Genomic DNA, 115343 nt, shown 5'->3' with positions numbered 1-115343 from the left:
GTCTACACCAACGAATTTAATCCGTTCGCCCAGGGGCACGCCTGATGACGGCCCACAAGATCGTCGCCCGAGACCTGAGCATGGAATTCCAGGCCCGCGATGAATCCGGGCGTGAGGAGCGGGTGCCCGTGCTGGAGGGGTTCGACCTGCAGGTACGCGAGGGCGAGTTTCTCTCCATTCTCGGGCCGTCGGGCTGCGGCAAGTCGACCTTTATGAACATCCTCGCCGGGCTTGCGCACAAGACCGGCGGTGACTTGCTGGTGGACGGCAAACCCCTGCAAGGCATCAACCGCAATCAGGGGGTGGTGTTTCAGGGGTATGCACTCTTGCCCTGGCGCACGGTGCTCGACAACATCGCCGTGGGCCTGGAGATCCGCGGCGCGGGCAAGGCACAGCGACTGGAAACCGCCCGCGAATACCTAGAGCTGGTGGGACTCAACGGCTTTGCCTCGCGCTACCCCCACGAGTTGTCCGGCGGCATGCGCCAGCGCGTGGCCATTGCCCGTTCGCTGGCCTACGACCCGGACGTGCTGTTGATGGACGAGCCCTTCGCGGCCCTGGACGCGCAAACTCGCGAGACCTTGCAGAGCGAGTTACTGCGCATCTGGGACACCCATAAAAAAACCATCGTGTTCATCACCCACAGCCTGGACGAAGCGATCTTCCTGTCGGATCGGGTGGCGGTGATGACTCAGCGTCCGGGGCGGATCAAAGAGATTTTCGATATCGACCTGGCCCGCCCCCGCCTTCCTGAACTGCGCAATACCCAAGCCTTTGTTCACTATCGCCAGCGCGCCTGGGAGGCCCTGCGCGATGAAGTGAGCGACATAACCCGTGAGCCAGCAGCAGCGGCGACGCATCAGAACTGGCAGAGCATTGCGACTCTGGGTGGTTATCGGATTGGAGTATGACCATGGGCTTTAAATTGACTTCACGCCGGGTGTTCGACAGCACCGTGGGCATTGTGGCGTTCCTGGCCCTTTGGGAGGCGTTGCCGCAATTGGGGATCGTCAACCCCGGCTACCTGAGCCCGCCGTCGGCGGTGTTGGGTGCGGTGCTGGACCTGGCCAGCAGTGGTGACTTGCTCAAGCACGTGCAGGCCAGCCTGTTTCGCTCTTTTGCCGGGTTGCTGCTGGCCATCGCCTCGGGTGTCAGCCTGGGGTTGATGATGGGCTGGTTTGCACGGGTCGAAAGCGTGCTTGATCCGTTGTTGCAGTTCTTTCGCCAGACCTCGGCGCTGGCATTGTTCCCGGTGTTTATTCTGTTTTTGGGCATTGGTGAATTGTCCAAGATCGCGATCATTTTCTGGGCGTCGTTCTGGCCGATTCTGTTGAGTACCATCAGCGGGGTGAAGCAGGTCGATGGGTTGCTGATCAACTCGGCGCTGTCGATGGGGGCGAACCGCTGGTTTCTGTTTACCAAAATCGTACTGCCAGCGGCGTCGCCTTCGATCTTTACCGGGATTCGTCTGGCGGGTGCGTATTGCATCACCGCACTGGTGGCCGCCGAGATGATCGGTGCTCATTCCGGGTTGGGTTTTCTGACGCTCAATTCCCAGGAGGTGTTCCAGATCCCCAGCATGTACGCAGGCATTCTGCTGTTAGCGGTGGTGGGTTTGCTGCTGAACTTTTTGCTGGCTTTGTTGGAGCGACGTTTTACCTATTGGCGCCGGGGCTTGCGCCACGGTGGTTAGGTGGTTGGCGGCAGCGGTGATTGGCGCAGCGGCGCTGGTCGCCTGGCACTGGCCTGCGGCACCGGGCGATATGCCCCGGGGGCCGCTGTTGCAGGCAGCCGAACAGCGGCAGGTGTTGCGCGTGGGTGTACGCAGTTATCCGCGCCCGACCCTGGGACAGGAAGCGCTGGTTGCCGAGCCGGATGAACTGGACAGTCAGTTGGCCGAAGCCCTGGGGTCTTACCTTGGCTTGAAGGTGCAACTGCAGGCGTTGCCCGATATGACCAACTTGAACGATGGCAGCGTCGATCTGGTGATAGCCGGGAGCTTGAAGCTGCCTGTGACGGCTGATCGGGTGGCGAGTTTGCGCAAGTTGCCGGTGCAGTACCGGGAGGGGGCTTTGATTGGCTTGCGTAATGCACCTCGGCGCCCGATACAGGGGCAAAGCGTGTGCATTGCCGTTGGCAGTCCCTGGGCGCAAACCTTGACGCAACAGGGCGCCGAGTTGCGAACCTATGTGTCGTCGATTCGTGCCGCGGTGGCGTTTATGGCGGGCGAGTGCAACCTGTTGGCTGAAGAACGCAACAGCTTGCAGGCGCTTGCACAGGCGCCGGACTGGCGTTTCTACACGTTGTTGCCGCAGACATTAAAGGCGAGCAGTGATGTACGGGTTTACCTGAGCCGCACCGACAAACAGAGCCGGGCGCTGATCAATGCGGCGTTGCATGACTGGCAGGCCCGTGGCGGCCAGACCCGCGCCTGGGATTTGCGCAGTAATGCCTTGTTGGTGGACAGCCTGAAGATTGGGGATGGGCTGGTGTGTCATTGAGCCCAATGGCCTGCCCCTGTAGTCGCTGCCGAAGGAACGAGGCTGCGTCCGATTGCGAAGCAATCGTAAAACCTGAGTTTGCGGTCTAACTGATAAATCGTGATCTCAGGTTTTACGACGGCTGCGCCGGAGTGCCGCACCACACCAACGCAGCCTCGTTCCTTCGGCAGCGACTACAGGTTTTTCGTGATTTTTATCCTACGCCACGCCAATGCGCCATTGCGCAGGCGGCGGTGTGCCGTTGACCGCGAAGTCACCCACGATGCGGCTCTTGTAGATACGCGGATTGTGGGACGACAACGTCCGCGCATTACGCCAGAAACGGTCCAGCCCCAATGGCTTGAGGGTGGCCGACGCACTCAGCGCATCGAACAAATCGCCACTGGCCTTGATGATCAGGTCCGAAACGATGGTTTGTGATTGCGCCACTTCCAGTTCCGCGATGTTCACCGCCAGGGTCAGGGCCTGTTCGTCGTCGCTCAAACTCGCTTCATGGGCGCGTTGCAGGGCCTGTGCGTTCAGTGCCGTGATGGCTCCCGCGGTGTAGGCCGCGCTGCGCAGGTTGCCCACGACTTGCAGCACTTGTGGATCCTGAGCCACGCGCGGGGCATTGCCGCTGCTGAAGCTGCGGGTGCGCCTGGCCACGTGCCCGGCCGTCTCTGCGGCCAGCGCCCGGCCAATTCCGGCCAGGGTCGCGGTGTGCACGGTCTGGTAAAAAGCCGGTGAATAGCGAAAGCGGTTTTCAGCCAGGATGACGTTGATCGGATCGACCGGCACTTCGCGAAAATGGGTCGTGCCGCTGGCGGTCAGGGTCTGGCCGAAACCGTTCCAGTCATCAATGATTTCAACCCCGGGGTCGCTGGTGCGTACAGTCACCGAGACCCGCTGTTCATCAGGGTTGTTGGCGCTGACATCGACCCAGTCGGCATACAGCGCCCCCGTGGTGTAGAACTTGCTGCCGCTGAGTTGCCAATGGCCGCCGTGCAGGCTCAGGCGGGTGCCGAATTCAAGCTGTTTGGCGTTGCCCACTTCGCCGGACGCCGGGCTGACGGTCTCGCCACGGCCCAGTCGCTCCAGCTAAATGCCCTGATACTCACGATCGCGGCTGTTGAGCAGGTTTTCGCAAAAACCAAAGTGCCCGCGCAATGACTGCACCAGATTCGAATCGGCCTCGGCCAGCTCGATCAGCAGGTTGAACAGCTCGGGCAGGCTGGCGCCCGCGCCGCCGTATGCCTTGGGTACGCGAACCGTGGTGAAACCTGCTTCCTTGAGCCATTGCAGTTCCTGGATCGGCAAGCGCCGCTCCAGTTCGCGATCCACTGCACCCTCGCGAATCCGGGCGAACAGGGGGCGAAAACGTTGCGCCAGGTCTTCGTATTCGGCCGACGGGACGGCGCCCCAGGCTGAGTCTATTTGCGACATGTGATGCTCCTTGGAATTACCAGCCAACGGCAAAGCGCAGACCGGATACAGGCAGGGGGTGGGGGGCTCGGCGCCGCAGCGCCCGGTATCGCCGCCAACAGGCGACGGGTGTAAGGGTGCTGGGGTGAGTGCCAGAGGGTGTGCGGGGTGGCTTGCTCGACAATCTGCCCTTGTTCCATCACCAGGATCCGGTCGGCGAAATAGCGCACCACCGACAGGTCGTGGGAGATAAACAGGTAGGACAGGCCCAGCTCTTCGCGCAGTTCCACCAGCAGGTTGAGAATCTGGGCCTGGGTCGAGACATCCAGTGCCGACACCGGCTCGTCGCAGATCACCAGCCGGGGCTTGAGGATCAGCGCTCGGGCAATGCCGATGCGCTGGCGCTGGCCACCGGAGAACTGGTGGGGCAGACGCGCCAGACTGCTGCGCGCCAGGCCGACGGAGTCGAGCATTGCCAGGCGTGCCTGTTGGCGCTGCCCTGGGTCGTTCTGCCCGTGCAGGCGCTGCACGCGGTCGAGAATAGTCTCCACGCTGTGGCGCGGATTGAGCGCGGCATAGGGGTCCTGGAAAATCATTTGCACCTGACGTCGCCAGCCCAGCAGCTCCTTACCGGCGAGGCTGGCGATGTCGCTCCCGTCGAACTCGACAGTACCGCCGCGTGCAGGCAGCAAGCGCAGCAGGGTGCGGCTGAGGGTCGACTTGCCGCAGCCCGATTCGCCGACCAGCCCCACGCTTTCGCGCTCGCCCACTTCCAGGCTGATGCGGTTGAGCACAGTGCTGTCGCCGTAGCCTGTGGTCAGGTCGCTGACCTTGAGCAGCGCCGGGTTGCCCGCGGGTGCCCGTGGCTTGCGCCCCGGCCCGTAGTGGCTGCTGTTGACGCTGTAGCGCGTGGCCTGGCCGGGCTGGCGTTCGATGTTGATTTCGGCCAGGCGGTTGTTCAGGTAGTGCTGGTCATGTTCCGCTCCCAGCGAAGCCTGAAGCAGGCCGCGACTGTAGGGGTGTTGCGGGCGATCGATCAGGGCGCGGGTCGGTTGGCTTTCCAGCGCGTTACCGTCATGCATCACGATCACCCGGTCGGCGTGTTGGCCAACCACGCCCAGATCATGAGTGATCAACAGCAGGCCCATGCCCAGTTCACCGCGCAATCGCGCCAGCAATTCGAGGATTTGCGCTTGCACGCTCACATCCAGCGCGGTGGTCGGCTCGTCGGCGATCAACAGGCGCGGCTGGCAAGCAATCGCCATGGCAATCACAACCCGCTGGCGCTGGCCGCCGGACAAATGTTGCGGGTACTCGCGCAGGTGCGCCGCGGGGCGGGGCAGTTGCACCAGCGCAAAGAGTTCTTCGGCGCGCTTCCAGGCCTGGCGACGGGTGAGGTCGGTGTGCGCCAGCAGGTTTTCGGCCACCTGTTCGCCCAGGGTCAATACCGGGTTGAGGCTGGACAGCGGGTCCTGAAAAATCATCCCCAGCGCGTTGCCTTGCAACTGGCGCATCTGCCGGGGCGCGATGCTCAGCAGGTCCTGGCCTTCAAATAAGACCTGGCCGCCCAGCCGGGCGTTGTCCGGCAGCAGGCCCATCAGCGCCAGGGCCGTGGTGGATTTGCCGCAGCCGGATTCACCCACCAGTGCCAGGGTCTCGCCAGCCTGCAACGTGAAACTCAGGTCTTTTACCGCATCGGCGTTGTCGTAGCTCACGCGCAAACCGCGTACGTCCAGAAGGCTCATGGGATATACCGTCGCAGGCGAGGGTTGAGGGCGTCGTTAAGACCGTCGCCCAGAAGGTTGAGGGCCAGCACCACGAAGATGATTGCCAGCCCCGGCAGGGCGGTCAGGTACCAGCCGCTGGCGATCTGTTCGCGACCACTGCCGAGCATGGCACCCCAGCTGGCTTGGTTCGGATCGCTCATGCCCAGAAAGGCCAGTCCGGCCTCCACCAGAATCGCCTGGGCGATCAGAATCGAGGTGGTGACCACCAGCGGCGCGAGGGCGTTGGGCAGAATTTCGCGCAGGATGATGGCGCTATCGCTGAAGCCCAGGCTGCGGGCGGCGGTGACGAAGTCGGCTTCGCGCAAAGTACGGAATTCGGCGCGCACCAGCCGTGCGACTGTTGGCCATGAGGAGATGCCAATCGCCAGCGCGATGATCCCCAGTGTCGGGTTGCCGATGGCCACGATGACGATCACCAGCAAAAACGACGGCACGGTCTGGAACACTTCGCAGATGCGCATCAGCACATCCCCCAGCTTGCCGCCGTGGTAGCCGGCCAAGGCACCTACCAGCCCGCCGATCAACACGCTGATCAGGGTGGCGCTGGCGGCAATCAATAAGGAGCCCCGGGCGCCGTGGGCGATACCGGCAGCCACGTCGCGGCCCAGTGAATCGCTGCCCAGAAAGTAGCCAGGATCGTCGCCGGGCCAGAGCATCGGCATGGCCACCATGTCCAGCGGATCGCCGGGGTAGAGCGTGCCGGCCAACAGCGCCAGGATGAGCACCAGCGCCAGCATCGTCGCGCCGATCAGTGCCGAGGGGTTACGCAGCAGGGCCGTCCAGACGCTTTCGCTGTATCCGGTTGGAGCGGTTTGCAGCACGGCAGAAGTCATGTGGCAGCTCCTTATCAGTCGGCCTGGATACGGGGGTCGAGCCAGGCTTGCAGCAGGTCCACGGCGATGTTGATCAGCACCACCAGCATCGATGACAACAACAGGATGCCCAGCAGCAGGTTGTAGTCGCGGGACATCACCGCCTCCAGGGTGAGGCGGCCCAGCCCGGGCCAGCCAAACAGGGTTTCGGTGACGGCAGCACCGCCAAGCAGGGCGGCAAAGTGCAGCCCGGCCAGGGTCGAGACGGGCAACAGGGCGTTGCGCAACACGTGCCGCGACACCACCCGCCAGGGCGTGAGCCCCTTGGCGCGAGCGGTGCGCACGTAGTCCTGGCGTTGCACTTCAAGCATCGCGGCGCGGGTCAGGCGGGCATACAGGGCGATATAAAACGTGGCGAGGGCCAGTACGGGCAGCACAGCGTGTTGCAGCCGGTCGAGCAGCCAGGCCGGGCCATTGAGGTTCAGGCCCAGGGTCTGGAAACCGTTGTTGGGTAGCCAGCCCAGTTTGACCGAGAACAGCAGCACCGCCATGAGGCCGATCCAGAATCCCGGTGTGGAGTAGAGCAACAACACCGCCAGTGACAACACGCGGTCAGGCCAGCGCCCGACCCAGGTCGCCATTGCGGTCCCGGCAGCAATCCCGATAGCCAGTGCCAGCCCCAGTGCCCCGACCATCAGCAGCAGGGTGTTGGGCAGTCGATCCAGCACCAGTTGGCTGACCGGCAGGTTGAAGCGCGGCGACAGGCCCAGGTCCAGATGGGCCAGTTGGACGAGGTAGCGCTGCAGTTGGTCCATCAGGCTCAAGTCCAGGCCGAAATGGCTGCGCCACTGGATCAGCGTCTCGGCGCTGGCGCCCCCGGATTCACCGGCCAGCACGTCTACCGCGTCGCCGGGGATCAGCCGCAGCAGCAGAAAATTAAGTACCAGGATGCCGATCACGGTGGGGATGGCCTGCCACAAGGTGCGCCGTGACAGGCGCCACATTCTGCGTCGCTCAAGCATGCTCGCCACCGCTGGCGGCCAGGCTGATATTGGCCAGGCTGCTGTCCAGGCCGTTGGCGTCGTCTTCGAAGCCGCTGACCCGCGAGTTGTACACCGAGACCTGCTGCTGCATCACAAGGGTGATGGACGGCACCTCTTCGATAACGATTTTTTGGAACGCCTTGAACAGATCGCCGCGTTTTTGTTCATCGGTCTCCACGGCAGCGCTTTCCAGCAGGCGGTCGACTTCAGGGTTGTTGTAGTGGGTGCCGTTGGAGAAGGGCACGCCTTTGCGAAAGTTCTTTGACCAGTACAGGCGTTGAACACCGACGGTAGGGTCATACAGGGTGCCCATGCCGACCACGGCGAAATCAAAGTCGCGGTCGGTATAGATGCGCTTGATGTAGGTGGGGAAGTCCTGGGCGCGCAGCTTCACTTCGATGCCAATACGCGCCAGAGCGCTGCGCACATAGGTGGCGGTGCGGCTGTAGCTGTCGCCGTAGGGCAGCGGATCGAGGGTCAGGCTGAAGCGCCAGGGGCCTTTTTTTGTCAGCCCGGCCTTGTCCAGCAGTGCGTTGGCGGCCTCGGTGTCGAACGGGTACGGGTTGGGGCCTTCGTAGACATAATTGGCGAAGCTTTTCGGGATAGGCGAGTAGCTGGTTTCGGCGTAGCCGTAGTACACCACTTTGCGGATGACTTCGCGGTCCAGTGCATGGGCAATCGCCTGGCGAACGTCGAGGCGTGACAGCAGCGGGTGGTCAAGGTTGAACTCAAGAATGGTCGGGGTAATGGTGTAGCGGTAGCCCCGGGTTGTGGCCTTCAGTCGGCCGGATTTGGTCAGGCGGTCCAGCTCGCTGAGGGGGACCGGGCTTTGCCCGCCGGCATCCAGCGTGCCGTTTTCGAAGGCCGCCATGCGTGCGGCGCCGTCCGGGATGACCTTGAGGATCAGGGTATCTACCACAGTTGCCGCCGGGTCCCAGTACTGCGGGTTGCGTTCGTATTCGATAAAGCTGCCACGTTCCCAACGCTTGAAACGGAAGGGGCCGGTGCCGACCGGGGCGTTGTTGTGCAGGTTGCTCAGAGGATCGCCTGAGGCGTAGAGATGCTTGGGCAGGATCGGCGTTTCTCCGCCGGCAAAGCCTCGGATCAGATAGGGCGCAGGCTTGCTCAAGTGGACGATGGCGGTGTGATCGTCGGGAGTGTCGACCCGTTCAAGGTTGGCAAAGGTGCTGGAGCCACGAGGGTGGAAGCGTTTGATCAGGTCCAGGGAAAAGGCCACGTCGGCCGAGGTGAAGGGCTCGCCGTCATGCCATTTGACGCCTTCGCGCAGGGTGAAACGGTAGCTCAAGCCATCGGGTGCAGCCTCCCAGGCGGTCGCCAGTGCAGGGCGGGCGTTGAGGTTTTCGTCATAGGTGAGCAAACCCTCCAGCACCTTGCTGCTGGCCGTGACGCTGGTGCCCGCGGTGGTGTTGAACGAGCTCAGTGACGGTGGTTCAGGATTGATCAACAGATTGAACACCCGTCGCCCGCTGACGGCTTCGCCCGTCGCGTCGGCCAGGGCTGAGGGCAGGAACGGTATGCTGGCGCCGAGTGCGGACAGGGCAGACAAGCCAACAATGAATTGACGACGGGTAAAGGGCATGGCGGTCATCCTGGGAGTGGGTTAGCGGCGCAAGCCGGCCTGGCGCAAAAGGGGCAACACTCGCTCTCCAAACTGCTCAAGGTCGGGGGCGAAATCGAAGAAACTCAGTTGCAGGCCATCGATGCCTGCTTCTTTCAGGCGAATGATGTCGCGCACCACAGTCTCGGGGCTGCCGACCAGCTGGATATTGCCGCCGACATAACGCTCTGCTGGTTGGTGGCCGCGCCAGGCATGGGCATCGCTGGCTTCACGGGCATGGCCTTCCAGCGCGCCAGGGTCGCCTGCGGCGGTAATCGCGGCGTGGACTTCCCAGGCTTCGGCATCGCTGTCGCGGCAAATCACCAGAGGGTTGATCAGGGTGCGCACCTGACGGCCATAGCCGCGGGCCGCATGTTTTATCCGCTGTAAATGCTCGGGCAGCTTGTCCAGAGCGTTCTCGATTTCGGCACTGCCGGGGCTGGTGGTAAACACGATGTCGGAGTGGCGGGCAGCGAAATCGATACCTGCGGGTGAGCCGGTGGCGTTGACCAGCACCGGGCGGCCGAAGCTCGGTTTGACGCTGATGTAGGCCTCTTCCAGGTTGTAATGATCGCCGCTGAAATCGACGTTGTCCTGACTGTGCCAAAGCTCCTGCACTACGCGGATAAACTCATCGGCCTGGCGATAACGCTGATCATGTTCGATGGGAGCCTGCCCAAAACGCCGGTGCTCGCGATGCCGGTGGCCGGTCACCAGGTTCAGGCCCCAACGGCCTTTGCTGATGTGGTCCAGGGTGGCGCCGAACTTGGCCAGATGCAGCGGATGCCAAGGGCCGTAAAGTACGTGCAGGGTGGAGATCAGCAGGATTCGCTCGGTCACCGACGCCAGTGCTGCCTGGGTGATAAAGGCGTCCAGCGACTCATCGTGATAACGAATATCGCCACCGTAGCCGCCCTTGCCCAACCATTCGGCCAGGGCGAACACCAGATCGAAACCCAGCGCTTCGGCGCGCAGGGTCAGCTGGCGGTTGTAGTCGAATGTCCAGGTGGTGCTGCGCGGCAGAGCCGAAGGGCTCCAGCCACCCGACTGCACCGGCAGGAACAGGCCCAGAAACAACGGTTGTTCGAAGGCACGGGACAGAGGGCTTTCAGGGAAATCCAGAGGGGATAGGTGACGTGACAAGGCGAACGCTCCTGGCAGTGGGTAGGCAAAAACGGGCTATTCCTGCACTTGCGCAGGGCTGGTCACCAGATAGGCGACGGCTTCGCTGTCTCTCGGGTTGTGGCAGGTGGGGGGCTGTTCGGTGTGGAACAGAATTGAATCGCCAGTGTTCAGGACGAAGTGTTCGTCATTGATGGTCAGCTCCACAGTGCCTTGAGCGACCACCAGGTTTTTTTGCCCGCTGTGCGGTTTGCCGGGCACGTTTTGCCTGGCCTGCGGGCTCAGGCGCAGCTCATGGAACTCCACCTTCGTTTCACCGTGCTCGGGGGGCAGGGCGCGGCGGACAATGGTGCCGGGGTCGAGAAACTCGGCGATCGAGACCTTGAGCGCGCCAGCCACCTTGCACAGCACTTTGACCGAGGGAAAGCTGCGGCCTGCCTCTATTTGCGCAATCATCGAGCGGCGCACGCCGCTGGCATGCGCCAGTGCTTCCAGCGATACCTGGCGCTTGTCGCGCAGGCGCCGCAGGTTCAGGCTGATACGCTGGGCGATGGGGTCGTCGCCCTGGTGGTCGCGCTCGGGCAGGCTAAAAGGAATGCTGCCGCTGCTGTCGAGAAAACCGGTAGGGATATTCATGGGCGCGAGCCTGCAACGTGAGTGAGTGCAGGTGAATAGTCAGGGCCATGGGGGCGACGGCTCATGATGATTCCTTTTCATGCGGTCCGAAAAGTCATGAGATTACCGATGGTTTTTTAGATCCATAAATAATTAATTCCGACGTTTAAAGATCGTTTACGAATAAGAGAAATCCTGACAAAACCGCTCTATGGTTATGCCTCGTTGGGCGTTGACCGCCCTAGCCACGCTGACTAATGTTTGCGCCATTCGATTTCACGATCACCACGCAGGGAGTCATCATGAGCGACATTCAGTACCGCAACCTGGGCCGCAACGGTGTGAAGGTTTCGCCCATCACCCTGGGCACCATGATGTTCGGCGGGCAGACCCCGGACGACGTTGCGCGGCGTATCACCGACCGCGCGTTTGAGCAGGGCATCAACTCCATCGACACCGCCAACGGCTACAACGGCGGTGCTTCGGAAGAGGTGGTCGGCCGCTTGATCGGCGAGCGCCGTCAGCAATGGGTGCTGGCGACCAAGTTCGTCAATCCCGACCCGGGTGGTAGCGGGCCGAACAACAGCGGCGCATCGCGTCAGAACGTTATCGCCTCGGCCGAGGCCAGCCTCAAACGCCTGAACACCGACTATATCGACCTGTTTTACCTGCACCGCGAAGACCACGACACACCGGTAGATGAAACCCTGCGAGCCCTTGATGACCTGATCCGGGCAGGCAAGATTCGCGGTTACGGGTTGTCCAACCATCGCGGCTGGAAGCTTGCCGAATTCAGCCGCAGCGCCGACCTGTTGGGCATCCAGCGGCCCAGCGTGAGCCAGCCGCTGTACAACCTGGCCAACCGCCAGATCGAAGTCGAGCACCTGCCGGCTGCCGAGCACTATGGTATTGGCGTGATCTCTTACAGCCCGCTGGCGCGCGGCGTACTGACGGGCAAATACGACCCCGATCAGGCACCCGGCGAGGATACCCGTGCAGGCCGTAACGACCCGCGCCTGCAACAGACCGAATGGCGTCCCGAGTCTCTGAACCTGGCCCAGCGCATACGTGAATACGCCGAGGGGCAAGGCATCACCGCTGGCCAGTTCGCCTTGTCCTGGGTGCTGAACAACGCCCTGATCACCTCGGCCATTGCCGGTCCCCGTACCGAACAGCAATGGGAAGACTACGTACCGGCGTTGAACTACAGGTTCACTGCGCAGGACGAAGCGTTTATCAATGATCTGGTGGTGACCGGGCACTCATCGACACCGGGTTACAACGACCCGAGCCATCCGTTTTTTGGGCGCAGGTCGCGGGTGTAAATGAGCGACCGCGTCGCCTGCATCGCAGGCAAGCCAGCTCCCACAGATCATGTGTTGAACACAAATCTTGGTGTGTCTGTGGGAGCGGGCTTGCTCGCGATGGCAACACCGCGAGTTACCTGGCAGACGGGGTAGTCAGGATCAGAAGTTGGCCGGTGTGTTGGCGCTGATGATCTCTGCCTCATCCGCGCCGATATTGCGAAACCGGTGCGGCAGGGTGGTCGGGAAGTAATAGCCGTCCCCGGCATTCAACACGCTGATTTGCCCGTCTACGGTGAGTTCAACCGTGCCCCGGGCAACCAGCCCGCATTCTTCGCCTTCGGCGTGCACAATCGATTCTTCCCCGGAGCTGGCGCCCGGCGCGTATTGCTCGCGCAATAAGCGCATTTGCCGGCCCGGCACCGAAGCGCCAATCAACAGCAACCGCAAGCCATCACGTCCGAGGTCCGGCTGTTCATTCGCACGGAAGACGTACTGGTGTTCGCGGGGAGGCTGGTCGAAGGTAAAAAAATCAGCCAGAGACATGGGAATGCCTTCAAGCAATTTCTTGAGGGAACTGACAGAAGGACTGACGCGATTCTGTTCGATCAGGGAGATGGTGGCATTGGTGACGCCGCTACGCCGGGCCAGCTCGCGCTGGGACATTTTGTAGCTTTCGCGTACTAATTTGAGTCGTGAGCCCGTGTCCATGACAGCCTTATGTGAGAACTACTTAAGGGTGATGGGGGGAGATGGCGGTCGACGGATGCTGCAAATCACACCGTACCCCTGTCCCAGAAACGTGTAAGGCGACTATTAAATCACGTTTGTTCGTGTTGCTCAGCAGGTTCGGTAAATAGCGCTGGCCAACCCTGATTGCCTGATACCGGTCAGTCAAGGAGAGCGGTGGGAGCGAGCTTGCTCGCGATGCAGGCGCCGCGGTCAGCGGGTTAAACCGCGCTGCTCCAATCGCGAGCAAGCTCACTCCCACAAGGGTTACACAGCTAGATCCCGAAACGGTCGCGCATTGCGTAGTACGCAGCGCCCATGGCGGTAAGTGGTGCCTGGAAGGTCCGGCCACCGATCATGGGCATGTGCGGCAAGGACGCAAACGCATTAAAACGCTCGGCGTCGCCGCGGATCATTTCCGAAATCAGTTTGCCAGCCAGGTGCGAGCAGGTGACTCCGTGTCCGCTGTAGCCTTGCATGTAATAGGCGTTTTTCTCGATGCGGCCAAATTGAGGCATACGCGACATGGTCAGCAGGAAGTTGCCGGTCCAGCGGTAGTCGATTTTCACGTCCTTCAGTTGCGGGAAGGTTTTGAGAATTTTTGGTTTGATCAGTTGCTCGATGTCATCCGGCTCGCGGGCACCGTAAACCACGCCGCCACCGTAGAGCAGGCGGTTATCGGCAGTCAGGCGGTAGTAGTCGAGCAGGTAGTTGCAGTCTTCAACGCAGTAGTTGTTGGTGATCAGGCTGCGGGCGACTTTTTCAGGCAGTTGCTCTGTCACGACAATTTGCGAACCGCAGGGCATGCTTTTGCTGGTCACGCGATTGTCCAGGCCCTGGGGCAGGTAGGCATTACCGGCGATCAACAGGTATTTGGCCCGAACCACACCTTTGGCGGTGCGCACGGTAATCGGCTCGCCGTAAGTGATTTCAACGGCGGCCGACTGTTCGAAAATCTTGCCCCCCAGGCCGATGATTGCCGAGGCTTCGCCGAGTGCCAGGTTCAGCGGGTGGATGTGTCCGCCCTGCATGTCCAACAGGCCGCCGACGTAGTTGTCGCACCCCACTTCACGCTTGATGTCTGTCGCATCGAGCATTCTCAGGTTCTTGTTGCCGTAACGCTCCCAGCTGTTTTTTTGCTCGGTCAGGCCTTTGAGCTGCTTCTTGTTCAGCGCCGCAAAGATGCCGCCCGGACGGTAATCACACTGGATGTCGTAGTGTTGGATGCGCTGACGGATGATGTCGGCGCCTTCGAAAATCATGCTGCCAAGGACTTCGGCAGTTTTGTCGCCGTAGCGTGCTTCGATGACGTCAACGTCACGGCTGTAGGAGTTGACCAGTTGACCGCCGTTGCGACCGCTGGCCCCGAAGCCGACTTTGGCGGCTTCGAGCACGGTTACGCTGTAGCCTGCTTCGGCGAGGAACAGGGCTGAGGACAGGCCTGTGTAGCCAGCGCCGATCACGCAGACATCGCACTCCACCAGTTCTTCAAGTGTTGGGAAGTCACCGGTGTGGTTGCGGGTTGCGGCGTAGTAACTGTCTATATGGGTTTGTTTCATAAATTTCTCCGATGGCTGTCGACACGTGCTGGCGACAGCCGTCGTAAAGGTGTTAGAGCTTGATCCAGGTGGCTTTGAGCTCGGTGTATTTGTCGAACGCATGCAGCGATTTGTCCCGACCGTTACCCGACTGTTTGAAGCCGCCAAACGGCGCAGTCATGTCGCCGCCGTCGTACTGGTTGACCCAGACGCTGCCAGCGCGCAAGCCGCGGGCAAAGGTATGCGCCTTGCTCAGGTTGCTGGTCCACACGCCTGCGGCCAGGCCGTAGATACAGTCATTGGCAATCGCCAGCGCTTCTTGTTCGGTATCGAAGGTGATCAGCGACAGCACCGAGCCGAAGATCTCTTCCCGAGCGATGGTCATGGCGTTGGTCACGCCGTCAAAAATGGTCGGCTCAACGTACAGGCCACCGGTGTCTTCGAGGGTGCGGTTGCCGCCAGTGATCAGCTGTGCGCCTTCGTCTTTGCCGATCTGGATGTAACGCAGGACCGACTCCAGCTGGCGCTGATCGACCACTGCGCCAACGGTGGTCGCCGGGTCCAGGGCATGCCCGGGTTTCCAGGCCTGCAGTGCTTCTACCAGGAGTGGGATGAATTGCTCGCGAATCGAGCGCTCCACCAGCAGGCGCGAGCCAGCAGTGCAGACTTCGCCTTGGTTAAAGGCAATGGCGCTGGCGGCTGCTTGCGCGGCCGCACGCAAATCAGGCGCGTCGGCAAACACCACGTTAGGGCTCTTGCCGCCAGCTTCGAGCCACACCCGTTTCATGTTGCTTTGACCTGCGTAGATCAGGAGTTGCTTGGCAATTGCCGTCGAGCCTGTGAAGGCCAGAACGTCGACGTCCATGTGCAGGGCAAGTGCTTTGCCGACGGTATGACCGAACCCTGGCAGCACGTTGAACACACCTTTCGGGATACCAGCATCCAGCGCCAATTGAGCGATGCGGATCGCCGTGAGTGGTGATTTCTCCGAAGGTTTGAGGATGAACGAGTTGCCTGCCGCCAAGGCCGGGGCGAATTTCCAGCTGGCCATGATCAGCGGGAAATTCCACGGCACGATGGCCGCCACAACACCTGCAGGCTCACGGGTGATGAGGCCCAGTTGATCGTGCGGCGTGGGCGCAACTTCGTCGTAGAGCTTGTCGATGGCTTCGGCGCTCCAGCGGATCGCGTTGGCGGTCGCCGGGATATCGATGGTCATGGCGTTGCTGATGGGCTTGCCCATGTCCAGGGTTTCCAGCAACGCCAGTTCTTCCTGGTTTGCCAGAATCAAATCGGAAAAGCGAATCAGGATGCGCTTGCGCTCAGCCGGAGCGAGCCTGGCCCAGATGCCTGACTCGAATGCCTGGCGGGCGATGATCACCGCCGCATTGGCGTCGGCTTCGTCGGTGCTGGCGACGTTCGCCAGAAAGCGACCGTCTACCGGGCTTGTGCATTCGAAGGTTTCACCGCTGAGTGCCGAGCGGTATTGGCCATCAATAAATGCTCGGCCTTCTAGTGTCAAAGACTGAAAGCGTTGCTCCCAGTCACTGCGAGTGTTTGCCATTGAAGTGACTCGATGCAGGGGGAAATTGGGTCGCCGGATTTGAAGTCGATCCATTAACGATTCGAAAAACACAGGCACTGTGGGAGCGCGGTTGTCCGCGAAAGTGGTGTGTCAGGCGGCATCGATAGTGGATGGCTCCCACAGGGGGAGGTGGTGTACGCGCAACTGCGTACACCACTTGGCCAATCAGACGGTGTGCAAGTACCAGTTGTACTCAAGGTCCGAGATGGAGTTTTCAAACTCGGCGAGCTCGCTTTCCTTGCAGGCGACAAATACGTCGATGTACAGCGGGTCGATGTATTTGGCCATGACTTCGCTGTCGTCCAGCTCGCGCAATGCGTCGCGCAGGTTGTTCGGCAGGCTCTGTTCGTTCTGCTCGTAGCTGTTGCCTTCCACCGGTGGGCCCGGTTCGATTTCGTTGGTCAGACCGTGGTGAATGCCGGCCAGAACCGACGCCATCAGCAGGTAAGGGTTGGCATCGGCACCCGCGACGCGGTGTTCAATGCGCACGGAATCGGCAGAGCCGGTCGGTACACGCACCGCTACCGTACGGTTGTCGATACCCCAGCTCGGCGAGTTCGGCACGTAGAACTGTGCGCCGAAACGACGGTACGAGTTAACGTTGGGGCAAAGGAAGGCCATTTGCGCTGGCAGGGTCTCGAGCACACCGCCGATCGCGTGACGCAATGCGGCGTTCTGCTCGGGATCCTCGCTGGCAAAGATGTTGTTGCCTTCCTTGTCGAGAATCGAAATGTGCACATGCAGCCCGTTGCCCGCCTGGCCCGGATATGGCTTGGCCATGAACGTGGTGTCCATCTCATGGTCGTAGGCGATGTTTTTCACCAGGCGCTTGAGCAGCACGGCGTAATCGCAGGCTTTGATCGGGTCGGCAACGTGATGCAGGTTGACTTCGAACTGTGCCGGGGCGCTTTCCTTGACGATCGCGTCAGCCGGGATGCCTTGCTCTTTGGCACCTTCGAGGATGTCTTGCAGGCAGTCGACATATTCGTCGAGGTCATCGATCAGATACACCTGAGTCGACATCGGACGTTTACCAGACACCGGCGACCGCGGCGATTGCGGGCGACCGTTCACGTTGTCCTGGTCGATCAGATAGAACTCGAGTTCAAAGGCTGCGCAAATGGTCAGGCCCATGTCGTCGAACTTGGAAACGACCTGGCGCAACACTTCCCGTGGGTCAGCGAAGAACGGCTGGCCTTCAAGTTCGTGCATGGTCATCAACAATTGCGCAGTCGGGCGTTTCTGCCAAGGCTCGATGCACAGGGTGTTGGGGATGGGGTAGCAGATTCGGTCCGAGTCACCGATATCCAGACCCAGGCCGGTGCTTTCCACCGTAGAACCATTGATATCCAGTGCAAATAGAGAAGCCGGCAGGTTGATGCCTTTCTCGTAAACCTTGTGCAGGCTGGTGCGTTCGATGCGCTTGCCGCGCACCACGCCGTTCATATCCGCAATAAGAAGGTCGACGTACAAAACCTCAGGATATTTCTTAAGGAATGCGTTCGCTTCATTGAGCTGAACTGCGCGCAGTGGAACCGACATGATGCACCTATTATGTTAATTATTATGTTCATTTCCCTTTCGCAAGCTCAGTCAATCCGAAAGGCGATGTGAAGTCAATAGCGAACACTTGGCCTGAAATTGTTAATTTAAAGGCTTTTATAGGGTCTTTTTGTCTCGTGTCGGTAGCCTTGCGCGCTTGGATCATGAAGATTACTGAAAAGTGTTTTAGATTTTTTACATTGGAGTTGTTAATTAAAATCAACAAGACTAAGCTCCGGAAAAGCTCGCTCACATCGATTTTGCTGCCTGCGTAACGCTGGCGGGCGTGTCTTTGCGTCACACAACAAGCTGCGATAACAACAAGTACTACCAGGCTGCCGGGACGTCGGCGCCGAATAAACCCGTCGCTGCGGGTTTGCGATCAACTATTAAGTCGGGCCGTGTTGGCCTGGCGACTGAAGCTGTTGGGAGTTTCATATGGCAAACGCCTCCAGTACTTACAGGAAGGCTCTTGAAGGTCATCAGGCACCGAAAAAGGTGTTGGTAAAAGTCGACCGAGTCAGCAAAAAATTCGACGAAACCATTGCTGTTGACGATGTATCCCTGGAGATCTATCAAGGCGAAATCTTCGCCCTGCTCGGAGGTTCCGGCTCCGGCAAATCGACCCTTCTGCGCATGCTGGCAGGCTTTGAGCGTCCAACAGAGGGCCGTATTTTTCTCGATGGTGTAGACATCACTGATATGCCGCCCTACGAGCGGCCGATCAATATGATGTTCCAGTCATACGCGCTGTTCCCGCACATGACGGTGGCGCAGAACATCGCCTTTGGCTTGAAACAGGATCGTTTGTCCGCCAGTGATATCGACGCCCGCGTAGAGGAAATGCTGCGGTTGGTGCACATGACCCAGTACGCCAAACGCAAGCCGCATCAGTTGTCCGGTGGTCAGCGTCAGCGCGTGGCCCTGGCCCGTTCGTTGGCCAAGCGTCCGAAATTGCTGTTGCTCGACGAGCCGATGGGCGCGCTGGACAAAAAACTGCGTTCGCAGATGCAGCTCGAACTGGTACAGATCATCGAGCGCGTAGGCGTGACCTGCGTGATGGTGACTCACGACCAGGAAGAAGCCATGACCATGGCTGAGCGTATCGCCATCATGCACCTGGGCTGGATCGCGCAAATCGGCAGCCCGGTAGACATCTATGAAGCACCCGTCAGCCGTATGGTCTGTGAGTTTATCGGCAACGTGAATTCCTTTGACGGCACGGTCATAGACGACGAGGAAGGCTACGCAATCATTCACAGCCCGGAATTGGAGCGCAAGATCTACGTCGGCCATGGGGTGACAACGTCACTGCAGGACAAGTCGATTACCTACGCCATCCGCCCGGAAAAAATGCTGGTCAGTACTATCAAGCCCGAGTCCGCCTATAACTGGTCGCAGGGCAAGGTGCATGACATCGCCTACCTCGGCGGGCACTCGGTATTTTATGTGGAGTTGCCTGGCGGCAAGATTGTCCAGTCGTTCATGGCCAATGCCGAACGCCGTGGCGCACGCCCGACCTGGGACGACGAAGTCTACGTCTGGTGGGAAGACGACAGCGGCGTGGTACTGCGCTCATGAACATGCGAAAACTCAAACGCCGACTGCAACGAATAACCCCCGGTGGCCGTCAAGTGGTCATCGGGATTCCATTCCTGTGGCTGTTTCTGTTCTTCATGCTGCCGTTCTTTATCGTTCTGAAGATCAGTTTTGCTGAGGCTGACGTCGCCATTCCGCCGTACACCGAGATCTACGGCTACGTTGATCAAAAAATCCAGATGCTGCTGAACCTGGGCAACTACGCCATGCTGGGCGACGACGAGTTGTACCTCGCCGCCTACCTGGGGTCGTTGAAGATGGCCTTCTTCAGCACACTGCTGTGCTTGCTGATCGGTTATCCGATGGCCTATGCCATCGCCAATGCGCGCAAAGAGATGCAGACCGTGCTGGTGCTGCTGATCATGATGCCGACCTGGACCGCGATCCTGATCCGCGTGTATGCCTGGATGGGCATCCTCAGCAACAACGGTCTGCTTAACGGTTTCCTGATGTCGATGGGCTGGATCAGCGAGCCGCTGCAGATTCTCAACACCAATATCGCGGTGTATATCGGCGTCGTGTATTCGTACCTGCCGTTTATGATCCTGCCGTTGTATGCCAACCTCGTAAAACACGACACCAGCCTGCTGGAAGCCGCGTCTGACCTGGGTTCGAGCACCTTCAACAGCTTCTGGAAAATCACCGTTCCGCTGTCCAAAAACGGCATTATCGCTGGCTGCATGCTGGTGTTTATCCCGGTGGTGGGCGAGTTCGTGATCCCGGAACTGCTGGGCGGGCCGGAAACCCTGATGATCGGTAAAGTGTTGTGGCAAGAATTCTTCAACAACCGTGACTGGCCGGTAGCCTCCGCGCTTGCCGTGGTGATGCTGGCGATCCTGATCGTGCCCATCATTCTGTTCAACCGCAGCCAGGCTAAAGAGCTGGAGGGCAAGATATGAATCGCTTCCGTTTTTCGAGCTTCATGCTGGTTGCAGGGCTGCTCTTTATCTACCTGCCGATGTTGATTCTGGTTATCTACTCGTTCAACGCCTCCAAGCTGGTAACGGTGTGGGGCGGCTGGTCCCTGAAGTGGTACGCGGGCTTGCTGGATAACACGCAACTGATGGGCTCGGTCATGCGTTCGCTGGAGATTGCCTGCTACACGGCGATTGCAGCGGTGGCGCTGGGTACTCTGGCGGCGTTTGTACTGACCCGCATCAGCCACTTCAAGGGTCGCACCCTGTTTGGCGGCCTGGTGACGGCGCCGCTGGTAATGCCGGAAGTGATCACCGGTCTGTCGCTGTTGCTGCTGTTCGTGGCCATGGCGCAGATGATTGGCTGGCCGCAAGAACGCGGTATCGTCACCATCTGGATCGCCCACACCACGTTCTGCTCGGCCTATGTGGCCGTGGTGGTGTCGTCGCGACTGCGTGAGCTGGACCTGTCGATCGAAGAAGCAGCCATGGACCTGGGGGCCAAACCGTGGAAAGTGTTCTTTTTGATCACCATCCCAATGATCGCGCCGTCACTGGCTGCGGGCGGCATGATGTCGTTCGCCCTGTCGCTGGACGACCTGGTATTGGCCAGCTTCGTGTCGGGACCGGGGTCCACGACCCTGCCGATGGAAGTGTTTTCGGCGGTGCGTCTGGGGGTTAAACCCGAGATCAATGCCGTGGCCAGCCTGATTCTACTGGCGGTGTCGCTGATGACCTTTATGGTGTGGTTCTTCAGCCGCCGCGCTGAAGAGCACCGTAAAAAAGCCATTCAGCAAGCCATCGACGAGTCGACGGCCGAGTCCTGGAAGCAGCCTGACGTGCGTCGGCCGCAGCCTACAAACGCGGTTTAAGCTCAGTTCATAAAAAACCTCGCCTCCTGTGAAAGGGCGGCGAGGTTTTTTATGGGGTCAGGAAACACAGCAATTTTTTGTCGCCGCTGCCACAGGCTGCGATGGAGTGCGCAGCAGTCCCTCAGAAGAACCTGCGGTCCTTATCGCAGCCTGCGGCAGTGGCTACAAAATCACCTTGTTGTTCAAGGACAGTTCTTTGGGGAAATACCGACTGGGCACCTCGCCCAATACCCTGCGAAAAACACTGGTGAAGGCACTTGGGCTGCTATAGCCCAGATCGGTCGCCACTCGCGTGATCGGCTCTGCGTTACCCAAACGCACCACCGCGGCCAACAGGCATGCCTGCTGGCGCCACTCAACAAAGCTGATGCCGGTCTGTTGGCGAAACAGTCGGGTGAATGTGCGGCGGCTCATGCCAACCTGGCGGCTCATATCATCAATCCCGATATCCAGTGACGGCTGCGCCAGCAGGTTGCGGCAAGCCTCTGCCAGCCGTGGCTCGGTTGGAAGTGGCGCATTGAGTGACAGGGGCGACATTTCGGCAATCTCGTGAAGCAGCAAGCTCATCACCAGACCTTCCCGCTGGGCCTCGTCATACAGCGCCGGAATATCCATGGCCTGGATCAACAACTGGCGAAGCAATGCCGACACGTCGAAGACCTGGCAGTGCTCGGTCAGGCCAAGTCGGCTGGCAACGGGATTGCGGATGTAAGTGTTAAGCATGGTCACCGGCCCGGCCATGCTCATCTCGTGAGGTACTCCCGCGGGAACCCAGATAGCCCTTTGTGGCGGCACCACCCAGTTGCCCTGGCTGGTGAACACCGTGATCACACCGCAAGCTGCATAGGCAAATTGCCCGCGCTGATGGGTATGCAGGGCAAAGTGCTGCCCGTCGCGATAGTTATTGGCCGTGACTACCGCGTCGCGGGGGATATTTTCGTAGGTGTCTATGTCAGTTTCGCGCATGGCCCGAATTTAATGATCTATGACCTGATAGTGCAAGCGGGCCGATGCTGAAATTGTTCATAGTGTTGTTCTGGTTGGCGCATACAGCCGTCAGCCCTGCCTTGCGGAATTAGCACACTATGCAAAAGAAACACCTGATTTTAGCTGTACTGGTGACAGCGATCTGGGGCCTGAACTTCCCCATTACCAAGCTGGGCCTGGCGGCGATTGATCCACTGCTGCTGACGGCGCTTCGATTCACCCTCGCGGCACTGCCGTGGGTGTTTTTCGTCAAGCGCCCCCCGATCGCCATTAAGTGGCTGGCTGCTTATGGGCTGATTTTCGGGGTTGCGATGTGGGCGCTGATCAACCTTGGCATCGAAGCGGGTGTGCCGCCCGGAACCGCCGCGCTGCTGATCCAGTTCAGTGCTTTTTTCACCATGGGCTGGGGCGTGTTGCTGTTTCGCGAACACCTGAGCCTTGGGCAAATGCTCGGAATCGGGCTGGCAGTGCTGGGCCTGGCCAGCATTATCCTCGCCAGCCCCGGTCATGGCACGACCGTAGGCTATGGCTTGTTACTGGTCAGTGCATTCAGTTGGAGTGTCGGCAACGTCATCATCAAACAGTCAAAAGTGCGGGAAATGTTCGCCTTTGTGGTCTGGGCCAGCCTGTTTGCGCCGATCCCCTTGTTGCTGCTCACCTGGCTTGCGCATGGGCCTGCGCCGTTTACCGCACTGCTCACGCACTTTGAGTGGGTGGCGCTGCTCTCGCTGTTGTTTCAGGTCTACGCGGCGACGCATTTTTGTTATTGGGGCTGGAATTTATTGCTGCGTGAGTACCCGGTGTCGAGGGTCGCACCGCTGTCCTTGCTGATTCCGGTGTTCGGGATCGCAGGTTCGATGCTGATGCTGGGGCATCAGATTGATTTCAATGAAGGGGTATCGATTGTGCTGATTCTTTCGTCGCTGGCTGTGGGGTTGATTAAAGGGCGGCGGGGTGTGCGTCTGGCGCGACCTGACGGGGCCGTGTGACTTCAACTGGAGGAGCGAGCCAGCTCGCGAAGGTCTTAAGAACATCGCGATTATCCTGTAGGCACACGGTATCGTTAGCGGCCTTCGCGAGCGGACTCGCTTCCACAGCGCCAGCGCTCGCGTAAGGTTATTCGTATTCATGGAGGATTTAATTGATGGCTCGCGTGGGTTTGGTACTGACACCTGGTTTTGCAGATTGGGAATACGCATTTATTGCAGGAACCGCATTTCCGTTTTACGGGATCGAAGTCAGGTTTTTCGCGCCTGTAACGGGACAGTTCTGCTCGCAGGGTGGATTGGTTGTCACGGTGGATAGCAGCTTGCAGCAGTGCCTTGACTGGAAGCCAGACGTTGTCGTCGTGATTGGTGGGATGATCTGGGAGCGTGCGGATGCACCGGATATACGTGGCTTCCTGGATACCAGTCGTTCAAATGGAGCGGCAATTGCCGGGATCTGTGGAGGGACACTTGCGCTTGCAAGGGCGGGTCTTCTGGACAAGGTTGCGCATACCTCAAACAGTGCTGACTTCCTGCTGCAGAATGCCTTGGGTTATCAGGGCGCTTCGCTTTATCAAAGTAGCCAAGGCGCTGTAGTTAGCGAGCGCATCATCACTGCTCCAGGTCCAGCTCCTGTCAGCTTTACCTGCGCTGTGTTCGAAGCGGCGGGGCTGTCTACTGAGATTGTTTCCCAGTTCAGGGCCTTATTGGCGGCAGAGCATGGATAACTGTTTCGTCTTAGAAAAAGCATTTCAAAAAATAGTCGCGCAATATTTAGGATGCAAAATGGGATACAGCAACGGTTAGAGCGCATAAAGCATATTTTGCCCTGTGTGGGGCTCAGCGCCTCGGTTCTGCTGGATTTCAGGCACGAAAAAAGACGTCTGTGGACGTCTTTAGATGTTGAGCCGGGGTCATTTGAACTGGCATGTAAAATACCTGTATTTATTGGGTTTTCTAATTTTTGTAAATATTAGGGATACAGCAGGGGATACAAGCCGTTGGTTGCTTCGCCTTTTTTAAGGGGGCTGATTGGCTGTCCACGTGACGCCGTAGTGCCTGCTTTAATCTCCCTTAAGCGATTACGTAAATACTTTGTTTGATCGTTTTGGACTGGACTCAAGCCTTAGAGAAGGAGCCTCTGCGTATGAAAATTACGGATATTGTCCATAACTACTCTGATGGGAGCTCACGGCTGGTCTGCGGCCTGTGTCGGGTGAGGGCCTTTATTAGTGAATCAGGAGCAGTAGTCCTACTGACTGATTTGGACGAAAAAAATGATGGCCAGTCAGTCACGAATGCAGTCGAGCGCATTATCAAGTCCCTGCAGGAGATGGGTGTTGTTATAGGTCCGGCTACCTATTTGGAGCACTACGAACAAGACGATCCTCGGTGCGATAGCTTCGACATTGTGACAATTGAGTCTCGAGGCGGCACTCAGTGGAAAACTATCAGTCGTGAAGAGGCATTAGTGCTGATGGGTTGTTCGCCTAGCGAGTTGGATGATCGTAGCTGGCAAAACGGGCGAATTGTGGCTCAAGCAGATCGACTACGGTTTTCAAGAAACCCATTTGTGGACTCTCACTACCTGGAGAGTCACGCAGTAGTTAAGCGTCGTTTGGAAATTGCTGATGCAAAGATCTCAAAGTCAGAGGTTGAGGCACTGATCAGTGAAGGTGCTGGGGAGCGGGACATTCAAGGTCTTCTGAAAAGAGACCTCTCAATATTTGGCGAGGCCTATGCCAAGCCTGATGACGAGTACATCTGTTTTTCAGAGTTTCCCTTAGGAGATGGATTCGTTGACTTCGTGGTGCTTACCGGCCGATCACGCATGGACGTAATTCTGATCGAGATAAAGGGCGCCGATTTCAACCTACTCAATGCCGATCACTACAAAGAGTTTAATCACAAGATCAACCAAGCAGCTGGTCAACTGAGAAGCCGGTTAGGTCAAATCTATCGGGATATTTCACCTTTTAGAGATCACGTCCATTGCTTAAGAGCCCGGGCTGAACGAGGAGAAAAAATCCATAACGCTTTTCTAGGTCCCCACCACAGGCTTGAGGTCGACCCTCAGAAGGACATCAACATTCGAACTGTTCTGATAGGAGGGCGAACAGTTGATGACCGAACAGAAAGCACTAAAAGGCACGACTACGAGCGCACCTTCACGCCTCAAATCAGAATCGAGTCTTGGGATACTTGGTTGCGTAGGCTTCAGCGCACTTGACCCTCTATGTAATCAAATTTCGATACCGAATGGTGCTGGGGCCCCTGAGGATTTTCTATGCATACGGGGCAGGAAACCCGCGGGATCACATTAGTGGAAGGGTTCACAGCTTAGTGAACGGGTGAACTGGGTTAACTGCAGTTCACCTGTGCATTTGCACTAAGAATAGGGTGATGCCAGGAGCCCCTAAAGGTTTTTATCGGTAAGGTGAATGGATGCGAATAAAAGGGGGAGGGCAGACCGGATCTACAGTGATCCACTGGCTATGTTGCTGATAGTGAACACCTAGCTGAGTCAACTGGGTAAACCAGTCAACTATGGTCAACTAACTCTGGAACCCAGCCACTAACGATTTCGTGCGGGTTTACTGCCCCGCACTTATGGGGATTCTCCAGGGGCCCTGCAAGATTTCTACCCCGTGCTTCTAAGTATCAGGGCGGCACTCAACGTTGAGGGCAGAGCCTGATTTTTGTCGCTGGGGGTATTTCGGAGAATGGGGATCGGGGTGTATTCCCGTAATGGTAAAAAAAGGTGTATCAGGTGTATCAGGTGTAACGGATGAGGGATCGCACTCTAACTGCCTGAAAATATTGATCTTTTTCTGTTACATGTTTTTTTATCGATACCAAGTGTCGAATGTAACAGGGCTGGTGGGTGTAACGCTGAGTCAGGAGTGAAAAATTAACACTTCAGGCAGATTTTCAAGAGTATGGTCATTCTTAGAATTTAGGAAACCTCAAGCTGGAAAATTACCGTCAAAGATTATTAATCGCTCTTGACGTAGAATCCTCCTAGATGAAAGCAAGGGAAGATTAACGATAAGTAGGTGAGTGTACAGAGCTCTGGAGAGTTACCGCGCACCCCTTTAGGGACTAAAAGCCCTTATCCGACATGGTTTTTAATTCCTGCTTCTTGGTTAAAAAACGCCCACATTTTAAGCAATTTGACTCTGCAGAGATCACCGCCTTGAGTATCCGGTTTACTAAAGAAGGTCCAGAATTTCCCGAGCAACTGGTTGATGCGCTGCTTGCCGGTGAGGTGGTTTTTCTGTGCGGTGCAGGTGTTAGTGCCCCGCAACTTCCCGATTTCAAAAAATTGGTAGAGCAATGCTTCATAAAGCTCGGAATGGTAAGGAGCGCATCCGAGGAGCAGTCATTTAAAGATGGGCGTTACGAAGAGGTGCTCGGCTCTCTTAGCCGTCGGATCGTAGATCCAGCGGATATGACCAAGACCGTAGTGGAGTTGTTAAAAACTCCGGAAGAAGCCGATCTCGCTCACCATCGCACCATTTTGCGCTTATCACGCAACCTCGATAATCGCCCGGTAATTGTAACCACCAATTTCGATACGATGCTTGAGAGAGCACTTCTCGCCTCTGCGACCACGGATCAGGCACGGCAGCTAAGTTTTGCGGGGCAGGATCTACCAACGCCTGGTAGTGCCAGTTTTGGAGGTATTATCCATCTCCATGGGCGTGCATCAGATGAACAGATTGATCTAGAGGAGACGCCGCTTGTTGTAACCAGTGCAGACTATGGGGATGCCTACATGCGCTCAGGGTGGGCTTCCCGTTTTCTGTTTGACTTATGTCGGTGCAAGATCATAGTGCTAGTTGGCTACAGTGCCGGCGATGCACCAGTCCGTTATTTCCTCAATGTTCTTGAAGCTGATCGACAGAGGTTTCCTGACTTACGTGTCGTTTACGCGCTAGATTCGGTCAATGTACGAGAGGAGCCTGATGCGCGTTGGAGTGCTCTTGCTGTTCTGCCGATTGTGTATGAAGTTATTACCGATCCCATAAGTGGCAAGCGAGACCACAGTGCATTATGGCGTGACCTAGATCAGCTTGCAGATCTTATAGAGCGTCCAAGAATTACCAGTCGAGCTTGGGCTCGGACGATTCTGTGTAAAAAATTCTCTGAAGCTCAACCGTCCGAGCTTGATGGTATCTTGTGGCTCCTGCGGGGGAGCCGCGACGTATGGTCGGTTGCAATCTCCACGATTGAGGATGTCTCTTGGTTGGATTTTTTTGTTGAACGAAGTATTTGGACGAACGAAGATGCTGCTTGGATTTTCGCAGCATGGTTAGCCCGTGATCTGCAGTCAACTGCACGATTTGGCGTAGCGGTTGTTTGGCTGAAACGTCTTGGGAAACCCTTCTCTGAATCTGTTTCTCGCCATGTTCGCCAAGCTAAGGATTTGCCAGAGTTTTGGCTGAGAGCCTGGCGTCAGTTATCAAATTGCCCTCCATCGTTAGATTGGAGTTTGGAGGAGCAGCCTTTCGCCATACAGGAGAGACTTCTTGGTCGAGTGGTTCTCAATGCTGACCTCTATAAGGCTGTAGGTGTACTCACACCGATCCCTGAACTAACCCTGCGCAGAGGGGTGGCAAATATCTCACCCTCCCGACTATCCGACTTAATCGGTGTGAGTTGGTTGGTACAAGCCCAAGGTGAAATTCCAGATTTGATCGATGCGCTTGTAGCGATCGAGCAACCGAACAACATTATGGCTATTGCCACGGCGAAGCTTCAAGAAGTTATATGTACATCGGTTGATTTTGATTTGATTGATGAGGAGTACGATAGTAATGACTTTTCAGTTCCATCTATTGAGCCGCATGCTCAAAATGAACACCATGAAGGTTTAATATTTTTAACTCAGTTGCTTGCACGTCTACTTTCTAGCAGCGCCAAAGTTGATAAGAAAACAAGCCAATCTTTAGCAACGTCTTGGCGTGGTTTTTCAGGCTTTCTAGGAATTCGGTTGTGGTTGCACGCGCTACGTAATAAAGCACTTTTCTCGGGTGATGAGGCAATCACTGGTGTAGCCGAGATGCCTATTAATGCTTTTTGGCATATACAGCGTGAGCTCGCTCTTGTATTGCGTGAGCGTTCGAAAGATGCAAATATAGAACTTGTTTTTCAAGTTGAAAAAAGAGTTCTAACTGAGGCCGATACTTACTTTAGTCGATATGATATCGAAGAAGGACAAGTTGATTGGCGTGACCATGCCTCTGATACCGAGATATGGATGCGACTTAGTATGCTCGAAGAAGCAGGAACTTTGTCCAAGGCTGGAGTTGCAAAGCTCCTCACAATCAAAGGACGTCGTGAGTATCTTAATCGTAAAGTAGAAGACAAAGATCTTTTTAGATCTTACTCAACCGGAGTGCAGATGGTTGTGGGAGATGTCCAGCCGATTGTTGATGCTACAGACGACGAGCGCTTGGATGTTGTGAAATCTATTGCCCAAAGCCCTGATATAAGAAAACACCGAGGCTGGAGTGTATATTGTGGTACGGATCCTAGTGGCGCGTTTGATACCCTTAACCGAGCACCGCTTGATTTGTCGAATGCTCCGCTCTGGCGCGATCTAATCGCTTCCTTATCGTTTCGGCAGGATCAGCCCAGCGCAGTTTTAAGTGAGCTTACAATTAGTACTTTCAAGAAACTTACACTAGCTTCTGACGAGTTTATAACACTAATAGTTAGTCGTTTGGCAGATCTCTATTTTAGTGCAGCAAGACAATCCTCGCCTGAGCTCGCGGGCTGGTGGTTACGCTTATTCGATATTGCTGTCGTTGAAGATACTCGCCAACTTGACACTAATCGTGAGCTTTTATCTGACGCCGTAAACTCGCCAGCTGGGCGTCTTATTCAAGCTGAGTTACAAGACATTTATCAGAGCCGCCAAGGTGGAGAAGTAATAGTAGCGAGTAGGCTGGGAGCGATCCGTCATGCAGCAGTCGCTCTAGGCCGGCAAGGAACTTTTGCACGTACGATTCTCATTCTAAATGCCACCTTCATTTTATCGTTGGGCTGCCATAATATTGTCCAGGATCTTAACTCTGCGCTTGATGGGGACTCCAGCGAGGCTAAGGCATTACGTGCAGTATTAGTCAGTCGGTCTGAGGAGTCTGTAGTTGTATCTTCGGCATTTAGTCGGCACATTCTTTTAGGCGTGATCGAAAATAATTGGTGGGAAGGAGGGGCTATTGGAGCAGCTGCAAAAATCTTAGCTCCGGCGCTAGCGATCATTCGACAAGACAAGGATGCTGCCCGTTGGGGTATCGATCTTGAGCAAACTGTTTCGTCGCTGCGTAGTGGCTCCCCAAAATTGCGCGAAGGTGCGGTGCAAATACTCAAACGGTGGATTTTCAAATTAGACGTTGTGCCGAGTGAGGCATGGCGGACCTGCATAGGACCTCTACTCTCAAGTGTATGGCCCAGGGATCGTGTTTTGTGTGATGGACAATTAACTGCCTATTTCGCTGAGCTGGCGATCTCATCAGCAGAGGCATTCCCTCAGGCGTTGAAGCAATTGTTACCTTACCTAACGCAGGTAGATGGGCGCTTCAGTCTTTATAGTATCGAGAAATCTGGCTTGCCTGAGAGCTTTCCTCAGGAAACGCTGACCCTACTATGGCGGCTCTTTGGTCCTGGTATTGCTGGTGGATATGAGTTACCCAAAATCCTTGGACGTATGGTAAAAGCAGAACCCACTATTGAATTGGATCGCCGTTTTCAATGGCTTGATCAAAATGCGTTACGTTTTGAGTAGAGGCCTCGTGCCAGAGGCTTTTTTGCGGTTTGGATTTGCTTATAGTGTTATTTAATATAAGTTTTCAGGCTAGGAATTATGAAAGCCAGGGCTAGGTGGGGTGATGAAGAATAAAATATTAATGGTGACGTCTAGCCATGACTTGACTTGTGATTATTTAACGATCTTGTATCGAGGTGTGTCGTTTTTTAGGTTGGATTTTGATAAGTTTTCAACATACGCTATAGAACTTAATGGGGGTGGTTTTCGAATTGAGTCAGACGAAGGGGCAATAGACTCTAGTACTTGCCGTTCAATTTACTATCGCAAGCCGATGGTTGAAGACCTGAGTGAGGTTTTTGAGGAAAAATATCATTCTTTTGTTCATAAAGAAGCTTATTCACTAGTGGAGGGTATAGCTGAGTCTTTTGAAGGCCGCTGTCTTACACGCCCGTCAATAATGAGAAGAGCAAATAATAAAGCGGTACAATTGATTCTCGCTAAAGAAACTGGCTTTAAGCTACCGCTATCCTCGATTACTAACTGCTCCTCTAATATATTGAACTTAGGTCATGGGGATAAAATAGTGAAGCCTGTCGCTGTTGGGGTTGTAGTCAGTGAGGGGGTAAAGGAATTTGTGCAAACTAATATGCTTGATGAGTTGGTGTCGACAGAGAAGTTAAAATATTCTCCGGCCTATTTTCAGGAGTACATTAATAAAGACTATGAGGTCCGATCGACTTTTGTTAATGGAGTGGCGTTTACAGTAAAAATCATATCTGAAAATAAAGTTGATTGGAGGAAGAGTAATAACAAAGTGAGCTATGAGGAAGTGCAGCTTCCAAGTGTGATTTATAGTAAGTGTGTGTTGTTTATGAAGAAGCTTGATATGTCATTTGGTTGTTTTGATTTTATAGTTAGTGGTGGTGAGTACTATTTTCTTGAGATGAATGCCAATGGGCAATGGGCATGGTTGGAGAGAGAAGTTGGCGTGAGGATATCAAGAGAGATCGTGGGGTACTTAAGTGAGTAGATATTTTGCTGCGTGTCTAGCGTTGCTTTGTAGGCTTCTAAATTGGTCTCCTTTGTTTCATGTTTCTTGTGATAGTAGTTATGGGGCATATGTTGCAAATTTCAAGGTGAGATTTTCATTTCTAGCATTGTCGATAGGGTTGTATAAATTTTATTTTTTGACTTATTGTGATGGGAGGTTTTCACCATATTTTGTTTTGAGTTTTGGTTCGGTAATGCCCTATCCATCGCTTCAGCTAGTGGACCAAAAAGCCGGTAGCTATTCCTCAGATATGCAGATTACGAATCGCTCTGAAGACGATCTGAAAGTCCAGTATGAATTTCTTAAAGAAGCCTACAATAATGCTTGCTCAGTTAAATCGTCTATGCTGGCTAAGGTTTCGTCCCACGCTTCTGCATATTTTGTACTGGCGGGTTTCTACGCGTATGTGTTTAACGAGCTTTGGAAGCTTGATGGTTGGCAAAAAGATTTCTCTGTTGTATTTATTTCTATTGGTGCTTTGTTTTTGCTAACTGCAGGGGTTTTTACATTTTCATTTCTGCAGGTTTCTGGTGGCGTAAGGGCTAGATTCCACGATATAAGGGCTCTGAATGGTTCAACAACTCTTTCTCAAGCTAAGCATGCATACATTAATTGGTTTGCGTCTAAGTCTGAAAATTTGGTTCTTGCTTCTAAGATAAAAAATATTGAGTTGAACGTTGTTGTTGCGTTTTTGTTGATTGTGGTGCTGTGGCTTTTTGTGTTTTTCTCAGGTGCTGATTCGGGACTTAAAGGTGGATTGCAATATGAGTCTGATTTGGAACTTCAAATTCTTAATGGCGACGGAGTTCTGGATAAAGAGGAGCTGAGTAGGCTTTTCGATATTGTTAATAGCTCCGATACTCGCTCTGCGGATCAGTATATTGTATTGAGTAGTAATTCTGCTGATGCGGAAATTTATTCTGGTGTGGTAGGGATGATTAAACTAGTTGTTGGAAGCTCTAAGGTGTCAGAGCTCCGCCTTTCAAGTTCTTCAGGTTTTAAAGATAGAATTGTTATTAAGATAAAAAAGGAAGGGTGAAATGAAACCATATGTATTGAATTATAGTGAGTCGGTGGTGATTTCGTCAGCATGTATTTTCAAGCAGATGGCTGATAGTACTTTGATGACTAACGTAGTTGAGTCGAGTGACCCTGATGAGATATGCGCTGATTCGACTTTGGTCACTAGAACGCTTGAGTCGGATGATAGTGATGAGGTTTTTTTTGGTGCTACTATAATAACAAAGACGCTTGAGTCAACAGACGATGATGAGCTGGCTTCTATGTTTTTTATAGGCTCGAAGAATTTTAGCACCGTTATAACAGAGACTATAGAATCATCCGATCCTGATGAAATCCTTTACTAGCTTTATAATTCATGAGGATGAGCTTTTAAACTTGATAGCAGTTTTGGTTTAGGAGGTACACTGGCTAATGAAGAAAGCAGCCCGCACGCGCGGGCTACTTAAAGTGATTAAGCTGTAAGTAGATCCTTTAAGGAAATCTCACGAGCAGCAGCCGATAGATCGGATCGGTTCAGCCTCGAAAGGAATGGGCCGAACCGTGGGACTTCCAGGCCAGAAAGAGAATCCCCCATCCCACCCTGCTGATAACAAACGGCCATGACTTTGGCTCCCACAGAGGCTAGCTGCTTGGCAGCTTCATTCCACTCTTCATCTAATGCCAATGCAATTGCGCTCAAAGCATTTCTCTTAGCTTCATTTTCGAGCTGACGGGCATTAAACATTTGAGTCTCGATGGTGGCGAGCTCAGACTGCAGAGCGCTAATAATGAGTTCTTGTCTCCTTACGTTCTCATCCGTTATCGCAAGCTGTTTGGCCGCTATCAGGATGTCGTGGGTAGCTGCTTTTTCAGCTTTGCTATCACCGCTGGCAAGGCTACGAGCATAGCGACTTGCTGCATCTCGCTCGTCTTGCTGTGCTTTTTCCAAAGCCTGCTTAGCTTCAGATTGTATGGTTTGAAGACGTGCACTCAGGTTCGCTTGAGTACGCTCCAATCCTTTGACCTCGGCGGCAGCTTCGGACATGGCCTTGAGCGATTCACTTTTGGTTTGATCAACTTTTGACAGGCGCTCCAGATGCGCCATTTTGCTTTCAAGTAACTTCAGCTCGCCAGGGATGGCGCGCAAGCGTGCGTTCGCTTCCGACGACCTATCCATAGCTGCTCTTCCTTCAGGAGTTCCTATCTCATTGCCATATTGGTTGAAATTGCTCGGGGCATTCCTCCAAGCAGCTTCCAGCTGTGGAAGGCTATTTTCAATAGCAATACTTTCGGCGGTGAGAGCTGCATGTTGTTGTTTCAAGTCTTTCATAGTCAGTTCCTAAAATGAGTTCGGTTATTTTTGTCTGGCTGGCTAGGCCGACAATTAGCCGGCGCTACCTCGTCAATGTGGGTAGCGTCTTATGCGACTAGCGCGTCACGTTCACCTTGGTTTGGAACAGCAACAACGACGTAGCAGCGTTGCAGACCTAGCCCTGGTAGGCGAACAGCAGTCGACGCTTTTCCATCCTTACCTGGCTCTAGGACGCCGCGACGCAGCAGCTCCTTGTTCACGGCATTGATATTCATGCCTTTGAACACTTCAGAGCGCCAAGCCTCGGGTAGTACGTAGTAGGTGGTTGTGGTGTGTAACGTATCGCCCATGGGCGCATCAAAGATGCGGGAGGCTCGGTGAATGTAAAGCTCAACCAATTCAGTCGAAGTCATTGAGCACCCCCGATTGTTTCCAAGGCGCGGGCTTTGCTCATGTGTTTGTTGTAGCGGGATAGTCGGGTTCGAAGGCTGGAGTTTGCGTGTAAAGCGGCGAGAGCCATTGCTCGATGAGCAGCGGCACGATTTTTGGACGGATTGAGGGCATGATTCATGCGGTGAGGCTCCTAACGTTGAGGAACCGCCACTACTTGCTGCAAAACAAGATTGGGTGGCGGCTGTGCGCAGGTTTGCAGACCGGGACGTTAGGCACCCGGCGCGCTCGAAAGCGCCCCACGCACAGCCACCATAAAACGAAGTTGCAGGCATGAAAAAAGCGCCAGCTTTCGGAACGGTGGCGCTTATGCGCCTAACGATGTTCGGGCTGCAAAACCCGGTCGCTGATTTTGCAGCGACGGCAAAAGAGTACCGTCCTGATTTCAAAAGTGCAACCGTGCAGATGTCTTGCGATTTTTTTTGAAGCGGCATAAATTTAAAAGGCATACGAACACACCTCTAACGCCTCCGGTTGCAGCCGGGGGCGTTTTCGTTAGGGCTTAATGGCTGTGTGGCGTGTCAGAGACAACCAGCTCAGATGCTGACCTTTGCGAGACTCTGAGCGCATGTGCTCTAGGGCTACGGGGTTTGCTAGCAAGTTGGGAATGAGCTGTTGTGCATCCTTGATCAGCACCCCCGGTGGCACCTCGACAGCCAGCATCACCCAATCCAACGATGGCCAGGCCAAGAGCAGCACATGTGCACCTTCTTCAATTGCCCGATCACGCAGAGCGCGTAAGCGATCCCGACCTATTGCGACCTTAGGCAAGGCGCTCTCAAGAACGCCCACGGCGTCGAGGGTGGTGTGCGGCAGGAATACAGGCGTCATGCGGCCACCTGATCGCGAGCTTCGATACGGCTGCGTGCCCAGGCTTGAACTTCAGCAAGAACCCAAGCAACTGGCGCACCACGTGCGGTGCTCGTACTGAGCTTCACCGGCTGAGGGAAGCCGCAATCAGAGCGTTGCATCAGTTTGTAGATGGTGGATCGCTTCATGCCGACGATGGTTTCGACTTCGCGCATTCGAATCAGCGTTGAGGCAGGATCAAAAAGGATGGGGGTATGTGTCGTAGTTTTGCTGGGAAGGGTGGTTACATTGATGTTCATAGGCACTGCTCTCGCTTGATTTGGACTGGCGAGAGCAATGTTCTAGAGATTCAGATGGTGTGAGCAGTTCACTTCCACATTGAAATTTCGGGTTATACGACTTCATAACGATCAAGGATCGCATCCACCTGTCTGCGAGACAGTGCTTTCTCAATTTCGGGTGGGAGCCAGTTTGGTCTTTGCTGCGATGGAAGAGCCACTTGATTCTCCAGCCAGCGATGAACCTGGGTAACCACGTTTCGGCGCGGTAACCCTTTATCTAGAAGGTCGCGTGCATGTTGCACAATGGCCGCGTCGCGGACTGAGATTTCTTCTTTACGGTCCATGCCGCTCAGAATGCCGCCCTTCCGTTTTGTTGCGCTTTTCATGGCTGCGGTTGCGAGCTCGGTTATGTCATTGTCGTAAACCGAAAGCAGAGATGTGATGACCTCTAGGTGTGCGACATAGTTGTCCAGTGCCTCAATGCGTTCGTAAGGGCTCACTCCTGCCACAACGGCGGTTTCGAACTCCTCCCACGGCAGCTCAAGAATTCTCCAATTCGTAGATACGGCGCCCTCTGCGGTCGTTTGCATCCAGTCGTTGAGTGATTCAATTGCTTTGATCGCACAAGCGATTGCGTAGGCAGCATAAGCTTCCACATCTGATGCTGACTCGCAGCAAGTGAAGTTACGAATGCAATCAGCCAGGCGTGTTACGGGTGGAGTCGATGCAAACTGGAAAATTGATTCTTCGTTTCTGATCGTCTCGATACAAAGCAACTTCAAATCATCGGTTGCGTCGCTTACCACGAGTCGAGAGGTGCATTGATCGAGTATTCGGCACGCGTCCTGTATCTGCTCTCCGCAATGGGCATAGAGGGGCAGGACAGATAGGTACTCGATCAACTTGGCTGTGGGTTGTACGCCTGCCGTGAGATCAATGCCATCAATTAAATTCAAATGAGTCTCCGTTTTTCGAACGACTAGCATCTACCCCTAGCCCCTAGCCCCTAGCCCCGAGCACAAGTCCAGCGAAACCTTGGCGAGCAGCTACCTGCAGGTCAGTAAATGCGTTTCGAGCGTTACACTATTTGAGTGCGTTACACGTTGTAGATCTGGTGTGTGCGCTGAGTGTAACGGCTAAATAGTCCTTTATTTTCAATGGCTTGATTGATTTTGTTACACGAGTAACACGCGTAACACGGCTTTTGAGAGGGGGTATGAGTTGGCAGGGTTAGATTACCTTACCAAAGTTACCCTGCACCACATTGCCCAGCTCAAGTCCATCCAGATAATCGGCGTACCACTGCATCATTGATGTGCGCTGCTTCAGATAAATCGCCTTGTTATAAACGCCTGCAACGCCTTCTTTAACATGCGATAGCTGCGCCTCGACATGGTTCTCATCAAAGCCGTGCTCGTTGAGTGTGGTACTGGCGATGTGACGAAACCCATGACCCGTCTGCCTGCCTTCATAACCGAGACGGCGTAAAGCCATCAGAAACACGGTATTGCTGCGGGGCTTGGTTCGGTCATTCCGCCCGGGGAAAAGCAGAGGGTATGCCCCGCTCAGCGTATGAAGTTCTTTCAGGGCTTCGATGGCTTGGCGTGACAGCGGGACCAAGTGCTCCCGACGTTTTTTCATGCGCTCGGCAGGGATGGTCCAAAGCTTCTTGTCGAAGTTGAACTCAGACCAAGTGGCTTCTCGTAGCTCTGAGGGGCGCGCCGCCATAAGGGAAAGAAGGCGTAGACCTAAACGAACATCTTTGGCGTGGGGATATGACGATATGGCTCGCAGTAGGGTAGGCAGCTCTTGGGTTGAGACGTGTGCATAGTTTTCAGCCGCACGGGTCTGTAGAAATTTGTGCAGACCTTCGAGTGGGTTATGCACAGCCCTGCCAGTAACGCGGGCCAGATCATAGATCTCTTTGCAAAAGCCACGTACCCGGCTCATCTGTTCCAGGATGCCTTTTTGCTCCATACCGCGCAGAAACTCCATCCACTCAAGAGGGAGGATTTCCGTGTAGATGCGTTTGCCGAAAACAGGGAACACATGAAGCTCCAGGGCTCCGATCACCCGGGTAGCTGTTGCGTCCTCCCAGCTTTTGCGGCGTGCAACAAACCATTCTTGGGCTAAAGCCTCAAAGGTGTTGTTCGCGGCTTCAAGGTCGGCAGCCTTGCGGGCCTTCTTGGTCGCTATCGGGTTTTTGCCTTCAGAGGCGTCACTTCGAAGCTCGGCTGCCTTTTTTCTGGCAAGTGAACCGCCTACCTCTGGATAACCCCCGAGCCCCAGCCAACTCCATTTGCCCGCCGGGGTCTTGTAGCGTAATTGCCAAGACTTTTGGCCGTCAGGCTTCACGCGAAAGTACAGGCCACTACCATCGTGTTCTCGGTACTCCTTGGTGTCAGGTTCCAGGCCAAGCAACGTGGTATCAGACAAAGGGCGGCGCTTGATATCGGCACGCTTCATTGGTGTGTATCCCTTTGGTTCAAAATTAGAACAAGGATACACAGGGGGATACACGGCGGGAAGGTATAGGGGGAGACAGGGATGGATAGCCAGAAACAAGAAAGCCCGCACGGGGCGGGCTTCTTGGGTGTTTCGCAGACTGTCTGAGACAGGTCTGGACAGCTATTTGGTGGAGCCGGGGGGATTTGAACCCCCGTCCGCCAGTACTCCGCTGTCGGTACTACATGCTTAGCCGTATCTATTAAGTTAACCCTCAGCGACCCGAAGGGCAGGGTGCTTTGGGCGAGTTGTGTAAGTTTTAGCCGATTCGTCCACAACGTACTGCACGGCGATCCTGTTCTATATGACAATCACTTCAGGTTTACAGGCATCCCCTAGTGATTGCTGGACCCGAAGGTACCAGGAGGATGGCTAAGGCAGCTTACGCTGCGAGAGCTTGACCCTCGTAGGTTTCGTCATTGGCAACTATAAGTAGTTGCAACAGTGGATTTACGAGTTCTGTTACCAACTCGGCATGCACCTAGAGTTTCGCAACCGGCGTCGAATCCTAAACGGCCCCGATGCTTGCTGTGTGTAACCAGCAAGCTTGCGGAGTCTACGCCTTTCTGGCGCAGAAGGCCAACCTAAAGGGGCTACTCACCACCTTTGTTGTTATCGGCAATATCCTGAAGCGTCTGGGTCGTCAGTGAAATGCAGTTATCGAGGCCTTCTTTCGTGCCTTTGGCTTGCTCGGCCTTGGCATCAGCGACTCGGCTATCGATGCTGTCTTGTAAATCTGAGCTCATTTCTCCGGAGCTGACCACAGCGTCCTTGATTTTCTGCAGGTTGATTTGGCAAAGGTCTTCTGCCGCAAACACCGGTGAGGCCAACATCACAGCGGAAATAAACAAACCAGCAAGAGCGGTACGCTTCATGGGGAAAACTCCTTGTGCTCATGATAGGCCCGGTGGCTCCAGGCTCGGTTTTATGCCCCAAACATTGGGGCCTTAAGCCAATTGACTATAGCCATGCTCAGGAGTTTTGCTTGTGGCAGGCTATTAATTTCAGGTTTTTTTTGCGCTCGAACACAGGGATTGATGCTGATCACTTTTGGTGAGGTCAGGCCGGATTTTGTAGCCGCTGCCTCGCTCCCTCTCGGCAGCGGCTACAGAGTTATAGCGTACTGGAGGTTGTCACCCGATCCACCAGATACACCAGGCCGTGGTAGTCAATCCCGCCATGTTGGCTCAGGCCAATTTCACACGTTCGGCTGGTCGATATTCCTTCGCTGCAATGCTGGACCGCGTCTTTCAAGGTGCGCAGCGAGTGGGCATTCAGCTCGGGGGTGGTAAAGCCTTTGTCGCCTGCAAAACCGCAGCAGTGAATGCCTTCCGGGATGACGACTTCGGTGCTGCACAGGCGGGCGATATCGATCAGCGCCTGGCTTTCGCCCAAGTGCTGGGTGCTGCAGGTGACATGCACGGCTATCGGCGCGGTTTGTGGGGTGAATTTCAACTTATCCACAAGGTGGGTGCGGATGAACCGTACCGGGTCGTACAGGTCGAGGCGGCTTTCGCCCAGGTCCTGCACCAGGCGCAAGGTACACGGGCTGGTGTCGCAGTAGATCGGGTCAAGCCCGCCACGGCTGGCATGCAGCAATGCGCTGATCAGTTCCTGGCGCTTGTGTTCGGCCTGTTCGCTGTAGCCCTTGGAGGCAAACGGCTGGCCGCAGCACAGGCTGTCCATATTGTCGGGGAACACGACCTGATAACCGGCTTTTTCCAGCAGCCCGCGGGTTTTATCCAGCAGTGACATTTGTTCTTGGTCACCTGCCGCAGGGCCCATGACCCGCGATACGCAGGCCGCCAGATAGACCACCCGTGGTCGGGCATCCGTGAGGGGTGCGGTGAAGCGAATCGCCCGCTCCGGCTGGGGCATGGCGTTTGTCCACAGCGGGACGCGGCCCTTGCTGGCTCTGGTCAGTGCAGACGAGATTTTTGCCATGCGCGGCGCGCCCAGTAGCATGCGCGCGCCATTGGCCACATGCAGGGTGAAGCGTGCACCTTGCAGCGTGGTTGCAAAATGATTGCCCAGCCAGTCGGCGGTTTTCACGCTGTGAGCGCTGCGGGCACGCAGTTTTTTCACCAGTTCGCCGGTATTGATGCCAACCGGGCAGCGTTGCGCGCACAAGCCGGTTGCCGCGCAGGTATCGATGCCTTGATAGGCGTAGGCTTTTTCCAGTTCAGTGGTGTCGATAGCGGCGCTTTTTTTGGCCTGAATATCGCGCCAGATCACAATCCGCTGGCGCGGGCTGAGGGTCAGCCCTTTGGACGGGCACACGGGTTCGCAGAAGCCGCACTCGATGCACTTATCCACAATCTCGTCAGCGGCTGGCATCGGTTTCAGGTGTTTGAGGTGGATATGCGGGTCTTCGCTGAGTACCACGTCGGGGTTGAGAATGCCCTGTGGGTCGAGCAAACGTTTGAGTGTCCACATCAGTTGGTAGGCGTCGCTGCCCCATTCCAGTTCGACAAAGGGCGCCATATTGCGCCCGGTGCCGTGTTCGGCCTTGAGCGAGCCGCCGAACTCCACGGCCACCAGTTGTGCGACGTCATCCATAAAGGCTTGGTAGCGCGCAACTTCTTCGGGGTTGTTGAAGCCCTGGGTGAAGACGAAGTGCAGGTTGCCCTCCAGCGCGTGGCCGAACAGGATCGCCTCGTCGTAGTGGTGCTTGTCAAACAGCTCGATCAGGCGGTTGACGCCGATGGCCAGTTGTTCGACCGGGAACGTCACGTCTTCGATGATCACCGTGGTGCCGGTTTTGCGTACCGCGCCAACGGCGGGGAAGGTGTCTTTACGGATCGCCCACAGCTTGGCGTTTTCTTTTGGGTCTTCGGTGAAATCGATTTGTTTCTCGACCGCAAAAGCCGACAGCGAGGCCATGATTTGCGCCAGTTGCTCGTGCAGCAAGGTTTGGGACGCGGCGCGAGATTCGATCAGCAGAGCGCAGGCATTGGCCGACAGTTGTTGTACGAAAGCTGGCATGCCGGGTTTGTCCTGTACCGAGCGCAGGCTGCGGCGGTCCAGCAGTTCTACAGCGGAAACAGGCTGGCTTTTGAGCACGGTTACGGCGTTACAGCAGGTTTCAACATCCGGGAACACGATCAGCGCCGAGGCTTTGTTCGGATGGTCGATCACGGTGTCGTAGGTTACTGCGCTGATAAAGCCCAAAATACCTTCGCTGCCCACCAGCAAGTGGCTGAGGATATCCAGCGGGTCGTCGAAATCCACCAAGGCGTTAAGCGACAGGCCGGTAGTGTTTTTCAGTCGGTATTTGTGGCGAATTCGGGCAGCCAATTCGGTATTGGCGCGGGTCTCGCGGGCCAATGTCGCCAGTTGTTCGAGTAATGTGCCGTGGCTTTGACGAAAGGCAGCAATATTGGCTGCGTCTTCGGTGTCGACCCGGGTGCCATCGGCCAGCACTACGCGTAGGCCTGCCAAGGTGTGGTAAGTGTTTTGCGCGGTGCCGCAGCACATGCCGCTGGCGTTATTGGCGACAATGCCGCCAATTTTGCAGGCGTTGATCGATGCCGGGTCGGGGCCGATCTTGCGTCCGTACGGGGCCAGCCAAGCGTTGGCCTGAGCGCCGATTACGCCGGGTTGCAGGCGGATCTGCATGCCCTGGCCGCGTATTTCCTTAGCATTCCAGTTATCACCCAGTACGATCAGTACCGAGTCGCTGATGGCTTGGCCAGACAGACTGGTGCCCGCTGCGCGGAAGGTCACCGACACTTGATCGCGACGGGCCAGGCGCAGCAGTTCGACCACTTCGTCTTCGGACTCAACGCGAATCACCAGCTTGGGAATCAGCCGATAAAAGCTCGCGTCAGTGCCAAAGGCCAGGGTTGATAGCGGGTCGCTGAAGCGACGGTCTTGCGGGATCAGCCGTTGGGCATCTTGCACAAAGGCGGCGGGCAGACTCATGCGTCCTCCAGAATCAGCACGATCAGGTCTTTCGGACCGTGGGCGCCGTAGGCGAGGATTTGTTCGATATCGGCGGTTTTCGACGGGCCGGACACCAGCAATGCGTTGGTCGGCATACCCGCCGCCCAGTTCATCTCACGCTGTACTTGATAGAAGTTATCGCGGATTTCGCTGGCCTTGAGCAGGGCGAAATGCACCGGTGGTACCAGGCTCATGAGGCGTGGCTCTTCCGGTGTCGGCCACATGATCAGGCTACCGGTGGCAGCAATCGCGCCCAAGGTGGTGGTCAGGCTGGCCGGGGTGTCGTTGAACAGCTCGGTTTTCCATTCTTCTACCGGGCGGTCGTAGGCCTTGAGTGCTGGTAGCGCAGGGTTTTGTGCCCAGTGGTCGGTCACTTTTTGCCCGTGGGGTGTAGTTGGCGCGATCAGCAGGCTTGGCAGTTGACGGTCGGTGACCAATTGCGCCAGCAGCGCGGGCCAGTCTTGCTCGGTGCTGAGGTGGATTTCGGTGTGTACGGCTTCCATCAACTTACGCAGTTGCGGGATGCGTTGCTCCGGGGCGTAGGTCCATGGCTCTGTCACCAGCACTTCATCGAAGTTGTCAGGCACGGGCGTGGTGCCAGTAAGGCTTTTGCGCAGTTTGTTGAGGATGTTTTGCTTAGCGCTCATTACTGGTCTCCCGACTTTTTCGCCAAATGCTCGCGGGCCATATCGTGCAGCGAACGGGCAGCGGGTTTGGGGGCGCTGTGGTTTTGTGTCCACGGGCCGACATTGTTCGGCGTGAGCCCGCGCAGGCGGGTCGCGGCCTTGAGGAAAACGCGGTATAGGGCAGGGGAGCTGTTGAGCTTGGCCCACATGTTCCAGATCAGGCGTTCCTTGCGTGAGTACTTGCTGCCCTGACCGCGCATGATGCGGGGCGAGGTGCCGGGGGCTTTGACGTTCTCTTCGCGCAAGCGCCGCAGCAGGGCCGGGATCGGAATTTTTACCGGGCACACTTCGCCACAGGCGCCGCACAGTGACGAGGCGCTCGGGTGGTCCGGGACTTTGGCCAGACCGACCATGTGCGGTGTGATGATTGCGCCAATCGGACCCGGATACACCTCGCCGTAGGCGTGACCGCCAATGCGGGTGTAAACCGGACAGTGGTTCATGCAGGCACCGCAGCGAATGCAGTTCAGAGTCTGGCGCAGTTCGCTGTCGGCAAATGCCTGGCTGCGGCCGTTATCGAGCAACACCAGATGCACTTCTTCAGGGCCGTCCAGCTCGCCGGGCTTGCGTGGGCCGGAGATCATGTTGACGTAGGTGGTAATTGGCTGACCAAGGGCCGAGCGGGTCAGCAACGACACCAGCGGTACAACGTCACGCAGGTTTTCGACGACTTTCTCGATGCCGGTGACGGCAATATGCACAGGCGGCACGGTGGTCGACATACGGCCGTTGCCTTCGTTTTCTACCAGCAACAGGGTGCCGGTTTCGGCAACGGCGAAGTTGACCCCGGAGACGCCGATATCGGCTTCAAAGAATTTTTGTCGCAATACGCGACGGCCGATCTGGATCAGTTGGTCGACGTCCTTGGTGTATTCAACGCCGAGTTTTTCGTGAAACAGGTCGGCAACTTGCCCTGCGTTCTTGTGGATCGCGGGCATGATGATGTGGGACGGTTTTTCATTGTCGAGCTGAACGATGTACTCGCCCATGTCGGACTCAAGGCATTCAATGCCCTGGGCGCCAAGCACGTGGTTCATCTCCATCTCTTCACTGACCATCGACTTGCCTTTGATCACCTGTTTGGCGGCGCGGTGGCGAGCAATGGATATAACGATTTCGTTGGCTTCGTCGACGGTTTCAGCCCAGTGCACCTGCACGCCGTTGCGGGTCAGGTTGGCTTCCAGTCGTTCCAGCAGGTCGGGCAGTTTGGACAGTGCGCGGGCGCGGATCGCGTTGCCGAGGGCGCGCAAGTGTTCGCGCTCATGGGCGTCGCTGAAGGCCACGGCGCGTTTGGTCATTAGCGAATCCATGGCGCTGCGGAAGTTGTTTCGCAGTTGCACATCACCCAGGGCTTCGTGGGCGCGCTCGCGGAAGTCTTCTTCCACGGTGACGGTAGGGATCAGCGTGCTTGCGTTCATTGTTCACCTCCGGTGCGCTGCCACAGAAAACTGGCCAGATGCTGGCCGCGTAGAGCTTGTTTCTGCTTTTCCAGCGAGCCGTTGATGTTCATCAGGCAGCCGCAGTCGGCGGTGAGTACTTGGTGCGCGCCGGTATCAATCAGCGAACGGGTTTTGTCCGCGACCATTGCGCCGGAAATGTCCGGCATACGGACGCTGAATGTCCCACCAAAACCGCAGCATTCACTTTCGTGGCTGTGGTCGATGCGTACCACATTGCTCAGTTGCGCGAGCATTTCGCGGCCGTGCAGGTGGGTATTCATTTCGCGGCGTGCGGAGCATGAGGTGTGCAATGCGACCTTGACCGGGGCGCCGTGGTCCTTGAATTGGACCTTGCATACAAACAGCAAAAACTCGGTCAGCTCGAAGGTGCGCTCGGCCAAGGCGTGGGCCTTTTTCAGGCTCTCGGGCTCGTCCTTGAACAGGTCTTCGTAGTGTTCGCGCAGCATGCCGGCGCAGGAGCCGGACGGTACGACCACCGGGTAGTCTTCAGCAAACAGGGCAAGCTGTGAACGTGCGACTTCTCGCGCCTGATCGGTGTAACCCGAGGTGTAGGCCGGTTGTCCGCAGCAGCTTTGACCTTGCGGGTAATCGACGTCGATGCCTTCGCGCTCGATCAGGTGAATAGCGTCCATCCCTGCTTCGGGGAAGAACAGGTCGACTACGCAGGTGCCGAACAGGTAGACCTTGCGCGGCTTGTGCGCAGGGTACTGGCGGGGAGTCGGGAGGGGCGGGGCGACGCGGGTCGCATTTGGCACGGCATTATAGAAAAGCTCGCTCATCAGGCGTCTCCGGGTGGTCCCGGTTATGTGTCCACCGAGGTGGACCGGGTAGTGAATTATTGACGCCGGGGTAGTACCCCGGCGCCATTAATGTGCTGTAACCATAGCGCGTATTAGTGCACCAGCATGCCAGTGAACCAGTACGCCTGAGCCAGTGTGATCAGGCCGACGATGGTGGCGAAGAACAGGCTGTGCTTGAGGGTGAAGCGGAACAAGTCGGATTCTTTACCCACCAGACCGGTTGCCGCACAGGCCACGGCGATCGATTGTGGTGAAATCATTTTGCCGGTCACGCCGCCGCTGGTGTTGGCCGCCACCATGAGTACGTCGCTGACGCCAATTTGGTGTGCCGTGGTGGCTTGCAGCGAGCTGAACAGGGCGTTGGAAGAGGTGTCGGAACCGGTCAGGAACACGCCCAGCCAGCCGAGGAACGGCGAGAAGAACGGGAATGCTGCGCCTGTGCCTGCCAGTACCAGAGCCATGGTGGAAGACATGCCCGAGTAGTTGGTGACGAAGGCGAACGCCAGCACCATACCGATGGACAGGATCGGCCAGCGCAGTTCGAAAAAGGTATCTTTTAAAGTGGTCAGACCAGTTTTGATGTTGATTTTCAGGATCAGCATCGAAATCAGCGCGGAGAAGAAAATCGCGGTGCCGGTGGCCGAAATCGGATCAAGCTTGAATACGGCAGCAATGGCGGTCGGGGCATTGACGATCGGTGCAGTCTTGATCACCAGTTGATCCAGGTGCGGGATCGCGAAGTTGAATACCCAGCCGTACATCGAGCCACTGGCGGAGAACATGGCCTTGAACGGTTTGAGGGTCCAGATGGTGACCAGTACGGTCAGGATCAGGAACGGTGACCAGGCTTTCAAGATCTGCAGCAGGCTGTAAGGCGACGCCATCAGGTTGGTCGGCTTGCCGAAACCACCTGCGCTTGCGGTGACGATTACGTCAGAGGTAACACCTGCGATCTGCGCACCAGCGGTACGTTTTGGCTGCCAGACTTTAAGGAACAGAGTCAGGCTGATCAGGCTGGCCAGCGCCGAGGTGATGTCTGGCAGCTCCGGGCCAATGTAGTTCGAGGTGAAGTACTGAGTGATGGCGAAGCTCAGCCCAGCGACCAGTGCCGCAGGCCAGGTTTCGCGAACGCCGCGCAGGCCGTCCATCATGAACACCAGCCAGAACGGTACGAACAGCGACAGCAGGGGCAACTGGCGGCCCGCCATGGCGCCGATCTTGAATGAGTCGATACCGGTCACTTGGCCGGCCACGATGATCGGGATGCCGAGTGCGCCGAATGCAACCGGGGCGGTGTTGGCGATCAGGCACAGGCCTGCCGCGTAGAGTGGGTTGAAACCCAGGCCTACGAGCAACGCGGCAGTAATCGCTACCGGTGCACCGAAACCGGCTGCACCTTCAAGGAATGCACCGAAGCAGAAGCCGATCAGCAGTACTTGCAGGCGCTGGTCGTCGGTGATCGACAGTACCGAGCTGCGGATGATTTCGAACTGGCCGCTCTTGACGGTCAGTTTGTAGAGGAACACCGCGGCAACGATGATCCAGGCAATCGGCCACAGGCCGTAGGCAAAGCCGTAGCCCGCTGCTGCGAAGGCCATGTCGACAGGCATCTGGAAGGCAAAGATGGCTACCAGAATCGACAGTCCAAGGGTAATGCTGCCAGCGACGTGACCTTTGAGGCGGAACACGGCCAAGGCCAGGAAGAAGAATACGATTGGGATTACGGCCGCGAGAGCGGACAGGCCGAGGCTGCCGAGCGGACTGTAGAGCTGTTGCCAGGTTTGCATATGGGGTGGCCCCTAATTGTTATTGGTCGATGCTGTCGATTGCTCTTGGTAAATTGGTATTACCAATTTACAATCGCTGTTGGCTAGGTTAAAAGCCTTATGTGGCATGTGTCAATTTGCCGCCTCTAAATCTTTCGTCGAGGTGTTCGTTGTCGGAGCATCTGATGGGGTTTCAAGCGGTGTTTCTGATGGGTGTATGAGTTGCGCCAATCGGCGAGAATAGCGGCCCCCGGCGCGTGGTCGGGAGGGTGGAGAGCAGTTATGGGGTTTGATCAGATCCGTCAGCGCCGTTTGTCGGACGACATTGTCGAGCAACTTGAAGGGATGATCCTTGAGGGCACGTTGAAGTCGGGTGAGCGCTTGCCCGCGGAGCGTGCACTGGCCGAGCAGTTTGGTGTATCACGCCCGTCGTTGCGTGAGGCGATCCAGAAATTGTCGGCCAAGGGCTTGCTGGTCAGTCGCCAGGGCGGAGGCAATTACGTGGCGGCATCGCTGGGTTCGACGTTCAGTGACCCCTTGCTGCAGTTGCTCGAAAGCAACCCCGAGGCACAGCGCGACTTGCTTGAGTTTCGTCACACCCTTGAGGCCTCGTGCGCTTTTTACGCGGCATCGCGGGCCACCGAGATGGATCGCGAGCGGCTGCGGCTAGCCTTTGAGCGGCTACAGGATTGCTATGCGCGGGTTGATGAGGTCAGTCGCGCCGAAGAGGGGGAGGCGGATGCGAACTTCCACTTGGCTATCGCTGAAGCGAGTCATAACGCCGTGTTGTTGCACACGATTCGCGGGTTATTCGACCTGCTCAAGCGCAACGTGGTGACCAATATCGGTGGCATGTACAAGCAGCGCAGCGAAACGCGCGACATGCTGATCAGTCAGCATCGCGAGTTGTATCTGGCGATTATTGAGGGGCGGGCGGAGGATGCTCGCGAAGTGGCGAGCCGACATCTGGTGTATGTGCAGGAAGTGCTGGAAGAGGTGCGCCAAGAGGTGCAGCGCGTGGCACGGGCTGAGCGGCGCAATGGGTTGTGATTATTTTTTGTAGCCGCTGCCGCAGGCTGCGATAAACCTCGAAGAGGTTTTCGGGCATCGCAAATTGCGGCTGCTGCGCGGCCGATCGCGGCCTGCGGCAGCGGCTACAAGACCATCGGGCTTGGTCTAGTCTTCCTTGCCCTTGTTGCGCACCGCTCGCTGCAGCTCTCGATCGGAATCGCGCTCGCGCTCGGTATGACGCTTGTCGTATTCCTTCTTCCCTTTACCGAGGGCAATTTCGCACTTGATCAAGTGCTTGCTCCAGTAAATCGAGAGGCACACGCAGGCGTAACCCTTCTGCTGCACCGCTGAAAACAGCTTTTCCAGCTCGCGCTGGTTAAGCAGCAGCTTGCGGGTGCGCGTAGGGTCGGCAATAACGTGGGTGCTGGCAGTCGTCAGAGGCGCAATATGGCTGCCGAGCAACCATGCTTCACCATCCTTGAGCAGCACGTAGCTGTCGACCAGCTGTGCCTTGCCTGCACGCAGACTTTTTACTTCCCAGCCGGCCAGGACCAGACCAGCCTCGAACCGATGTTCGATGAAGTAATCGTGTCGCGCTTTTTTATTCTGCGCGATGGTCCCTGTAGGGTGTTTCTTCTGTTTAGCCATAGGGGCGGCATTATAGGCAGTTGCGAGCGTGTCGGCTACGGGCACCTGCGTGCTTGAGCACCTAGGTTGATTCCCGGACAATGCGCCCTCTTTTTTTAGTGGTTGGGCGTAGTAACGATGTCGACAGACAAGGTTTCTGTCCACGGCAGTTGGGCAAGCCGTTGGGTCTTTATTCTCGCTGCGACCGGTTCTGCCGTGGGTTTGGGCAGTATCTGGAAATTCCCTTACATGGTTGGCGTCTATGGCGGCGGCGCTTTTGTGTTGGTGTTTCTGGCCTGTATCGCGCTGATCGGTGTGCCGGTGATGCTGGCTGAAACCCTGATCGGGCGGCGTGCGCGGCTCAGTCCGGCGAATGCCTTGAAGGTGTTGGCGGTTGAGGCGGGGCATTCGGGGCGTTGGTCGTGGGGAGCTTTTGCCGGGATGATCACGGCGCTGCTGATTTTGTCTTTCTATAGCGTGGTGGGCGGTTGGTCGCTGGATTACATCATCAATATGGGCAAGGGCGATTTTCAGGGGGCGACTGCCGATCAGGTCGGTGCGTACTTTGGGGGTGTGATTTCCAATCCCTGGCGCCTCACGTTTTGGCACACGGCATTTATGTTGCTGTCTGCTTATGTGATTGCCAAGGGCGTGGTTGCAGGGCTTGAGCGCAGCCTGCGGATCATGATGCCCATTCTATTTGTGCTGCTGTTGGTGTTGCTGGGTTACAGCATGACCACCGGGCACTTTATGGAAGGCGTGCATTTCATGTTCGACTTTAACCCCGACCGCGTGCTTGACGGCTTGCTGGCAGCGATGGGCCATGCGTTCTTTTCGCTGAGCGTTGGCGTGGGTTCGATCATGATCTACGGCGCGTATATGCCCAAGAATGCATCGATCTCCGGAACGGTAGTCGGCGTGGCGTTGATCGACACTTTTGTCTCATTGCTCGCCGGGCTGGCATTGTTTCCAATTGTCTTTGCGTCGGGGCTAAACCCCAGTGAAGGGCCGGGTTTGATGTTTGTGACCTTGCCATTTGCGTTCGGCAATGTGGCATTCGGCCAGTTGATGGGCGTGGTGTTTTTCGTTCTGGTAGCGGTGGCGGCCTGGAGTTCGGCCATTTCGTTGCTTGAACCGATGGTGGCGTATCTGGTGGAACGGACCAAAGTGCGACGGTTGTGGGTCACGTTCTGGCTGGCGTTTAGCTGCTGGTTTGTTGGCCTGGGCACGGTGTTTTCGTTCAATATCTGGAAGCAGGCCAAATTTTTCGTGAGTGAAGAGTCGGGTTTTCATCTCTATCAGTGGGGTGCGGCTAGTGGCCTGGACTTCTTTGGTGTCGTCGATTTCTTCACCTCGCGTATCATGTTGCCTTTGGGTGGCCTGTGCTTTGTGGTCTTTGCAGGCTGGATCATGGGGCGCGGTGCGGTTCGTGACGAGTTGTCGATGCGTAGCCCGATGTTGTTCGCCCTGACTCTTTTTTTGATGCGCTATGTGGCGCCACTCGGCATTCTGATTGTGTTTGCCGCCCAGCTGTGGAAGTAACGCTGACATGACTACCCATATCCAACGCTCCGCCTTGTTGCCTTATCCAGCCCAGGCGCTTTATGACCTGGTGAATGATGTTGCGCATTACCCGGAATTTTTGCCGTGGTGCTCATCTGCCCAAATCCTGGAAAGCACTGAGGTGCTGATGCGTGCCAGCCTGGGCGTGGCCAAAGGTGGCTTGAGCCAGCACTTTGTAACGCGCAATACGCTGGTGCCGGGGCAATCCATTGAAATGAACCTTGAAGAAGGGCCATTTACCAAGCTGCACGGTCTATGGGTGTTCAAGCCACTCGGTGAGAAGGCTTGCAAGATCAGCCTGGACATGACGTTTGATTACGCCGGTGCCATTGTCAAAGCGACCTTGGGCCCCTTGTTCAATCAGGCGGCCAATACGCTGGTGGATGCATTCTGCCAGCGCGCCAAACAATTGTATGGCTGAGCCTGTGATTGAGGTTGAAGTGGTTTATGCCGCAGTCGATCGCCAGTGCCTGCTGACCGTGGTTGTGCCGCAAGGCACGACTGTGCGCGCGGCGGTATTGGCATCGGGTATGGGGCGGGAGTTCCCCGAGCTGGACCTGGCGAGTTGTCCGGTGGGGATTTTCGGCAAGCAGGTGGCTGATCCTGAAACTCGGCTATTGCAGGCGGGTGACCGGATCGAGATGTATCGCCCGTTGCTGGCTGACCCTAAAGAGATTCGACGCCAGCGTGCGGCTAAAGCGGCAGAGGCCAAACGACTGAGTCAGCTCTGATTGCTATATTGCAGACAACAAAAAGCCCGGCATGCCGGGCTTTTTTGTGCCGAACGCTTATTGTTCGGTGGTATCCAGAGGCTGTGGCGTAGGAACCGGTACGGCTTCAACGCCGTCTACGTCCTTCTGGATCTGGTCAAGCAACGAACCAGGTTTGGCTGGTACATCACTCTTCTCGACTGGGGCTTGAGTTGCCGGTTCGGTCACGTTTGTGCCGCCGGTTTTGCCGAGAATGGCTTCGTCGCGGCTTACACCAGGCTTGAAATCGCCTGACAAGCTAACGAGCTGGTCGTTTTGGTTGAAGAACACGCTGACGCGTTCCTGTTGGCGTTCACCGCCACCGGGCTGCAGGCTATACAGGTAATCCCAGCGATCAGGGTGGAATGTATCAGTCAGCAGGGCGTTGCCCATGATAAACCGCACTTGCCGACGGGTCATTCCCGGGCGTAACTGGTTTATCATGTCCTGCGTGACGACATTGCCCTGTTGGATGTCGATTTTGTAAACCCCGGGGAATGAACAACCGGCGAGTGCGAGCAGTCCCACAAAGGTGAAACTGGTTAGCAAGAGCTTGGTGTTTTGCATCGGTGGGCGACTTCCACTATCTTGGCTGGGACAACGTAAACGCCGATCATACCCGTATTAAGAGAAGCTGCGAAGCGGCTTCCGCGAGAAAGCTAACCATGGTTGAAAATAGCGAACTACGTAAGGCCGGACTTAAGGTGACTCTGCCACGAGTCAAAATTCTACAGATGCTTGACTCTGCAGAGCAGCGTCACATGAGCGCCGAGGATGTTTACAAGGCACTTATGCAAGCTGGCGAAGACGTCGGTCTGGCCACGGTTTACCGTGTACTGACCCAGTTTGAGTCAGCGGGGCTGGTGATTCGCCATAATTTCGATGGCGGTCATGCGGTCTTTGAATTGGCTGATGCCGATGGCGGCCACCACGACCATATGGTCAACGTGGACAGCGGTGAAGTGATCGAGTTTTTCGACGAAGACATCGAAAAACTGCAGCACGCCATTGCAGCCAAGCACGGTGTTGAGTTGGTGGATCACAACTTGGTGCTGTACGTGCGCAAGAAGTCCAAGTAAGCATGTCACGCGAATTACGGTTCGCGAAACGATCGAAGGCGGCCCAAGGGCCGCCTTCGTGCTTTCTGATGTCGGTCTTTTTATGATCGTTCGTCGTTAAGCTGCCAGGTTTTTTGCAGTGACGACCATTTTTTTGGCGTGGGCCAACGATTCCTTGGTCAGATCAACACCGCCGAGCATGCGTGCGACTTCTTCCACGCGTTCTTTTTTACTCAGTTTGGCCACGGCAGTGCGGGTGGTATCGCTCTCGCGAACCTTATGCACGAAAAGGTGCTGGTGGCATTGAGCAGCCACCTGCGGCAGGTGAGTGACCGTCAGCACTTGACCGCGCTCGCCAAGACGGCGCAGCAGTTGCCCCACGATTTCTGCAGTCGGGCCACCGATACCCACATCCACTTCGTCGAACACCAGAGTCGGTACGCGGGAGGTTTGTGCGGTGATCACCTGAATGGCCAAGCTGATCCGCGACAGTTCACCGCCAGAAGCAACCTTGGCCAGGGCCTTGAGTGGCTGGCCAGGGTTGGCGCTCACGAGCAACTCGACCTGCTCCAGGCCGTGAGGCATCGGGTCGCTGCTGCTTTGTGGGCGCAGTTCGATCACAAAGCGGCCGCCGGGCATGCCCAGACGCTGGATTTCTTCTTCTACCGCGCTGCTCAGGCGTGTAGCCGCTTGGCTGCGCAGGTTACTGAGTTCGCGTGCGCATTCGTGATAGTGGCGGGCATAGGACGTCAGCTCATTGGCCAGGCGTTCGATGTTTTCATCGTTGGCGTTGAGGGTTTCGAGCTCATCCAGCAGTTTTTGCAGCAGGGCGGCTACTTCAGTCGGGTGAACCCGGTGTTTGCGCGCCAGGGTGTAGATGGTGTCGAGGCGTTCTTCCAGGTACTGCAGGCGGCCCGGGTCGGCGTCAAAATGGTCGATAAAGCGATTGAGTTCACCTACGGCTTCCTCGACCTGAATCTGCGCGCTGGCCAGCAGGTCGGTTGCTTCACCCAGTGAGCCCGAATTGTTGTTGATGCTCGACAGACGATTGAGGCTCGCGGTCAGCGCATTGAGCACATTGCCTGAGTCACTTTCGCTGCACTGTTCAACCACTTGGCGGCAAATGGTCAGCAGGGTTTCGGCGTTGGTCAGATTTTTGTGTTCCTGCTCCAGCTCTTCGAGTTCGTTTTCACCCAGTGAAAGTGTTTCAAGCTCTTCGAGCTGGTAGCTCAGTAATTGATGGCGCGCGCGTTGTTCATCGCCGGAGTTGGACAGGTGCTCAAGCTCTTGTCGGGTCTGGCGCCAGCGCTGCGCGGCCAGTTGCACCTGGCGGGCCAGGTCGGTGGCACCGGCGAACTCGTCGAGCAGGCGACGGTGGGTGTCGGGTTTGAGCAGCGACTGGTGTTCGTGCTGGCTGTGGATATCGATCAGCAACTCGCCCAAGGCTTTCAAGTCGCCTTGAGGGCAGGGCGTGCCATTGATATAGCTGCGTGAGCGGCCTTCAGCAGTGATGACCCGGCGCAGGATGCACGGGCCGTCGCCTTCCAGATCGCGCTCGGCAAGCCAGGCCCGGGCTTCGGGAATATCCTGCAGGTCGAAAGTGGCCAGAATATCGGCCTTGTCGGCTCCCGGACGGACTACGCCGCTGTCGGCGCGGTCACCCAGGGTCAGCCCCAGGGCGTCGAGCATGATCGATTTGCCGGCACCGGTCTCACCAGTGATTACACTCATCCCGCGATCCAGTTCGAGATCGAGATGTTCAACGATGGCGTAGTTGTGTACGGACAGGTGCACCAGCATAGGAGCCGCTCCAAAACGTAATGTCTGGTTATTTATACAGTGTTTTGTTTCGTGCTGACAATGGTTGTGCTTAGTTCGATTTGCTTGTTTTTTTCGGTTTTTTAGCGCGATCCGTTTTTTTTGCGAGTGGGGCGAGGGAGGGCAAACATGTCTTTTCTGGTTTTTTGGCTCTTGAACCTGAGAATTGCGACCCCATATACCTTGGCACAAGCGCGAGTCGAGCTCGCGGACGAAGTTTGAAAGGAGAAATCTATGGCAGACGAACAGACTATGGATACGCAGAACCAGGAAGCCGATGTAGCCGGTGAAGATCTGGCAACCCGCGTGCAGGTGCTTGAAGAGCAGCTGGCAGCCGCTAATGATCAGGCTCTGCGCGTAGCTGCCGATCTGCAGAACGTTCGCCGTCGCGCCGAGCAGGATGTTGAGAAGGCACACAAGTTTGCACTGGAGAAATTCGCCGGTGACCTGTTGCCGGTGATCGACAGCCTGGAACGCGGTCTTGAACTGTCCAGCCCGGACGATGAAAACATCCGTCCAATGCGCGAAGGGATCGAACTGACCCTGAAAATGTTCCAGGACACCCTGAAGCGTTATCAGCTGGAAGCTATCGACCCGCATGGCGAACCTTTCAATGCCGAGCAGCATCAAGCGATGGCAATGCAGGAAAGCGCTGAGCTTGAGCCAAACAGCGTGCTCAAGGTGTTTCAAAAAGGTTATCAGCTCAATGGTCGCTTGCTGCGCCCGGCTATGGTCGTAGTCAGCAAGGCGCCAGCGCCGGTTTCGCCATCGATTGACGAGCAGGCTTGAAATCGGCCGCAAGGCCCCCATTTAGAAGTCAAGCGTTAAGTAATGCCGCAGTTGGTCATTACTGCTGCGGCAAAAAAATTCAAATTTAGGGAGAGTAAACATGGGCAGAATTATCGGTATTGACCTCGGGACCACTAACTCGTGTGTTTCGGTTCTGGAAAACGGTAAGGCAAAAGTTATCGAAAACGCAGAAGGCGCGCGTACTACGCCGTCGATCGTTGCGTACGCTAACGATGGTGAAATTCTGGTTGGCCAATCGGCCAAGCGTCAGGCAGTGACCAATCCGCATAACACCCTGTACGCGGTGAAGCGTCTGATCGGTCGTCGTTTTGACGAAGAAGTTGTACAGAAAGACATTCAGATGGTTCCGTACAAGATCGCCAAGGCTGACAACGGCGACGCTTGGGTTGAAGTGAACGGCCAGAAAATGGCTCCGCCACAAATCTCGGCTGAAATTCTGAAGAAAATGAAGAAAACCGCCGAAGATTACCTCGGCGAGCCAGTGACTGAGGCGGTAATCACCGTTCCGGCCTACTTCAACGACAGCCAGCGTCAGGCGACCAAAGACGCCGGCCGTATCGCGGGTCTGGACGTAAAACGCATCATCAACGAACCAACCGCAGCTGCTCTGGCTTACGGTATGGACAAAGCGAAAGGCGACCACACTGTCATCGTTTATGACCTGGGTGGCGGTACTTTCGACGTATCGGTTATTGAAATTGCCGAAGTTGATGGCGAGCACCAGTTTGAAGTGCTGGCAACCAACGGTGACACGTTCCTGGGTGGTGAAGACTTTGACATCCGTCTGATCGACTACCTGGTTGACGAGTTCAAGAAAGAAAGCGGCATGAACCTTAAGGGTGACCCGCTGGCGATGCAGCGTCTGAAAGAAGCCGCTGAAAAAGCCAAGATCGAACTGTCTTCGAGCCAATCGACTGACGTGAATCTGCCTTACATCACTGCAGATGCCACCGGTCCTAAGCACTTGAACGTGAAAATTTCGCGCGCCAAGCTGGAATCGCTGGTTGAAGACCTGGTTCAGCGCACCATCGAGCCTTGCCGTATCGCTCTGAAAGACGCCGGTATCGACATTGGCGCGATCAACGACGTAATTCTGGTCGGTGGTCAGACTCGTATGCCGCTGGTACAGAAGCTGGTAACCGAGTTCTTCGGCAAGGAAGCACGTAAAGACGTGAACCCGGACGAAGCTGTTGCAATGGGTGCTGCTATCCAGGGCGCGGTACTGTCGGGTGATGTTAAAGACGTTCTGTTGCTGGACGTGAGCCCGCTGACTTTGGGTATCGAAACCATGGGCGGCGTAATGACTGCTCTGATCGAGAAAAACACCACGATTCCTACCAAGAAATCGCAAGTGTTCTCGACTGCTGACGATAACCAGGGCGCTGTGACCATTCACGTTCTGCAAGGTGAGCGTAAGCAAGCCACACAGAACAAGTCGTTGGGCAAGTTCGACCTGGCTGACATTCCACCTGCTCCACGTGGCGTGCCTCAGATCGAAGTGACCTTCGACATCGATGCCAACGGCATCCTGCACGTAAGTGCAAAAGACAAGGCGACTGGCAAGTCTCAGTCGATCGTGATCAAGGCTAACTCGGGTCTGTCCGAGGAAGAAATCGCTCAGATGGTTCGCGATGCCGAGATCAACGCTGAAGAAGACCGCAAGTTCGAAGAACTGGCAGCTGCACGTAACCAGGGCGACGCACTGGTTCACTCGACGCGCAAAATGATCGTCGATGCTGGCGATAAAGTGACTGCGGAAGAGAAAACTGCAATCGAAGCTGCTGTAGTTGCACTTGAAGCCGCTGTTAAAGGCGACGACAAGGCTGCTATCGAAGCCAAGGTTGAAGAGCTGTCCAAGGTGTCTGCACCGGTTGCACAGAAAATGTACGCCGAGCAGGCGAACCCGGCAGACGCAGCGGCCAAGCCAGCTGATTCGGCTGAAAAAGCGGACGACGTTGTCGACGCTGAGTTCGAAGAAGTAAAAGACAACAAGTAAGACGCTTGTTTGTCGCCCAGTTGACCGCGCTTGAGCGGTGACTGGTAGGATGTCGCCGCGCGGGAGCTTGCTCCCGCGTTGGCGTGTCTGGAGTATCAGAATTTTTACAGCATGCGACAAGGTCGAATGCTGGCGGTTTGGACTGGATCTTTCTTGTTTTCCAGCCAGAGGTAACCGCTCCTGTCGGCCAATGCATTGGCTGTTAAACACAAACCAATATCGTTGAAAAGACGTGAGTCGGGTCTGATCCTTTTCGGGCTTGGCGGGTTTGGCGAGGCTCGGGAGGGTTTTGTCGAACGTCCTTGAGAGTGCAAAGAATTATGGCAAAGCGCGATTATTACGAAATATTGGGTGTTGAACGCACTACGACCGAAGTCGAGCTGAAAAAAGCTTATCGTCGCCTGGCGATGAAGCATCACCCGGACCGTAATCCGGATGACAAGGCCTCGGAAGATCTGTTCAAAGAAGCCAACGAAGCTTACGAAGTTCTGTCGGACTCCAGCAAGCGTGCGGCCTACGATCAATACGGCCATGCCGGTGTTGATCCGCAAATGGGCGGCGGCGGTGCCGGTTTTGGCGGTCAGAACTTCTCCGATATATTCGGTGATGTGTTCAGTGATTTCTTTGGCGGTGGTCGTGGCGGCTCCCGGGGCGGCGCTCAGCGTGGTAGCGATTTGCGCTATACGCTGGAGCTGGATCTGGAAGAGGCTGTGCGCGGTACCACGGTCAATATCCGTGTTCCGACACTGGTCAACTGCAAGCCATGTGACGGTTCGGGCGCCAAGAAGGGTTCTTCGCCTGTTACCTGTACAACCTGCGGCGGTATTGGCCAGGTGCGCATGCAGCAAGGTTTCTTTGCTGTTCAGCAGACGTGTCCGCGTTGCCACGGTCAAGGCAAGGTCATCTCTGATCCGTGCGACAGCTGCCGTGGCGAAGGTCGCGTAGAAGAGTACAAAACCCTTTCCGTCAAAGTGCCTGCCGGTGTTGATACCGGTGATCGTATTCGCCTGTCCGGTGAAGGCGAGGCGGGCGTGCAAGGTGGCCCGACTGGCGATCTGTACGTGGTGATCGATGTGCGCGAGCACGCGATTTTCCAGCGCGACGGCAAGCATCTGTTCTGTGAAGTGCCGATCAGCGTGGCTGACGCTGCTTTGGGTGCAGAGCTTGAAGTGCCGACCCTGGATGGTCGGGTCAAGTTGAAAATCCCTGAGGGCACCCAGACCGGCAAGCAGTTCCGCTTGCGTGGCAAGGGCGTTGCTCCGGTGCGTGGCGGTGGTGCAGGCGACCTGATGTGTCGTGTTGTGGTTGAAACTCCGGTCAAGCTGAGTCGTCGTCAGCGTGAGCTGATGGAAGAGTTCCGCACTACGCTGGAAGGCGATAGCTGTCATTCGCCAAACGCCACTGGCTGGTTCGAAGGCGTGAAGCGTTTTTTCGGCGACCTGTAAGGAGCAGTAAATGCGACGTATAGCTGTGATGGGCGCTGCCGGGCGCATGGGCAAGGCATTGATTGATGCGGTTCAACAGCGCTCGCCTCTGTGCGGGTTGAAGGCGGCAATCGTGCGTCCGGGAAGCTCGCTGGTGGGGGCTGATGCCGGTGAGCTGGCTTCTATCGGGCGTATCGGGGTGCTGTTGTCGGACAGCCTGCAAGCGGTCGAAGCTGATTTTGATGTACTGATCGACTTCACTCTGCCCGAAGTGATGCTGGGCAATCTGGCTGTGTGTCGCGAGCTGGGCAAAGCAATGGTGATTGGCACTACGGGGCTGACGGCTGAGCAAAAGCAGCAGTTGGTCGAGGCGGGTCAGGATATCCCGATTGTCTTTGCTTCCAACTTCAGTGTCGGGGTCAATCTGTCGTTCAAACTGCTCGACATGGCGGCGCGGGTGATGGGCGATGATGCGGATATCGAAATCATCGAGGCTCATCACCGGCACAAGGTCGATGCACCTTCCGGTACGGCTATGCGCATGGGTGAAGTGATTGCTGATGCGCTGGGTCTTGATCTGCAGAAGGTCGCGGTTTATGGTCGTGAAGGCCATACCGGTGCCCGTGAGCGTGAAACCATTGGTTTCGCCACTGTGCGCGGCGGTGATGTGGTGGGCGATCACACGGTGCTGTTCGCCACTGAAGGCGAGCGGCTCGAGATTACCCACAAGGCATCCAGTCGCATGACCTTCGCCAAGGGTGCCGTTCGTGCTGCCTTGTGGCTGCAAGGGCGTGAGCCAGGGCTGTATGACATGCAGGATGTGCTCGACCTGCGTTGAGTAAACTCTGTAAAATCGGGCTGTTGGCGCGCCAGTAGCCCGATTTTTAACCGCTAAGCGATGTTCTGTCGCATTCTCCTGTCTTTTAGACTCTTTAGCGGTAGACCAAAAAAGCCTTTTTCTGTAAGCTACAGCTTTAGTGTGTCCACTAAAAGCGCGCAGATAATTCGATGAAGAAGCGGGGTGACGTGTCCATACGTCTCTCCGCTTTTTTACAACCTGCGATCGCCCTTTCAGGCTTTATTTACGGGAGGTCTTCTTGACTAAGCAAGCCATACTCGCCCTCGCTGATGGCAGCATTTTTCGCGGCGAAGCCATTGGGGCCGACGGTCAAACCGTTGGTGAGGTGGTGTTTAACACCGCAATGACTGGCTACCAGGAGATCCTGACGGATCCTTCCTACGCTCAGCAAATCGTGACCCTGACTTACCCGCATGTTGGCAATACCGGTACTACCCCGGAAGACGCCGAGTCTGATCGTGTCTGGTCCGCAGGTTTGGTAATCCGTGATCTGCCACTGGTTGCCAGCAACTGGCGCAACACGATGTCGCTGGCCGACTACCTGAAAGCCAACAACGTTGTGGCTATCGCCGGTATCGACACCCGCCGTCTGACACGCATCCTGCGTGAAAAAGGCGCGCAGAACGGCTGCATCATGGCCGGTGACAACATCTCCGAAGAGGCTGCAATTGCTGCCGCACGCGGCTTCCCGGGCCTGAAAGGCATGGATCTGGCGAAAGTTGTCAGCACCGAAAAAACCTACGAGTGGCGCTCCAGCGTCTGGAACCTGGCCACCGACAGTCACCCGACTATCGAAGCCAGCGAACTGCCTTACCACGTAGTTGCATACGACTACGGCGTGAAGTGGAACATCCTGCGCATGCTGGTTGAGCGTGGCTGCCGCGTTACCGTGGTTCCAGCTCAGACTCCAGCCAGTGACGTATTGGCTCTCAACCCGGATGGCGTGTTCCTGTCCAACGGCCCGGGTGACCCTGAGCCTTGCGACTACGCAATCACCGCGATCAAGGAAGTTCTGAATACCGAGATTCCGGTGTTCGGCATCTGCCTGGGTCACCAGCTGCTGGCTCTGGCCGCCGGCGCCAAGACCGTGAAAATGGGTCATGGCCATCACGGCGCCAACCACCCGGTTCAGGATCTGGACACGGGCGTTGTGATGATCACCAGCCAGAACCACGGTTTTGCGGTAGACGAAGCGACCTTGCCAGCCAACGTGCGCGCCATCCACAAGTCGCTGTTCGACGGCACTCTGCAAGGCATCGAACTGACCGACAAGAGCGCTTTCAGCTTCCAGGGCCACCCTGAAGCAAGCCCGGGCCCGAACGACGTTGCACCGCTGTTCGATCGCTTCATCAATGAGATGGCCAAGCGCCGCTGATCAGCCCCTGCTGCAGCGCCCGGTGGCGGCCCCGAACTTCGGTGGCCCCCAGGGCGCTTCAGGAACCTGATTGACAGCTTGCCGACTGACCTGCGGATTTGAGTGACAAACCCATGCCAAAACGTACAGACATAAAAAGCATCCTGATTCTTGGCGCTGGCCCGATCGTTATCGGCCAGGCCTGTGAATTCGACTACTCCGGCGCCCAGGCTTGTAAAGCCCTGCGCGAAGAGGGTTACCGCGTCATCCTGGTGAACTCCAACCCGGCCACCATCATGACCGACCCGGACATGGCCGACGCGACCTACATCGAGCCGATCAAGTGGCAGACCGTTGCCAAGATCATCGAGAAAGAGCGCCCGGACGCACTGTTGCCAACCATGGGCGGCCAGACTGCACTGAACTGCGCACTGGACCTGGAGCGCGAAGGCGTTCTGGAGAAGTTCGGCGTAGAGATGATCGGCGCTAACGCTGACACCATCGACAAGGCTGAAGACCGTTCGCGTTTCGACAAGGCGATGAAGTCCATCGGCCTTGACTGCCCACGTTCCGGTATCGCCCACAGCATGGAAGAGGCCAATGCGGTCCTCGAAAAGCTGGGTTTCCCGTGCATCATCCGTCCGTCCTTCACCATGGGCGGCACCGGTGGCGGTATTGCTTACAACCGTGAAGAATTCGAAGAAATCTGCGCTCGTGGTCTGGATCTGTCGCCAACCAAAGAGCTGCTGATCGACGAATCCCTGATCGGCTGGAAAGAGTACGAGATGGAGGTTGTCCGCGATAAGAAGGACAACTGCATCATCGTTTGCTCGATTGAAAACTTCGACCCGATGGGCGTGCACACCGGTGACTCGATCACCGTTGCTCCGGCACAGACCCTGACGGACAAGGAATACCAGATCATGCGTAACGCCTCTTTGGCGGTACTGCGTGAGATCGGCGTTGAAACCGGCGGTTCCAACGTTCAGTTCGGTATCTGCCCGGACACCGGTCGTATGGTCGTGATCGAGATGAACCCGCGTGTATCGCGTTCCTCGGCGCTGGCATCGAAAGCTACCGGTTTCCCGATTGCGCGTATCGCTGCCAAATTGGCGATCGGTTACACCTTGGACGAACTGCAAAACGAAATCACCGGCGGCGCCACGCCTGCGTCCTTCGAGCCGTCCATCGACTACGTTGTGACCAAGCTGCCGCGCTTTGCTTTCGAAAAATTCCCGAAGGCAGATGCGCGCCTGACGACTCAGATGAAGTCGGTAGGTGAAGTCATGGCCATTGGCCGGACTTTCCAGGAATCCCTGCAAAAGGCCCTTCGCGGTCTGGAAGTGGGTGTAAGCGGTCTTGATCCAAAGCTGGACCTGAGCAACCCGGAAAGCATGGCCGTGCTCAAGCGCGAGCTGACCGTGCCGGGCGCCGAGCGTATCTGGTACGTGGCTGACGCGTTCCGCGCCGGTATGACCGTTGAAGATATCTTCGGCATGAACATGATTGACCCTTGGTTCCTGGTACAGATCGAAGATCTGATCAAGGACGAAGAGAAAATCAAGACCATGGCGCTGTCCTCGATTGATCGCGATGCCATGTATCGCCTCAAGCGCAAAGGTTTCTCTGACGCACGTCTGGCCGTACTGCTGGGTGTGACCGAGAAAAACCTGCGTCGCCACCGTCACAAGCTGGAAGTGTTCCCGGTCTACAAGCGCGTTGATACCTGCGCGGCCGAGTTTGCAACCGACACTGCTTACATGTACTCCACCTATGAGGAAGAGTGCGAAGCCAACCCTTCGGATCGTGACAAGATCATGATTCTGGGTGGTGGCCCGAACCGTATCGGCCAAGGTATCGAGTTCGACTATTGCTGTGTACACGCCGCTCTGGCGCTGCGTGCCGACGGTTACGAGACCATCATGGTCAACTGCAACCCGGAAACCGTTTCCACCGACTACGACACTTCGGATCGTCTGTACTTCGAATCCGTAACCCTGGAAGACGTGCTGGAAATCGTACGTGTCGAGAAGCCAAAAGGCGTGATCGTCCAGTACGGCGGCCAAACTCCGCTGAAACTGGCTCGTGCCCTGGAAGAAGCTGGCGTGCCGATCATCGGCACCAGCCCTGACGCCATCGACCGTGCAGAAGACCGTGAGCGCTTCCAGCAGATGGTTGAGCGTCTGAACCTGCGTCAGCCGCCTAACGCCACTGTGCGCAGCGAAGACGAAGCAATTCGTGCTGCTGGCAAGATTGGTTACCCGCTGGTTGTTCGTCCTTCCTACGTGTTGGGCGGCCGTGCGATGGAAATCGTCTACGAAGAAGAAGAGCTCAAGCGCTACCTGCGTGACGCGGTGAAAGTGTCCAACGACAGCCCAGTGCTGCTGGACCACTTCCTTAACTGCGCCATCGAAATGGACGTGGATGCTGTCTGCGACGGTACAGATGTGGTGATCGGCGCGATCATGCAGCACATCGAACAGGCGGGCGTTCACTCCGGTGACTCCGCATGCTCGCTGCCGCCGTACTCGCTGCCGCTGCACATCCAGGACGAGATGCGCGAACAGGTCAAGAAAATGGCTCTGGAATTGGGCGTTGTCGGCCTGATGAACGTGCAGTTGGCCCTGCAAGGCGAAGATATCTACGTGATCGAAGTGAACCCGCGTGCTTCGCGTACCGTTCCTTTCGTATCCAAGTGCATCGGGGTTTCCCTGGCAATGATCGCTGCCCGCGTGATGGCCGGTAAAACCCTGAAAGAAATCGGCTTCACCAAGGAAATCATTCCTAACTTCTACAGCGTGAAAGAGGCGGTCTTCCCGTTCGCCAAATTCCCGGGTGTTGACCCGATTCTCGGCCCTGAGATGAAGTCCACCGGTGAAGTGATGGGTGTGGGCGATACCTTCGGCGAAGCGTTTGCCAAGGCTCAGATGGGTGCAAGCGAAGTGCTGCCAACAGGCGGTACTGCTTTCATCAGCGTGCGTGACGACGACAAGCCTTTGGTGGCCGGTGTTGCTCGCGACCTGATCAACCTGGGTTTTGAGATTGTTTCGACTGCTGGTACTGCCAAGTTCATCGAAGCAGCAGGCTTGAAAGTACGCCGCGTGAACAAGGTGACCGAAGGTCGTCCGCACGTTGTCGACATGATCAAGAACGACGAAGTTACCTTGATCATCAACACCACCGAAGGTCGTCAGTCGATTGCTGACTCCTACTCCATTCGCCGCAACGCGCTGCAGCACAAGATCTACTGCACCACGACCATTGCTGCTGGCGAAGCGATCTGTGAAGCGCTTAAATTCGGTCCTGAAAAAACCGTACGTCGCTTGCAGGATCTACACGCAGGATTGAAGTCATGATCAAGTACCCGATGACTGTCCAGGGCCATAAAGCCCTGGAAGAAGAGCTTGCACACCTGACCAAGGTTGTTCGGCCAAAGCTGAGCAAGGAAATTGGTACGGCGCGTGAGTTGGGCGACCTCAAGGAAAATGCTGAATACCATGCTGCTCGTGAGCTGCAGGGTATGTCTGAGGCTCGTATCCGTGATATCGAAGGCCGTCTGCAGAATGCAGTGGTGATTGATGTGGCGGCGATTCCTCATACCGGCAAGGTGATTTTCGGCACGACGGTTGAGATCGCTAACGTTGAAACTGACGAAAGCGTGATCTATCAGATCGTGGGTGAAGACGAAGCTGACTTCAAACTCGGAAAAATCTCCGTTGGCTCGCCATTGGCTCGCGCCTTGATCGCCAAGGAAGAGGGTGACGTGGTTGCGGTGAAAACACCGGGCGGCGTCATTGAGTACGAGATTGTTAAAGTAAGTCACATCTAAGAAGTGTGCCCGCCTTGTGCGGGCGCACTTTTTTGGCGGCCGACCCGGGTGTTCCGGGTTGGTAGCTTGTGGTTGTTGCACACAGAATTTTTGCCGGTGCTGGCCTGAACACGGCTGGCAGCGTTGCTGTTTGAAAAGGCAGGTAGCGGGTGGGGAGGTCGTGCGTTGGGCGTCTCTGGCTGCCTGATGCGTTGCGCGGGCAGTTCTTGCATAACTCTCGGGTTTAACCCTGGAAGAGTTTCAGGGCGCGCCAGGCGCACCCTTGACCCTTGTCGACATCACTTGAAGCGATGGATGTTCGACAGTTGCTTGTTTACATTGACGTTCTTACGGTACAGAAGCGCCATTTTGCCGATAACCTGTACCTGTTCCGCTTTGCCGGCCTTGCACATTTGTGCGACGGCCTCCAGGCGGGATTCGCGATCCAGAATGTTGACTTTGATTTTAATCAGCTCGTGATCGCCCAATGCGCGTTCGAGTTCGGCTAAAACACCTTCAGTCAAACCATTATCAGCCACAGTCAAAACTGGTTTCAGATGGTGGCCAATGGATTTGTACTGTTTCTTCTGCTCTTGAGTGAGCGGCATAATCTGACCCCTGTGTCTGATCTTGTAAAAAGCGGCGGCCAGTTTACCCGAGCGAGTCCGAGACCGCCCGGTTAATCACAACCCGTTTAAAATTTTTGAGGTGGCCCGTGGCCCGTTCCAAGACTAGCCTTAACTGGCTGAAAGAGCATTTCAACGATCCATACGTCAAAATGGCGCAAAAAGACGGGTATCGCTCGCGTGCCAGCTACAAATTGCTGGAGATCCAGGAGCGTGATCGTCTGATTCGTCCAGGCATGACGGTTATTGACCTGGGTGCTGCCCCGGGTGGCTGGTCACAGGTAACCAGTCGTCTGATCGGTGGCCAAGGTCGCTTGATCGCTTCCGACATCCTGGACATGGACAGCATCCCTGATGTGACCTTCATCAAGGGCGATTTTACCGAGGACGCAGTGCTTGCGCAGATCCTCGAGGCTGTCGGAAATACACAAGTAGACCTTGTGATTTCAGATATGGCCCCCAATATGAGTGGATTGGCAGCTGTGGACATGCCTCGGGCGATGTTCCTGTGCGAGTTGGCACTGGATCTTGCCGGTCGCGTCCTGCGTCCTGGTGGTGATTTTCTGATTAAAGTTTTCCAAGGTGAAGGCTTCGATCAATACCACAAAGACATTCGCAAGCTGTTTGACAAGGTACAGATGCGCAAGCCGTCGTCGTCACGAGACAGGTCCCGCGAGCAGTATTTGCTGGGGCGCGGCTTCCGTGGAGTTGATGGTTCTGCCAGTGATGAGCGTCTTTGACCGGGGCGATAGTTTTTTTTGAATCGCTTTACAGATCTGGCATAACGAATATTGTGTAGTCAAAGTTTCACAAAGGGTTACAGACGGAGCCTGCAAGGGTTGTAGGCAATGTAGTAAGTTATGCCGGTGAATATCATGCGAAGCACGCTTCAGTAGCGGGGCTTGTGCTTCAGAGGGTAGCTAATTGAACGATATGGCAAAGAATCTGATCCTGTGGTTGATCATCGCTGCTGTCCTGGTGACAGTGATGAACAACTTCTCCAGTCCAAACGAGCCACAAACCCTCAACTATTCCGACTTCATCCAGCAAGTTAAGGATGGCAAGGTCGAGCGCGTTGCCGTGGATGGCTACGTGATTACCGGCAAACGCAGCGATGGGGATACCTTCAAAACCATCCGTCCGGCTATTCAGGACAACGGTTTGATCGGTGACCTGGTGGATAACCATGTGACCGTTGAAGGCAAATTGCCTGAGCAACAAAGCATCTGGACTCAACTGCTGGTTGCGAGCTTCCCGATTCTGGTGATCATCGCAGTCTTCATGTTCTTCATGCGTCAAATGCAGGGCGGTGCCGGCGGTAAGGGCGGACCGATGAGCTTTGGCAAGAGCAAGGCGCGGCTGTTATCGGAAGACCAGGTCAAAACGACTCTGGCTGACGTAGCGGGTTGCGACGAAGCCAAGGAAGAAGTGGGTGAGCTGGTTGAGTTCCTGCGTGATCCGGGCAAGTTCCAGCGCCTGGGTGGTCGTATTCCTCGTGGCGTGCTGATGGTTGGCCCGCCAGGTACCGGTAAAACCCTGATCGCCAAGGCGATTGCGGGCGAAGCCAAGGTGCCGTTCTTCACGATTTCCGGTTCCGACTTTGTTGAAATGTTCGTGGGCGTCGGTGCAAGCCGTGTTCGTGACATGTTTGAACAAGCCAAGAAGCATGCTCCTTGCATCATCTTCATCGATGAAATCGATGCTGTCGGTCGCCACCGTGGTAACGGTATGGGCGGCGGTCATGATGAGCGTGAGCAGACACTTAACCAGTTGCTGGTTGAGATGGACGGCTTTGAGATGAACGACGGCATCATTGTGATTGCCGCCACTAACCGTCCTGACGTACTTGACCCTGCGCTGCTGCGTCCAGGCCGTTTTGACCGTCAGGTTGTGGTTGGTTTGCCGGACATTCGTGGCCGCGAGCAGATCCTCAAGGTTCACATGCGTAAAGTGCCAATGGGCGATGATGTCCAGCCGGGCGTTATTGCACGTGGTACTCCGGGCTTCTCGGGTGCTGATCTGGCCAACCTGGTGAACGAAGCTTCCTTGTTCGCAGCGCGCACCGGTAAGCGTGTTGTTGAAATGAAAGAGTTCGAGCTGGCCAAGGACAAGATCATGATGGGCGCCGAGCGCAAATCGATGGTCATGTCGGATAAGGAAAAGCGCAACACGGCGTATCACGAAGCGGGTCACGCTATCGTTGGTCGCGTAGTGCCTGAGCATGATCCGGTCTACAAGGTTTCGATCATTCCGCGTGGTCGTGCGCTGGGTGTGACCATGTTCCTGCCGGAAGAGGATCGTTACAGCCTGTCCAAGCGTGCGCTGATCAGCCAGATCTGCTCGCTGTATGGCGGTCGTATCGCTGAAGAGATGACCTTGGGCTTTGACGGTGTTACCACTGGCGCGTCCAATGACATCATGCGTGCGAGCCAGATTGCGCGGAACATGGTTACCAAGTGGGGTTTGTCCGAGAAGCTCGGCCCACTGATGTATGCCGAAGATGAAGAGTCTTATCTGGGGCGTGGCGGTGGTCAGTCGGCAAGTGTGTCCGGCGACACAGCCAAGCTGATCGACTCCGAAGTGCGCAGCATCATTGACCAGTGCTACAACACTGCCAAGCAGATACTGACTGAAAACCGTGACAAGCTCGATGCAATGGCTGATGCGCTGATGAAGTACGAGACGATCGATGCTGATCAGATCGACGACATCATGGCGGGTCGTCCGCCGCGTGAGCCGCGTGACTGGGAAGGCGGCAACTCGGGTACCCCGACTGCCCCAACGCTGGATAAAACCGAGCGCCCGGAAACACCTATCGGCGGCCCTGCTGCTGATCAATAAGGCTTGAAATGACTTCTGTTCAGTCCTCAACCCGGTTGCCTTGCGGCAACCGGGTTCTTGATTTGGCCCATACGCATGTTATGGGTATTCTTAATGTCACCCCTGATTCCTTCTCCGATGGCGGCCGCTTTGCTGCATTGGATGCGGCTTTGCGCCATGCGCAGTCGATGGTTCTTGCCGGTGCAACTCTGATTGATGTTGGCGGTGAATCAACGCGCCCCGGCGCTCCTGTGGTTTCGCAGCAGGAAGAGCTGGATCGGGTTGCGCCTGTTGTCGAGCGCATAAGTCGGGAACTGGACGTCATTATTTCGGTCGATACATCCGCGCCAATGGTCATGACCGAGGTTGCGCGTTTGGGTGCGGGGCTGATCAATGATGTGCGCTCGCTGCGCCGTGAAGGCGCCTTGCAGGCGGCTGCGGCCACGGGATTGCCGGTATGTCTGATGCATATGCTCGGTGAGCCGGGCGATATGCAGGACAATCCGCATTACGATGACCTGGTGGGCGAAGTCTCTGCGTTTCTGGTCGATAGCATGGCGCGCTGTGCCACTGCCGGTATTGGCCCTGAGCGCATCGTGCTGGATCCGGGGTTCGGCTTTGCCAAAACATTGCAGCACAACCTTAGCCTGTTCAAACATATGGAAGCCCTGCATTTGCTGGGGCGGCCTTTGCTGGTGGGTGTGTCACGTAAAAGTATGGTCGGGCAGACGTTGAGCCGGCCAGTTGCAGAGCGGCTGTATGGCAGTCTGGCTCTTGCAGCCTTGGCGATGACCAAGGGGGCGCGTATTTTGCGTGTCCATGATGTTGCCGAAACAGTTGATGTGGTACGGATGATCGCAGCGGTAGATTCCGCAGACTAAGAATGATGGAGCACTTATGACAAAGAAGTATTTTGGCACCGACGGTATTCGTGGTCGGGTCGGCGTTTATCCGATTACCCCTGATTTCATGCTCAAGTTGGGTTGGGCGGCGGGCATGGCGTTTCGCAGCAAGGGCGCTTGCCGGATTCTGGTAGGCAAGGACACCCGTATTTCGGGTTACATGTTCGAGTCTGCGCTTGAAGCGGGTTTGTCGGCTGCCGGGGCTGATGTGATGTTGCTGGGGCCTATGCCTACACCGGCTATCGCCTACCTGACGCGCACCTTCCATGCGGAAGCGGGCATCGTGATCAGTGCTTCGCACAATCCCCATGACGATAACGGCATCAAGTTTTTTTCCGGTGATGGCACCAAGTTGCCTGATGACGTCGAGTTGATGATCGAGGAGTTGCTTGACGCTCCGATGACGGTTGTTGAATCCGACAAGCTCGGCAAGGTGTCGCGTATCAATGACGCTCCGGGTCGTTATATCGAATTCTGCAAAAGCAGTGTGCCAAGCAGTACCAAATTCGGTGGCCTCAAGATTGTTCTCGATTGTGCTCACGGTGCTACCTACAAGGTTGCTCCGAGCGTTTTCAAAGAGCTGGGCGCGGAAGTTATTGTGCTGTCGGCTCAGCCCAATGGCCTGAACATCAACGACAACTGCGGCTCGACTCATATGGGTCAACTGCAGGCTGCCGTGGTGGCTGAAGGCGCGGACCTGGGTATTGCCTTCGATGGCGACGGCGACCGGGTTCTTATGGTTGACCATACCGGTGCCGTGGTTGATGGCGATGAGTTGCTGTTTATCATTGCGCGTGATTTGCACGAGCGTGGCAAGTTGCAGGGTGGTGTTGTCGGTACGCTGATGAGTAACCTCGGGCTTGAGCTGGCATTGGCTGACCTGGGCATTCCGTTCGTGCGCGCCAATGTAGGTGACCGTTACGTTATCGCTGAATTGCTGGAGCGTAACTGGCTGGTGGGCGGGGAAAATTCCGGGCATATCGTGTGCTTCCAGCACACTACAACCGGCGATGCGATCATTGCTGCACTTCAGGTGCTGCTGGCTTTGCGTCGTCGCGATGAAAGCCTTGCACAGTCGCGCCAGGCGTTGCGCAAGTGTCCGCAAGTTCTGCTGAACGTACGGTTTGCAGGTGGGGTTAATCCTGTCGAGCATCCAGCTGTTAAAGACGCTTGCGCGCGCGTCACCGAGGCCATGAACGGTCGCGGCCGTGTCTTGTTGCGCAAGTCGGGAACAGAGCCTTTGGTGCGTGTAATGGTCGAAGGCGACGACGAAAACATGGTTCGCGGCTACGCCGAAGAGCTGGCAAAACTGGTAAGTGAAGTTTGTGCCTGAATTCGGCTTGCCAGCGCGGATGTGGTTGGGTAACATCTGCGCCCACTTTGACCGACGAGGTAAAGCATGCGTCGCACTATGGTAGCTGGTAACTGGAAGATGCACGGTACCCGCGCCAGCGTCGCTGAGCTGATCGACGGTCTGCGTGGTCTGGTCTTGCCGAACGATGTTGATGTTGCAGTATTTCCGCCTCAGCTGTTTATTGATCGTGTTATCAATGGCTTGCAAGGCGCAGCGATTTCGGTCGGTGCTCAGGATGCTGCAGTGGAGTCGGGGCAGGGCGCTCTGACTGGCGAGATTTCATCGAGCCAGTTGGTAGACGCAGGTTGCAAGCTGGTGCTTGTGGGGCACTCCGAACGTCGCCTGATTCTGGGTGAGCAGGACGAGACACTCAATCGCAAGTTTGCAGCGGCTCAAGCCTCTGGTTTGACGCCAGTGTTGTGTATAGGGGAAACCCTGGAGCAGCGCGAAGCGGGGCAAACGCTTGAAGTGGTAGGGCGTCAGCTGAATGCCGTGATTGACGAGTTTGGCATTGATGCTTTTGTAAATGCTGTGATTGCATACGAGCCGGTCTGGGCCATTGGTACCGGACTGACCGCATCACCACAGCAAGCGCAAGATGTGCATGCGGCCATTCGCGCACAGCTGGCGCAAAAGAATTCTGAAGTGGCACAAGGTGTGCGGCTTCTATACGGCGGCAGCGTGAAGGCGGCCAATGCGGTCGAACTGTTCAGCATGCCGGATATCGATGGGGGACTCATTGGCGGGGCTTCCCTGAATGCAGATGAGTTCGGTGCGATCATTCGTGCCGCAGGAAACTGAAAATGCTGGATAACGTCGTAACTGTGTTTCATCTGCTGACAGCATTGGGTGTAATTGCCCTGGTTTTGCTGCAACAGGGCAAGGGAGCGGATGCTGGAGCATCTTTCGGCGCAGGTGCATCAAATACTGTGTTCGGAAGCCAAGGTTCCTCTACCTTTCTTAGTAAGTTTACTGCTATACTTGCCGCAGGTTTTTTCATAACCAGCTTAGGGTTAGGTTACTTTGCTAAAGAGAAAGCTGAACAGCTGACTCAAGTAGGTTTGCCAAATCCAGCGGTGTTGGAAGTTCCAGTGCAAAAGCCGGCTTCAGATGATGTTCCGGTGCTTCATGAGCAAAAGTCGGCAACCCCTGCGACTGACGTACCTCCAGCTCAAGAGCAAAAGTAAAACGGGTTTCATGATGTAACGTAGTATTGCCGAGGTGGTGGAATTGGTAGACACGCAACCTTGAGGTGGTTGTGCCCATAGGGTGTAGGGGTTCGAGTCCCCTTCTCGGTACCAATTATCAAGAATGCCCGCAGTAGCGGGCTTTCTTGTATGTGGAAGGTTGGATTGACCCTGAAAAGGATCAACCGTATACTTCCGCTCCAGCTTTGTCGCGGGATGGAGCAGTCTGGTAGCTCGTCGGGCTCATAACCCGAAGGTCGTCGGTTCAAATCCGGCTCCCGCAACCAGTTTTAGCGGAGCCCCTTCTTAGGGGCTTTTTGTTAACTGGACACTTTATAGCGTCGGTATTCAACGACGTTTCAGAGATGGGCGCTTCGCCCATTTTTTCATTTTGCACAGCATGCACAAACATGCACAGGGGGTTCAGGTGTCGAGCAAGCTAGAACAGTTGCAGGACTTGTTGGCCCCGGTGATCGTGGCCCTTGGCTATGAATGCTGGGGTATTGAATTTTCGGCTCAAGGCCGCCATTCAATGTTGCGTGTCTATATCGACAAGGAAGGCGGCGTACTGGTAGATGACTGCGCAATTGTCAGTCGTCAGATCAGCGGCGTTTTGGATGTCGAAGATCCTATCGCTGTTGAGTACACGCTTGAAGTTTCTTCTCCTGGCATGGAACGCCCTCTGTTCACTATTGAGCAGTTCGCGAAATTTGCCGGTGAGCAAGTGAGGATCAAGCTGCGTTCCCCGTTCGAAGGGCGACGCAACTTTCAGGGCCTTCTGCGCGGCGTAGAGGAGCAGGACATTGTGGTGCAAGTTGAAGACCATGAATTCCTGTTGCCGATCGATATGATCGACAAGGCCAACATTATTCCCAGTTTTGACTGAGACGCGGATCCCGCGGATCCAATGGCTTGCGAAAGGCGAGGCGTACGATGAGCAAAGAAGTACTGCTGGTTGTTGAGTCGGTGTCCAATGAAAAGGGCGTACCGGCAAACGTTATTTTTGAAGCGCTGGAGCTGGCTCTGGCCACCGCGACTAAAAAGCGTTTTGAAGACGAAGTCGAACTGCGTGTGGAAATCAATCGCCACACCGGTAACTATGAGACTTTCCGTCGCTGGACTGTGGTCGAAGACGAAGATCTGGATGATCCAGCATACGAGTTGGCTGTAGACCAGGCCCAGGCGAAACAGCCAGGCGCTGTAGCTGGCGATATTATCGAAGAGAAAATCGATTCTATCGAATTCGGTCGGATTGCTGCACAAACGGCCAAACAGGTCATTGTGCAAAAGGTCCGCGAAGCCGAGCGCGCTCAAGTAGTCGATGCTTATCGCGAGCGTCTGGGTGAAATCATTTCGGGCACCGTGAAAAAGGTGACACGTGACAATGTGATCGTCGATCTGGGCAATAACGCTGAAGCGTTGCTGGCCCGTGAAGACATCATCTCGCGTGAAACCTTCCGTGTTGGCGTACGCCTTCGCGCACTGCTCAAGGAAATCCGCACCGAGAACCGCGGCCCTCAGTTGATTCTGTCGCGTACCGCGCCAGAGATGCTGATCGAGCTGTTCCGCATTGAAGTGCCAGAGATCTCCGAAGGCCTGATCGAAGTGATGGCGGCCTCCCGCGATCCAGGATCACGCGCTAAAATAGCCGTTCGCTCCAAAGACAAACGCATTGATCCGCAAGGTGCCTGCATTGGTATGCGCGGTTCGCGCGTCCAGGCAGTGTCCGGCGAATTGGGCGGAGAGCGAGTGGATATCGTCCTTTGGGATGACAACCCGGCGCAGTTCGTGATCAACGCAATGTCGCCAGCTGAAGTGGCGGCAATTATCGTCGACGAAGATGCCCATGCAATGGACATCGCCGTTGGCGCAGACAATCTGGCCCAGGCGATTGGTCGCGGCGGTCAGAACGTACGTTTGGCCAGCCAGTTGACCGGCTGGACCTTGAACGTGATGACCGAATCGGACATCCAGGCTAAGCAGCAAGCAGAAACCGGCGATATCCTGCGCAACTTCATCGAAGAGCTGGAAGTTGATGAAGACCTGGCGCAGGTTCTGGTAGATGAAGGCTTTACTAGCCTGGAAGAGATTGCCTACGTACCGGTGGAGGAAATGCTCAACATCGATGGCTTTGACGAAGATACCGTCAACGAGCTTCGCGCTCGGGCCAAAGATCGACTGTTGACTAAAGCCATCGCTACTGAGGAAAAGCTGGCAGACGCCCATCCGGCCGAAGACCTGCTCTCGCTTGAGGGTATGGACAAGGATTTGGCGATGGAACTGGCGGTGCGCGGCGTAATTACCCGCGAAGACCTGGCCGAGCAGTCTATTGACGACCTGCTCGACATCGACGGCATTGACGATGATCGTGCCGGCAAGTTGATCATGGCCGCCCGAGCCCATTGGTTCGAGTAATTAGGCGCGGCCTGAGGAGAGAAATGCATGACGCAAGTCACGGTGAAACAACTGGCCGATGAGGTCAAAACACCGGTTGAGCGCCTGTTGCAGCAGATGCGTGAGGCAGGTCTGCCGCACAACGCCGCCGAGCAGAATGTGACCGACAGTGAGAAGCAAGCTCTGCTGACTCACCTGAAAAGCAGCCACAAGGCTAAAGTGGAAGAACCGCGCAAGATCACTTTGCAGCGTAAAACCACCAGTACCCTGCGTGTTGCTGGCAGCAAAAGCATTAGCGTTGAAGTACGCAAGAAGAAAGTCTTCGTACAGCAAAGCCCGGAAGAAATTGAAGCCGAGCGCAAACGTGAGATGGATGAACGTCGTGCAGTAGAAAATGCCGCACGTCAAAAGGCTGAAGAAGAGTCCAAGCGTCGCGCCGAAGAAGACGCGCGCCGTCAGCCTGCATCTACTCCTGCTGCTGCTCCAGCTGTTGCCGCGCCTGCACCTGTGCAAGCCGCAGCACCAGCCGCACCGGCTCCAGCAGTTGATGCACGCAAGCGTGACGAACAGCGTCGCCCGGACAAGCCACGTGCTGACGATAACAATCGTCGCGGTAGTGGTGACGGCGATCGCAAAAACGCTCCGCATCGTGCCTCGGTTAAAGAAAAAGCACCGACTCCACGTGTTGCTCCGCGTACTTCCGACGAAGAAAGCGACAGCTTCCGTCGCGGCGGTCGTGGCAAGGGCAAGCTGAAGAAGCGTAACGCTCACGGTTTCCAGAGCCCAACCGGCCCTGTAGTTCGTGACGTTCAGATTGGCGAGACCATCACTGTCGGCGATTTGGCTGCACAGATGTCGGTCAAGGCTGCTGAAGTCATCAAGTTCATGTTCAAGCTGGGTACTCCAGCGACCATCAACCAGGTACTTGATCAGGAAACTGCTCAACTGGTTGCTGAAGAACTGGGCCACAAAGTGACTCTGGTCAGCGACAACGCCCTGGAAGATTCCCTGGCCGAGTCCCTGAAGTTCGAAGGCGAGTCGTTCTCCCGTGCACCGGTTGTGACCGTAATGGGCCACGTTGACCACGGTAAAACGTCCCTGCTCGACTACATCCGTCGTGCCAAGGTAGCTGCTGGCGAAGCCGGTGGTATTACTCAGCACATCGGTGCATACCACGTTGAAACCGAACGCGGCATGGTCACTTTCCTCGATACCCCGGGTCACGCTGCGTTTACCGCAATGCGTGCACGTGGTGCCAAGGCGACTGACATCGTGATTCTGGTTGTTGCTGCAGACGACGGTGTAATGCCGCAAACCATCGAAGCTGTTCAGCATGCGAAAGCGGCTGGAGTGCCTCTGGTTGTTGCAGTGAACAAAATCGACAAGCCAGGTGCTGATCTCGATCGCATCCGCAGCGAGTTGTCCGTTCACGGCGTGACGTCGGAAGAATGGGGTGGTGACACTCCGTTTGTTTCGGTCTCGGCGAAAATGGGTACCGGCGTTGACGAATTGCTCGAAGCCGTACTGCTGCAAGCTGAAGTTCTGGAACTCAAGGCAACTCCATCGGCTCCTGGCCGTGGCGTAGTGGTTGAGTCCCGTCTGGACAAAGGCCGTGGCCCTGTTGCAACTGTTCTGGTTCAAGACGGTACCCTGCGCCAAGGCGACATGGTTCTGGTCGGCTCCAACTACGGTCGCATCCGTGCCATGCTCGATGAGAACGGCAAGTCCATCAAGGAAGCCGGTCCATCCATCCCTGTCGAGATTCTCGGCCTGGACGGAACGCCAGATGCTGGCGACGAGATGAGCGTAATGACTGACGAGAAGAAGGCGCGTGAAGTTGCCCTGTTCCGTCAAGGCAAGTTCCGCGAAGTGAAACTGGCGCGTGCTCACGCAGGCAAGCTGGAAAACATCTTCGAGAACATGGGCCAGGAAGAGAAGAAGACGCTTAACATCGTCCTCAAATCTGACGTCCGTGGTTCGTTGGAAGCTCTGCAGGGCGCCCTTGGCGGCCTGGGTAACGACGAAGTGCAAGTGCGCGTAGTGGGCGGCGGTGTCGGTGGTATCACCGAGAGCGACGCTAACCTGGCACTGGCCTCCAACGCTGTACTGTTTGGCTTCAACGTGCGTGCCGATGCCGGCGCTCGCAAGATTGTCGAGCAGGAAGGCCTGGACATGCGTTACTACAACGTCATCTACGACATCATCGAAGACGTCAAGAAAGCCCTTACCGGCATGCTTGGCAGCGACGTTCGGGAGAACATCCTGGGTATCGCCGAAGTCCGTGACGTGTTCCGTTCGCCTAAGTTCGGCGCGGTTGCAGGTTGCATGGTGCTTGAAGGTGTTGTTCACCGTAACCGTCCAATCCGCGTACTGCGTGAAGACATCGTTATCTACGAAGGCGAGCTGGAATCCCTGCGTCGCTTTAAAGATGACATGTCCGAAGTGCGTGCCGGCATGGAATGCGGTATCGGCGTCAAGAGCTACAACGACGTTAAAGTCGGTGACAAGATCGAAGTGTTCGAGAAGGTCCAGGTTGCTCGCAGCCTCTAACTCGCGAGCCTCAAGAGCGAGGACGAGCCGCGGCATGCAAATGACCGTCGCTCGGCCTGGACTCTAAACGCAACGCCCGGTCCGGCTTCTGTCTGGCCGGGCGTTTGCCGCTTTCAGACCGCATGGGTTTCCCATGGGTGAGTAACAGGTAACAAGACATGGCAAAAGAATATAGCCGTACCCAACGTATTGGCGATCAGATGCAGCGCGAGCTGGCACAGCTGATCCGTCGTGAAGTCAAAGACCCGCGCGTGGGTCTGGTCACCATTACTGCTGTTGAAGTCAGCCGTGACGTCGGTCACGCCAAGATCTTCATCACCGTGATGGGGCAGGATAATGCTGAAGACATCGCCCAGAGCATCAAGGTGTTGAACTCGGCAGCGGGTTTCCTGCGCATGCAACTGGCGCGTGAAATGAAACTGCGCAGCGTTCCACAGCTGCACTTCCACTACGATGAAAGTGTCGTGCGTGGCGCTCACCTGTCCGCCTTGATCGAGCGTGCAGTGGCTGAAGACAATCAGCACCCTGAAACCACTGCTCCCGAAGACACCAAGGAGTAACCGGTGGCTCAGGTCAAGCGTATCCGTCGTAACGTCAGCGGCATCATCCTGTTGGACAAGCCTCTTGGATTCACTTCCAACGCGGCCCTGCAGAAAGTTCGCTGGCTGCTCAATGCCGAGAAGGCAGGGCACACCGGTAGTCTCGATCCATTGGCCAGCGGTGTATTGCCGCTGTGCTTTGGCGAAGCCACCAAATTTTCGCAATACTTGCTCGATTCCGACAAGGGTTATGAAACCCTGATGCAATTGGGCAAGACCACCACCACGGCAGATGCTGAGGGTGAGGTTTTACAGACTCGCCCAGTGACCGTTGGTCGTGCCGATATCGAAGCTGTTTTACCCAATTTTCGTGGGAAAATCAGTCAGATACCGCCGATGTACTCTGCACTCAAGCGAGACGGACAGCCGCTTTACAAGCTGGCCCGTGCAGGCGAAGTGGTGGAGCGTGAACCACGTTCTGTTACTATTACACGCCTCGAATTACTGGCCAGCGAAGGCGACACTGCGCGCTTGGCCGTCGACTGCACCAAAGGCACCTATATCCGTACCCTCGTGGAAGATATCGGTGAGCAATTGGGGTGCGGTGCATACGTTGCAGAGTTGCGTCGTACGCACGCCGGACCTTTCAGCTTGGCCCAAACGGTCACGCTGGAAGAGTTGGAAGCGGTGCATGCCGAAGGCGGTAATGAAGCGGTAGATCGCTTCCTGATGCCATCGGACAGCGGGTTGCTGGACTGGCCGTTGCTGCACTTCTCGGAAGCCAGTGCTTTCTATTGGCTCAATGGTCAGCCGGTTCGTGCTCCGGATGCTCCGAAGTTCGGTATGGTGCGGGTACAAGATCATAACGGTCGCTTCATCGGGATCGGTGAAGTGAGCGAAGACGGGCGCATTGCGCCGCGTCGACTGATTCGGTCGGAATGACCGGAACCAGGCTGCTTCGGGATGTAATACTCTTGGGGCAGATTGGAATGAGGGTGGCTGTTATTAGGCACGGTCACATCTCACATTTAAATACGAGGATTTGTCCTCGGCCTATTGGATCTGTCTTGCTTGCAAGCAGGCCCTAATTGAAAGGAAAGCCAAATGGCACTTACAGTTGAACACAAAGCAGAAATCGTAGCTGACTACCAGCAAGCTCCAGGTGATACAGGTTCTCCAGAAGTGCAGGTTGCACTGCTGACCTTTAACATCAACACGCTGCAAGGTCACTTCAAGGCAAACAGCAAGGATCACCACTCCCGTCGTGGTCTGATCCGTATGGTAAACCAGCGTCGCAAGCTGCTGGATTACCTCAAAGGCAAAAACGTTGAGCGTTACAAAACGCTGATCGCTCGCCTGGGTCTGCGTCGCTAATAGCGATGTTGCTAGAGGCTGGTTGTCTGTCGTGCGTTTGCGGGTTTCCCGCAAGCGGACGGCAGGCTTCCAGCCTCAAGTTTTATCTGGACTAGCCGGATTCTTACGAAAATTTGCCGCACGGGCTGTTTTCGTAAGCATCTTGAGTCGGGTCAATACCCGATGTTGCACATGACTTTCGCAAGAAACCCGTTCCCCAAGAGCCACAAAGAAGGTAGGACACCGTGAACCCGGTTATCAAAAAATTTCAGTTCGGTCAGTCGACCGTTACTCTCGAGACTGGCCGTATCGCCCGTCAGGCTTCCGGCGCAGTATTGGTCACCGTTGACGACGACGTCAGCGTGTTGGTGACTGTTGTCGGCTCCAAGCAAGCTGATCCAGGCAAGGGCTTCTTCCCTCTGTCTGTTCACTACCAGGAAAAAACCTACGCCGCGGGTAAAATCCCAGGCGGTTTCTTCAAGCGTGAAGGTCGCCCTTCCGAGAAAGAAACCCTGACGTCGCGCTTGATCGACCGTCCGATCCGTCCGCTGTTCCCGGAAGGTTTCATGAACGAAGTGCAGGTTGTCTGCACCGTTCTGTCCACCAGCAAGAAAACCGATCCGGACGTCGCTGCGATGATCGGTACTTCGGCTGCCCTGGCAATCTCCGGTATTCCTTTTGATGGTCCGATCGGCGCTGCCCGCGTTGCTTACCACGAAAGCACCGGCTACCTGCTGAACCCGACTTACGAGCAACTGGCCGCTTCGAGCCTGGACATGGTTGTTGCCGGTACTTCGGAAGCCGTATTGATGGTTGAATCGGAAGCCAAAGAGCTGACCGAAGACCAGATGCTGGGCGCAGTACTGTTCGCCCACGACGAATTCCAGGTAGTTATCCAGGCTGTTAAAGAGCTGGCTGCCGAAGCTGCCAAACCAACTTGGGACTGGGCTGCGGCTCCAGAAGCTACCGAACTGCTGGGCGCTATCCGTGCCGAGTTCGGCGAAGCGATCTCCCAGGCTTACACCATCACCGTCAAGGCTGACCGTTACACTCGCTTGGGCGAGTTGAAAGACCAGGTTGTTGCCAAGCTGTCCGGTGAAGAAGGCCAGCCTTCTGCCAGCGAAGTCAAAGCTGCTTTCGGCGAAATCGAATACCGCACCGTTCGCGAAAACATCGTTAACGGCAAGCCGCGTATCGATGGCCGCGACACCAAGACTGTTCGCCCTCTGAACATCGAAGTTGGCGTACTGCCGAAGACCCACGGTTCGGCTCTGTTCACCCGTGGCGAAACTCAGGCTCTGGTTGTTGCAACTCTGGGTACTGCCCGTGACGCACAGCTGCTGGACACCCTGGAAGGCGAGAAGAAAGACCCGTTCATGCTGCACTACAACTTCCCTCCGTTCTCGGTAGGTGAGTGTGGTCGTATGGGTGGCGCTGGTCGTCGCGAAATCGGTCACGGCCGTCTGGCCCGCCGTTCGGTTCAGGCCATGCTGCCTGCTGCTGACGTGTTCCCGTACACCATCCGTGTTGTATCGGAAATCACCGAATCCAACGGTTCCAGCTCGATGGCATCGGTTTGCGGTGCTTCCCTGGCACTGATGGACGCTGGTGTTCCGATGAAGGCACCGGTTGCCGGTATCGCCATGGGTCTGGTTAAAGAAGGCGAGAAATTCGCAGTTCTGACCGACATCCTGGGTGACGAAGATCACCTGGGCGACATGGACTTCAAAGTAGCTGGTACCGCTAAAGGTGTTACCGCGCTGCAGATGGACATCAAGATCAAGGGCATCACCGAAGAAATCATGGAGATCGCACTGGGCCAAGCCCTGGACGCTCGCCTGAACATCTTGGGTCAGATGAACCAGATCATTGCCGTATCGCGCAACGAGCTGTCGGCTAACGCTCCGACCATGATCGCGATGAAAATCGACACCGACAAAATCCGTGATGTTATCGGTAAAGGCGGCGCGACCATCCGTGCAATCTGTGAAGAAACCAAGGCTTCGATCGATATCGAAGACGACGGTTCGATCAAGATCTTCGGCGAAACCAAAGAAGCAGCAGAAGCAGCGCGTCAGCGCGTTCTGGGCATCACCGCAGAAGCCGAGATCGGCAAGATCTACGTGGGCAAGGTTGAGCGTATCGTCGACTTCGGCGCATTCGTAAACATCCTGCCAGGCAAAGACGGCCTGGTTCACATCTCCATGCTGAGCGATGCTCGTGTTGAGAAAGTGACTGACATTCTGAAAGAAGGTCAGGAAGTGGAAGTACTGGTACTGGACGTGGACAACCGCGGCCGTATCAAGCTGTCCATCAAGGACGTAGCTGCTGCCAAGGCATCGGAAGCTTAATAGCCCCCGATACCTGCTTTGAAAAAAGGATCCTTCGGGATCCTTTTTTTATGCCTGAAGAAAAGTCGGGCGATAGGCCATGAGTGCAAAGCCGCAACTTGCATGCAGTTTTGCGGGGTGTCATGCATTTTGCACGACATACAGATTATTGAATAATTATAACTTGTTGATTTATAAGGATTTATTTTAAATTTAAAGTTGGCACAGGCCCTGCAACAGTACAGATAACCCTGCAGCTGGAAGACGGCGCAGATTTTGAAGAAGACAGGAGTTACTCGTATGAAGAAGTTCGCTATCGCTGCCGCAACTGCCACCGCTCTGACCCTGACTATGGCCAACGCCGCATTTGCTGCTCAAGCGACCACCCAAGCCCCGATGGTCGTGGCTGCTGGCGAAGTAACCAAAGCCAAGGAAGCCACTTCTGATACCTGGATCACAACCAAAGTGAAAGCTGACCTGGTTACCGAAAAAGGCATTCCGGGTACTGATATCAAGGTTGAGACGAACAAAGGTGTTGTTTCCCTTTCTTCCATGGTGCCAGTGACTGAGGCGCAAAAAGAGATCGCAGTTGCCATTACCAAGAAAATCAAAGGCGTTAAAGCTGTCTCGGCTGATGGCTTAAAAGCTGAATAACCCACTCTTGCTCGTAGAACCGGGGGAAGCAAAGCTGCAGCAGGTCATTTAAGCAGTACGCCTGCAGGCTTTGAAACAAGGTTCATGCGACGGCCATACGGATGTGGCCATTACAGCCCTCGGCGCTCTGCGTCGGGGGCTGTTCTATTTGGGCGGAGGGTACGAAAATCCTTGTAGCCGCTGCCGGAGGAACGAGGCAGTGTCCGGCTGCGCAGCAGTCGTAAAACCATAAGCCTCGTTCCTTGCGCAGCAGCCACACAGGTGCGGGGTTCTGGTTTATTCGCTATCCAGATGCAGCGGCGAGATTACCCTGCCATCGCTTTCGGCTTCGCCCAGGGTGGCATCGATAAAGTACACGCGGTCATCAGCCAACTGGCCTTGATCGACCAGGAAGTCCTTGATGCTGCTTGCGCGGTCCTGGCCCAGTTGGCGCAGCAGTACTTCGCTTTTGCTCCAGAACTCGACCAGAGCGGCGCTCATTTTGGCGGCCCGTTCATCACGGCTCAGGTCAGCCCATTCGGCAGGTGGCTGTTGTTTGAGGCGGGTGCGGTAAATACCTTCGAGTAACGGCCCCTTCTCTTCATCCGGGACCTTGAGCAGCGATGCTTGGGCAGGCACCTTGTCGCCACGGCGCTGGAGAATCTTGTAGTAGTTGTATTGGTACTCGCGCTCAAGACGATCTTGAGCGATATGTGGCCCATCGCTGCTTTGTGCGGCCGTGCCTTCAATTTCAAGGCGCAAGGCCGGGCGTTGTTTCAATGCATCGGCCAGAGTAGTGAGCGCTTTTTGTGCCTCAGGGCTCAGCTCGCTTGATCCTGGCGCGAATGACACTGTACCCAGGTCCTCGGAGCCACCGCCGGTGATCAGCCCGCCAATGAACTTGAAGGGCGCCTGTGCCGCGCGTACCACCAGGTTGCGCAGGGTTTGCCATACAATTGGCATCACGCTGAACTGCGGGTTGTTCAGGTCGCCAGTCACCGGCAGCTCAATGGATATCCTGCCGTCGCTGTCCTTGAGCAACGCAATCGCCAATTTCAGTGGCAAGTTGACGGCGTCCGGGCTGTCGACTTTCTCACCCAGTTGCAATTGCTCGATCACTACCTTGTTTTCAGCCTTGAGCTGACCTTGGGTGATCAAGTAATGCAGGTCGAGGTTCAGACGGCCCTTGCGGATACGGTAGCCAGCAAATTTGCCGGAGTAAGGCGTCAGGGTTGTCAGTTCGACACGTTTGAAACTAGTGGCGATATCGAGGCTAGCCATCGGGTCAAAGGGATTGACGCTACCTTTGATGGTGACAGGGGCGTAACGGTCGACCTTGCCTGCGATATTCACACTCGCCGGTTTGGCCTGACGACTGTCAATGGTACCGATCTGGCCGTTGAGTTGTTGAACCGCGGTCTGGAAGTTCGGGGTCAGGCTGAAGTCGGCAAAGTTGGCCGAACCGTCATTGATCGCGATGCCACCCACATGGATGCCCAGTGGTTTGCTCTTGCTGGCAGCCGGTTTGGCACCGCTGCCAGCGGGTTGCGGGATCAGCAGGTCATCGACGTTAGTAGTGCGATCATCGTTGATCATGAAGCGCACATAGGGTTTTTCGAAGTTGACCCGGGTAATCGACAGGCTTTCACCGTGCTGGTACTTAACGTCTTCCAGTACCAGCTTTTGCCATTTGAGGAAGTCGCGGTTTTTCAGTGTGTCCAGTGTGTGCAGTTGATCGACCTGAGCACGCCCAGCCACGGTAAAGGCCAGCGGCTCGGTACTTTTAAGATCGACCGCGAGGTCGCTGCCGAGCATGCCGCTGCGTAGCTCAAGGCGAATAAACGGGTCGATATAGGCCTGCGCTACACGCAAGTCGATATCCTTGGTTGTGACCTTGAGCCTGGCACTTACCGGGCTCAGGTTGACGTCGCCGCTGGCGGTGAGCTTGCCTTGCTTGCCCACACCCGTGTCGAGGTTGAGAGTGAAGGGTGAGCGGTTCAGGCTGTCGAAGTTTTTCAGGTTCAGGTTGAGCGGGCCAATATCCAGCGCCACTGGGGTTTTAGGCTCCTTGTCGGCGAGGTGTACCCGATAGTCGCGCAGCTCAACGTCCTTGAGCAGCACTTGCCATGGCTTGCTCGGTGCAACGGGGGCAGGTTTTGGCGCTGCAACTGTCACCACGTCATCCGTTTTGTGCGGGACCTTTTCGGGTTGGCTGGCAAACAGCTTTTGCCAGTCCAGTTGGCCGTCTTTCTCGCGAGCGGCCCAGGTTTCGAGATTCTGGCTGTTGATCTTGCCGACGACGACTTGCTGCTTGGCCAGATCTACAGTGGTGTCGCTGATATCCAACCGTTCCAGACGTGCCAAAGGGCGTCCGTCAGGGGCATTGATTTTAAAGGGTGCGATGCTGGCTGAGGCGTTGCTCAGCACCATCTCGGTTTCTTTGGACAGGTTCAGGGTGTAATCGGTGCTGAAGTTCAGCACCCCGTCTTCGAGTACCAGTGGTAGCGCATCGCGCACATAGGGCCACCAGACTTTCATCTTGGCATCGGTGACTTTCAGTTTGCCGGTAGAGGTGATGGGCACCAGGCTCAGCGTACCGCTCCAGTCAATCCGCCCGCCTGCCGGACCAGCAGCCACCAGGGTCATGTCGGCGTTGTCATCGGGCAAGGTGCTGAGGTTTTTTAGCTCAAGGTCCATCGAGTCGTACAGAAATTCGATAGGCTCGCTGGGACGCATATCGGTGAAGTGCAGGTAGCCCCCCGCCAGTTTGATGTTGTCCAGACGTACCGGGAAAGGCTTGCTGTCGGGATCGCTCGGGGTGGGCTCACTGGCCGGAAGCTTGAACAGCTGAGTCAGATTGAGCGTACCGTCCTTGTTGAACAGCAGCTCGGTTTTGGGCTTGTCCAGCTGAACATCCGCCAGGTGCAAGGCTTTTGTCCACAGGCTGTCTGCTTGCAAATTGGCATACAAACGGTCAAACCCGACTTGCTCCTTGCCCGGTTCGCCAACTTTCAGCCCCCACAAAGTCAGCTCCAGGCTGAACGGGTTGAACTCCAGCCGGTCAAGTTTGGCGGGTACCGTGGCGTAGTTGGCCAGTTGCTGGTTGATGATGCGCAGGCCAACGCCCGGCAAAATCAGGAAGCCAAGCACGCTGTAAAGTGCGATAGCAATCAGCACGGCGCCGAGGGCGCGGATCAATCCTTTGAGCATGTGGGGCGTCGTCTATAGCAGTCGGGAGTGCCTTGGAGTATGGCACGCGTTTCTGGTTCCGAGACGAGCGCCATAAACACAGCACGTTTTTAAAATTGAAGGATCAAGGTTTTCAGCGGTGGCTGCTGATCCAGGGACGGGAAGTCACTGGCGGGGGGCAATACCTGCCAATCGCGAACCGGGCGGCCTGCTTTCTCGGCGCAACGCAAAACCTGTTCGCGCCAGTCGTCCATGCTGACTTTCGCCAGGTTATTGCAGCAGATCAGCACGCCGTCTGGCGCGGTGGTCAGCACTGCGGGCTTGAGCAGGCTTTGATAGTCGCGCAGCAGATCGACCGTACCAAACGCGCTCTTGGCCCATGCAGGCGGATCGAGCAACACCAGATCATACTCACGCTGATCCATGCGCGGGTAGGCAGGCAGCTTGTGGCGGCGCTGAATAATCGGCAAACCTGCCAATTGGCGGATGGCCGCAAAATAGTCCGACTGTACGAATTTCATTTTCGGTAATTGCGGGTTCAGCAGGCCGTTTTCGCGGCCCACCGCCAGATTGCCTTCAGCGAAATCCAGGTTGCAAACTTCACTGGCGCCCCCTGCCGCAGCACTCAGGCCGACGCCGCAGGTGTAGGAAAACAGGTTGAGTACGCTTTTACCGGCGCTGTGTTGCTTGACCCAGCCGCGAGCATTGCGCAGGTCGAGAAACAGCAACGGATCTTGTCCAGCATGGCGCCCGCGTACACGGTATTTCAGGCCCCGCTCGTGACCGACCGTGTCTGCCAGTGCCGCTTCATCGGCGCGGTATACGGTGTCTTCGCGATCAATACGTGAATTGCCTTGGGAGCGGTCGTTGTAGACCAGCATCAGGTCTAGGCCCAAGTGACGATTGATGGCTTCGTGCAGTTGCAGCAGATCATCGCGCTCAAGGCGCTGATGGAAACTTTGCACCAGTAGCTGTGGGCCGTAACGGTCGATGGTCAGGCCGCCAGCGCCCTCCTGGCTGCCGTGAAACAGGCGATAGCAGTCAGTGCCCTGAGTATGCAACTCGGCCAGCAATTGATGACGGTTATCGAGGGCGGCGCGCAGCGCCTGATTCAAGGAAGACATGCGATGCGCCTTGGGGAATGGATAAGGCGCGGCAGTTTAACAGAAGCGGGGGCAGGGAGGTCTTGAACCTGTGGGGGCTTGCCCGCGATGGCCGCGACCCGGTTTCAGCCAAGCCCCATGCGCCGCCGCGCCCGTTGTACTGAACCATTGCGTACGGCCCAGCGCAGGATCGGCGCGGTGCTGCTGACTTGCGCCCGCACCAGTTTGCGAACCAGCGGGCGTTGCTGCAGCCCCAACTGATCGCTGGCCCAGTCCGGTAGCAAATCAATCCCGGCCTTCATCATCAGTGCGCCAAAAGGCTTGGCCAGCAGGCTGGGGGAGGGGGCGTTGAGCAACAGGCGAATCACTTCATGACTACGTTCATCACAGAGTAATTGTGGGCGGATGCCTTCGAGGTAGTCGGCGATTTGCTGGCGTGAACGCGGGACATTTGTAGCTCCCAGGCGTTCAGCGATCATGGCTATTTCGTCGTAGTAACGGTCCTGATCTGCGCCGGACAAATGCGGGTTGCGATAGCGCAGGTGGGCGGCGAGGAAGTTGCTGACTTCAGCCACATGCACCCAGGTCAGCAACTCGGGATCGCTGGCGGCATATGGGCGGCCGTCGAGGGCGGTGCCGGTGACTTGCAAATGGATGGTACGCACTTTGTCGATCAGCCAGTTGGCATCGCCAGTAGCGCCGAAGGTAGTGCCAGAAATGAACTGCCCGGTGCGGCGTAGCCGACCCAGCATGTCTTGACGGAAATTGGAGTGGTCCCACACCCCGGCCAGGGCCAGTGGGTGCAAGGCTTGCAGCATCAAGGCGCTGATGCCGCCAATCAGCATGCTGGTGAAATCACCATGCACCTGCCAACTGATGGAATCCGGGCCAAACAGGCCGGGGTCGCCCTTGGGGTTTTCGAGGTCGAGCTGGCCGAGTGAAAGCCCGGTCAGGCTCATGATCTGGCGTTCGATGGGAATGCGGATGAAATCCATGGAGCCTCGATTGTGCCGGCCAGTCGAGGGACTGGCCGGCTATCAATCAACCGCGATGACGACCGCGGAAGTAGTTGATCAGACCTTGGGTCGAAGCATCATCGGCTGGCTCTTCGATGCTGCCGGTCAAGCGGTTGTAAACACCCTTGCCCAGCTCTTTGCCCAGCTCAACGCCCCATTGGTCGAAGGCGTTGATGCCCCAGATCACGCTTTGCACAAAAACCTTGTGCTCGTAGAGCGCAACCAGTGCACCCAGACGACGCGGGCTGATGCGTTCAACCACCAAGGTATTGCTCGGACGGTTGCCCGGGATCACCTTGTGCGGTGCCAGTTTTTGCACTTCTTCTTCGCTCATGCCTTTGTCGCGCAGCTCGGCCTCGGCCTCTTCGCGGGTTTTACCCAGCATCAGGGCCTGGCTTTGCGACAGGCAGTTGGCATACAGCCACTGGTGGTGATCGGAGACCGGGTTGAAGCTGACAATCGGCACGATAAAGTCGGCCGGGATCAGCTGTGTGCCTTGATGCAGCAACTGGTGATAGGCGTGCTGGCCGTTACAGCCCACACCACCCCAGATCACCGGACCAGTGTCGGTGGACACCGGGGTGCCGTCCTGGCGCACGCTCTTGCCGTTGGATTCCATATCCAGTTGTTGCAAGTGCTTGGTGATGTTGCGCAGGTAGTGGTCGTACGGCAGGATCGCGTGGCTTTGCGAGCCCCAGAAGTTGCCATACCACACACCCAGCAAGGCCATCAGCACCGGCATGTTCTGCTCGAACGGTGCGGTCTGGAAGTGCTGGTCCATGCTGTAGGCACCGGACAGCAGCTCTTTGAAGTTGGACATGCCGATTGCCAGCGCAATTGGCAAGCCAATGGCCGACCACAGCGAGTAACGCCCACCGACCCAGTCCCACATCGGGAAGATGTTTTCTTCACGAATACCGAATGCTACGGCCGCCGCGTTGTTGCTCGACACAGCGATAAAGTGGCGATGCAGTTCGGCTTCCGATCCGCCTTGGGCCAAGTACCAGGCCCGTGCCGCCTGAGCGTTTTTCAAGGTTTCGAGGGTGTTGAAGGATTTTGACGAAACGATGAACAGCGTGGTTTCTGCGCGCAGTTTTGCGGTCAGTTCATGGAACTCACTGCCATCGATGTTCGCCAGGTAATGGCAGCGCACGCCTTTCTGGGCGTAGGACAGCAGAGCTTCAGACACCAGCTCAGGGCCAAGGAAGGAGCCACCAATGCCGATGTTGACGATGTCGGTGATCGGCTTTTCGGTGTAACCGCGCCACAGGCCGTCGTGAATCCGGCCGACCAGCTCGGTCATCTGGTTCAGGACTTTATGCACCTCGGGCATGATATTCACGCCGTTCACCGACAGCTTGTCGGCAACCGGGCGGCGTAGCGCGGTGTGCAAGGCTGGGCGGCCTTCAGAGGCGTTGACGATTTCACCGCCGAACAACGACTTGATCGCACCTTTGAGGTCAGCCTCATTGGCGAGGTTGACCAGCAGATCGCGGGTCTCGTTGTCGATCAGGTTTTTCGAGTAGTCCAGAAACAGCCCGCAGCTGCTCAGGGTGAATTCTTCAAAACGTTTGGGGTTGCTATTAAACGCGTCGCGCATGCTGAAATTTTGCATGCCGGTGCGGTGTAGTTTCAACGCTTGCCAAGCGGGCAGAGCGGTAACGTCATGAGGGGTGCGGTAGTACGCCATCGCTGCGGATATCCTTTTTGCTTGAACTGCCTTTGGACACTGAAAACGCCTGCACCTTTTTATTATCGAGGTGCTCGGTCGGTCTGATTCTGCACGTCAGCTAGAAGCAGGGCGATTACAGTAACTCTCTCGCCTGCTTCTGTCTTGGCTTTGTCTGACAACAATCGGTAACTTTTGTCACCGCTATGTCACATAAGCTGAAACGTTTCAGTGTTTTTTATTGGGTGCGGGTCATTCCGCGGGTCCGCACAGTCGGCTCTGTCAGAGCGCGCTGTCGAGGTTTAAGTGTACGTTGTCGATTAAACGGGTGGCCCCCAGAAAAGCCGCGACCAAAATTACCAGGTCACGATCAGTGGCCTGGGCTGGAAGCAAAGTCTGTGCGTGGCGGACTTCCAGGTAGTCGGGGCGAAAACCAATGGCTTCGATTTGCGCCAGATGTTGGTTCACCAGCGTCGCGTAATCGCGCTCACCGGCTTCAATGGCGTGTGCCATCTCGCTCAGGTGACGGTACAGCGCTGGCGCCAGGGCTCGTTGCTCTGGTGTCAGGTAACCGTTGCGCGAAGACAGCGCCAGGCCGTCGTCGGCGCGTACGGTGGGTTCGCTGATGATCTGGATTGGAAAGTTGAGGTCGTTGACCATTGCGCGAATGACTGCCAACTGTTGGTAGTCTTTTTGCCCGAAGATGGCCAGATCCGGCTGAACCATATTGAACAGCTTGCTGACCACGGTGGTCACGCCATCGAAATGCCCCGGGCGGCGACTGCCGCACAGCTCATTGCTCAGCGTGGCAGCGGTGACACGGGTCAGGCCGTCCATGCCGTTGGGGTACATCTCTGCGACGGTCGGGGCGAACAACAAATGGCAGCCCGCCTGCAGGAGTTTTTCCTGATCGGCTGCCAGGGTGCGCGGGTAGGTGTCGAGGTCTTCGTTGGCACCAAATTGCAGCGGGTTCACAAAAATGCTCGCTACTACAAAATCAGCCTGCTGCGCGGCGGTTGTCACCAGGGCCGCGTGGCCGCTGTGCAGATTACCCATGGTCGGAACCAGGGCGATCTGTTTGCCTTCGCGGCGTGCGCGGGCGACAGCTGCGCGCAGTTCGCGAACGGTTTTTACTGTGTTCATGCGCTGAATCCATGTTCGGTGCCAGGGAAGCTGACGGCTTTGACTTCAGACACGTAGGCGCTGAGGGCGGACTGGATGTCAGGCTGGCCGGTCATGAAGTTTTTCACGAACTTGGGCACGCGACCGGTCAGTGAAAGACCAAGCATGTCGTGCAGCACCAGGACCTGACCGTCGGTGTCGCTGCCAGCGCCAATGCCGATTACCGGAATTTTGACCGCGTGGGTGATTTCTGCCGCCAGTTCGCTTGGCACGCATTCAAGCAGCAGCATGGCTGCGCCTGCCTGCTCAAGTGCAATGGCATCGGCGCGCATTTGGCGGGCCTGATTTTCGTTGCGGCCTTGCACCTTGTAGCCGCCGAGCACGTTGACTGTCTGCGGGGTCAAGCCCATGTGCGCGCACACGGGAATACCGCGTTCGGTCATGGCGCGAATCGATTCCGCGAGCCACACGGCGCCTTCGACTTTGACCATATGTGCGCCAGCTTTCATCAGCAGGGCGCTGTTGTTCAAGGCTTGTTCGAGTGTCGCGTTAGCCATAAAGGCCATGTCCGCGAGAATCAGGGCGTCCTGGTTGCCGCGCTTTACGCAGGCTACGTGGTAAGCCATGTCCGTGGTCGTAACAGGCAATGTGCTGTCATGCCCTTGTAGAACCATGCCCAGGGAGTCGCCTACCAGTAACACTTCAACACCGGCCTGATTGCAGGCGTGGGCAAAGGTGGCGTCATAGCACGTCAGCATGGTGATTTTTTCACCTTTTTGCTTAAGGCTTTGCAGGGTGGTCAGGGTAATAGCTGGCATGAAAAGGATCCTCGTCAGGCAGTGTGATAACCACTGCAAGTAACGCGTGTGATTCATCGTTATGAACAGGCACACCTTTCTGGAGGGTGCTTATAAAGCCTGCTTTTCACATTGCGCCATCCAGTGGATGGCTGCGGGATGCCTATAGTCGTGACGAGCTCACAGGAAGTCAATTCCGGGTGTTACCGCAGAGGTGTTACCCGGGTATTGATTCGATTCAGCTTTAAGGCGCGATGCGCTCGAGCCCGATGAAAGGGCAGTCGGCGAGCAATTGCGACAGTGTGCGGCCATCGGCAAGTTGCAGCGATGCTGGCGCCAGTTCGGCCAGTGGGTACAGCACAAAAGGGCGGGCGTGCATGTGGTAGTGCGGGACCTTGAGGCGGGGTTCGTCGATCAGGCGATCGCCGAACAGCAGGATGTCCAAATCCAGCGTACGCGGGCCCCAGCGCTCGTGGCGCTCGCGACCTTGGTCAAGTTCGATGGCTTGCAGAGCGTCCAGCAGGTCCAGCGGCGCCAGGGTGCTGTCGATGGCAGCCACGGCATTGGTGTAACGCGGTTGGCCGGGCAGTAGCGAATCGCTTTGATAGAACGCTGAAACCCCGACGAATCGGGAGTCAGGTAATTGCGCCAGTGCCTGGACAGCACTGCGCAATTGATCTGCCGGGTCAGCCAGATTGCTGCCCATTCCAATGTAGATACGTTCCATCGCTTATTCGTCCGCGGCGGCGCTACGTTTGCGCTTGGCACCGCTGGTACGACGACGCTTGCGCGGTGCTGGTCCGGTGCCATCTTCCTTGGCATTGCTCAAGTCGCGAATCATGTCGCGGCGACCGCTGTCATTGGCGTCCTGATAGTCAGTCCACCATTGGCCCAGTCCGTTGGTTTCTTCACCTGCGCTTTCACGCAACAGCAAGAAGTCATAGCCGGCACGGAAACGCGGGTTGTCGAGCAGCATGTCGGCACGTTTGCCACTGCGGCGCGGCAGGCGCTCCTGCATGTCCCAGATCTCGCGAATCGGCATCGTGAAACGTTTGGGAATAGCAATCCGCTGGCATTGCTCGCTGATCAGCTCGTGCGCAGCTTCCTGCATGGCAGGGATCGCTGGCATACCGCGGTCCTGCAAATACATGACGCGGGCTGGCAGGGCAGGCCAGAGCAAGGCGGCAAACAGGAAGGCCGGGGTCACCGGTTTGCCCTGTTTGATTCGCAGATCAGTGTTGCGCAAGGCTTCGCTGATCAGGGTGTGGGTGTACGTCGGATTGTGTTCCAGTGCTTCGGCGCTGGCCGGGAACAGAGGATCGAACAATTCGAGGTCGACCAGCATTTCAAAGGTGTCTGAAGCGTTACCCGAGAGGAACAGCTTGAGTACTTCTTCGAACAGCCGTGCAGACGGGATCTCGCGCAGCATTGGAGCCAATTCACGAATCGGTGCCGCGGTGTGTTTTTCGATGCCAAAGTTGAGTTTGGCGGCAAAACGCACTGCGCGCAGCATACGCACCGGGTCTTCCTGGTAGCGCTGTTGCGGATCGCCAATCAGGCGCAGCAAGCGGTTGCGAATGTCGTGTACGCCGTTGGCGTAATCGAGGATGCGCTCGCTGACCGGATCGTAATACAGGGCATTGATCGTGAAGTCACGACGCTGTGCGTCTTCTTCAAGGGTGCCGTAAACGTTGTCGCGCAAAATGCGCCCGCTTTCGTTACGAGAGGACTGGTTGCTGTCTTCCTCTTCGTCGTTTTGCGGGTGATTGGCACGGAAGGTCGCGACCTCAATGATTTCGCGGCCAAAGTGGATATGCACCAATTTGAAGCGCCGACCGATGATTCGCGCATTGCGAAACTCGGCGCGCACTTGCTCCGGCGTGGCACTGGTGGCGACGTCAAAGTCTTTTGGCGTGATGTTGAGCAGCATGTCGCGTACGCAACCGCCGACCAGGTAAGCCTGGTAACCGGCGTTCTGCAGGCGTTCGACGATATTGACCGCGTAGCGGCTGAACTGGGCACGTTGCAGCGAATGTTGGCTGCTGTTGAGCACTTCAGGGGTGCTGCGCAGTTGTTGCGTACGACGCTTGGGGGAACGGAGTGACTGGAACAGCTTCTTCAGCATGGGATGCACTGTTTGAAGGAATGTTCGGCCAAAACGAAGAATGACCGCATGATGGGCGGGGATTCTAGCATTTAGTCAGGGGATGGTGTAGGACGCTGAGCCAGTCTTGCGAGCGAAGCTGCAAGCTGCAAGCAGAAAAAGCGCTAAGAAGGGCGGCTTAGAGGGGTAGGGGGATTTGTTAAATCGCAGGAAGCACAAGGGGAGCCGAAGCTCCCCTGGAATTAGTTGCGTGCTCTATTTTTATTATTGATTGCGGGCTTTTTGTTTTTGTTAATCGCCCTGGTTACAAAGGTCTGGCCTGTGCAACCCTCCCAATCGGGAGATAAGAGCAAACGGATTGCTTTGGTCGCTGTGTTGATGTGATCAATGATCCAACTAGTTCAGGCTCTGCTTTAAGTGCAGTTTTTGTTGTTCTCTGCCTAGTCGTGGGGCAAGCCCCATTTACAACGCCTCTCCAAAACAATCAGTTAGCTGCGCCTCCGCCGTGTTGTTCTTGTTATGCGTGAGCCGATACGTCTTATTTTTATTATGTGCTGCTGTGATTCTTATTGTTCTTGTACGGATACATATAGCATGAGGCGTGCCAACTTTTGCGCGGCCCAGCAAAATAAGGGGTTTTAAGGTTTTTTGCTTTTTCAAGGGCAAAAAAAAGCCGGGTCATCGTTACCGTAAGACCCGGCTTTTGTTACGTGATTTAACTGAGGTAACAGTTTTTTTACATTTAGCAGTGTTACCTAGCCTTCGCTTGGCACGCCGGTTTTGCGCCGCGGGATCCCCAGGCGCTGGCGTCGCTCCCACAAACACTTGCGGCTGACCCCCAGTTTGCGGGCCAGTTCGGTCTCGGTCATGTGGTCCTGATGCTCAAGCACGAAGTGCTGGAAGTAGTCTTCCAGTGACAGGTCTTCGGTCGGATCAAGGCTGGTGTTACCGCTGCCGATGCTCTGCTGCGGGGCCAGGCCGATGAAGTCATCGTCTTGCAGGTCGCTCAGTTCAATATCGATACCCAGCAGTTCGGCCGAAATTTCCGGGCTTTCGCACAGGATCACTGCACGCTCGACTGCGTTTTCCAGTTCGCGAACGTTACCCGGCCATGAGTAATGGCTGATTGCACGTTCGGCATCGGGGGCGAATTTCAGGTCGGTGCGACCTACACGTGCGCTTTGACGGGCGAGGAACGCGGTGGCGATTTCGTTGACGTCGGCGCCACGCTCGCGCAAGGCAGGCAGTTTGAGTGCGATCACATGCAGGCGGTAGTACAAGTCTTCGCGAAACTGGCCCACCTTGGCCAGGCTTTTGAGGTCACGGTGAGTCGCCGCAATCAGGCGCACGTCAACTTTTTGCGATTGCACGGAACCTACGCGGCGTATTTCGCCTTCTTGCAGCACGCGCAGCAGGCGCGCCTGTGCCTCAAGCGGCAGTTCGCCGATTTCATCAAGGAACAGCGTGCCACCATCGGCGGCTTCAACCAGACCGGCACGTCCAGCGCTGGCGCCGGTAAATGCCCCTTTTTCGTGGCCGAACAGCTCGGACTCGATCAGTGACTCGGGGATAGCGGCGCAGTTCACCGAGATCATCGGCGCCTTGGCGCGTCTGGACAGGTTGTGCAGAGCGCGCGCGACCAGCTCTTTACCGGTCCCTGACTCACCCTGGATCAATACATTGGAGTCTGTTGGCGCTACTTTGCGGATCTTGCTGTACATGTCCAGCATTGGCGGGCAGGAGCCAATGATGCCAATTTCACCGTTGCTGTTATCTACCGTGTTTTTGTCGGCGATGCCCGCTTTGGCAGGACGCTCGGCAGGCACGCTTTGGGTGTTTTGCCGATCACGCAGAATGCGCGCTACCGCTTGCAGCATTTCGTCATGATCAAAAGGTTTGGCGATGTAGTCGACGGCGCCCATTTTCATCGAGTCAACGGCCGAGCGCAGGCTTGCATAGCTGGTCATGATCAGCACCGGCTTGCCTTGGCCAAGCTTGATCAGCTCGGTACCTGGAGCGCCTGGCAGGCGCAGATCGCTGACAATCAAGTCGAACGAGGGAATGCTGAAACGCTCCTGAGCTTCTTGCACCGAGCCAGCCTCGCTGACCTGGTACTGGTTACGCTCCAGTAAGCGGCGTAACGCGGAGCGGATGATGGTTTCATCTTCGACGATCAAAATATGCGGCATTGATTCAGTTCTCTCGACGGTCTCAGTTCACAGCGGACGTCGCTTCGACATGACGCGGTAGTGTCACCCGGATACGGGTTCCGCGTTGGCTGATAATGTCAGCCGGGCTGTCGATGGTGATTTGTCCATAATGCTCTTCAACGATGGAATAGACCAGTGCAAGGCCCAGACCGGTGCCTTCGCCAGGGTCCTTGGTGGTGAAAAACGGTTCGAACAATCGGTCCATGATGTTCTTCGGAATGCCTGTGCCTTCGTCTTCCACGATGAGGTCGACAGTGTGCTCGCTGGCTTCGGTCTTGACCCTGACTGCACTCCCCGCAGGCGAGGCATCGCGGGCGTTTGACAGCAGGTTGATCAACACTTGGGCGAGTCGCTGCGGATCACCATCAATCCAGTGGTCAGGGTCGCAGAGGTTGTAAAACTGCACTTCAAAATTGCGTCGGTTCAGGGCCAGCAAACCGATGGCATCCTGGGCCACTTCGGCCAGACAGACGGGCTCATCATTGTGCTGATGACTGCCAGCATGGGCGAAGCTCATCAAGGACTGCACGATGCGCGAAATACGCTTGGTCTGCTCAAGAATCTGGCTGCTGATCTCAGTCAGTTCGCTGTCGTCCTCGCGTTCTTCGCGAAGGTTTTGCGCCAGGCAGGCGATGCCGGTCACCGGGTTGCCGATTTCGTGAGCCACGCCCGCTGCGAGGCGGCCGATACTGGCCAGCCGCTCGGAGTGCACCAGTTTGTCTTCGAGCATCTGGGTTTCTGTCAGGTCTTCGACCAGCAACACCAGACCGCTGTTGCCCGGAGCCAGGGGTTCGTCAATCGCGGCCTTGTGCAGGTTGAGCCAACGGGTTTGACCGTCGAGAGCCAGGTGCTGCTTGTGCAAGTGTTCGTCAGGCAGGTCGATAAAACCTTGCAGCAGTTCTCGCCACGGGTCGCCCAGGGTACTCAGGCGCGAACCCACCACGCGCTGTGCCGGGATGCCGGTCAACTCTTCCATGGCTTTGTTCCACATCAGGATCTCTTGATCCTTGGCCAGCGAGCAAACGCCCATGGGCAGTTCTTGCAGGGTCTGGCGGTGATAGCGGCGCAAGGCATCGAGCTCGGCTGCAAGACCTGTGAGGCGCGAGTGGTAGTCTTCAAGCCTGCTTTCGATAAAGTGAATGTCTTCGGTGACGTAGTTTTCACCGCCTGACTTGTAGGGCAAAAAGGTCTCGACCATATCCTGGGCGACGCTGGGGCCCATCAAGCCGGAGAGGTTGGCTTCGATACGGTCGCGCAGGCGGCGCAAGGCATAGGGGCGGCGCTCATCGAAGGGCAGGAACAGGTCGCGTAGCGCTTGCTCGACTTCTTTTTGCGCGGCCTTGGCTCCCAGGGGTTTGGCCAGTTGGGTGGCGAACTCTTGCGGTGAAGCGGCGTGCAGCTCGCGGCGTTGCGGGCGGCGCACGTTGTCGACTGCGCAAGCTTCGGCGGCGCTTGCCTCTTCAGGGCTGGCGTTGGTGAACAGCGAAATCAGGGTGAACATCAGCACGTTGGCCGCCAAGGACGCAATGGCCGCCATGTGCCAACTGGTGTCGTCCAGCACGTAGATCATGTTCAACCACGGGATATAAAAGCCCTGGAAGTTGCCAATCAGCGGGAACAGCATACTGGCCATCCACACCAGAATCCCTGCCAGCAACCCGGCAATAAAGCCGCGTCGGTTGGCGGTCGGCCAGTACAGCACCGAGAGCACGCCAGGCAGGAACTGCAACGTGGCGACAAAGGCCACGATGCCGAGGTTGGCCAAATCTTGTTCGGCGCCCAACAGCAGGTAGAAACCATAGCCAGCCATGATGATGGCAACGATCAGTGCGCGACGGGTCCACTTCAGCCAGCGGTAGATGTTGCCTTCGGCAGGTGGCTGATAAAGCGGCAGCACCAAGTGGTTCAGGGCCATGCCCGAAAGCGCCAGGGTGGTGACGATAATCAGCCCGCTGGAAGCCGAAAGCCCGCCCACATAAGCTAATAGCGCCAAGGGTTTGTTGTTGGCTGCAATACCGATACCGAGGGTGAAGTACTCGGGGTTGGTAGTGGCGCCCAGCTTGAGGCCGGCCCACAGAATCAGTGGCACGGCGAGGCTCATCAACAGCAGAAACAGGGGCAGGCCCCAGCTGGCGCTGACCAGCCCGCGAGGGTTGAGGTTCTCGGTGAAGGTCATGTGATACATGTGCGGCATCACGATGGCCGAGGCGAAAAACACCAGCAACAGGGTACGCCACGGCCCTTCTTGCAGCGGCGTGTGCAGGGCGGCGAGCGCCGTCTGGTTTTGCAGCAGCCACACTTCCAGCTGTTGCGGGCCATCGAACACACCATAAAGCGCGTAGAGGCCGACGCCGCCAATGGCGATCAGCTTGATCACGGACTCAAAGGCAATGGCGAATACCAGCCCTTCGTGTTTTTCTCGGGTGGCGATGTGCCGTGAGCCGAAGAAAATCGTAAACAGGGTAATCAGCGCACAGAAACTCAAGGCCACGCGGTGTTGCACCGGTTCGCGGGTGAGGATGCTGATGGAGTCGGCCACGGCCTGGATTTGCAGGGCCAGCAGCGGTAACACACCAATGAGCATGAAAATCGTGGTCAGCGCACCGGCCCAGGTGCTGCGAAAGCGGAAGGCGAACAGGTCTGCCAGCGATGAGAGCTGATAGGTGCGGGTGATTTTCAGGATCGGGTAAAGCAGCACTGGCGCCAGCAGGAAAGCCCCGGAAACACCGAGGTAGCTGGATAGAAAGCCGTAGCCGTATTCGTAAGCCAGGCCTACGGTGCCATAAAACGCCCAGGCACTGGCGTAAACGCCCAGCGACAGTGTGTAGGTCAGGGGGTGGCGAATGATTGCACGCGGGATCATGCCGCGTTCACTGATCCAGGCTACGCCAAACAGCACCCCCAGGTAGGCGGCGCTGATCAGGATCATCTGGGTCAGGCTAAAGCTCATCGGCATCTTTTTGGCTCTGAAGAATAAAGGTCACAACGATCAGAATCAGCCAGAGCAGATAGGGCCTGTACCAGGCGCCTGTCGCATCGATCCACCAATCCATGATGGCGGGAGAAAACAGGTAGATCCCGACAACCAGCAACAGGACCAATCGATAGATATACATCCCGCCCTCACTTTTACAGGCCGCATGCCCAAAAACGTGCGGCGATGGTAACGGATGGCTGGCAACCTGCAAGGGCTGTCAGCGTAATTGCGCCTCGGCGAGGGTGAGTGTGCGTGGGATATTGGCTGCGTTCCAGTGGGCGACACCCCAATCCAGAACTTCACGCGGGGTGGAGTCGTTCAAGCGTTCGTCTGTGGTCTGACCCAAAGTGCGCAAGGCGCGAAGCAGTAGCGGCGTAGCCTGTTCCGGGGTCAGGGGCGGCGAGCGGTACGATTTACCGAGTTTGTGGCCATCTGGTTGCACAATCAGGGGCACATGCAAATAACGCGGTTGTGACAACCCCAGTAGCTCCTGCAAGTAGAGTTGGCGCGGTGTGGAGTCCAGCAGGTCAGCGCCGCGCACGATATCCGTTACGCCCAGGGCTGCATCATCGAGCACCACGGCCAACTGATAGGCGTAGAGCCCGTCGCGGCGGCGAATTACAAAGTCGCCCACCTCGCGGCCCAGATGCTGGCTAAATGAGCCTTGGACCCGGTCTTCAAAGCGGTATTCAAGTTCCGGGACCCGTATGCGTATTGCGGCGTTCTCCATCGAGTGGCCAGCATTGCGGCAAAAACCCGGGTAAATGCCGTTGTAGCCTTCAAGCTGTTTGCGCGAGCAGGTGCAGGCGTAAGCCAGGCCCATGCTGAACAGGCGATTGAGGACTTGGGCGTAGGCTTCGTGGCGCTCGCTTTGCAGAACCAGTTCGCCGTCCCACTCAAAGCCATAGCGTTCAAGGGCATCCAGAATCGCAGCCTGGGCACCTGGCATTTCGCGCGGCGGGTCGAGGTCTTCCATGCGCAGCAGCCAGCGGCCACCTGCGGCGCGGGCGTCGAGATAAGAGGCGAGGGCGGCGACCAGGGAGCCAAAGTGCAGATGGCCGCTGGGCGTTGGGGCGAAGCGCCCGATGTAGGAGGGAGTAGTCATGACAAAAATCCTGTAGCCGCTGCCGAAGGCTGCGATGGATATGGTGCGCCACTGCGAGTAGCAGCCTTGGTGTTTTGAAGGCCCTTCGGTCCTTATCGCAGCCTGCGGCAGCGGCTACAGAATTCTGTGACCAAATTCCAGAAACAAAAATGGGGCGTTCGCACGCCCCATCTGGTCAAGTCGGCGATTACTTGCCGACTTGTTTTTCCTTGATTTCAGCCAAGGTTTTGCAGTCTACGCACATGTCGGCAGTAGGACGGGCTTCGAGTCGACGGATACCGATTTCGACACCGCAGGATTCGCACCAGCCGTATTCTTCGTCTTCGATCAGTTGCAGAGTCTTGTCGATTTTCTTGATCAGCTTGCGCTCGCGATCACGGGCGCGCAGTTCCAGGCTGAATTCTTCTTCCTGGCTTGCGCGATCGGATGGGTCAGGAAAGTTTGCCGCTTCGTCTTTCATATGATCAACGGTGCGGTCGACTTCCTGCATCAAGTCCTGTTTCCACTTGTTCAGAATCTTGGTGAAATGCTTGCGCATGGGCTCGCCCATGTACTCTTCACCCTTTTTTTCAACGTAGGGTTCAAAGCCGCTAAGTTGACTATTCTGTTGCTTGGTTTGTGTGGGCATGAAATGGACCGCCTCTCATTCTTCTAATCCATTGCGCAGGATTGCAACATCACCGACACCTGCCGGCCCTGCGGCTGCAAGCGGGCGAACTTACCAGATCAAATCGGGCTGCGCTACTCCCGCATGTCTAGCCCGTTGTCAGTGGTTGTGTACAGACCCTGTAGTGCTTGAGATTAGTGGCTAATTAATAATTTTAGTCGAGCTATGACCGGCGCCTGGGTTGTTTGGTTCTATTGGCGGGTTGGCTAAGACTGTATTTAGCTCTCCCTTGTGAGATTGCTTGGGTAGAATCGTTTTTTTGCTTACCCAGGAAAACAGGCTAATGGCTCAGTCTTACAGTGCGCGCAGCCGCGCAATTGAACCGTTCCACGTAATGGCGTTGTTGGCGCGTGCCAACGAGCTGCAGGCTGCGGGGCACGATGTGATTCACCTGGAAATCGGCGAGCCGGACTTCATCACGGCTGAGCCTATCATTGCCGCCGGGCAGGCCGCTTTGGCCGCCGGAAAGACCCGCTATACCGCTGCCCGTGGCTTGCCGCAGCTGCGTGAAGCAATCTCTGGTTTCTACCAGCAACGCTATGGGTTGAATATCGACCCCTCGCGGATCCTTATCACACCGGGCGGTTCTGGCGCCTTGTTGCTGGCAACAAGCCTACTGGTTGATCCGGGTAAGCACTGGCTGCTTGCGGATCCGGGCTACCCGTGTAATCGACATTTCCTGCGCCTGGTTGAAGGCGCTGCGCAATTGGTGCCGGTGGGTCCGGATGTGCGCTACCAACTGACGGCGGATCTGGTTGAACGCTATTGGGATCAAGACAGCGTTGGTGCGCTGGTTGCATCGCCAGCCAACCCTACCGGGACTATGTTGAGTCGTGATGAGCTGGTAGCCCTGTCGACGGCGATCAAGGCTCGTAATGGGCATCTTGTAGTGGACGAGATCTATCACGGCCTGACCTATGGTTGTGATGCTACGAGCGTGCTGGAAGTCGATGACAGTGCTTTTGTACTCAATAGCTTCTCCAAGTATTTCGGCATGACCGGATGGCGTCTGGGCTGGCTGGTGGCGCCACCTGAAGCCGTGGCCGATCTGGAGAAGCTCGCACAAAACCTCTATATCAGCGCGCCAAGCATGGCCCAGTACGCAGCTCTGGCTTGTTTTGAGCCGCAGACGCTGGCCATTCTGGAAGAGCGGCGGACCGAGTTCGGTCGGCGTCGTGACTTTCTGTTACCAGCCTTGCGTGAGCTGGGCTTTGGCATTGCAGTAGAACCCGAAGGTGCGTTTTACCTGTACGCCGATATCAGTGCGTTTGGCGGTGATGCGTTTGCGTTTTGCCAGCATTTTCTCGAAACCCAGCACATAGCCTTTACTCCGGGCCTGGACTTTGGGCGTTACAAGTCCGGGCACCACGTACGGTTTGCCTATACCCAAAGTTTGCCGCGTCTGCAGGAGGCCGTAGAGCGGATCGCCCGTGGCCTCAAGAGCTGGAAGGGCTGATGCGTTTCTCACCTGAGCTGGAAGAAGGGCGGCTGATAAAACGCTACAAGCGTTTTCTGGCGGACATTGAAACCACCAGCGGCGAGTTGCTGACCATTCACTGCCCGAATACGGGCTCTATGCTTAATTGCATGGTTGAGGGCGGTCAGGTTTGGTTCAGCCGCTCCAATGATCCCAAACGCAAGTTGCCGGGCACCTGGGAAATCACGCAAACCCCGCAGGGGCGGCTGGCGTGTGTGAACACCGGGCGCGCCAATCGCTTGATCGAGGAAGCGCTGCTGGCGGGGGTGATTACTGAGCTGGATGGGTTCACTGCGCTCAAGCGCGAAGTGCCTTATGGGCAAGAGAAGAGCCGGATTGATTTTCGCCTGGAGTACCCGCAGGGCTTTGCCTTTGTCGAGGTCAAAAGTGTCACCCTGGGTTTTGACGACTCTCGTGTCGCGGCATTTCCGGATGCCGTAACCCAGCGTGGCGCCAAGCATTTACGCGAGCTGGCGACTCTGGCGCGCGAAGGTGTCCGTGCAGTCCAGCTGTATTGCGTCAACCTTACGGGGGTCGACGCTGTACGTCCTGCAGAAGGAATCGACCCGGCTTACGCCGCAGCATTGCGCGAGGCAGTAGCAGCCGGGGTGCAAGTGCTGGCTTATGGTGTAAGCCTGACCTCTGACGCGGTGGTGGTTGATCGTCGGTTAGACGTCATCCTCTGATGCTTCTGGTGTAATCCAGATCCCTTGGCTGTCTTCGCGACAGCCAAGGGCAGTCAGAAATTGCCCGGCGCAAGGCCCGGCAATGCACTCCCCGCTTTCGATCAGGAACAGCGCAGAGTGGGTAGCACACTGGATCAGGCTGGCGCTTGAGTCGAGAAATTGATCCGGTTGCCACTCCAGCGACACCCCGCGATGGGGGCAGCGGTTTTTGTAGGCATAGACTTGGCCATCACGGCGAATGACTAGCAAACGCAGATCGTCCAACTCGAAGCCGCGGCTGGAACCTTCGCCAAGTGCCGCAGAGGGGCATAAAAACTTCATGACAATCCTTAATAGCAGCCAAACAGTTGTGTCGAAGACGTGTTTCAGGTTGGGTTAAGAGGTTGACGTGCAAATGCAAACAATTATCAAATGGCGCCTTGCTCCGCGATGTACTGTTTTCACGGCGTGACAATTCCTTTGTCCCGTTGAGCCCTCTTTTTCAAGGAATGCCTCTGTATGCGCTTGAGTCTCCGCCTGATTACGCTCTGTGCAGGCCTTATGATCACTCATGCCAGCCTGGCTGGTGAGTTGCCGCAACGCTGGGTCAGTGCAGGGGGAGCGCTTTCGGAATGGGTCAGCGTGTTAGGCGCAGAGTCTAAATTGGTTGGGGTCGATACCACCAGTCAACATCCTGAATCACTCAAGTCGCTGCCCAGCGTTGGGTATCAGCGCCAGCTCTCGGCAGAAGGGATCTTGAGTTTGAAACCGGATGTTCTGATCGGCACTGAAGAGATGGGGCCGCCGCCTGTTCTGGCACAAATTCGTGGTGCCGGTGTGGCGGTCGAGATGTTTTCGGCACAGGCAGACCTCGCAAGTCTTGAAGGTACTTTGCAACATCTGGGGCTGCTTCTGGGGGACGAGGAGCAGGCGGCACAGGTGTTCAAGAGTTATCAACAGCAGCTTGAGCAGCATCAGCAACAGGTCAAGTCCGCACAAGCAGGTCACAAGGCCCCCGGAGTATTGCTGCTATTGGGCCATGCAGGCGGCAAACCGTTGATCGCCGGCAAGGACACCGCCGCAGACTGGCTGCTGACTCAAGCCGGTGGGCATAACCTGGCCACGCATAAAGGCTACAAGCCGTTTTCGGTGGAAGCGCTGGCGGGGCTCAATCCTGAAGTGCTGGTGTTTGCTGATCGTAGCCTGACAGGTGAGGCGGCTCGCCAGGCACTGATGAAGGAAAATCCGATATTGATGTCTATTCGCGCCGCCAAAAATGGCCGGGTGTACGAGTTGGACCCGACGCTGCTGGTGGGCGGTCTGGGACCACGGTTGCCCGCCAGTTTGAAGCAACTGACAACTGAGTTTTATCCAACGGTTCCGGCAAGCCAATGAAGACGCTGGTTAAACCCCGCTCTCTATTTATAGGGCTGAGCGCGCTGTGCCTGTTGTCGATTTGGCTGTCGCTGGCGCTGGGGCCGGTGAGTTTGCCGCTGTTTGACACCTTACGCGCCGCCCTGCGGCTGCTCGGCGTGCCGATTCAGGGTGACGGGCTGGAGCAGGCTGAGCTGATCCTGGGGCAGATTCGTTTGCCGCGCACCTTGTTGGGGCTGGCGGTAGGCGGGGTGTTGGCACTGTCGGGCGTGGCCATGCAGGGTTTGTTTCGCAACCCGCTGGCGGATCCCGGGTTGGTCGGTGTGTCCAGTGGTGCGGCGTTGGGTGCGGCGATTGCGATTGTTGGCGGAGCCGCTTTTGGCGGGCTACCGGAATTTATCGGGCCTTATTTACTGTCGGTATGCGCGTTTCTCGGTGGTTTGGGGGTGACAGCGCTGGTGTATCGACTGGGACGCCGTAACGGTCAGACCAATGTAGCCGTCATGCTGTTGGCGGGGATAGCGCTGACAGCTTTGGCCGGGTCGGCGGTAGGCTTGTTTACCTATCTGGCCGATGACGCAACATTGCGTACGCTGACGTTCTGGAATCTGGGCAGCCTTAATGGCGCCAGTTACGCGCGGTTGTGGCCATTGTTGATTGTCACCGTGGGCGTTGCGTTGTGGCTGCCCCGGCGGGCGAGTGCGCTCAATGCGCTGTTGCTTGGAGAGTCGGAAGCCAATCATCTAGGAATTGATGTTGAAGGTCTGAAGCGTGAACTGGTGTTTTGCACCGCGCTGGGTGTGGGGGCCGCAGTGGCGGCGGCAGGCATGATCGGCTTTATCGGGCTGGTGGTGCCGCATTTGGTGCGGTTGCTGGCGGGGCCTGATCATCGAGTGCTGTTGCCTGCATCGGTCCTGGCGGGGGCGACGTTGCTGCTGTTCGCCGACTTGGTTGCACGGCTGGCCCTGGCACCGGCAGAGCTGCCGATCGGGATTGTTACCGCATTTCTCGGTGCGCCGTTCTTCCTGTTCCTACTGTTACGAGGTCGTCACTGATGCTGCGTGCGCAAAATTTGCAGATCCGTCGCGATCAGAAAATCGTGCTGGCGGATGTCACCCTTGATGTGCGCCCGGGGGAAGTGTTGGGCGTACTGGGGCCCAATGGCGCGGGGAAAAGCACACTGCTGGCAGCGTTATGCGGGGAACTGACACCGAGCGGGGGGCAAGTCTGGTTGGATCAGCAGGCCTTGGGTCACTGGAAAGGCGCGCAGCGGGCACAGCGCCTTGCCGTCTTGCCACAAACTTCGACCCTGGATTTCGCCTTTCGTGTTGAAGAGGTCGTAGGCATGGGCCGGCTACCTCATCAGACAGGCCGTACTCGTGACTCGGAAATCATTCAGGCCGCATTGCAGGCTGCGGATGTTGAGCACCTGGCGGGGCGCAGCTATCTGGCGTTATCGGGGGGTGAACGCCAGCGGGTACATCTGGCACGAGTACTGGCGCAATTATGGCCAGGTCAAAGCGGGCAGACCCTGTTGCTCGATGAGCCAACCTCGATGCTCGACCCTTTGCATCAACACACCACGCTCAAGGCCATTCGGGCATTCGCTGATCGCGGCGCGGCGGTACTGATCATCCTGCATGACTTGAATCTGGCGGCGCGTTACTGCGATCGCTTGCTGTTGCTTGAGGAGGGGCGTCCGCGAGCCCTTGATTGCCCGCAAGTGGTATTGCAGCCGGACGCTCTAAAGGCCGTTTTTGGTCTGGATGTTTTAGTACAACCTCATCCGGAACTGGGGTGTCCTTTGGTCATTGCCCGCTGAACTATAGCGCCAGTTACTTTTTTGCTGGCGCTTTTCAACAGGCAAAAAAAGACCCGGCAAGAGCCGGGTCAAATAACCGTGATTAGCCTGATGAGGAGATTTTCTGAGAGTCCGAACCAAGGGCCTTCCAGAAGATCGACTGGTCTCGCGACCAGATGGCGTAATAATAACAATTCTCATTCCAGTGTCAATAGCTGTTTTTTACCGTTCATCTTGTGTGGCTTAAACCGTCACTTCAGGCTTTGCTCAGTGCTTCCAAATGCTCGACTTGCCGGTTAAGGGCTTCTTTGCGTTCTGCCGGAATGTCGTTCCAGTGCACATCCAGCAAGGCCCCTTCAATGGCATACAGAAGCACTTTAGAGGCCCTGAAGCCCCTGGCTTTCACCGCTCGATAAGCATCTACGGCGCCTAAGCGCTTCAAGTCAGAGGCACTATGGATGCCAACAGCATGTAGCCATTGGGCCGAGGTTTTTCCGAGGTTTTTCAAATGCTGGAGTTCATCATTCATCTGCTCTCCTTGCGACGGCGTGAGCTCAGCGTTTACAGGGCATGGTGATCCTACGAAGTGTAGCGCTCAGTAGGAAAACCGCAGTCCATTAGTCGGTTTTGGAACAAGGAGTACCCAGTTCAGGCTGCTTTCTGTCGGACAGTGGCAAGGGGCCAGACGGGCAGGTGGCTGTGTCCGGGTCAACAGAGCGGTATTACTACGACGCTTTAGCCTCGGACCGGGTGTCGTATTTGCGTCACTTGGTGCGGTAGCGCAGGCGGGTGCCAAAATTAACCGACATCAGAATTTCATCGGCCGTCAGCTCGACCGGGAAATAGGCACCTGAAATCTGTGCATGGGCCAGGCTGGCGCCTTCGATGCAAGACGTGCGCAGGTCCAGGCCGCGCAAGTCGGCTGAGCGGAAATAACCGTCGGAGAAGTCCACGTCTTCGACTTGTAACTCGCGTAAATCCAGCCCACGAAAGTCTCCGCCGCGCATGTCGATATGTCCGGCAGGACGCTGCTGATTGAAACCGCGGATATCATCTTTATGCAGCAGAGCGTAGAGCGCCGACTCAAGCAACTTGGGATGGCTCATGGTAGGGCTCCAGCCGGATGTGGTAACTAATATTGTAGTGCCACTATCGGGTGCCGTGAAACCATTGCGGTTTCACGGCGAACGCGAATTCTTACAGGCCTGGCAAGCGCTGACGAATGTCCGCAATCAAGGTGTCGAGGCTTTTGCTGTTGTGGGTTTCAACACGCTTGCTGCGCAGAATTTCATCCGCGCCCAGCGCTTGGCGGTTGGCTTGCTGGGCCTTGACCACTTCGAGGGTGGCGTCGGAAGGGTCGGTGCCAATGGACTTGCGGTGGGCCAGCCAACCTTCGATCACAGCGTCTGGCGCGGTACAGTCGAGGATCAGGCAAGGTACACCGGTGGCTTCTGCAACCTTGGCGGCGGCGTCGCGCTGCTCGCGTTTGAGGTAGGTGGCGTCAATAACGACGGGGAAGCCCGCGCGCAGCACGATGCCAGCCAGCTCATGCAGTTTGTTGTAGGTTGCTGCGCTGGCGTCGGCATTATAGATGCCATCTCCTACAGCGTTTTCAGCGGTCTGCTTGCCGAACAGTTGCTTGCGGATAACGTCTGAGCGCAGACGAATCGCTCCCAGCGCCTCAACCAGTCGCATGGCTACTGAGCTTTTACCTACAGCCGAAACGCCATGGGTAATGGTCAGGAAACGTGACGGAATAGTGCTGTAGCTTTCCGCCAGGTTGGCGTAGTTACGGTACTGACGCAGGGTGGCTGCGCGTTGCACCGGGCTGGCTTCGGCAGGCATGCTGAACAGACTGACTTTGGCGCGAACCAGCGCACGGTAGGCCTTGTAGAAGTTCAGCAGCTCAAGCCCCTGGTAATCACCGGTCAGCTCCAGGTACTGGCTGACAAAGCGTCGTGCCAGAGACTTCAGGCCGCGGTCTTCAAGGTCCATCGCCAGGAAGGCGGTATCGGCATACACGTCGGTGAAGCGGAAAGGCTCGTTGAATTCGATGCAGTCAAAAATTACGACCTTGCCATCAATCATCGTGGCGTTGCCCAAGTGAATATCACCGTGGCATTCGCGGATAAATCCTTGGGCCTTGCGCTGTTCAAACAGTGGCTTGAGGCGCGTAAAGCTTGCCTCTGCCCAGGCCTGAAGGGCCTCCAGTTGCAGCAGGTCGGCTTTATCCACGAGGAATGGGCGAATTTGCTCGAAGTTCTGGCGGACCGGGTCCATCACGGCGTCTGGAGTGCCTTGATAATGGTCTAGAGGAACGTGGGGCGCCTGCATGTGGAAATGGGCAATTTGCTGGGCCATCTCGTCAATATGGGCGGCATTAAGTTCGCCATTGGCTTGCAACGTGCTCAGTAGCTGGCTTTGCGGAAACTGGCGCATTTTTAGTGCGTATTCAATCACCGGACCTTCGCCGCCCAGCGTTGGCGCCTCGGCTGTACCGGTGATCGGCAACACGTCGAGGTACAGGCCTTCGGTCAGGCGCTGGTTCAGGCGCAGCTCTTCATTGCAGAAGTGTTCACGACCGCTGAGCTCGGTAAAGTCAAGGAAGCCAAAGTTGACCGGTTTCTTTAGCTTGTAGGCGTACGGGCCGGTGAGAATGACCCAGGAGATGTGAGTCTCGATAACCTGAAACTTATCGACTTGATGGGGGTAGAGGTCCGGGTTCTGCAGGGCTGTAATCAGGTTCTGGCTCACGGTTGATCCTTCAAGGTCTGGAAAATTCAATGCGCCATTATGGCCGCTGACAGCGGGAGTGCAAACCGCCGGGCTGCGCATGATGAACATGAATAAAGTGCGTATAATCTCGCGCCATGACTCGTACCCGATCCCCTCGCTCCCGTTCCAAACGTCCTTCTGGCGGCCTTCGGCCCTGGCTCGGCTGGGCAATCAAGCTCAGTCTGGTCGGCCTGGTGGTGCTGGCAGGTTTTGCCGTCTACCTCGATGCCATCGTCCAGGAGAAGTTCTCCGGCAAGCGCTGGACCATCCCGGCCAAGGTTTATGCTCGGCCGCTGGAGCTGTTCGTCGGCCAGAAGCTGAGCAAGAACGACTTCCTCACGGAGCTCGACGCCTTGGGCTATCGCCGCGAAAGCGTTGCCAATGGCCCAGGTGCTGCAGCGGTTAATGGCAACACGGTCGACCTCAATACCCGTGGTTTCCAATTCTATGAAGGTGCCGAGCAGGCACAGCCAGTGCGGATACGCTTTTCTGGCGATTATGTGGCAGAGCTTTCATCGACCAATGGCTCCAAGCTGCCCGTAGTGCGCCTTGAGCCCTTGTTGATCGGTGGTATCTATCCGAAAAACCTCGAAGACCGGATCCTGATCAATATTGATCAGGTGCCGCCGTTTCTGCTTGATACGCTGGTAACCGTAGAGGACAGGGACTTCTATCATCACTTTGGGGTGTCGCCGAAGTCGATCGCACGGGCCATGTGGGTCAACACTTCGGCCGGGCAAATGCGCCAGGGCGGCAGTACGTTGACCCAGCAGTTGGTCAAGAATTTCTATCTGACCAATGAGCGCAGTCTGACCCGCAAGTTGACCGAAGCAATGATGGCCTTGTTGCTGGAGTTGCATTACGACAAGCGCGAAATTCTTGAGGCATATCTCAACGAAGTGTTTGTCGGCCAGGACGGTCAGCGCGCTGTTCACGGCTTTGGTTTGGCCAGTCAGTTCTTCTTCAGCCAGCCGCTGGCCGAGCTCAAGTTGCATCAAGTGGCGCTGCTGGTAGGTATGGTCAAAGGGCCGTCAGCCTATAACCCGCGACGCTATCCTGAACGTGCGCTGATGCGCCGTAACCTGGTGCTCGATTTGCTGGAGCAGCAAGGTGTTGCAACGCCTGAGCAAGTTGCCGCAGCGAAGAAAATGCCGCTGGGCGTGACCACGCGAGGCAGTCTGGCAGACAGCTCATTCCCGGGTTTCCTGGATTTGGTCAAGCGTCAGTTGCGTGAAGACTATCGTGACGAAGACTTGACCGAAGAAGGGTTGAGGATCTTCACCAGCTTCGACCCGATCCTGCAGATGAAGTCTGAGGCAGCTGTCGGTGAAACCTTCAAGCGACTTGCCGGGCGCAAGGGATCGGATGAGGTTGAAGCCGCGATGGTGGTGACCAACCCGGAAACCGGTGAGGTTCAGGCGCTGATCGGCAGTCGTGCTCCAGGCTATGCAGGCTTTAACCGTGCACTGGATGCGGTGAGGCCGATTGGCTCCCTGATCAAACCTGCGGTCTATCTCACGGCGCTTGAACGGCCGAGTCAGTACACACTGACCAGTTGGCTGTCGGATGAGCCGCTATCGATCAAAGGCGCAGATGGCCAGATCTGGAAACCTCAGAACTATGATCGGCGCTCGCACGGTACGATTTTCCTCTACCAGTCGATGATGAATTCCTACAACCTCGGCACGGTAAGGTTGGGGCAGGAAGTCGGGGTGCCTAACGTCCTCAAGACATTGGCGCGACTGGGGGTAGAGCGGCAATTCCCGGCGTTCCCTTCCATGTTGCTGGGGGCTGGCGCATTGAGCCCGATGGAAGTGGCGACGATGTATCAGACCTTGGCCAACGGCGGCTTCAATACGCCCATGCGCGGTATTCGCAGCGTGTTGACAGCTGAAGGTCAGCCGCTCAAGCGTTATCCGTTCCAGATCCAGCAGCGCTTTGATCCGGGTTCGATTTTCCTGATTCAGAACGCGATGCAGCATGTGATGCGCGAAGGTACAGGGCGCTCGGTCTATAACGTATTGCCAAAAAACCTTACGTTGGCAGGTAAAACCGGCACCAGTAACGACTCTCGTGACAGCTGGTTCGCAGGGTTCAGCCAGGATTTGCTGGCAGTTGTATGGCTGGGCCGCGATGACAATGGCAAAACACCGTTTACCGGTGCTACCGGGGCCTTGCAGGTGTGGACCAGCTTTATGAGCAAAGCAGGTCCCCTGCCGCTCGATATGCCTCAGCCCGATAACATTGTTCAGGCCTGGATTGATCCGCATACCGGTCAAGGATCTGATGCCAGCTGCCCTGGCGCGGTACAGATGCCGTATATTCGCGGCAGTGAGCCGCCAGCGGGGGCCAGTTGTGGTGGGCAGGCGCCTGCCACGGGTGACGCCGTGATGGATTGGGTCAAGGGCTGGTTGAATTAAGCAAAGAGGGTTTGACGTGAATAAGTGGTGGATTGCGGCTGTTTCAGCCCTGGCTTTGCTCAATGGTTGTGCCAGCGTACCGCAGGGTTCGATTCCTGTGGTCGATTCTGGTGTTCCGGTATCCAATAACGAACGTATTTCGGCCCAGCGTACGGCGGGGAGTTATCCACAGGCCGCTGTTCCGCGGGCAGCTCAAGCGCGCACGATTACCGAGGACTCGGGTGTTGTGGTGATGGTCCCGGGTGGCGCTGCCAGTGTTTCGACACCGATCAGCACTCAGCCTTTCACACCGGGGCCAATTACTCCGGGGCCAGCTGCCGCGCCTATCAGCACGGGTAGCTACACGCCGAGTAATACTTACAGTGCACCGGCACCGATTACACCAAGTGGTATTCCATCGAACAGCAGTGGCGGTGGTCTGGCTGCTGACGAGCAACTGGACGGCCCGGTGCTGGCGCTGCTCACCACCGCACAGCAGCAACAGTCGAGCGGCGACTTGAACGGTGCGTCGTCGAGCCTTGAGCGGGCTCAGCGCGTGGCACCTCGTGAGCCCCAAGTGCTTTACCGTCTGGCCCAGGTCCGTATGGCTCAGGGTGATGCTGCCCAGGCGGAGCAGTTTGCCCGTCGTGGTTTGACTTTCGCCAATGGCCGCCCGGATTTGCAAGCGAGCCTGTGGGGTTTGATTGCCCAGGCGCGTGAGAAGCAAGGCGATGCAGCAGGCGCTGCACTGGCTCGTCAAAAAGCCAAGGTGAGTCTCTGATGGTTATGGACTCACGTACTCCTGAAGTCGCCGAGTTCTTGTTGCTGATCGAGCAGGAAATGCGCACGCAGGGGTTGTGGAGCGACAAGGTTCCTACGGAGCACGACTTGTCCAGCCAAGAGCCATTCAGCGTCGACCGGCTCGACTTTGAGCTATGGGTGCAGTGGATCTTCCTGCCGAAGATGAAAGTCATTGTTGAGCAGGGTCTGCCACTGCCAAATGTTTCGGGTATTCGGCATATGGCTGACCAGGTTTTTGCACAGCGTCGCGGAAACTGGAAGCCACTGCTCAAGCACTTCGAAGGTTTTGACCTGTTGATCAGCCCCTCCGCTTGAGGTCATAGCTGCCAGTTTTTGCTGGCAGCCATCCATTTTCTTGTCAGTTTCTGTCATTTCGCGCGTTTTTTTGTGCGTTCCTGTCGGTTTATGAAAATAAATCTCATAGATGGCTTGACTTGGGCTGGCCTAATGACAAGAATCGAAGTCCCGCTGTAGAGGGACTGCCAGAAGCAGACCCTCTCAGCAGATCATGAGGCGCACACCCGCGCCGACCTGCAACACCCGCAACGCGTTACCTCGCGCTGGGTGGGAAACCCCCGCAACATTTGGGGAGTTCCCAATACTTGCTCAGTCAGTGCTGACGTAGTCGGCGACCACCGTCGCTCATGCTCTGCTGAAAAGTAAACCTATTAAGACCCGTTCGTATTTTTGTGAACGGTATTCTGGCGTTTTAGAGGTGAACAACGTGGAGCTTTTATCTGGCGGTGAGATGCTCGTGCGCTTTTTGCGCGACGAAGGTGTCAAATATATCTACGGGTACCCTGGTGGTGCTCTTCTGCATGTCTACGACGCACTGTTCAAAGAGCCGGAAGTTACCCACATCCTGGTTCGCCACGAACAAGCTGCTACCCATATGGCTGACGGCTATGCCCGTGCAACCGGTAAGGCCGGTGTAGTACTGGTTACTTCCGGACCGGGTGCTACCAACGCCATCACCGGGATTGCCACTGCCTACATGGACTCCATTCCGATGGTGATCATTTCTGGTCAGGTGCCTAGCACCATGGTCGGGACTGATGCTTTCCAGGAGACCGACATGATCGGTATCTCTCGGCCCATCGTGAAGCACAGCTTTATGATCAAGCATGCTTCGGAAATCCCGGAGGTCATGAAAAAGGCGTTCTACCTCGCTCAATCCGGTCGTCCTGGTCCGGTAGTGGTCGATATTCCGAAAGACATGACCAACCCGGCCGAGAAGTTCGAATACGTTTTCCCGAAAAAAGCCAAGTTGCGTTCTTACAGCCCGGCCCTGCGTGGTCACTCAGGCCAGATTCGCAAGGCGGCAGAGATGCTGCTGGCAGCCAAGCGCCCTGTGCTTTATGCAGGCGGCGGGGTTATTTTGGGCGGCGGTTCGGCTCCGCTGACCGAGTTGGCAAAAATGCTCAACGTACCCGTAACCAATACGTTGATGGGCCTGGGTGCCTACCCTGGCACCGACCGTCAGTTCGTCGGCATGCTCGGTATGCATGGCAGCTTCACTGCCAACATGACCATGCACAACGCTGACGTGATCCTGGCTGTAGGCGCGCGCTTTGATGACCGTGTAATCAACGGTCCATCCAAGTTCTGCCCGAACGCCAAGATTATCCATATTGATATCGACCCGGCGTCCATCTCCAAGACCATCAAGGCAGATGTGCCGATCGTAGGTCCGGTAGAGAGCGTGTTGAGCGAAATGGTCGCAATCCTCAAGGAAATTGGCGATAAGCCGAACCCGGAGGCAGTTGCCAGTTGGTGGAAGCAGATCGACGAGTGGCGTGGTGATGGTGACCTGTTCCCTTATAACAAGGGCGACGGCAGCGTGATCAAGCCTCAGGCTGTTATCGAGATGCTCTGCGAAGTGACCAAGGGCGATGCGTATGTAACGTCCGATGTAGGTCAGCACCAGATGTTTGCGGCCCAATACTACCGCTTCAACAAGCCTAATCGCTGGATCAACTCTGGCGGCCTGGGCACGATGGGCTTCGGTTTCCCGGCGGCGATGGGTGTAAAACTGAGCTTCCCTGATGCTGACGTTGCCTGTGTAACGGGTGAGGGCAGTATTCAGATGAATATTCAGGAACTGTCGACGTGTTTGCAGTATGGCTTACCGGTAAAAATCATCAGCCTCAACAACGGTGTGCTTGGCATGGTGCGCCAGTGGCAGGACATGAACTACGGCAGCCGTCACTCGCACTCGTACATGGAATCGCTGCCTGATTTCGTCAAGCTGGCAGAGGCTTATGGGCATGTGGGTATTCGGATCACTGATCTGAAAGACCTCAAACCGAAGATGGAAGAGGCTTTTGCCATGAAGGATCGCCTGGTGTTCCTGGATATCCAGGTTGATACCAGTGAGCACGTTTATCCGATGCAGATCAAAGATGGCTCCATGCGCGACATGTGGCTGAGCAAGACGGAGCGTACTTAATCATGCGGCACATTATTTCCTTGCTTCTTGAAAACGAACCGGGCGCCTTGTCTCGTGTTGTCGGGCTTTTTTCGCAACGTAACTACAACATCGAAAGCCTGACGGTGGCACCAACCGAGGATCCGACCTTGTCGCGTCTGACGCTGACCACGGTGGGGCATGATGAAGTGATCGAGCAGATCACCAAAAACCTGAACAAGTTGATTGAAGTGGTCAAGTTGGTGGACCTGTCGGAAAGTGCTCACATCGAGCGCGAGTTGATGCTGGTAAAGGTCAAGGCGACAGGCGCACAGCGCGCAGAGATCAAGCGTACAACAGATATTTTCCGTGGGCAGATCGTTGATGTCAGCGCCAGTGTGTACACCGTGCAGTTGACAGGCACCAGCGAGAAGCTCGACAGTTTCATCCAGTCGATTGGGACCGCCTCGATCCTGGAAACAGTTCGCAGTGGCGTCACCGGGATTGCCCGTGGCGACAAAGTACTCAGCATCTAAAACTAATAAGTGCTAATTGGCCTGAATGGCCTGGATATAAGGGAAAATCATGAAAGTTTATTACGACAAAGACTGCGACCTTTCGATCATCCAGGGCAAAAAAGTAGCCATTATCGGTTACGGCTCCCAGGGTCACGCCCAAGCCTGCAACCTGAAAGACTCCGGCGTTGACGTTACTGTTGGTCTGCGTAAAGGTTCGGCCACTGTCGCCAAGGCTGAGGCTCACGGCCTGAAAGTGACTGACGTTGCCAGCGCTGTTGCCGCTGCTGACCTGGTCATGATTCTGACTCCGGACGAGTTCCAGTCCGCGCTGTACAAGAACGAAATCGAGCCGAACATCAAAAAAGGCGCAACCCTGGCGTTCTCCCATGGTTTCGCAATCCACTACAACCAGGTTGTACCGCGTGCTGACCTTGACGTGATCATGATCGCGCCAAAAGCTCCGGGCCACACTGTGCGTTCTGAATTCGTACGCGGCGGCGGTATCCCTGACCTGATCGCTATCTACCAGGATGCTTCGGGCAATGCCAAAAACCTGGCACTGTCTTACGCTTCGGGCGTGGGCGGCGGTCGTACCGGTATCATCGAAACCACCTTCAAGGACGAGACTGAAACCGACCTGTTCGGCGAGCAGGCTGTTCTGTGCGGCGGTACTGTTGAGCTGGTTAAAGCTGGCTTTGAAACTCTGGTTGAAGCCGGTTACGCGCCAGAAATGGCTTACTTCGAGTGCTTGCACGAGTTGAAGTTGATCGTTGACCTCATGTACGAAGGCGGTATCGCCAACATGAACTACTCGATCTCCAACAACGCTGAGTACGGCGAGTACGTTACCGGTCCAGAAGTGATCAACGCTGAATCCCGTCAAGCAATGCGTAACGCTTTGAAGCGCATTCAAGATGGTGAATACGCGAAGATGTTCATCAGTGAAGGTGCTACCGGCTACCCATCGATGACCGCCAAGCGTCGTAACAACGCTGCTCACGGCATCGAAGTCATCGGCGGACAATTGCGTTCGATGATGCCTTGGATCGGCGCGAACAAGATCGTTGACCAAGCCAAGAACTAAGTTCTTGGTCTGTAGAGAAAACGCGGCCTAGGCCGCGTTTTTTCGTTTGAGCGCCAGCTTCTGGTATAAAGCAGGATCGTTTGCGGGTGCATGTTGGCCCCAAGCTTCTATCGAAACTTTCCATATCGTTGCAAGGTAATGTCCATGAGCGAACGTCCCGAAGAGCCAAAAGCGGCTTCAGACGCCGATAGCCTGCTGCCTATCGATGAGCATGTCGAAGAAGGGCATGACGCCGAAGGGCGTAAAGTCCGGCATCGTGGTATCTATCTGCTGCCGAACCTTTTCACCACTGCGAACCTGTTCGCCGGTTTTTATTCGATCATCAGCTCCATGAGTGCCCAAAGCGCCATGAGTGCGGGTGACGCTGCTGGCGCAAGCAAATATTTTGCGTTTGCGGCCATCGCGATTTTTATCGCAATGGTGCTGGATGGTCTTGATGGTCGTGTAGCCCGTATGACCAACACCGAAAGTGCATTTGGCGCCGAGTACGACTCCTTGTCGGACATGGTTGCCTTTGGTGTGGCACCTGCATTGCTGGCCTTTGGCTGGGCGCTGGGAGACATGGGCAAGGTCGGCTGGATGGTTGCCTTCATCTATGTAGCGGGTGCAGCGTTGCGTCTGGCGCGTTTTAACACGCAGGTCGGAACAGCGGATAAGCGTTACTTCATCGGGTTGGCCAGCCCGGCTGCTGCAGGTGTGGTGGCGGGTATTGTTTGGGCATTCAGTGATTACGGGATCCAGGGATCGAAAATGTCGTTCCTGGTTGCCTTGCTGGTCGCTGCCGCTGGCATGTTGATGGTCAGCAATATCAAGTACAACAGCTTTAAAGAGCTGGATTTGAAAGGGCGTGTTCCTTTTGTGGCGATCCTGGCTGTGGTTCTGGTATTCGCTGTTGTGTTCAGTGATCCGCCACGCATCCTGTTGCTGGCCTTCCTGGTGTATGCGGCATCGGGTCCGATTCAGTACTTACTGCGTTTGCGTCGTAACAAAGCCAGCGAGTAATGTAATTTCTCCCATACTCCGTAGTCTATTGGTGCATCAGTTCTCCAATACTACGGAGTTGTCATGCTCATCAAGCTGCCTAAAGCGTCCGACTGTAAAGAGTCGGACGTGACGCCTGAATCCTTCTATCTATCCCGTCGTGCATTGCTGGGCAGTTCGCTTGCCGGATTGGCTGTGTCCAGCCTTCCGCGCTGGGCCAGTGCCGAGGATGCAATGCGCTATGCGGATGTTGAGCCGGGTAAGGCTCCGACCTGGTTTGCCGATAAGCTGCCTCAGACCAAATGGCAGGCAGTCACGGTCAAGGGGGAGGCTATCACCCCCTTCAAGGATGCGACCCACTACAACAACTTCTATGAGTTCGGTACCGATAAGGGTGATCCGGCGCAGAATGCTGGAGCCTTGAAAACCGAGCCTTGGACGGTGGTGGTAGATGGGGAGGTGGGAAAGCCGGGGCGTTATGCGCTTGAAGACTTTATGAAGCCTTATCAATTGGAAGAGCGGATTTATCGTCTGCGTTGTGTAGAAGCCTGGTCGATGGTGATTCCGTGGATGGGCTTTCCCATATCGGCATTGCTCAAGCAGGTGGAGCCTACATCCAAAGCCAAATTTATCCGCTTTGAAACCTTGCAGGATCCAAAGGTCATGCCGGGGCAGCGTTCGGGTTTTGCATTGATTGACTGGCCCTATGTTGAAGGATTGCGCTTGGACGAGGCGATGAATCCGTTGGCGATTTTGGCGGTAGGCATGTATGGGCGTGAACTGCCGAATCAGAATGGGGCGCCGCTACGTTTGGTGGTGCCTTGGAAATATGGTTTCAAAAGCGTGAAGTCTATTGTGCGAATCAGTCTGGTAGAGGAGCAGCCAAAAACCACTTGGCAGAGCATTGCAGCTGATGAATACGGCTTCTATGCCAACGTGAATCCGCAAGTTGATCACCCTCGTTGGACGCAAGCGCGTGAGCGGCGTTTACCGAGCGGCCTGTTCAGCCCGAATGTGCGTGATACCCAAATGTTTAACGGATACGCGGATGAAGTGGCTTCTCTGTATACCGGCCTCGATTTGCGGAAGAACTACTGATGAAATTCCTTCCTTGGCGTATTGGGGTCTTTATAGCCGCTGTCATATGGCCTTTGCTCTGGCTTTATGAGGCCTGGAGCTTTGCCTTGGGGCCGGACCCGGGAAAGGTACTGGTCGATCGGCTGGGGTTGGGCACGCTGATTCTATTGTTGGTGACACTGAGCATGACACCTCTGCAGAAACTCACGGGGTGGTCGGGCTGGATTGTCGTGCGTCGCCAGATAGGGCTGTGGTGCTTTGCCTATGTGGTGTTGCACCTGTGTGCTTATTTGACTTTCGTGTTGGGCTTTGACTGGTCACAGTTAGGTGTGGAGCTGCGCAAGCGGCCTTACATCATTGTCGGCAGTCTGGGTTTCTTGTGTTTGCTGGCGCTGGCAGTGACTTCAAATCGATACAGCCAACGGCGTTTGGGTGCGCGCTGGAAGAAGCTCCATCGTCTGG

At 56.4% G+C, this 115343-nt stretch carries 99 protein-coding genes, 2 tRNA genes, 1 other RNA gene and 3 pseudogenes (2 of these 105 only partly in view); 58 read left to right on the top strand and 47 right to left on the bottom strand.

Going from position 1 to position 115343, the window contains the following annotated elements:
- The 4 genes in view from V6L79_RS24385 to V6L79_RS24370 are tightly spaced (at most 2 nt apart) and all read left to right on the top strand, a layout consistent with a single transcriptional unit that may run on beyond the window.
- Nucleotides 1–45, top strand: partial view of an ABC transporter substrate-binding protein gene (locus V6L79_RS24385; protein ID WP_338579623.1) — the final stretch only. 990 nt of this gene lie to the left of the window's left edge; the window shows 45 of its 1035 coding nt (coding positions 991–1035); its start codon lies off the left edge, out of view; it ends in the stop codon at nt 43–45.
- Nucleotides 45–911 carry an ABC transporter ATP-binding protein gene (locus V6L79_RS24380; RefSeq protein ID WP_338579622.1) on the top strand — a complete coding sequence of 289 codons (867 nt, stop codon included), beginning with the start codon at nt 45–47 and terminating at the stop codon, nt 909–911. Before V6L79_RS24385 ends, V6L79_RS24380 begins: the two co-directional genes overlap by 1 nt.
- 2 nt (nt 912–913) lie before the next feature.
- Nucleotides 914–1693: an ABC transporter permease gene (locus tag V6L79_RS24375; RefSeq protein ID WP_048352525.1), complete on the top strand. Its 780-nt coding sequence runs from the start codon at nt 914–916 to the stop codon at nt 1691–1693.
- On the top strand, nt 1686–2501 hold the full coding sequence (locus V6L79_RS24370; protein ID WP_338579621.1) for a transporter substrate-binding domain-containing protein: 816 nt from the start codon (nt 1686–1688) through the stop codon (nt 2499–2501). Before V6L79_RS24375 ends, V6L79_RS24370 begins: the two co-directional genes overlap by 8 nt.
- Nucleotides 2502–2699: 198 nt before the next feature.
- Here V6L79_RS24370 and V6L79_RS24365 read toward each other — a convergent pair.
- The 7 genes and pseudogenes from V6L79_RS24365 to V6L79_RS24335 form a co-directional block, all read right to left on the bottom strand.
- Nucleotides 2700–3923: pseudogene (locus V6L79_RS24365) on the bottom strand (acyl-CoA dehydrogenase family protein).
- Entirely contained in the window at nt 3911–5647 is a 1737-nt protein-coding gene (locus V6L79_RS24360) for an ABC transporter ATP-binding protein (protein WP_338579620.1), read from the bottom strand. Before V6L79_RS24360 ends, V6L79_RS24365 begins: the two are co-directional and overlap by 13 nt.
- Nucleotides 5644–6522 (bottom strand): ABC transporter permease, encoded by an 879-nt coding sequence (locus tag V6L79_RS24355; RefSeq protein ID WP_338579619.1) that lies wholly within the window; start codon nt 6520–6522, stop codon nt 5644–5646. Before V6L79_RS24355 ends, V6L79_RS24360 begins: the two co-directional genes overlap by 4 nt.
- Nucleotides 6523–6536: 14 nt before the next feature.
- Entirely contained in the window at nt 6537–7523 is a 987-nt protein-coding gene (locus V6L79_RS24350) for an ABC transporter permease (protein WP_321834619.1), read from the bottom strand.
- Complete coding sequence (locus tag V6L79_RS24345; RefSeq protein WP_338579618.1) at nt 7516–9144, bottom strand: ABC transporter substrate-binding protein; 1629 nt, start codon at nt 9142–9144, stop codon at nt 7516–7518. The genes V6L79_RS24350 and V6L79_RS24345 overlap by 8 nt, the downstream gene beginning before the upstream one ends.
- A 21-nt stretch (nt 9145–9165) precedes the next feature.
- Entirely contained in the window at nt 9166–10305 is a 1140-nt protein-coding gene (locus V6L79_RS24340) for an LLM class flavin-dependent oxidoreductase (RefSeq protein WP_261739778.1), read from the bottom strand.
- Nucleotides 10306–10341: 36 nt separating this feature from the next.
- Nucleotides 10342–10920 (bottom strand): helix-turn-helix domain-containing protein, encoded by a 579-nt coding sequence (locus V6L79_RS24335; RefSeq protein WP_261739777.1) that lies wholly within the window; start codon nt 10918–10920, stop codon nt 10342–10344.
- A 281-nt stretch (nt 10921–11201) separates the two neighbouring features.
- On the opposite strand from V6L79_RS24335, the gene V6L79_RS24330 reads away from it, so the two are divergent.
- Entirely contained in the window at nt 11202–12224 is a 1023-nt protein-coding gene (locus V6L79_RS24330) for an aldo/keto reductase (protein ID WP_261739776.1), read from the top strand.
- 141 nt (nt 12225–12365) lie between these two features.
- Here V6L79_RS24330 and V6L79_RS24325 read toward each other — a convergent pair whose 3' ends face one another.
- The 5 genes from V6L79_RS24325 to V6L79_RS24305 form a co-directional block, all read right to left on the bottom strand.
- Complete coding sequence (locus tag V6L79_RS24325; RefSeq protein ID WP_338579617.1) at nt 12366–12914, bottom strand: cupin domain-containing protein; 549 nt, start codon at nt 12912–12914, stop codon at nt 12366–12368.
- Nucleotides 12915–13207: 293 nt separating this feature from the next.
- Complete coding sequence (locus V6L79_RS24320) at nt 13208–14491, bottom strand: FAD-binding oxidoreductase (protein WP_261739774.1); 1284 nt, start codon at nt 14489–14491, stop codon at nt 13208–13210.
- 52 nt (nt 14492–14543) lie between these two features.
- Nucleotides 14544–16034, bottom strand: coding sequence for an aldehyde dehydrogenase (locus V6L79_RS24315; protein WP_261739773.1), 1491 nt, complete (start codon nt 16032–16034; stop codon nt 14544–14546).
- Between the two features lie 186 nt (nt 16035–16220).
- Nucleotides 16221–17597: a glutamine synthetase family protein gene (locus tag V6L79_RS24310; RefSeq protein ID WP_261739772.1), complete on the bottom strand. Its 1377-nt coding sequence runs from the start codon at nt 17595–17597 to the stop codon at nt 16221–16223.
- A gap of 28 nt (nt 17598–17625) precedes the next feature.
- A complete protein-coding gene (locus tag V6L79_RS24305) occupies nt 17626–17898 on the bottom strand; it encodes a hypothetical protein (RefSeq protein ID WP_338579616.1) in 273 nt (90 codons plus the stop codon).
- A 137-nt stretch (nt 17899–18035) separates the two neighbouring features.
- Here V6L79_RS24305 and V6L79_RS24300 point away from each other — a divergent pair, with 137 nt between their 5' ends.
- The 3 genes from V6L79_RS24300 to V6L79_RS24290 are packed head-to-tail and all read left to right on the top strand — an operon-like array spanning nt 18036 to nt 20982.
- A complete protein-coding gene (locus tag V6L79_RS24300) occupies nt 18036–19178 on the top strand; it encodes a polyamine ABC transporter ATP-binding protein (RefSeq protein WP_338579615.1) in 1143 nt (380 codons plus the stop codon).
- The gene (locus V6L79_RS24295) at nt 19175–20095 is read left to right on the top strand and encodes an ABC transporter permease subunit (RefSeq protein ID WP_321838296.1); all 921 of its coding nucleotides are present in this window, start codon (nt 19175–19177) and stop codon (nt 20093–20095) included. Before V6L79_RS24300 ends, V6L79_RS24295 begins: the two co-directional genes overlap by 4 nt.
- Nucleotides 20092–20982: an ABC transporter permease subunit gene (locus tag V6L79_RS24290; protein ID WP_338579614.1), complete on the top strand. Its 891-nt coding sequence runs from the start codon at nt 20092–20094 to the stop codon at nt 20980–20982. The genes V6L79_RS24295 and V6L79_RS24290 overlap by 4 nt, the downstream gene beginning before the upstream one ends.
- A gap of 162 nt (nt 20983–21144) precedes the next feature.
- Here the strand turns inward: V6L79_RS24290 and V6L79_RS24285 are convergent, their stop codons facing one another.
- Nucleotides 21145–21948 (bottom strand): helix-turn-helix transcriptional regulator, encoded by an 804-nt coding sequence (locus tag V6L79_RS24285; protein WP_321838294.1) that lies wholly within the window; start codon nt 21946–21948, stop codon nt 21145–21147.
- A 119-nt stretch (nt 21949–22067) separates the two neighbouring features.
- Between V6L79_RS24285 and V6L79_RS24280 the strand changes: the two genes are divergently transcribed.
- From V6L79_RS24280 to V6L79_RS24250, 7 genes are all read left to right on the top strand, one after another.
- On the top strand, nt 22068–22958 hold the full coding sequence (locus V6L79_RS24280; RefSeq protein WP_338579613.1) for an EamA family transporter: 891 nt from the start codon (nt 22068–22070) through the stop codon (nt 22956–22958).
- A gap of 155 nt (nt 22959–23113) precedes the next feature.
- Nucleotides 23114–23683, top strand: a complete 570-nt coding sequence (locus V6L79_RS24275; RefSeq protein WP_338580347.1) for a DJ-1/PfpI family protein — start codon at nt 23114–23116, stop codon at nt 23681–23683.
- A 419-nt stretch (nt 23684–24102) separates the two neighbouring features.
- Nucleotides 24103–25185, top strand: a complete 1083-nt coding sequence (locus V6L79_RS24270; protein WP_338579612.1) for a Shedu immune nuclease family protein — start codon at nt 24103–24105, stop codon at nt 25183–25185.
- Nucleotides 25186–26076: 891 nt separating this feature from the next.
- Nucleotides 26077–29748 carry an SIR2 family protein gene (locus V6L79_RS24265; protein ID WP_338579611.1) on the top strand — a complete coding sequence of 1224 codons (3672 nt, stop codon included), beginning with the start codon at nt 26077–26079 and terminating at the stop codon, nt 29746–29748.
- A gap of 103 nt (nt 29749–29851) precedes the next feature.
- Nucleotides 29852–30760, top strand: coding sequence for an MvdC/MvdD family ATP grasp protein (locus V6L79_RS24260; RefSeq protein ID WP_338579610.1), 909 nt, complete (start codon nt 29852–29854; stop codon nt 30758–30760).
- 214 nt (nt 30761–30974) lie between these two features.
- Complete coding sequence (locus V6L79_RS24255) at nt 30975–31820, top strand: hypothetical protein (RefSeq protein WP_338579609.1); 846 nt, start codon at nt 30975–30977, stop codon at nt 31818–31820.
- A 1-nt stretch (nt 31821) separates the two neighbouring features.
- A complete protein-coding gene (locus V6L79_RS24250) occupies nt 31822–32148 on the top strand; it encodes a hypothetical protein (protein ID WP_338579608.1) in 327 nt (108 codons plus the stop codon).
- A gap of 107 nt (nt 32149–32255) precedes the next feature.
- On the opposite strand, the gene V6L79_RS24245 is transcribed toward V6L79_RS24250, so the two are convergent.
- Nucleotides 32256–33113 carry a hypothetical protein gene (locus V6L79_RS24245; RefSeq protein ID WP_338579607.1) on the bottom strand — a complete coding sequence of 286 codons (858 nt, stop codon included), beginning with the start codon at nt 33111–33113 and terminating at the stop codon, nt 32256–32258.
- 89 nt (nt 33114–33202) lie between these two features.
- Nucleotides 33203–33445, bottom strand: a pseudogene (locus V6L79_RS24240) (hypothetical protein); the annotation flags it as partial.
- A 373-nt stretch (nt 33446–33818) separates the two neighbouring features.
- Between V6L79_RS24240 and V6L79_RS24235 the strand changes: the two are divergent.
- Nucleotides 33819–33971 carry a hypothetical protein gene (locus V6L79_RS24235; protein WP_338579606.1) on the top strand — a complete coding sequence of 51 codons (153 nt, stop codon included), beginning with the start codon at nt 33819–33821 and terminating at the stop codon, nt 33969–33971.
- Nucleotides 33972–34040: 69 nt separating this feature from the next.
- Here the strand turns inward: V6L79_RS24235 and V6L79_RS24230 are convergent, their stop codons facing one another.
- The 11 genes from V6L79_RS24230 to V6L79_RS24180 all read right to left on the bottom strand — a co-directional run bounded on the left by V6L79_RS24230 (nt 34041) and on the right by V6L79_RS24180 (nt 45819).
- Nucleotides 34041–34376, bottom strand: a complete 336-nt coding sequence (locus V6L79_RS24230; protein WP_338579605.1) for a hypothetical protein — start codon at nt 34374–34376, stop codon at nt 34041–34043.
- A complete protein-coding gene (locus V6L79_RS24225; RefSeq protein ID WP_338579604.1) occupies nt 34373–34654 on the bottom strand; it encodes an AlpA family phage regulatory protein in 282 nt (93 codons plus the stop codon). The genes V6L79_RS24230 and V6L79_RS24225 overlap by 4 nt, the downstream gene beginning before the upstream one ends.
- Before the next feature lie 92 nt (nt 34655–34746).
- Entirely contained in the window at nt 34747–35592 is an 846-nt protein-coding gene (locus V6L79_RS24220; protein WP_338579603.1) for a hypothetical protein, read from the bottom strand.
- A gap of 274 nt (nt 35593–35866) precedes the next feature.
- Nucleotides 35867–37102, bottom strand: a complete 1236-nt coding sequence (locus V6L79_RS24215) for a tyrosine-type recombinase/integrase (RefSeq protein ID WP_338579602.1) — start codon at nt 37100–37102, stop codon at nt 35867–35869.
- 167 nt (nt 37103–37269) lie between these two features.
- Nucleotides 37270–37661: a transfer-messenger RNA gene (gene ssrA, locus V6L79_RS24210) on the bottom strand.
- A 73-nt stretch (nt 37662–37734) separates the two neighbouring features.
- The gene (locus V6L79_RS24205) at nt 37735–38016 is read right to left on the bottom strand and encodes a hypothetical protein (RefSeq protein ID WP_321834595.1); all 282 of its coding nucleotides are present in this window, start codon (nt 38014–38016) and stop codon (nt 37735–37737) included.
- A 238-nt stretch (nt 38017–38254) separates the two neighbouring features.
- Entirely contained in the window at nt 38255–41065 is a 2811-nt protein-coding gene (locus tag V6L79_RS24200) for an FAD-binding and (Fe-S)-binding domain-containing protein (RefSeq protein ID WP_338579601.1), read from the bottom strand.
- A complete protein-coding gene (locus V6L79_RS24195; RefSeq protein ID WP_261739756.1) occupies nt 41062–41733 on the bottom strand; it encodes a lactate utilization protein in 672 nt (223 codons plus the stop codon). The genes V6L79_RS24200 and V6L79_RS24195 overlap by 4 nt, the downstream gene beginning before the upstream one ends.
- Entirely contained in the window at nt 41733–43190 is a 1458-nt protein-coding gene (locus tag V6L79_RS24190) for a LutB/LldF family L-lactate oxidation iron-sulfur protein (RefSeq protein WP_338579600.1), read from the bottom strand. The genes V6L79_RS24195 and V6L79_RS24190 overlap by 1 nt, the downstream gene beginning before the upstream one ends.
- The gene (locus tag V6L79_RS24185; protein ID WP_338579599.1) at nt 43187–44011 is read right to left on the bottom strand and encodes a (Fe-S)-binding protein; all 825 of its coding nucleotides are present in this window, start codon (nt 44009–44011) and stop codon (nt 43187–43189) included. Before V6L79_RS24185 ends, V6L79_RS24190 begins: the two co-directional genes overlap by 4 nt.
- Before the next feature lie 113 nt (nt 44012–44124).
- Entirely contained in the window at nt 44125–45819 is a 1695-nt protein-coding gene (locus V6L79_RS24180) for a lactate permease LctP family transporter (protein ID WP_338579598.1), read from the bottom strand.
- Nucleotides 45820–46080: 261 nt separating this feature from the next.
- On the opposite strand from V6L79_RS24180, the gene V6L79_RS24175 reads away from it, so the two are divergent.
- Nucleotides 46081–46848, top strand: a complete 768-nt coding sequence (locus V6L79_RS24175; RefSeq protein WP_261739752.1) for a GntR family transcriptional regulator — start codon at nt 46081–46083, stop codon at nt 46846–46848.
- Between the two features lie 126 nt (nt 46849–46974).
- Here V6L79_RS24175 and smpB read toward each other — a convergent pair whose 3' ends face one another.
- On the bottom strand, nt 46975–47457 hold the full coding sequence (gene smpB / locus V6L79_RS24170; RefSeq protein ID WP_261739751.1) for an SsrA-binding protein SmpB: 483 nt from the start codon (nt 47455–47457) through the stop codon (nt 46975–46977).
- A gap of 117 nt (nt 47458–47574) precedes the next feature.
- On the opposite strand from smpB, the gene V6L79_RS24165 reads away from it, so the two are divergent.
- From V6L79_RS24165 to V6L79_RS24155, 3 genes are read left to right on the top strand one after another with little or no spacing between them, the layout of a single operon-like run.
- Nucleotides 47575–48978: a sodium-dependent transporter gene (locus V6L79_RS24165; protein WP_261739750.1), complete on the top strand. Its 1404-nt coding sequence runs from the start codon at nt 47575–47577 to the stop codon at nt 48976–48978.
- A 7-nt stretch (nt 48979–48985) separates the two neighbouring features.
- Nucleotides 48986–49420 (top strand): type II toxin-antitoxin system RatA family toxin, encoded by a 435-nt coding sequence (locus V6L79_RS24160; RefSeq protein ID WP_261739749.1) that lies wholly within the window; start codon nt 48986–48988, stop codon nt 49418–49420.
- The gene (locus V6L79_RS24155; protein ID WP_261739748.1) at nt 49413–49730 is read left to right on the top strand and encodes an RnfH family protein; all 318 of its coding nucleotides are present in this window, start codon (nt 49413–49415) and stop codon (nt 49728–49730) included. Before V6L79_RS24160 ends, V6L79_RS24155 begins: the two co-directional genes overlap by 8 nt.
- 57 nt (nt 49731–49787) lie before the next feature.
- On the opposite strand, the gene V6L79_RS24150 is transcribed toward V6L79_RS24155, so the two are convergent.
- Nucleotides 49788–50315 carry an outer membrane protein assembly factor BamE gene (locus V6L79_RS24150; protein ID WP_261739747.1) on the bottom strand — a complete coding sequence of 176 codons (528 nt, stop codon included), beginning with the start codon at nt 50313–50315 and terminating at the stop codon, nt 49788–49790.
- A gap of 98 nt (nt 50316–50413) precedes the next feature.
- Here V6L79_RS24150 and fur point away from each other — a divergent pair, with 98 nt between their 5' ends.
- Nucleotides 50414–50827: a ferric iron uptake transcriptional regulator gene (gene fur, locus V6L79_RS24145; RefSeq protein ID WP_019825889.1), complete on the top strand. Its 414-nt coding sequence runs from the start codon at nt 50414–50416 to the stop codon at nt 50825–50827.
- A 96-nt stretch (nt 50828–50923) separates the two neighbouring features.
- On the opposite strand, the gene recN is transcribed toward fur, so the two are convergent.
- A complete protein-coding gene (recN, locus tag V6L79_RS24140; protein WP_261739746.1) occupies nt 50924–52606 on the bottom strand; it encodes a DNA repair protein RecN in 1683 nt (560 codons plus the stop codon).
- Nucleotides 52607–52858: 252 nt separating this feature from the next.
- Between recN and grpE the strand changes: the two genes are divergently transcribed.
- From grpE to greA, 7 genes are all read left to right on the top strand, one after another.
- On the top strand, nt 52859–53413 hold the full coding sequence (gene grpE, locus V6L79_RS24135; RefSeq protein ID WP_261739745.1) for a nucleotide exchange factor GrpE: 555 nt from the start codon (nt 52859–52861) through the stop codon (nt 53411–53413).
- Between the two features lie 100 nt (nt 53414–53513).
- Complete coding sequence (gene dnaK, locus V6L79_RS24130; RefSeq protein ID WP_261739744.1) at nt 53514–55430, top strand: molecular chaperone DnaK; 1917 nt, start codon at nt 53514–53516, stop codon at nt 55428–55430.
- A 320-nt stretch (nt 55431–55750) separates the two neighbouring features.
- Nucleotides 55751–56875, top strand: a complete 1125-nt coding sequence (gene dnaJ, locus V6L79_RS24125; RefSeq protein WP_261739743.1) for a molecular chaperone DnaJ — start codon at nt 55751–55753, stop codon at nt 56873–56875.
- Nucleotides 56876–56885: 10 nt separating this feature from the next.
- Entirely contained in the window at nt 56886–57692 is an 807-nt protein-coding gene (dapB, locus tag V6L79_RS24120; protein ID WP_338579597.1) for a 4-hydroxy-tetrahydrodipicolinate reductase, read from the top strand.
- Between the two features lie 259 nt (nt 57693–57951).
- Complete coding sequence (gene carA / locus V6L79_RS24115) at nt 57952–59088, top strand: glutamine-hydrolyzing carbamoyl-phosphate synthase small subunit (protein WP_261739741.1); 1137 nt, start codon at nt 57952–57954, stop codon at nt 59086–59088.
- A gap of 113 nt (nt 59089–59201) precedes the next feature.
- Nucleotides 59202–62423: a carbamoyl-phosphate synthase large subunit gene (carB, locus tag V6L79_RS24110; RefSeq protein WP_261739740.1), complete on the top strand. Its 3222-nt coding sequence runs from the start codon at nt 59202–59204 to the stop codon at nt 62421–62423.
- The gene (gene greA, locus V6L79_RS24105; protein WP_261739739.1) at nt 62420–62896 is read left to right on the top strand and encodes a transcription elongation factor GreA; all 477 of its coding nucleotides are present in this window, start codon (nt 62420–62422) and stop codon (nt 62894–62896) included. Before carB ends, greA begins: the two co-directional genes overlap by 4 nt.
- A gap of 278 nt (nt 62897–63174) precedes the next feature.
- On the opposite strand, the gene yhbY is transcribed toward greA, so the two are convergent.
- Nucleotides 63175–63483 (bottom strand): ribosome assembly RNA-binding protein YhbY, encoded by a 309-nt coding sequence (gene yhbY, locus V6L79_RS24100; protein WP_261739738.1) that lies wholly within the window; start codon nt 63481–63483, stop codon nt 63175–63177.
- 107 nt (nt 63484–63590) lie between these two features.
- Between yhbY and rlmE the strand changes: the two genes are divergently transcribed.
- The 16 genes from rlmE to V6L79_RS24020 all read left to right on the top strand — a co-directional run bounded on the left by rlmE (nt 63591) and on the right by V6L79_RS24020 (nt 79584).
- Nucleotides 63591–64241 carry a 23S rRNA (uridine(2552)-2'-O)-methyltransferase RlmE gene (rlmE, locus tag V6L79_RS24095; protein ID WP_261739737.1) on the top strand — a complete coding sequence of 217 codons (651 nt, stop codon included), beginning with the start codon at nt 63591–63593 and terminating at the stop codon, nt 64239–64241.
- A gap of 193 nt (nt 64242–64434) precedes the next feature.
- A complete protein-coding gene (gene ftsH, locus V6L79_RS24090; protein WP_261739736.1) occupies nt 64435–66342 on the top strand; it encodes an ATP-dependent zinc metalloprotease FtsH in 1908 nt (635 codons plus the stop codon).
- Nucleotides 66343–66350: 8 nt separating this feature from the next.
- Entirely contained in the window at nt 66351–67202 is an 852-nt protein-coding gene (folP, locus tag V6L79_RS24085; RefSeq protein WP_321838276.1) for a dihydropteroate synthase, read from the top strand.
- A 16-nt stretch (nt 67203–67218) separates the two neighbouring features.
- Nucleotides 67219–68556 (top strand): phosphoglucosamine mutase, encoded by a 1338-nt coding sequence (glmM, locus tag V6L79_RS24080; protein WP_261739734.1) that lies wholly within the window; start codon nt 67219–67221, stop codon nt 68554–68556.
- A 66-nt stretch (nt 68557–68622) separates the two neighbouring features.
- On the top strand, nt 68623–69378 hold the full coding sequence (gene tpiA, locus V6L79_RS24075) for a triose-phosphate isomerase (RefSeq protein ID WP_321834576.1): 756 nt from the start codon (nt 68623–68625) through the stop codon (nt 69376–69378).
- Between the two features lie 2 nt (nt 69379–69380).
- Nucleotides 69381–69764, top strand: a complete 384-nt coding sequence (gene secG / locus V6L79_RS24070; protein ID WP_261739732.1) for a preprotein translocase subunit SecG — start codon at nt 69381–69383, stop codon at nt 69762–69764.
- A gap of 28 nt (nt 69765–69792) precedes the next feature.
- Nucleotides 69793–69878: transfer RNA gene (locus V6L79_RS24065), tRNA-Leu, on the top strand.
- A gap of 96 nt (nt 69879–69974) precedes the next feature.
- Nucleotides 69975–70051, top strand: a tRNA-Met gene (locus V6L79_RS24060).
- A 140-nt stretch (nt 70052–70191) separates the two neighbouring features.
- Nucleotides 70192–70650, top strand: a complete 459-nt coding sequence (rimP, locus tag V6L79_RS24055) for a ribosome maturation factor RimP (RefSeq protein WP_019825918.1) — start codon at nt 70192–70194, stop codon at nt 70648–70650.
- A 47-nt stretch (nt 70651–70697) separates the two neighbouring features.
- Complete coding sequence (gene nusA, locus V6L79_RS24050) at nt 70698–72179, top strand: transcription termination factor NusA (protein WP_019825920.1); 1482 nt, start codon at nt 70698–70700, stop codon at nt 72177–72179.
- Between the two features lie 27 nt (nt 72180–72206).
- Nucleotides 72207–74708, top strand: coding sequence for a translation initiation factor IF-2 (gene infB / locus V6L79_RS24045; RefSeq protein ID WP_261739731.1), 2502 nt, complete (start codon nt 72207–72209; stop codon nt 74706–74708).
- Nucleotides 74709–74866: 158 nt separating this feature from the next.
- A complete protein-coding gene (gene rbfA, locus V6L79_RS24040; protein ID WP_261739730.1) occupies nt 74867–75268 on the top strand; it encodes a 30S ribosome-binding factor RbfA in 402 nt (133 codons plus the stop codon).
- Nucleotides 75269–75271: 3 nt separating this feature from the next.
- Nucleotides 75272–76189, top strand: a complete 918-nt coding sequence (gene truB / locus V6L79_RS24035) for a tRNA pseudouridine(55) synthase TruB (protein ID WP_261739729.1) — start codon at nt 75272–75274, stop codon at nt 76187–76189.
- Nucleotides 76190–76351: 162 nt separating this feature from the next.
- The gene (rpsO, locus tag V6L79_RS24030) at nt 76352–76621 is read left to right on the top strand and encodes a 30S ribosomal protein S15 (protein ID WP_261739728.1); all 270 of its coding nucleotides are present in this window, start codon (nt 76352–76354) and stop codon (nt 76619–76621) included.
- 224 nt (nt 76622–76845) lie between these two features.
- Complete coding sequence (gene pnp / locus V6L79_RS24025) at nt 76846–78951, top strand: polyribonucleotide nucleotidyltransferase (RefSeq protein WP_019825928.1); 2106 nt, start codon at nt 76846–76848, stop codon at nt 78949–78951.
- 279 nt (nt 78952–79230) lie between these two features.
- Nucleotides 79231–79584: a BON domain-containing protein gene (locus V6L79_RS24020; protein WP_095002557.1), complete on the top strand. Its 354-nt coding sequence runs from the start codon at nt 79231–79233 to the stop codon at nt 79582–79584.
- A 276-nt stretch (nt 79585–79860) separates the two neighbouring features.
- Here V6L79_RS24020 and V6L79_RS24015 read toward each other — a convergent pair whose 3' ends face one another.
- From V6L79_RS24015 to dksA, 13 genes are all read right to left on the bottom strand, one after another.
- On the bottom strand, nt 79861–82773 hold the full coding sequence (locus V6L79_RS24015) for a DUF748 domain-containing protein (protein ID WP_338579596.1): 2913 nt from the start codon (nt 82771–82773) through the stop codon (nt 79861–79863).
- A gap of 89 nt (nt 82774–82862) precedes the next feature.
- Nucleotides 82863–83876 (bottom strand): class I SAM-dependent methyltransferase, encoded by a 1014-nt coding sequence (locus V6L79_RS24010; RefSeq protein WP_338579595.1) that lies wholly within the window; start codon nt 83874–83876, stop codon nt 82863–82865.
- 104 nt (nt 83877–83980) lie between these two features.
- Nucleotides 83981–84850 (bottom strand): oxygenase MpaB family protein, encoded by an 870-nt coding sequence (locus V6L79_RS24005; protein WP_321834571.1) that lies wholly within the window; start codon nt 84848–84850, stop codon nt 83981–83983.
- Between the two features lie 46 nt (nt 84851–84896).
- Nucleotides 84897–86561, bottom strand: coding sequence for a glucose-6-phosphate isomerase (gene pgi, locus V6L79_RS24000; protein ID WP_261739724.1), 1665 nt, complete (start codon nt 86559–86561; stop codon nt 84897–84899).
- 261 nt (nt 86562–86822) lie between these two features.
- Entirely contained in the window at nt 86823–87683 is an 861-nt protein-coding gene (gene panC / locus V6L79_RS23995) for a pantoate--beta-alanine ligase (RefSeq protein ID WP_261739723.1), read from the bottom strand.
- Nucleotides 87680–88480, bottom strand: coding sequence for a 3-methyl-2-oxobutanoate hydroxymethyltransferase (panB, locus tag V6L79_RS23990; protein WP_261739722.1), 801 nt, complete (start codon nt 88478–88480; stop codon nt 87680–87682). Before panB ends, panC begins: the two co-directional genes overlap by 4 nt.
- A gap of 223 nt (nt 88481–88703) precedes the next feature.
- Nucleotides 88704–89186 (bottom strand): 2-amino-4-hydroxy-6-hydroxymethyldihydropteridine diphosphokinase, encoded by a 483-nt coding sequence (gene folK, locus V6L79_RS23985; protein WP_321834566.1) that lies wholly within the window; start codon nt 89184–89186, stop codon nt 88704–88706.
- Nucleotides 89187–89189: 3 nt separating this feature from the next.
- Nucleotides 89190–90584: a polynucleotide adenylyltransferase PcnB gene (locus tag V6L79_RS23980; RefSeq protein ID WP_261739720.1), complete on the bottom strand. Its 1395-nt coding sequence runs from the start codon at nt 90582–90584 to the stop codon at nt 89190–89192.
- Nucleotides 90585–91318: 734 nt separating this feature from the next.
- Nucleotides 91319–92752: a sigma-54 dependent transcriptional regulator gene (locus V6L79_RS23975; protein ID WP_261739719.1), complete on the bottom strand. Its 1434-nt coding sequence runs from the start codon at nt 92750–92752 to the stop codon at nt 91319–91321.
- Nucleotides 92753–92774: 22 nt separating this feature from the next.
- The gene (locus V6L79_RS23970) at nt 92775–95729 is read right to left on the bottom strand and encodes a sensor histidine kinase (protein ID WP_261739718.1); all 2955 of its coding nucleotides are present in this window, start codon (nt 95727–95729) and stop codon (nt 92775–92777) included.
- A complete protein-coding gene (locus V6L79_RS23965; RefSeq protein ID WP_003176118.1) occupies nt 95713–95889 on the bottom strand; it encodes a hypothetical protein in 177 nt (58 codons plus the stop codon). The genes V6L79_RS23970 and V6L79_RS23965 overlap by 17 nt, the downstream gene beginning before the upstream one ends.
- A gap of 78 nt (nt 95890–95967) precedes the next feature.
- Nucleotides 95968–96855 carry a tRNA glutamyl-Q(34) synthetase GluQRS gene (gene gluQRS, locus V6L79_RS23960; protein ID WP_338579594.1) on the bottom strand — a complete coding sequence of 296 codons (888 nt, stop codon included), beginning with the start codon at nt 96853–96855 and terminating at the stop codon, nt 95968–95970.
- Nucleotides 96856–97042: 187 nt separating this feature from the next.
- Nucleotides 97043–97483: an RNA polymerase-binding protein DksA gene (dksA, locus tag V6L79_RS23955; protein WP_261739716.1), complete on the bottom strand. Its 441-nt coding sequence runs from the start codon at nt 97481–97483 to the stop codon at nt 97043–97045.
- Between the two features lie 322 nt (nt 97484–97805).
- On the opposite strand from dksA, the gene V6L79_RS23950 reads away from it, so the two are divergent.
- Nucleotides 97806–98978, top strand: a complete 1173-nt coding sequence (locus tag V6L79_RS23950; RefSeq protein ID WP_338579593.1) for a pyridoxal phosphate-dependent aminotransferase — start codon at nt 97806–97808, stop codon at nt 98976–98978.
- Nucleotides 98978–99685 carry a DNA/RNA nuclease SfsA gene (gene sfsA / locus V6L79_RS23945; RefSeq protein ID WP_338579592.1) on the top strand — a complete coding sequence of 236 codons (708 nt, stop codon included), beginning with the start codon at nt 98978–98980 and terminating at the stop codon, nt 99683–99685. The genes V6L79_RS23950 and sfsA overlap by 1 nt, the downstream gene beginning before the upstream one ends.
- Here the strand turns inward: sfsA and V6L79_RS23940 are convergent.
- Nucleotides 99668–100006, bottom strand: a complete 339-nt coding sequence (locus V6L79_RS23940; protein ID WP_338579591.1) for a Rieske (2Fe-2S) protein — start codon at nt 100004–100006, stop codon at nt 99668–99670. The two genes, sfsA and V6L79_RS23940, sit on opposite strands and share 18 nt — an antisense overlap.
- A gap of 177 nt (nt 100007–100183) precedes the next feature.
- Here V6L79_RS23940 and V6L79_RS23935 point away from each other — a divergent pair, with 177 nt between their 5' ends.
- The 3 genes and pseudogenes from V6L79_RS23935 to V6L79_RS23925 form a co-directional block, all read left to right on the top strand.
- The gene (locus V6L79_RS23935; RefSeq protein WP_321838270.1) at nt 100184–101059 is read left to right on the top strand and encodes an ABC transporter substrate-binding protein; all 876 of its coding nucleotides are present in this window, start codon (nt 100184–100186) and stop codon (nt 101057–101059) included.
- 50 nt (nt 101060–101109) lie between these two features.
- A complete protein-coding gene (locus V6L79_RS23930; RefSeq protein ID WP_338580346.1) occupies nt 101110–102093 on the top strand; it encodes an iron ABC transporter permease in 984 nt (327 codons plus the stop codon).
- 47 nt (nt 102094–102140) lie between these two features.
- Nucleotides 102141–102860 (top strand): annotated as a pseudogene (locus V6L79_RS23925) (heme ABC transporter ATP-binding protein); the annotation flags it as partial.
- Nucleotides 102861–103095: 235 nt separating this feature from the next.
- On the opposite strand, the gene V6L79_RS23920 reads toward V6L79_RS23925, so the two are convergent.
- From V6L79_RS23920 to V6L79_RS23910, 3 genes are all read right to left on the bottom strand, one after another.
- Nucleotides 103096–103368, bottom strand: a complete 273-nt coding sequence (locus V6L79_RS23920) for a TfoX/Sxy family protein (RefSeq protein WP_261739710.1) — start codon at nt 103366–103368, stop codon at nt 103096–103098.
- A 235-nt stretch (nt 103369–103603) separates the two neighbouring features.
- Complete coding sequence (locus V6L79_RS23915; protein WP_338579590.1) at nt 103604–103945, bottom strand: hypothetical protein; 342 nt, start codon at nt 103943–103945, stop codon at nt 103604–103606.
- A gap of 91 nt (nt 103946–104036) precedes the next feature.
- Complete coding sequence (locus V6L79_RS23910) at nt 104037–105593, bottom strand: AAA family ATPase (RefSeq protein WP_338579589.1); 1557 nt, start codon at nt 105591–105593, stop codon at nt 104037–104039.
- Between the two features lie 116 nt (nt 105594–105709).
- Between V6L79_RS23910 and mrcB the strand changes: the two genes are divergently transcribed.
- The 9 genes from mrcB to msrQ all read left to right on the top strand — a co-directional run.
- A complete protein-coding gene (gene mrcB / locus V6L79_RS23905; protein WP_261739707.1) occupies nt 105710–108034 on the top strand; it encodes a penicillin-binding protein 1B in 2325 nt (774 codons plus the stop codon).
- Between the two features lie 16 nt (nt 108035–108050).
- Entirely contained in the window at nt 108051–108794 is a 744-nt protein-coding gene (locus V6L79_RS23900) for a M48 family metallopeptidase (RefSeq protein WP_261739706.1), read from the top strand.
- A 5-nt stretch (nt 108795–108799) separates the two neighbouring features.
- Complete coding sequence (locus V6L79_RS23895; RefSeq protein WP_321836542.1) at nt 108800–109129, top strand: YqcC family protein; 330 nt, start codon at nt 108800–108802, stop codon at nt 109127–109129.
- A 409-nt stretch (nt 109130–109538) separates the two neighbouring features.
- The gene (locus V6L79_RS23890) at nt 109539–111263 is read left to right on the top strand and encodes an acetolactate synthase 3 large subunit (RefSeq protein ID WP_261739705.1); all 1725 of its coding nucleotides are present in this window, start codon (nt 109539–109541) and stop codon (nt 111261–111263) included.
- A gap of 2 nt (nt 111264–111265) precedes the next feature.
- A complete protein-coding gene (gene ilvN, locus V6L79_RS23885; RefSeq protein WP_016783407.1) occupies nt 111266–111757 on the top strand; it encodes an acetolactate synthase small subunit in 492 nt (163 codons plus the stop codon).
- A 49-nt stretch (nt 111758–111806) separates the two neighbouring features.
- On the top strand, nt 111807–112823 hold the full coding sequence (gene ilvC / locus V6L79_RS23880; RefSeq protein ID WP_095002580.1) for a ketol-acid reductoisomerase: 1017 nt from the start codon (nt 111807–111809) through the stop codon (nt 112821–112823).
- A 144-nt stretch (nt 112824–112967) separates the two neighbouring features.
- Complete coding sequence (gene pssA / locus V6L79_RS23875) at nt 112968–113825, top strand: CDP-diacylglycerol--serine O-phosphatidyltransferase (RefSeq protein WP_338579588.1); 858 nt, start codon at nt 112968–112970, stop codon at nt 113823–113825.
- 63 nt (nt 113826–113888) lie between these two features.
- The gene (gene msrP, locus V6L79_RS23870) at nt 113889–114902 is read left to right on the top strand and encodes a protein-methionine-sulfoxide reductase catalytic subunit MsrP (RefSeq protein ID WP_261739703.1); all 1014 of its coding nucleotides are present in this window, start codon (nt 113889–113891) and stop codon (nt 114900–114902) included.
- On the top strand, nt 114902–115343 hold the 5' portion of the coding sequence (msrQ, locus tag V6L79_RS23865) for a protein-methionine-sulfoxide reductase heme-binding subunit MsrQ (protein ID WP_338579587.1). 173 nt of this gene lie beyond the right edge of the window; only the first 442 of its 615 coding nucleotides appear in the window; it begins with the start codon at nt 114902–114904; its stop codon lies off the right edge, out of view. The genes msrP and msrQ overlap by 1 nt, the downstream gene beginning before the upstream one ends.

The sequence above is a fragment of the Pseudomonas sp. ML2-2023-6 genome (genome assembly GCF_037055265.1).
Taxonomy (GTDB): domain Bacteria; phylum Pseudomonadota; class Gammaproteobacteria; order Pseudomonadales; family Pseudomonadaceae; genus Aquipseudomonas; species Aquipseudomonas kulmbachensis.
Note: the sequence above shows the minus strand (reverse complement) of the source record. Positions and strands in the feature narration are given on the sequence as shown.

Coding starts and splice junctions, on each gene's coding strand:
- V6L79_RS24185 (WP_338579599.1), bottom strand. CDS start 44,011: ATGAGCGAGCTTTTCTATAATGCCGTGCCAAATGCGACCCGCGTCGCC.
- pgi (WP_261739724.1), bottom strand. CDS start 86,561: ATGGCGTACTACCGCACCCCTCATGACGTTACCGCTCTGCCCGCTTGG.
- V6L79_RS24230 (WP_338579605.1), bottom strand. CDS start 34,376: ATGACGCCTGTATTCCTGCCGCACACCACCCTCGACGCCGTGGGCGTT.
- V6L79_RS24250 (WP_338579608.1), top strand. CDS start 31,822: ATGAAACCATATGTATTGAATTATAGTGAGTCGGTGGTGATTTCGTCA.
- V6L79_RS24225 (WP_338579604.1), bottom strand. CDS start 34,654: ATGAACATCAATGTAACCACCCTTCCCAGCAAAACTACGACACATACC.
- V6L79_RS24180 (WP_338579598.1), bottom strand. CDS start 45,819: ATGCAAACCTGGCAACAGCTCTACAGTCCGCTCGGCAGCCTCGGCCTG.
- nusA (WP_019825920.1), top strand. CDS start 70,698: ATGAGCAAAGAAGTACTGCTGGTTGTTGAGTCGGTGTCCAATGAAAAG.
- V6L79_RS23970 (WP_261739718.1), bottom strand. CDS start 95,729: ATGCCGATGAGCTTTAGCCTGACCCAGATGATCCTGATCAGCGCCGCC.
- V6L79_RS24190 (WP_338579600.1), bottom strand. CDS start 43,190: ATGAACGCAAGCACGCTGATCCCTACCGTCACCGTGGAAGAAGACTTC.
- V6L79_RS24290 (WP_338579614.1), top strand. CDS start 20,092: ATGAATCGCTTCCGTTTTTCGAGCTTCATGCTGGTTGCAGGGCTGCTC.
- V6L79_RS24015 (WP_338579596.1), bottom strand. CDS start 82,773: ATGCTCAAAGGATTGATCCGCGCCCTCGGCGCCGTGCTGATTGCTATC.
- rpsO (WP_261739728.1), top strand. CDS start 76,352: ATGGCACTTACAGTTGAACACAAAGCAGAAATCGTAGCTGACTACCAG.
- V6L79_RS23950 (WP_338579593.1), top strand. CDS start 97,806: ATGGCTCAGTCTTACAGTGCGCGCAGCCGCGCAATTGAACCGTTCCAC.
- V6L79_RS24380 (WP_338579622.1), top strand. CDS start 45: ATGACGGCCCACAAGATCGTCGCCCGAGACCTGAGCATGGAATTCCAG.
- V6L79_RS24345 (WP_338579618.1), bottom strand. CDS start 9,144: ATGCCCTTTACCCGTCGTCAATTCATTGTTGGCTTGTCTGCCCTGTCC.
- secG (WP_261739732.1), top strand. CDS start 69,381: ATGCTGGATAACGTCGTAACTGTGTTTCATCTGCTGACAGCATTGGGT.
- V6L79_RS24320 (WP_261739774.1), bottom strand. CDS start 14,491: ATGAAACAAACCCATATAGACAGTTACTACGCCGCAACCCGCAACCAC.
- ilvC (WP_095002580.1), top strand. CDS start 111,807: ATGAAAGTTTATTACGACAAAGACTGCGACCTTTCGATCATCCAGGGC.
- V6L79_RS24275 (WP_338580347.1), top strand. CDS start 23,114: ATGGCTCGCGTGGGTTTGGTACTGACACCTGGTTTTGCAGATTGGGAA.
- V6L79_RS23975 (WP_261739719.1), bottom strand. CDS start 92,752: ATGCCGCATATTTTGATCGTCGAAGATGAAACCATCATCCGCTCCGCG.
- panB (WP_261739722.1), bottom strand. CDS start 88,480: ATGCCAGCTATTACCCTGACCACCCTGCAAAGCCTTAAGCAAAAAGGT.
- pssA (WP_338579588.1), top strand. CDS start 112,968: ATGAGCGAACGTCCCGAAGAGCCAAAAGCGGCTTCAGACGCCGATAGC.
- V6L79_RS24350 (WP_321834619.1), bottom strand. CDS start 7,523: ATGCTTGAGCGACGCAGAATGTGGCGCCTGTCACGGCGCACCTTGTGG.
- V6L79_RS24300 (WP_338579615.1), top strand. CDS start 18,036: ATGGCAAACGCCTCCAGTACTTACAGGAAGGCTCTTGAAGGTCATCAG.
- V6L79_RS24195 (WP_261739756.1), bottom strand. CDS start 41,733: ATGAGCGCTAAGCAAAACATCCTCAACAAACTGCGCAAAAGCCTTACT.
- recN (WP_261739746.1), bottom strand. CDS start 52,606: ATGCTGGTGCACCTGTCCGTACACAACTACGCCATCGTTGAACATCTC.
- V6L79_RS24160 (WP_261739749.1), top strand. CDS start 48,986: ATGACTACCCATATCCAACGCTCCGCCTTGTTGCCTTATCCAGCCCAG.
- V6L79_RS23980 (WP_261739720.1), bottom strand. CDS start 90,584: ATGCTGAAGAAGCTGTTCCAGTCACTCCGTTCCCCCAAGCGTCGTACG.
- msrP (WP_261739703.1), top strand. CDS start 113,889: ATGCTCATCAAGCTGCCTAAAGCGTCCGACTGTAAAGAGTCGGACGTG.
- panC (WP_261739723.1), bottom strand. CDS start 87,683: ATGAACACAGTAAAAACCGTTCGCGAACTGCGCGCAGCTGTCGCCCGC.
- V6L79_RS24200 (WP_338579601.1), bottom strand. CDS start 41,065: ATGAGTCTGCCCGCCGCCTTTGTGCAAGATGCCCAACGGCTGATCCCG.
- V6L79_RS24155 (WP_261739748.1), top strand. CDS start 49,413: ATGGCTGAGCCTGTGATTGAGGTTGAAGTGGTTTATGCCGCAGTCGAT.
- grpE (WP_261739745.1), top strand. CDS start 52,859: ATGGCAGACGAACAGACTATGGATACGCAGAACCAGGAAGCCGATGTA.
- V6L79_RS24010 (WP_338579595.1), bottom strand. CDS start 83,876: ATGTCTTCCTTGAATCAGGCGCTGCGCGCCGCCCTCGATAACCGTCAT.
- V6L79_RS24335 (WP_261739777.1), bottom strand. CDS start 10,920: ATGAATATCCCTACCGGTTTTCTCGACAGCAGCGGCAGCATTCCTTTT.
- folK (WP_321834566.1), bottom strand. CDS start 89,186: ATGGAACGTATCTACATTGGAATGGGCAGCAATCTGGCTGACCCGGCA.
- V6L79_RS24325 (WP_338579617.1), bottom strand. CDS start 12,914: ATGGACACGGGCTCACGACTCAAATTAGTACGCGAAAGCTACAAAATG.
- greA (WP_261739739.1), top strand. CDS start 62,420: ATGATCAAGTACCCGATGACTGTCCAGGGCCATAAAGCCCTGGAAGAA.
- gluQRS (WP_338579594.1), bottom strand. CDS start 96,855: ATGACTACTCCCTCCTACATCGGGCGCTTCGCCCCAACGCCCAGCGGC.
- rbfA (WP_261739730.1), top strand. CDS start 74,867: ATGGCAAAAGAATATAGCCGTACCCAACGTATTGGCGATCAGATGCAG.
- V6L79_RS24175 (WP_261739752.1), top strand. CDS start 46,081: ATGGGGTTTGATCAGATCCGTCAGCGCCGTTTGTCGGACGACATTGTC.
- V6L79_RS24215 (WP_338579602.1), bottom strand. CDS start 37,102: ATGAAGCGTGCCGATATCAAGCGCCGCCCTTTGTCTGATACCACGTTG.
- ftsH (WP_261739736.1), top strand. CDS start 64,435: ATGGCAAAGAATCTGATCCTGTGGTTGATCATCGCTGCTGTCCTGGTG.
- V6L79_RS24020 (WP_095002557.1), top strand. CDS start 79,231: ATGAAGAAGTTCGCTATCGCTGCCGCAACTGCCACCGCTCTGACCCTG.
- mrcB (WP_261739707.1), top strand. CDS start 105,710: ATGACTCGTACCCGATCCCCTCGCTCCCGTTCCAAACGTCCTTCTGGC.
- V6L79_RS24360 (WP_338579620.1), bottom strand. CDS start 5,647: ATGAGCCTTCTGGACGTACGCGGTTTGCGCGTGAGCTACGACAACGCC.
- V6L79_RS24280 (WP_338579613.1), top strand. CDS start 22,068: ATGCAAAAGAAACACCTGATTTTAGCTGTACTGGTGACAGCGATCTGG.
- V6L79_RS24005 (WP_321834571.1), bottom strand. CDS start 84,850: ATGGATTTCATCCGCATTCCCATCGAACGCCAGATCATGAGCCTGACC.
- infB (WP_261739731.1), top strand. CDS start 72,207: ATGACGCAAGTCACGGTGAAACAACTGGCCGATGAGGTCAAAACACCG.
- V6L79_RS24270 (WP_338579612.1), top strand. CDS start 24,103: ATGAAAATTACGGATATTGTCCATAACTACTCTGATGGGAGCTCACGG.
- V6L79_RS24150 (WP_261739747.1), bottom strand. CDS start 50,315: ATGCAAAACACCAAGCTCTTGCTAACCAGTTTCACCTTTGTGGGACTG.
- V6L79_RS24295 (WP_321838296.1), top strand. CDS start 19,175: ATGAACATGCGAAAACTCAAACGCCGACTGCAACGAATAACCCCCGGT.
- sfsA (WP_338579592.1), top strand. CDS start 98,978: ATGCGTTTCTCACCTGAGCTGGAAGAAGGGCGGCTGATAAAACGCTAC.
- V6L79_RS24315 (WP_261739773.1), bottom strand. CDS start 16,034: ATGGCAAACACTCGCAGTGACTGGGAGCAACGCTTTCAGTCTTTGACA.
- dksA (WP_261739716.1), bottom strand. CDS start 97,483: ATGCCCACACAAACCAAGCAACAGAATAGTCAACTTAGCGGCTTTGAA.
- V6L79_RS24265 (WP_338579611.1), top strand. CDS start 26,077: ATGGTTTTTAATTCCTGCTTCTTGGTTAAAAAACGCCCACATTTTAAG.
- dapB (WP_338579597.1), top strand. CDS start 56,886: ATGCGACGTATAGCTGTGATGGGCGCTGCCGGGCGCATGGGCAAGGCA.
- V6L79_RS24165 (WP_261739750.1), top strand. CDS start 47,575: ATGTCGACAGACAAGGTTTCTGTCCACGGCAGTTGGGCAAGCCGTTGG.
- V6L79_RS24260 (WP_338579610.1), top strand. CDS start 29,852: ATGAAGAATAAAATATTAATGGTGACGTCTAGCCATGACTTGACTTGT.
- V6L79_RS23920 (WP_261739710.1), bottom strand. CDS start 103,368: ATGAATGATGAACTCCAGCATTTGAAAAACCTCGGAAAAACCTCGGCC.
- V6L79_RS24235 (WP_338579606.1), top strand. CDS start 33,819: ATGAAAAAAGCGCCAGCTTTCGGAACGGTGGCGCTTATGCGCCTAACG.
- V6L79_RS24245 (WP_338579607.1), bottom strand. CDS start 33,113: ATGAAAGACTTGAAACAACAACATGCAGCTCTCACCGCCGAAAGTATT.
- V6L79_RS23935 (WP_321838270.1), top strand. CDS start 100,184: ATGCGCTTGAGTCTCCGCCTGATTACGCTCTGTGCAGGCCTTATGATC.
- carB (WP_261739740.1), top strand. CDS start 59,202: ATGCCAAAACGTACAGACATAAAAAGCATCCTGATTCTTGGCGCTGGC.
- ilvN (WP_016783407.1), top strand. CDS start 111,266: ATGCGGCACATTATTTCCTTGCTTCTTGAAAACGAACCGGGCGCCTTG.
- glmM (WP_261739734.1), top strand. CDS start 67,219: ATGACAAAGAAGTATTTTGGCACCGACGGTATTCGTGGTCGGGTCGGC.
- tpiA (WP_321834576.1), top strand. CDS start 68,623: ATGCGTCGCACTATGGTAGCTGGTAACTGGAAGATGCACGGTACCCGC.
- V6L79_RS23965 (WP_003176118.1), bottom strand. CDS start 95,889: ATGTATATCTATCGATTGGTCCTGTTGCTGGTTGTCGGGATCTACCTG.
- folP (WP_321838276.1), top strand. CDS start 66,351: ATGACTTCTGTTCAGTCCTCAACCCGGTTGCCTTGCGGCAACCGGGTT.
- V6L79_RS23940 (WP_338579591.1), bottom strand. CDS start 100,006: ATGAAGTTTTTATGCCCCTCTGCGGCACTTGGCGAAGGTTCCAGCCGC.
- dnaJ (WP_261739743.1), top strand. CDS start 55,751: ATGGCAAAGCGCGATTATTACGAAATATTGGGTGTTGAACGCACTACG.
- fur (WP_019825889.1), top strand. CDS start 50,414: ATGGTTGAAAATAGCGAACTACGTAAGGCCGGACTTAAGGTGACTCTG.
- V6L79_RS23895 (WP_321836542.1), top strand. CDS start 108,800: ATGGACTCACGTACTCCTGAAGTCGCCGAGTTCTTGTTGCTGATCGAG.
- V6L79_RS24375 (WP_048352525.1), top strand. CDS start 914: ATGGGCTTTAAATTGACTTCACGCCGGGTGTTCGACAGCACCGTGGGC.
- V6L79_RS24330 (WP_261739776.1), top strand. CDS start 11,202: ATGAGCGACATTCAGTACCGCAACCTGGGCCGCAACGGTGTGAAGGTT.
- V6L79_RS24310 (WP_261739772.1), bottom strand. CDS start 17,597: ATGTCGGTTCCACTGCGCGCAGTTCAGCTCAATGAAGCGAACGCATTC.
- yhbY (WP_261739738.1), bottom strand. CDS start 63,483: ATGCCGCTCACTCAAGAGCAGAAGAAACAGTACAAATCCATTGGCCAC.
- V6L79_RS24355 (WP_338579619.1), bottom strand. CDS start 6,522: ATGACTTCTGCCGTGCTGCAAACCGCTCCAACCGGATACAGCGAAAGC.
- smpB (WP_261739751.1), bottom strand. CDS start 47,457: ATGGCTAAACAGAAGAAACACCCTACAGGGACCATCGCGCAGAATAAA.
- V6L79_RS23915 (WP_338579590.1), bottom strand. CDS start 103,945: ATGAGCCATCCCAAGTTGCTTGAGTCGGCGCTCTACGCTCTGCTGCAT.
- V6L79_RS24205 (WP_321834595.1), bottom strand. CDS start 38,016: ATGAAGCGTACCGCTCTTGCTGGTTTGTTTATTTCCGCTGTGATGTTG.
- V6L79_RS24285 (WP_321838294.1), bottom strand. CDS start 21,948: ATGCGCGAAACTGACATAGACACCTACGAAAATATCCCCCGCGACGCG.
- V6L79_RS24255 (WP_338579609.1), top strand. CDS start 30,975: ATGCCCTATCCATCGCTTCAGCTAGTGGACCAAAAAGCCGGTAGCTAT.
- dnaK (WP_261739744.1), top strand. CDS start 53,514: ATGGGCAGAATTATCGGTATTGACCTCGGGACCACTAACTCGTGTGTT.